The 81,836-nt window shown below is 73.6% G+C and carries 64 protein-coding genes; 22 read left to right on the top strand and 42 right to left on the bottom strand.

Going from position 1 to position 81,836, the window contains the following annotated elements:
• The first annotated feature begins 147 nt into the window (after positions 1-147).
• The gene (locus ACZ4NB_RS28625; RefSeq protein ID WP_467665921.1) at positions 148-951 is read left to right on the top strand and encodes a M15 family metallopeptidase; all 804 of its coding nucleotides are present in this window, start codon (positions 148-150) and stop codon (positions 949-951) included.
• Positions 952-979: 28 nt separating this feature from the next.
• Here ACZ4NB_RS28625 and ACZ4NB_RS28620 read toward each other — a convergent pair whose 3' ends face one another.
• On the bottom strand, positions 980-1,921 hold the full coding sequence (locus tag ACZ4NB_RS28620) for an NUDIX hydrolase (RefSeq protein ID WP_467665920.1): 942 nt from the start codon (positions 1,919-1,921) through the stop codon (positions 980-982).
• A gap of 228 nt (positions 1,922-2,149) precedes the next feature.
• Between ACZ4NB_RS28620 and ACZ4NB_RS28615 the strand changes: the two genes are divergently transcribed.
• The 3 genes from ACZ4NB_RS28615 (at position 2,150) to glpK (ending at position 6,369) form a co-directional block, all read left to right on the top strand.
• A complete protein-coding gene (locus ACZ4NB_RS28615; protein WP_467665919.1) occupies positions 2,150-3,898 on the top strand; it encodes an EAL domain-containing protein in 1,749 nt (582 codons plus the stop codon).
• A 118-nt stretch (positions 3,899-4,016) separates the two neighbouring features.
• On the top strand, positions 4,017-4,784 hold the full coding sequence (locus ACZ4NB_RS28610; protein WP_467665918.1) for an MIP/aquaporin family protein: 768 nt from the start codon (positions 4,017-4,019) through the stop codon (positions 4,782-4,784).
• Between the two features lie 52 nt (positions 4,785-4,836).
• Entirely contained in the window at positions 4,837-6,369 is a 1,533-nt protein-coding gene (gene glpK, locus ACZ4NB_RS28605; RefSeq protein WP_467665917.1) for a glycerol kinase GlpK, read from the top strand.
• A gap of 56 nt (positions 6,370-6,425) precedes the next feature.
• On the opposite strand, the gene ACZ4NB_RS28600 is transcribed toward glpK, so the two are convergent.
• From ACZ4NB_RS28600 to ACZ4NB_RS28590, 3 genes are all read right to left on the bottom strand, one after another.
• On the bottom strand, positions 6,426-7,037 hold the full coding sequence (locus ACZ4NB_RS28600) for a GTP-binding protein (RefSeq protein ID WP_467665916.1): 612 nt from the start codon (positions 7,035-7,037) through the stop codon (positions 6,426-6,428).
• 146 nt (positions 7,038-7,183) lie between these two features.
• On the bottom strand, positions 7,184-7,801 hold the full coding sequence (locus tag ACZ4NB_RS28595; RefSeq protein WP_467665915.1) for a TetR/AcrR family transcriptional regulator: 618 nt from the start codon (positions 7,799-7,801) through the stop codon (positions 7,184-7,186).
• A gap of 62 nt (positions 7,802-7,863) precedes the next feature.
• A complete protein-coding gene (locus tag ACZ4NB_RS28590) occupies positions 7,864-8,733 on the bottom strand; it encodes an alpha/beta fold hydrolase (protein ID WP_467665914.1) in 870 nt (289 codons plus the stop codon).
• Positions 8,734-8,871: 138 nt separating this feature from the next.
• Between ACZ4NB_RS28590 and ACZ4NB_RS28585 the strand changes: the two genes are divergently transcribed.
• Together ACZ4NB_RS28585 and ACZ4NB_RS28580 are read left to right on the top strand one after the other, a co-directional pair.
• Positions 8,872-9,696, top strand: coding sequence for a PP2C family protein-serine/threonine phosphatase (locus tag ACZ4NB_RS28585; RefSeq protein ID WP_467665913.1), 825 nt, complete (start codon positions 8,872-8,874; stop codon positions 9,694-9,696).
• Between the two features lie 74 nt (positions 9,697-9,770).
• Positions 9,771-10,775, top strand: coding sequence for an MASE1 domain-containing protein (locus ACZ4NB_RS28580; protein ID WP_467665926.1), 1,005 nt, complete (start codon positions 9,771-9,773; stop codon positions 10,773-10,775).
• A 53-nt stretch (positions 10,776-10,828) separates the two neighbouring features.
• Here the strand turns inward: ACZ4NB_RS28580 and ACZ4NB_RS28575 are convergent, their stop codons facing one another.
• Genes ACZ4NB_RS28575 through ACZ4NB_RS28565 form a run of 3 tightly spaced genes read right to left on the bottom strand, consistent with a single transcriptional unit; the run spans position 10,829 to position 14,479 of the window.
• Positions 10,829-11,242, bottom strand: a complete 414-nt coding sequence (locus tag ACZ4NB_RS28575) for a DUF742 domain-containing protein (protein WP_467665912.1) — start codon at positions 11,240-11,242, stop codon at positions 10,829-10,831.
• Between the two features lie 19 nt (positions 11,243-11,261).
• Positions 11,262-11,702, bottom strand: coding sequence for a roadblock/LC7 domain-containing protein (locus ACZ4NB_RS28570; RefSeq protein WP_393500590.1), 441 nt, complete (start codon positions 11,700-11,702; stop codon positions 11,262-11,264).
• A complete protein-coding gene (locus ACZ4NB_RS28565) occupies positions 11,699-14,479 on the bottom strand; it encodes a sensor histidine kinase (RefSeq protein WP_467665911.1) in 2,781 nt (926 codons plus the stop codon). The genes ACZ4NB_RS28570 and ACZ4NB_RS28565 overlap by 4 nt, the downstream gene beginning before the upstream one ends.
• A 268-nt stretch (positions 14,480-14,747) precedes the next feature.
• Here ACZ4NB_RS28565 and ACZ4NB_RS28560 point away from each other — a divergent pair, with 268 nt between their 5' ends.
• Positions 14,748-15,236, top strand: coding sequence for a hypothetical protein (locus ACZ4NB_RS28560; RefSeq protein ID WP_467665925.1), 489 nt, complete (start codon positions 14,748-14,750; stop codon positions 15,234-15,236).
• A 56-nt stretch (positions 15,237-15,292) separates the two neighbouring features.
• On the opposite strand, the gene ACZ4NB_RS28555 is transcribed toward ACZ4NB_RS28560, so the two are convergent.
• A complete protein-coding gene (locus ACZ4NB_RS28555) occupies positions 15,293-15,622 on the bottom strand; it encodes a bifunctional 3-phenylpropionate/cinnamic acid dioxygenase ferredoxin subunit (protein ID WP_467665910.1) in 330 nt (109 codons plus the stop codon).
• 161 nt (positions 15,623-15,783) lie between these two features.
• Between ACZ4NB_RS28555 and ACZ4NB_RS28550 the strand changes: the two genes are divergently transcribed.
• On the top strand, positions 15,784-16,587 hold the full coding sequence (locus tag ACZ4NB_RS28550) for an IclR family transcriptional regulator (protein WP_467665909.1): 804 nt from the start codon (positions 15,784-15,786) through the stop codon (positions 16,585-16,587).
• A gap of 306 nt (positions 16,588-16,893) precedes the next feature.
• Entirely contained in the window at positions 16,894-17,979 is a 1,086-nt protein-coding gene (locus ACZ4NB_RS28545; protein ID WP_467665908.1) for an S-(hydroxymethyl)mycothiol dehydrogenase, read from the top strand.
• 31 nt (positions 17,980-18,010) lie between these two features.
• Here the strand turns inward: ACZ4NB_RS28545 and ACZ4NB_RS28540 are convergent, their stop codons facing one another.
• From ACZ4NB_RS28540 to ACZ4NB_RS28510, 7 genes are all read right to left on the bottom strand, one after another.
• A complete protein-coding gene (locus tag ACZ4NB_RS28540; RefSeq protein ID WP_467665907.1) occupies positions 18,011-22,696 on the bottom strand; it encodes a coiled-coil domain-containing protein in 4,686 nt (1,561 codons plus the stop codon).
• A 56-nt stretch (positions 22,697-22,752) separates the two neighbouring features.
• Positions 22,753-23,616 carry a hypothetical protein gene (locus ACZ4NB_RS28535; protein ID WP_467665924.1) on the bottom strand — a complete coding sequence of 288 codons (864 nt, stop codon included), beginning with the start codon at positions 23,614-23,616 and terminating at the stop codon, positions 22,753-22,755.
• A 304-nt stretch (positions 23,617-23,920) separates the two neighbouring features.
• The gene (locus ACZ4NB_RS28530) at positions 23,921-25,459 is read right to left on the bottom strand and encodes a hypothetical protein (protein WP_467665906.1); all 1,539 of its coding nucleotides are present in this window, start codon (positions 25,457-25,459) and stop codon (positions 23,921-23,923) included.
• Between the two features lie 156 nt (positions 25,460-25,615).
• The gene (gene pcp / locus ACZ4NB_RS28525; RefSeq protein ID WP_393500615.1) at positions 25,616-26,260 is read right to left on the bottom strand and encodes a pyroglutamyl-peptidase I; all 645 of its coding nucleotides are present in this window, start codon (positions 26,258-26,260) and stop codon (positions 25,616-25,618) included.
• A 62-nt stretch (positions 26,261-26,322) separates the two neighbouring features.
• Positions 26,323-27,291 (bottom strand): DUF979 domain-containing protein, encoded by a 969-nt coding sequence (locus ACZ4NB_RS28520; RefSeq protein WP_467665905.1) that lies wholly within the window; start codon positions 27,289-27,291, stop codon positions 26,323-26,325.
• Complete coding sequence (locus ACZ4NB_RS28515; RefSeq protein ID WP_467665904.1) at positions 27,288-27,998, bottom strand: DUF969 domain-containing protein; 711 nt, start codon at positions 27,996-27,998, stop codon at positions 27,288-27,290. Before ACZ4NB_RS28515 ends, ACZ4NB_RS28520 begins: the two co-directional genes overlap by 4 nt.
• A 124-nt stretch (positions 27,999-28,122) precedes the next feature.
• Positions 28,123-28,866, bottom strand: coding sequence for a GntR family transcriptional regulator (locus ACZ4NB_RS28510; protein WP_467665903.1), 744 nt, complete (start codon positions 28,864-28,866; stop codon positions 28,123-28,125).
• Between the two features lie 271 nt (positions 28,867-29,137).
• On the opposite strand from ACZ4NB_RS28510, the gene ACZ4NB_RS28505 reads away from it, so the two are divergent.
• Genes ACZ4NB_RS28505 through ACZ4NB_RS28495 form a run of 3 tightly spaced genes read left to right on the top strand, consistent with a single transcriptional unit; the run spans position 29,138 to position 31,430 of the window.
• Complete coding sequence (locus ACZ4NB_RS28505) at positions 29,138-29,911, top strand: LamB/YcsF family protein (protein WP_467665902.1); 774 nt, start codon at positions 29,138-29,140, stop codon at positions 29,909-29,911.
• Positions 29,908-30,540, top strand: a complete 633-nt coding sequence (pxpB, locus tag ACZ4NB_RS28500) for a 5-oxoprolinase subunit PxpB (RefSeq protein WP_467665901.1) — start codon at positions 29,908-29,910, stop codon at positions 30,538-30,540. The genes ACZ4NB_RS28505 and pxpB overlap by 4 nt, the downstream gene beginning before the upstream one ends.
• A complete protein-coding gene (locus ACZ4NB_RS28495; protein ID WP_467665900.1) occupies positions 30,537-31,430 on the top strand; it encodes a 5-oxoprolinase subunit C family protein in 894 nt (297 codons plus the stop codon). The genes pxpB and ACZ4NB_RS28495 overlap by 4 nt, the downstream gene beginning before the upstream one ends.
• 183 nt (positions 31,431-31,613) lie before the next feature.
• Here the strand turns inward: ACZ4NB_RS28495 and ACZ4NB_RS28490 are convergent, their stop codons facing one another.
• From ACZ4NB_RS28490 to ACZ4NB_RS28470, 5 genes are all read right to left on the bottom strand, one after another.
• Positions 31,614-35,261, bottom strand: a complete 3,648-nt coding sequence (locus tag ACZ4NB_RS28490; RefSeq protein ID WP_467665899.1) for a hydantoinase B/oxoprolinase family protein — start codon at positions 35,259-35,261, stop codon at positions 31,614-31,616.
• The gene (locus ACZ4NB_RS28485) at positions 35,258-36,190 is read right to left on the bottom strand and encodes an SGNH/GDSL hydrolase family protein (RefSeq protein WP_467665898.1); all 933 of its coding nucleotides are present in this window, start codon (positions 36,188-36,190) and stop codon (positions 35,258-35,260) included. Before ACZ4NB_RS28485 ends, ACZ4NB_RS28490 begins: the two co-directional genes overlap by 4 nt.
• A 2-nt stretch (positions 36,191-36,192) precedes the next feature.
• Complete coding sequence (locus ACZ4NB_RS28480) at positions 36,193-37,425, bottom strand: glycosyltransferase (RefSeq protein ID WP_467665897.1); 1,233 nt, start codon at positions 37,423-37,425, stop codon at positions 36,193-36,195.
• Positions 37,422-38,549: a glycosyltransferase family 4 protein gene (locus ACZ4NB_RS28475; RefSeq protein WP_467665896.1), complete on the bottom strand. Its 1,128-nt coding sequence runs from the start codon at positions 38,547-38,549 to the stop codon at positions 37,422-37,424. Before ACZ4NB_RS28475 ends, ACZ4NB_RS28480 begins: the two co-directional genes overlap by 4 nt.
• Positions 38,550-39,107: 558 nt before the next feature.
• Positions 39,108-40,523: a HEAT repeat domain-containing protein gene (locus ACZ4NB_RS28470; protein WP_467665895.1), complete on the bottom strand. Its 1,416-nt coding sequence runs from the start codon at positions 40,521-40,523 to the stop codon at positions 39,108-39,110.
• Between the two features lie 322 nt (positions 40,524-40,845).
• Here ACZ4NB_RS28470 and ACZ4NB_RS28465 point away from each other — a divergent pair, with 322 nt between their 5' ends.
• The gene (locus tag ACZ4NB_RS28465) at positions 40,846-42,309 is read left to right on the top strand and encodes a PP2C family protein-serine/threonine phosphatase (protein ID WP_467665894.1); all 1,464 of its coding nucleotides are present in this window, start codon (positions 40,846-40,848) and stop codon (positions 42,307-42,309) included.
• A gap of 202 nt (positions 42,310-42,511) precedes the next feature.
• Here the strand turns inward: ACZ4NB_RS28465 and ACZ4NB_RS28460 are convergent, their stop codons facing one another.
• Positions 42,512-44,053, bottom strand: a complete 1,542-nt coding sequence (locus ACZ4NB_RS28460) for a DNA-binding protein NsdB (protein WP_467665893.1) — start codon at positions 44,051-44,053, stop codon at positions 42,512-42,514.
• Positions 44,054-44,338: 285 nt separating this feature from the next.
• On the opposite strand from ACZ4NB_RS28460, the gene ACZ4NB_RS28455 reads away from it, so the two are divergent.
• The gene (locus tag ACZ4NB_RS28455; RefSeq protein WP_467665892.1) at positions 44,339-45,472 is read left to right on the top strand and encodes an aminoglycoside phosphotransferase family protein; all 1,134 of its coding nucleotides are present in this window, start codon (positions 44,339-44,341) and stop codon (positions 45,470-45,472) included.
• Between the two features lie 301 nt (positions 45,473-45,773).
• Entirely contained in the window at positions 45,774-47,777 is a 2,004-nt protein-coding gene (locus tag ACZ4NB_RS28450; RefSeq protein ID WP_467665891.1) for an N-acetylmuramoyl-L-alanine amidase, read from the top strand.
• Positions 47,778-47,873: 96 nt separating this feature from the next.
• Here ACZ4NB_RS28450 and ACZ4NB_RS28445 read toward each other — a convergent pair whose 3' ends face one another.
• The 7 genes from ACZ4NB_RS28445 to ACZ4NB_RS28415 all read right to left on the bottom strand — a co-directional run bounded on the left by ACZ4NB_RS28445 (position 47,874) and on the right by ACZ4NB_RS28415 (position 53,317).
• Complete coding sequence (locus tag ACZ4NB_RS28445; RefSeq protein ID WP_393499621.1) at positions 47,874-48,371, bottom strand: hypothetical protein; 498 nt, start codon at positions 48,369-48,371, stop codon at positions 47,874-47,876.
• An 87-nt stretch (positions 48,372-48,458) separates the two neighbouring features.
• The gene (locus tag ACZ4NB_RS28440; RefSeq protein WP_467665890.1) at positions 48,459-48,854 is read right to left on the bottom strand and encodes an ACT domain-containing protein; all 396 of its coding nucleotides are present in this window, start codon (positions 48,852-48,854) and stop codon (positions 48,459-48,461) included.
• 82 nt (positions 48,855-48,936) lie between these two features.
• Positions 48,937-49,176, bottom strand: a complete 240-nt coding sequence (locus tag ACZ4NB_RS28435; protein WP_467665889.1) for a DUF397 domain-containing protein — start codon at positions 49,174-49,176, stop codon at positions 48,937-48,939.
• A gap of 118 nt (positions 49,177-49,294) precedes the next feature.
• Positions 49,295-50,476 (bottom strand): thiolase domain-containing protein, encoded by a 1,182-nt coding sequence (locus ACZ4NB_RS28430; RefSeq protein ID WP_467665888.1) that lies wholly within the window; start codon positions 50,474-50,476, stop codon positions 49,295-49,297.
• Complete coding sequence (locus tag ACZ4NB_RS28425; RefSeq protein WP_467665887.1) at positions 50,473-51,537, bottom strand: thiolase domain-containing protein; 1,065 nt, start codon at positions 51,535-51,537, stop codon at positions 50,473-50,475. The genes ACZ4NB_RS28430 and ACZ4NB_RS28425 overlap by 4 nt, the downstream gene beginning before the upstream one ends.
• Positions 51,537-52,484, bottom strand: a complete 948-nt coding sequence (locus ACZ4NB_RS28420) for a Zn-ribbon domain-containing OB-fold protein (protein ID WP_467665886.1) — start codon at positions 52,482-52,484, stop codon at positions 51,537-51,539. The genes ACZ4NB_RS28425 and ACZ4NB_RS28420 overlap by 1 nt, the downstream gene beginning before the upstream one ends.
• Before the next feature lie 32 nt (positions 52,485-52,516).
• The gene (locus tag ACZ4NB_RS28415) at positions 52,517-53,317 is read right to left on the bottom strand and encodes a crotonase/enoyl-CoA hydratase family protein (protein ID WP_467665885.1); all 801 of its coding nucleotides are present in this window, start codon (positions 53,315-53,317) and stop codon (positions 52,517-52,519) included.
• 186 nt (positions 53,318-53,503) lie between these two features.
• Between ACZ4NB_RS28415 and ACZ4NB_RS28410 the strand changes: the two genes are divergently transcribed.
• Positions 53,504-55,132: an acyl-CoA synthetase gene (locus tag ACZ4NB_RS28410; protein ID WP_467665884.1), complete on the top strand. Its 1,629-nt coding sequence runs from the start codon at positions 53,504-53,506 to the stop codon at positions 55,130-55,132.
• A gap of 48 nt (positions 55,133-55,180) precedes the next feature.
• Here ACZ4NB_RS28410 and aroQ read toward each other — a convergent pair whose 3' ends face one another.
• Complete coding sequence (aroQ, locus tag ACZ4NB_RS28405) at positions 55,181-55,840, bottom strand: gamma subclass chorismate mutase AroQ (RefSeq protein ID WP_467665883.1); 660 nt, start codon at positions 55,838-55,840, stop codon at positions 55,181-55,183.
• 301 nt (positions 55,841-56,141) lie between these two features.
• Here aroQ and paaK point away from each other — a divergent pair, with 301 nt between their 5' ends.
• Positions 56,142-57,473 (top strand): phenylacetate--CoA ligase PaaK, encoded by a 1,332-nt coding sequence (paaK, locus tag ACZ4NB_RS28400; protein ID WP_467665882.1) that lies wholly within the window; start codon positions 56,142-56,144, stop codon positions 57,471-57,473.
• 37 nt (positions 57,474-57,510) lie between these two features.
• Here paaK and ACZ4NB_RS28395 read toward each other — a convergent pair whose 3' ends face one another.
• The 5 genes from ACZ4NB_RS28395 to ACZ4NB_RS28375 form a co-directional block, all read right to left on the bottom strand.
• Positions 57,511-58,311 (bottom strand): VOC family protein, encoded by an 801-nt coding sequence (locus ACZ4NB_RS28395; protein ID WP_467665881.1) that lies wholly within the window; start codon positions 58,309-58,311, stop codon positions 57,511-57,513.
• Between the two features lie 98 nt (positions 58,312-58,409).
• Complete coding sequence (locus ACZ4NB_RS28390; RefSeq protein ID WP_467665880.1) at positions 58,410-59,951, bottom strand: acyl-CoA synthetase; 1,542 nt, start codon at positions 59,949-59,951, stop codon at positions 58,410-58,412.
• 57 nt (positions 59,952-60,008) lie between these two features.
• Positions 60,009-61,568, bottom strand: coding sequence for an acyl-CoA synthetase (locus tag ACZ4NB_RS28385; protein ID WP_467665879.1), 1,560 nt, complete (start codon positions 61,566-61,568; stop codon positions 60,009-60,011).
• A gap of 19 nt (positions 61,569-61,587) precedes the next feature.
• Complete coding sequence (locus ACZ4NB_RS28380; protein ID WP_467665878.1) at positions 61,588-62,691, bottom strand: NAD(P)H-dependent flavin oxidoreductase; 1,104 nt, start codon at positions 62,689-62,691, stop codon at positions 61,588-61,590.
• 123 nt (positions 62,692-62,814) lie between these two features.
• Positions 62,815-64,398, bottom strand: coding sequence for a phytoene desaturase family protein (locus ACZ4NB_RS28375; RefSeq protein WP_467665877.1), 1,584 nt, complete (start codon positions 64,396-64,398; stop codon positions 62,815-62,817).
• Positions 64,399-64,612: 214 nt separating this feature from the next.
• On the opposite strand from ACZ4NB_RS28375, the gene ACZ4NB_RS28370 reads away from it, so the two are divergent.
• Positions 64,613-65,920, top strand: a complete 1,308-nt coding sequence (locus ACZ4NB_RS28370) for a glycoside hydrolase family 27 protein (protein ID WP_467665876.1) — start codon at positions 64,613-64,615, stop codon at positions 65,918-65,920.
• A 33-nt stretch (positions 65,921-65,953) separates the two neighbouring features.
• Here the strand turns inward: ACZ4NB_RS28370 and ACZ4NB_RS28365 are convergent, their stop codons facing one another.
• The 6 genes from ACZ4NB_RS28365 to ACZ4NB_RS28340 all read right to left on the bottom strand — a co-directional run bounded on the left by ACZ4NB_RS28365 (position 65,954) and on the right by ACZ4NB_RS28340 (position 73,013).
• The gene (locus ACZ4NB_RS28365) at positions 65,954-67,933 is read right to left on the bottom strand and encodes a serine/threonine-protein kinase (protein WP_467665875.1); all 1,980 of its coding nucleotides are present in this window, start codon (positions 67,931-67,933) and stop codon (positions 65,954-65,956) included.
• Positions 67,934-67,966: 33 nt separating this feature from the next.
• Positions 67,967-68,884 carry an oxygenase MpaB family protein gene (locus ACZ4NB_RS28360; RefSeq protein WP_467665874.1) on the bottom strand — a complete coding sequence of 306 codons (918 nt, stop codon included), beginning with the start codon at positions 68,882-68,884 and terminating at the stop codon, positions 67,967-67,969.
• A 50-nt stretch (positions 68,885-68,934) separates the two neighbouring features.
• Positions 68,935-70,125 (bottom strand): acyl-CoA dehydrogenase family protein, encoded by a 1,191-nt coding sequence (locus tag ACZ4NB_RS28355; protein ID WP_467665873.1) that lies wholly within the window; start codon positions 70,123-70,125, stop codon positions 68,935-68,937.
• Between the two features lie 251 nt (positions 70,126-70,376).
• Complete coding sequence (locus ACZ4NB_RS28350) at positions 70,377-70,814, bottom strand: SH3 domain-containing protein (RefSeq protein ID WP_467665872.1); 438 nt, start codon at positions 70,812-70,814, stop codon at positions 70,377-70,379.
• 121 nt (positions 70,815-70,935) lie between these two features.
• On the bottom strand, positions 70,936-71,700 hold the full coding sequence (locus ACZ4NB_RS28345) for a VOC family protein (RefSeq protein WP_467665871.1): 765 nt from the start codon (positions 71,698-71,700) through the stop codon (positions 70,936-70,938).
• Between the two features lie 146 nt (positions 71,701-71,846).
• On the bottom strand, positions 71,847-73,013 hold the full coding sequence (locus ACZ4NB_RS28340; RefSeq protein WP_467665870.1) for an FAD-dependent oxidoreductase: 1,167 nt from the start codon (positions 73,011-73,013) through the stop codon (positions 71,847-71,849).
• Positions 73,014-73,217: 204 nt separating this feature from the next.
• Here ACZ4NB_RS28340 and ACZ4NB_RS28335 point away from each other — a divergent pair, with 204 nt between their 5' ends.
• The 4 genes from ACZ4NB_RS28335 (at position 73,218) to ku (ending at position 79,590) form a co-directional block, all read left to right on the top strand.
• Positions 73,218-77,426 carry a molybdopterin-dependent oxidoreductase gene (locus ACZ4NB_RS28335; protein WP_467665869.1) on the top strand — a complete coding sequence of 1,403 codons (4,209 nt, stop codon included), beginning with the start codon at positions 73,218-73,220 and terminating at the stop codon, positions 77,424-77,426.
• 200 nt (positions 77,427-77,626) lie between these two features.
• On the top strand, positions 77,627-77,845 hold the full coding sequence (locus ACZ4NB_RS28330; protein ID WP_467665868.1) for a hypothetical protein: 219 nt from the start codon (positions 77,627-77,629) through the stop codon (positions 77,843-77,845).
• A gap of 225 nt (positions 77,846-78,070) precedes the next feature.
• Positions 78,071-78,469, top strand: a complete 399-nt coding sequence (locus ACZ4NB_RS28325; RefSeq protein WP_467665867.1) for a DUF7144 family membrane protein — start codon at positions 78,071-78,073, stop codon at positions 78,467-78,469.
• Between the two features lie 140 nt (positions 78,470-78,609).
• Positions 78,610-79,590: a non-homologous end joining protein Ku gene (ku, locus tag ACZ4NB_RS28320; protein WP_467665923.1), complete on the top strand. Its 981-nt coding sequence runs from the start codon at positions 78,610-78,612 to the stop codon at positions 79,588-79,590.
• An 18-nt stretch (positions 79,591-79,608) separates the two neighbouring features.
• Here the strand turns inward: ku and ACZ4NB_RS28315 are convergent, their stop codons facing one another.
• Positions 79,609-81,141, bottom strand: a complete 1,533-nt coding sequence (locus ACZ4NB_RS28315) for an alpha/beta hydrolase (RefSeq protein ID WP_467665866.1) — start codon at positions 81,139-81,141, stop codon at positions 79,609-79,611.
• Between the two features lie 123 nt (positions 81,142-81,264).
• Positions 81,265-81,591, bottom strand: a complete 327-nt coding sequence (locus ACZ4NB_RS28310; protein ID WP_467665865.1) for a plasmid stabilization protein — start codon at positions 81,589-81,591, stop codon at positions 81,265-81,267.
• Positions 81,592-81,836 lie beyond the last annotated feature (245 nt).

Below are 81,836 nucleotides of genomic sequence, written 5' to 3'. Positions count from 1 at the left end.
AGCTCCGCTATCGAGACGCTCCGGCGCCTTGCGATGCACCGCACCAGACGCCGCGGCCTTTCCGACCCCGACCCATCGGACAGGCCCTAGGGCCCCGCCCGGTGGCGCTCTTCCCCCGCGCCTGCCCCGCCTGGTAGACGAGGGGCCATGCCGAGACTCGCAACCGCGCTGCGCGGCCTGGCCGTTGCCGCCGCCGCCCTGATGACCGTCGCCACACTGCCGTCGGGTGCGTCGGCGGGGGCCGCCCATCGGGCGGCGCCCCCGTCCGCGCCGCCTAAGGGGTTCGTCGCGCTGCGCGAGGTGGACCCCACGATCATCCAGGAGATGCGCTACGTCACCCCGCACAACTTCATGGGCGTACCGGTGGACGGCTACCGCAGGCCGACGTGCCTGCTGACCCGGGAGGCGGCGCGGGCGCTGCACCGCGCGCAGCTCTCCTTCCTCAAGCGGGGGCTCTCGCTGAAGGTGTACGACTGCTACCGGCCGCAGCGCGCGGTGGACCATTTCGTCCGGTGGGCCAAGGACCTGGACGACCAGCGGATGAAGGCGGAGTTCTATCCGCGGGTGGACAAGACCAGGCTGTTCGACGACGGCTATATCGCGGCCAAGTCGGGCCACAGCAGGGGAAGTACGCTCGATGTCACGCTGGTGCGACTGCCGGCCGTGCCCACCCGTCCGTATGTGCCGGGTGAGCCGCTGACGCCCTGTTACGGGCCGAAGGCCGGGCGCTTCCCGGACGACTCGCTCGACATGGGGACCGGGTTCGACTGCTTCGACACCCTCGCGCACACCCTCGACCCGCGTGTCCATGGGCGCCAGTTGGCCCATCGCCTGCTGCTCAAGAAGGGGCTGGAGCGGGCCGGGTTCGTGAATCTGCCGGAGGAGTGGTGGCACTACACCTTCAAGCCGGAGCCCTTCCCGGATACGTACTTCGACTTCCCCGTGCAGTGACCTTGCCGGTGACCGCCCCCGGTGGCGGTCAGAGCGCGCTCTCCTCGGGGCGCAGCAGCGCCGGGTGCAGCAGCCGGGCGTCGCCCGCCCGGTAGAGGCGGGCGCGCGGTCCGCCGCGGGTTCCGCCGCGGGCCGCGGTCGCCCCGGTGGGTTCGACGAAGCCGGGGACGGAGAGCACCTTGCGGTGGAAGTTCCCGGCGTGCAGGGGGCTGCCCCAGATGGATTCGTAGACGCCGCGGAGTTCGACGATGGTGAACTCCGCGCCGAGGAAGGCCGTCGCCAGCGGGGTGTACTCGATCTTGGCGCGGGCCCGGTCGAGGCCGTCCGCGACGATGCGGGCGTGGTCGAAGGCGAGCGGGAGCAGGGCCTCGGCGACGCCTTGACCGGGTGCCCGGTCGGCCGGGGTCCGGGGCGCGGAATCACCCCCGTCGATCCCGCGCCCCGGACCCTGCTGTGGGGGACGCGGCCGGGCCGCGTCCGGTTCGTCGAGCGCCAGTGCGCCGACCGGGACCCAGGCCGCGGCCCTGGCGTCGCCGCCGCCGCGCGCCTCGGGCAGGTCGGGTGCGAGGGCGAGGTAGGCGACGGTGACCACGGGCATCCGCGGGTCCCGGCCGGGGTCGCCGTACGAGCCGAGCTGTTCGAGGTGGACGCGCTCCAGCTGGGCGGCGTCCAGCCCGGTCTCCTCGGCCAGTTCGCGGGCCGCGGCCTGGTCGAGCGACTCCCGCCCGGCCCGGACGAAGCCGCCCGGCAGCGCCCAGGCGCCCTGGAAGGGCGGGCCGCCGCGCTCGACGAGCAGGATGTGCAGGACCCCGGAGCGCAGGGTCAGCGCGACGATGTCGACGGTCACGGCGATGGCCGGGAAGTCTCGCGGGTCGTAGGCCGCGAGGAAGGCGCGCTCGCCGTCGTCGGCGCCACCGCGCCTGCCGCCCTGCGGGTCCGTGTCCACGTGCCGCGCCCCCTCGCGATTCATTCTCAATCTGAGTCTTTCTCGGAACGAGAATAACTTAGCAGCGGGGTGCGCCCGACATCCAGACGGTAGCCGCAGCTGACGGATCATCAGGCGTTCGGGCCGGTCCGCGTCACCCCCTCGAACGTCCTGTGTGCATCGCGCGGCAGCCGCCCGCACGCTCCGGAAGGGTGCATGAACAGTGCGTTAATCACACCCTGTTGAGGGTGGGGGCGGGGCATGCTGCTCTCCGTGCCTGCCTGGACGGACCAGCTTCGATTCGCCTTCCAGCCCGTCGTGAACCTCTCGACCGGTTCGGTCGCGGCGCTGGAGATACTCGCCCGCCCCGAGCCCGGCGAGGTCGACGTTCTGGCCACCGCGCGGCGCTGTCCCGACCTGGACGCCGAACTCGCGGCGCTCGCCGTACGGACGGCGGCACACCAGGAGACGCTGCTGCCGCTGCATGTCAACGTCTTCGCGACGACCGTCGCCGAGCTGCCCCGACTGACGTCGCTGGGCAAGGCCGTGCACGACATCGGCCGGCGGCCGTGGGAGATCACCCTCGATCTCGTCGGGCCGTTCACCCATGTCCCGCGCGCCGCGCTGCTGGAGTCGGTGGCGGTGCTGCGCGACGAGGGCTACCGGATCTGCGCGGACGGGGTCGGGGACGGCGATCTGCCGCTGCGGCTGCTCGGCGAGCTCGCGCCGGACCTCGTCAAGCTCGACGCGTCGCTGTGCGCGCGGCTGGACACCGATCGGGGGCGGCAGGCCGCGGTGGCCGCGATGCGGCAGCTGTGCGAGCGGATCGGTGGGCTGCTGGCCATCGAGGGGGTGGAGAACGAGCGGCAGTACGCGGCGGTGCGGGAGGCCGGGGTGCAGTTGGCGCAGGGCCACTTGTTCGCGCCGCCCGCGCGACGGCCCGCCACCGAGATCTATCTGCCGCCGCCGGCCGCGCGGGCGGTGAACGGGCCGGCGGCGCCGTACCACCCGCCGGCCGGGCCGCCGGTCGCGCAGTTCCTGCAGCCCGCCGCGCTGCTGCCGATGTCCGCGTCGGCGGGCGCGGTGCGCAGCCATCTCACCGGCTTTCCCGAGGTGTCGGGGGTGCTGCTGGTGGACACCGACGGGGTGCCGGTCCGGGCGATCGACCGGGACCGGTTCCTGCTGTCGCTGTCCGGGCGGTACGGGCATGCGCTGTACGCCGACCGGCCGGCGCTGCGGCTCGCCGACCGGCCCCGGACGGTCGGGGCGGACGCCACCGCCTGGCAGGTGCTCGATGTGATCGCCGAGGGCGACCGCGACCGTACGGGCGACGATGTGGCGGTGGTGGACGAGCGCGGCCGGTGCATGGGGGTGGTGCACCTCGCCGACATCGTGCGGGCGCTGGCCGAGAGCCGGGTGGAGGAGGCGGCGCGGCTCAACCCGCTGACCCGGCTGCCCGGTTCGGACGAGGTCAACGGCGAGGTGGACCGGCGGATCGCCGAGGGCCGGGCGTTCGCGCTGAGCTGGCTGGATGTGGACGGTTTCAAGCAGGTCAACGACGGCGCCGGGTTCGCGGCCGGCGATGAGCTGATCCGCTCGGTGGGGCGGACACTGGCCGGGGTCGCGGCGGGCGAACCGGCCTGCCGGGTCGGCCACATCGGCGGCGACGACTTCCTGGTGCTGACCGAGCCGGACGGCCTGGAGCCGTTCGCCGCGGCGCTGCTGGACGTGGTCTGGTCCGCGGGCGGGCGGCCGGTCACGCTGTCGCTGGCGACCGCGGTGTGCCCGCCCGGCAGCGTCGGCGGGCACCATGCGGCCGCGGCGGCCCTGGCGCCGCTGAAGAAGGCGGCGAAGGCCCTGCCGGGGGCGAGCTGGGTGCTGGGCCGGCCGGGCTCGGAGCGCACCGAGATCCGGCGCGGGTCGCCGCTGCGGATGCCCGGTCCGGCCGGGCCCGGATGCCCCGCCGCGCCCGGCCAGAGCGGTGCACTGCCCCCCGGGCAGGGCGGCCGAGCGGTCGGTTGACTGCTCAACATCCTTTGTTGTGTGCGACCTTGACGGCCCATCACCTCGGGTGAACACTTCCGGACGCACCCTACGGAGGACCGGGGGCCGTCCCCGGGGCGAGAGCCAAGGAGCCGCCATGTATTCCAACGGGGACATCTTCGTCGGTGAAGTGATCGGCACCGCGATGCTGATTCTCTTCGGCGCCGGCGTGTGCGCCGCCGTCACCCTGCACCACTCCAAGGCCAGGGCCGCCGGCTGGGTCGTGATCGCGTTCGGCTGGGGCATGGGCGTACTCGCCGGTGCGTACACCGCGGCGCCGCTGTCCGGCGGGCACCTCAACCCCGCGGTGACGGTCGGCTCGGCGGTCGCGGGCGGGACCGAGTGGTCCAAGGTGCCGCTGTACATCCTGGCGCAGATGCTGGGCGCGGGGATCGGCGCCGTACTGGCCTGGGCGCTGTACTACGCGCAGTTCGCCGCCAACGCGGAGCGGGACAAGGCCCAGCCGACGCTGGGGATCTTCTCCACCGCTCCGGAGATCCGCAAACCGGCCGCCAACCTCGTCACCGAGATCATCGCGACCATCGGCCTGGTGCTGCCCCTGCTGTTCTTCGGCCAGAACAAGGGCATCGGCATCGGCCAGGTGCCCGGCGCGCAGGCCGGGGTCTACGGCTCGGGCATCAATGTGCTGCTGGTCGCGCTGCTGGTGGTCGGCATCGGGCTGTCGCTCGGCGGGCCCACCGGCTATGCCATCAACCCGGCCCGCGACCTCGCCCCGCGCGTGGTGCACGCACTGCTGCCGATCCCCAACAAGGGCTCCTCGGACTGGAGTTACGCCTGGATCCCGGTGGCCGGACCGCTGATCGGTGCGGTGCTGGCCGGTCTGGTCCACAACTGCGTGTTCTGACCCGGTAGGCCCCGCACCCACTTCGAGCCAGGACGTCAGGAGGCGTGACGGTATGACCGAGCGAACCGGGAAGACCGAGAAGTATGTGGCCGCGATCGATCAGGGCACCACGTCGAGCCGCTGCATCATCTTCGACCACGGCGGGGCGATCGTCGCCGTGGACCAGCGCGAGCACCGGCAGATCTTCCCCAAGCCCGGCTGGGTGGAGCACGACGCGGCCGAGATCTGGGCGAAGGTGCAGGCCGTGGTGGCGGGCGCGCTCGCCAAGGCGGGGCTGCGCGCCGACCAGCTCAGTGCGCTGGGCATCACCAACCAGCGGGAGACCACGGTCCTTTGGGACCGGGCCACCGGCAGACCGGTGCACCATGCGATCGTCTGGCAGGACACCCGCACCGCCCAGCTGTGCGCCCAGCTCGGCGGCCAGGACGGCCAGGACCGCTTCCGGGACGCCACCGGTCTGCCGCTGGCCAGCTACTTCTCCGGGCCGAAGGCGGCCTGGCTGCTGGACGAGGTGCCGGGGCTGCGGGCCCGCGCCGAGCGCGGCGAGATCGCGTTCGGCACCATCGACTCCTGGCTGATCTGGAATCTGACCGGCGGCACCGACGGCGGGGTGCACGTCACCGACGTGACCAACGCGGGCCGCACGATGCTGATGAACCTCGGCACCCTGCAGTGGGACCCGGAGATCCTGTCGGCGATGAACGTGCCGGCCGCGATGCTGCCGGAGATCCGGTCCTCGGCCGAGGTGTACGGCACGGCGGTGGGGCAGCTGCACGGGGTGCCGGTGGCGTCCGCGCTGGGCGACCAGCAGGCCGCGGTGTTCGGCCAGACCTGCTACGGCGTCGGCGAGGCCAAGAACACCTACGGGACCGGCTCGTTCCTGCTGCTCAACACCGGCAACCGCCCCGTACCGTCCAAGAACGGGCTGCTGACGACCATGGGCTACCAGCTCGGCGGCGAGGCGCCCGTGTACTGCCTGGAGGGCTCCATCGCCATTACGGGCGCGCTGGTGCAGTGGTTCCGCGACCAGCTGGGGATCATCGCGTCGGCCGAGGAGATCGAGCCGCTGGCGGCGAGCGTCCCGGACAACGGCGGGGCGTATGTGGTGCCGGCGTTCTCCGGCCTGTTCGCGCCGTACTGGCGCTCCGACGCCCGCGGTGTGATCACCGGCCTGACCGGGTTCGTCACCAAGGCGCATCTGGCCCGCGCCGTACTGGAGGCGACCAGCTGGCAGACCCGCGAGGTCGTGGACGCCATGTTCCAGGACTCCGGCGTACGGATCACCCGGCTCAAGGTCGACGGCGGGATGACCGCCAACGGCCTGCTGATGCAGCATCAGGCGGATGTGCTCGGGGTTCCGGTGATCCGCCCGGTGATCTCGGAGACGACCTGTCTGGGCGCGGCGTACGCGGCCGGGCTGGCGACCGGCGTCTGGCAGGACCTCGACGAGCTGCGCAGCCACTGGAAGCGCGACCGGCAGTGGGAGCCGCGGATGGACGACCGGGCCCGCGAGAGCGAGTTCGCCAACTGGCGCAAGGCCGTGGAGCGGAGCTTCGGCTGGCTGCCCGAGGGCGGCCCGGCATAGGGGGCGTGCGGCCCGTGCCTCGGACGGCGGGGGACGGGCCGCACTTCGGCGCCCGGTCAGGGCAGCGCGGGCTCCCGCCGCCGGGCGTCCGTGTGCAGCGCGTGCTGGACGACGGAGACCAGTACGTCCCGGGCGGACTCGCGGCGGCGGGCGTCGCAGAGCATCACCGGCACCTCGGGGTTGAGGTCCAGGGCCTCGCGTACGGCCTCCGGCGGATAGCGGTCGGCGCCGTCGAAGCAGTTGACGGCGACCGTGAACGGCAGACCGCGCCGCTCGAAGTAGTCGATGGCGGAGAAGCTGTCCGCGAGCCGGCGGGTGTCGGCGAGCACCACCGCACCGAGCGCACCGAGCGCCAGCTCGTCCCACAGGAACCAGAAGCGGTCCTGGCCCGGAGTGCCGAAGAGGTAGAGGACCAGCTCCTCGTTGAGGGTGATCCGTCCGAAGTCCATCGCGACGGTGGTGGTGGTCTTGGCCTCCACCCCGTCGAGGTCGTCCACCAGCCGGCCCGCCTCGGTCAGCCGCTCCTCCGTGCGCAGCGGCTTGATCTCGCTGACGGCGCCGACCAGGGTGGTCTTGCCGACCCCGAAGCCGCCCGCGACCAGGATCTTGAGCGTCACGGGATCGGCGGGGGCGGTCCGTTGGGAGCGGTCGGAACGCCCGAAGGCCATGGGATTCTTCTCCTGATTTGCCGGGAGTACGGGCGGAGCTCACCTCTTCCCGCGCATCGGCGCACAGGGCAGCGGCTGCAAGGGAACGGTACAACGTACGCCGCGCGGCGCCCACTTGAGATGAGTCACGCTTGAGCCACAGCAGGTCAGGGCCGCCGGGCTCCCAGCGCCTCGGGCCGGTCGAGCAGTCCCAGCAGGCTCACGAAGCTGGCCTCGATGAAGGCGCACAGCTCCTCGCGGGCGGCGGCGTCCGACTCCGGCCAGGTCGTGACCGCCTCCTCGGCGAACGCCATCCAGGCGCGCGAGGCCAGCTCCAGGCGCGGGGCGTCCGGCATGCCGAGCCGCCGCTGCCCGTCGCGCAGCCGGCGGGCGATCGTCTCGCGGGTCTCTCCGATGATGTCCGCAATCGCGGGGTGGCTGCCGGCGGCGCCCCGTACCAGCGCGAGGTACGCCTGCCGGTGCTCCAGGACGTACGCCACGAAGCCCGCGATGAACGCCCGCATCCAGGCGACCGGCTCCAGCGAGCCGTCCGGTTCGGTCGCGGCGGTGAAGCGGTCGCACTCGGCGCGGACCACGGCGCGGTAGAAGTCGCGCTTGGAGTCGAAGTAGTGGAAGAGCAGTCCGCGCGAGATACCGGCCCGCCGGGCGACTTCGTCGGTGGACAGCTCGTCCAGGGAGCGGTCGGCGAGCATCTCCAGCCCGATGCCGACCAGCTGCGCGCGGCGCTGGTCGGGGGTGAGTCGGGTGGTCCGCTTGCCGGGCATGCCCGCAGTTTACGGCGGCGGGCCGGGCGCGTTCGCGCTGTCCCCGGCCCGCCGCCGCGGCGTCAGGCGTACTGCCCGAGGTGGTCGAGGATGGTGGGGGTGACGAGGTCGGGGACCTCTTCGGGCAGCCAGTGGCTGGCGCCCTCCAGCGCCTCGAAGCGGTACGGGCCGTCCACCCACTCCCCCGTCGACTCGGCCGCGCCGCGGCCCAGCGCCATGTCCTGGCTGCCCCACAGGAAGAGGGTGGGGACGGTGATCCGGCCCGCGGGCACCGAGATGACGGACTCGGGGGCGCGGTACCAGTTCAGGGTGGCGGTCAGCGCGCCCGGTGCGGACAGCCGGCGGACGTTGTCCTCCACGAGCGCGTCGGGGACCTTTCCGCCGTACGCGGCGCGCAGCCGGGCGGCGTCGTCGGCCAGCAGGGCGGCCTCCGCGGCGCCGTCGTCGCGGCGGAAGAAGCGGACGTAGTCGAGGCGGTGGTGCTGGGTGGGGTCCTCGGCGGCGGCGCGGTTGAGCGCGTCCGGGTGCGGGGTGGCCAGCACCGTCAGGGACTTCAGCCGCTCGGGGTGGGCGCCGGCCAGCGCCCAGGCGACCATGCCGCCCCAGTCGTGGGAGACGAGGTGGAAGCGGCCGGCGCCCTGGGAGTCGGCGAAGGCGAGGGCGTCGGCGACGAGTTCGGGGACGGCGTAGTCGGCGATCCGGGCGGGGCGGGCGCGCGGGGAGTAGCCGCGCTGGTCGACGGCGAGGGCGCGGTAGCCGGCCGCGCCCAGGGCGGGGAGCACCGCGCTCCAGGAGTCGGCGAACTCCGGCCAGCCGTGCAGCAGCAGGACCAGCTCGCCGTCGGCGGGGCCCGAGGCCAGGGCGTCGTAGGTGTGCGGACCGACCTGGATCTCCAGGCGCTCGACGGGGGCCGGGGTGGCGTCCGTGGGCATGGCGGCGGTGCTCCTCCTGTTGACAGTTGCTTAATAGAGCCTACTCCGGTGTTGAGCAGTGCTCAACGAGCCGGGGGTAATGTGAGAGTTCAGCGCGATTCGTCCCTACGGGATCGGCGATGCGGAGCGGGGTGCTGAATGAACGGTCACCGCACCACCTCCGGCCCGCCGTCCGAGGAGCTGCTGCGGCTCCTCGGCCAGCTCACCGGCCGGGTCATGGAGCGGATCAAGCTGCAGCAGGCGCGGGTGGCCCTGGCCGTGGAGCTGCAGCGGCACATGCTCCCGCCGGAGCTGCCGGGCCTGCCCGGACTGCAGACCGCGGCCCGCTATGTACCGGCGCAGACGGGCCTGGACATCGGGGGCGACTGGTACGACGCGTTCTGGCTGCCGGACGGCTCGCTCGGCTTCGCCGTCGGCGACGTCCAGGGCCATGATGTGGAGGCCGCCGCCTTCATGGGACAGGTGCGCACCGGCCTGCGCGCCGTCGCGGGCGCCACCACCGACCCCGGCGACGTCCTGGAGCGGGCCAACAACCTCCTGCTGTCGATGAGCTCGGACCTCCTGGCGACCTGCACCTTCCTGCGCTTCGCCCCGGACAGCGGCGAACTGGCCGGTGCCCGCGCCGGCCATGTCCCGGCGGTGTGGGGCACCGCCTCCGGCACGGAGGTGCTGATGGATCCGGGCGGGATGCCGCTGGGGGTCTTCCCCGACCAGCGATATCCGGTCACCCACCGCCGGCTGACCGAGGTGGGGGCGTTCGTGCTGCTCACCGACGGGGTGGTGGAGGGGCCGTCCTACCCGATCGAGAACGGACTGGCGCGGGTGGTGGACCTGGTGGACAAGGGGTACGCCGAGGACGCCGAGGACCTGGCGGGCGAGGTGATCGCGGTGGCCGATCTGACCGGGCACACCGACGACGCCGCCGTCCTCGTGCTCCGCCACAACGGGGGCCCCTACGCCTAGGGGCGGCGCGCGGCGACGAAGCGGAGGCCGGTGTGGTGCACGACGAGCGGCACGGAGGGCACGACGGCACCGCCGTGCGGCTCCGTACCGCCCTGTGGCGGCAGCGGGCCACCCTCGTGCAGATCCTGGTGACCGCCGGGATCTACTACGGCAGCGCCCGGCTCGGCCTCCTGCAGGAGCTGGTCCGCGGCCAGGTCACCCCGCTGTGGCCGCCGACCGGCATCGCCCTGACGGCGCTGCTGCTGTTCGGTGTGCGGACGTGGCCGGGGATCGCCCTCGGCGCGTTCCTGGTCAATGTCTCGCTGGGGCCGTCGCTGCTGGTGGTCCTCGCGATCGTCGCGGGCAACACGGTCGGCCCGGTGCTGTCCTACCGGTTGCTGCGCCGGGTGGGGTTCCATACGGAGCTGGACCGGCTGCGCGACGCCCTGGCGCTGGTGGTGCTCGGCGCGCTGACCGGGATGCTGGTCAGCTCGACGGCCGGCAGCGGCGTCCTGGTGCTCTCCGGCGCGCTCCCGGCGTCGGACTTCTGGGCCACCTGGGCGGTGTGGTGGACCGGTGATGCGATGGGGGTGCTGGTGATCACGCCGGTGCTGCTGCTCCTGAGCACCGCCCGGTGGCCGCTCGCCGGACGCGTCCCCCTCCTGCGGTGGGCGGAGGCGGTGCTGCTGGTCGGCTGCACGTTCACCGTCACCGTGCTCGCCGTGAGCAGCTCGATGAATCTGCTCTTCCTGGTCTCGCCGTGTCTGATGTGGGCCGCGTTCCGGTTCGAACGGGCCGGGGCGGCGCCCTGTGCGCTGCTGGTCTCGACGGTCGCGATCGTGGCGGCCGCCCAGGGCTCGGGGCCGTTCGCCCTGCACGACCTGTTCACCAACATGGTCATCCTGCAGGCGTTCAACGGGATCACCGCACTCACCGCGCTGCTGCTCGCCGCGGTGATCACCGAGCGGCGCAACACCCAGCGGCAGATCCTGCAGGTCGTCGTCCAGCTCTCGGAGGCGGTCAGCCAGCTGGACTCCCAGCCGTCCGCGGACCAGTGGCCGCCGCCGCGCCGGAGGAAGTCCGGCGACGACGGCGGCTAGGGCTCTGACTCCCGAGGCCCGCGGAGTCCGCGCAGGCGCCCCCCAGGGGCCGTTCACAGCGCCCGCAGGCCGTCGATCACCTCGCGCAGCACCTTCTCGTCGGGCAGCTCGGCGGGCGGCACCGGGCGGCTGACCCGGACCAGCTCCGCGTCCAGCAGATCGCCGATCAGGACCCGTACGACACCGACCGGCAGATCGAGTTCGGCCGCCAGCTCGGCGACCGACAGCGGCGCCTGCCGGCACCGCTCGACGATCTCGACCTGCTCCGGCGACAGCGTCTGATCGTCGATCGTGCGCTCCGCGCGGCTCTCGGCGATCACCTGTGCGATCAGGTCGAGGCGCCCCTCGGCGTCGGTGCGGGTGCGCCCGCGCGTCATGGCGTACGGCCGGACGACGGGCCCCGCCTCGTCGTCGAACCAGCGGGCCGCCTCCCGGTCCCGCGCCGCCCGGCCGTCCTGATCGCTCATGGCGTCCCCGTCGTCGTGCTCAGGTGGAGAGGCCGGACCTGGGCGCGGTGCCCAGATGCGCGCCCACGCGCTTGACCAACAGGGTCATCTCGTAGGCGATCAGTCCGACATCGGAGTCCGCGTCGGCGAGCACGGCCAGGCAGCTGCCGTCGCCGGCCGCGCTGACGAACAGGAACGCGTCGTCCAGCTCGACCATGGTCTGGCGGACCTGCCCGACGTCGAAGTGCCGGCCGACGCCCTTGGCCAGGCTGTGGAAGCCGGAGGCGACCGCGGCCAGATGCTCGCCGTCCTCGCGGGTCAGGTCCTTCGAGGCGCCGGTGGCCAGCCCGTCGCTGGAGAGCACCAGGGCCTTGCGGATGGAGCCGACCCGATCCACCAGCTCGTCCAGGAGCCAGTTCAGCTCACCGGACCCCTTCGCCGAGAACGATGCGTTGGTGGCTGCTGCCTTCGGTGCGGTCATGGACCGTCCCCTCCCGATGTGGTTCCTGGTGCTGCGGTGCCCGTGTCCTCGCCGCGCTGTGCGGTCCGGTCGGGGGCATCCGGGTCTGTGGTGTCCGCGGACGGCGGGTTCCCGGCCGGCGCGTCCTGGTCCGACGGTGCCGCGCCGGGGCGCGGTTCCTCGCCGCTCTCGCGGCGGGCGCGCTGCCAGCCCCGCTGGAGCGAGTCCATCCGGGCCCGCACCTCCGCGGCGTCGCGGTCGTCCTCGGGCGGTGCGGCGGGCGGCTCCGGCGCGGCCGGACCGGCCGCCTCGGCCTTGAGCTGCGGTGCGAGGCTGGCCTGCCGGACCCGGCGGGGCAGCCCCGTGGGCGTGATCGGCGTGGGCGGGTCGGCGGGCGGGCCCGGCTCGCCGGCGTCCTCGCCGGAGGGGCGCTCGCCGGTCGGCTCGCGGTCGGCCGGCTCGTCCGCACCGTCGCGGCCGTCGACCGTCCTGCCGTGGTCCGAGACCAGCACCGGAGGCCGGGGGCGGCGCGGCAGCGGTGCCAGTCCGCCGCCGGGCGCCTGGTCACGGGTCTGCTGGTGCTGCTCGCCGTCGGGGACCGGCGGCACCGGCGCGATGCTGCGCGGCCCGGTCCCGGCTGCGCGACGGCCGGCGTCGCGGTCCCGGTCCCGCTCCCGGCCCCGGAAGAGGTCCTCCTCGTCCTCGTGCGGCCCCAGCCCGTCCAGGCCCAGCGGCGCCTCCAGTTCGACCGGACCGTCGAGGACGGCGGGGGCCCGCCGCTCCGGAAGCGGCAGCGGCGCGTGCGAGAGCGCGGCCAACTTGCCCGCGGCATGCTCCAGTTCGGTGTCCGGCGGGCCGGACAGCGCGTCGGCGACCGGCCCCTCGACCTCCCTGGCGCCGTCGGAGGTCTCGGTGAGGATCTCGCCCGGGATGAAGACCACGGCGGTGGTGCCGCCGTACGGCGAGGGCTGCAGCGCGACCCGTACCCGCTGGCGCTGGGCGAGCCGGCTGACCACGAACAGGCCGAGGCGGTCGGTGTCGGACAGCTCGAACTCGGGGGTCTCGGCGAGCCGGAGGTTGGCTTCGAGCAGCAGGTCCGGGGCCATGCCCAGGCCGCGGTCGTGGATCTCCAGGGTGTAGCCGTTGGCCACCCGCTCGCCCAGCACCTGTACGGCGGTGTGCGGCGGCGAGAAGACGGTGGCATTCTCCAGGAGTTCGGCTATCAGGTGCGTGAGGTCGGAGACCGCCGGGCCGTCCACCGCGAGCCGCGGCAGCCGGCGGACCTCGATCCGCTCGTAGTCCTCGACCTCGGCGACCGCCGCGCGCACCACGTCCATCAGCTGGATCGGTTTGCGCCACTGCCGCGACGGGGCCGCGCCGGAGAGGATGACCAGGCCCTCGGCGTGCCGCCGCATACGGGTGGTGAGGTGGTCGATCCGGAAGAGGTCGGCGAGTTCGTCGGTGTCCTCGGTGCGCCGCTCCATGGCGTCCAGCAGCGTCAGCTGGCGGTGCAGCAGGACCTGGCTGCGGCGGGCGAGGTTGACGAACACCTCGGAGACGCCGCGGCGCATGTCCGCCTGCTTGACGGCGGCCTCGATGGCGGCCCGCTGGAGGGTGTTGAGCGCCTGGCCGACCTGGCCGGTCTCGTCCGGACCGAATTCGAGCCGGGGTGCCTCGGTCTCCACGTCGACCTGCTCCCCGGCCGCGAGCCGGCGCATCACGCTCGGCAGCCGTACGCCGGAGACCTCATGGGCGGTCTTGCGCAGCCGGGTCAGGTCCCGGACGTGGCGGCGGCCGATGCGGAAGGAGACGATGATCGAGACCAGCAGCGCGATGAAGCCGAGGACGCCGGCGATGGCGGCCTTGAGCAGGATGTGCGAGGCGACCGGGGCGACCCGCTGCTGGTAGCGGTCGCCGGCGTCCTTGCCCATCCGTTCGAGGTCGTCGAGCACCTTGTCCGCGGCGGTGTGCCAGCGCTCGGCGTTGACCACCTGCGGTCCGGTCCGGGCGCCCGCGGCGATCACCCGGTCCTCGTAGGAGGTCAGTTCGACGGCCTTGGCGGAGCGCCAGTAGTCCTCGTAGAGGCCGCGGTCCGCGGACGGCAGGGCCGGGAGGTTGGTGTCGTACAGGACCCGGCGCTCGGCCACCCGGTCGGACAGCGAGCGCAGATCGCGCTTGCTCATGCTGCCGGAGGCGAGCACCGCGGACATCAGGGCGTCCTCACGGGAGACGGCCTCCCGGGCCCGGGTGATGTTGACCAGCGCCCGGCCCTGCTTGTCCATCTCCACGTTCTCCAGGGCGTGGAGCGCGGCGAGGAAGTCATAGCCGGGGTCGACCAGGGAGTTGTAGCTCTCCATGGCCTCGTCGCGGGTGACGGTGTTGTCCTCGACCTGGGCGCGCAGCGAGCCGAGGCCGGTCAGGCCCTTGAGGACGCCGTCCATCCGGTCGCCGGCGTCGCCGGTCAGGTCCTCGCGTACGTCGCGGGCGTCGGCGTCGGCGCGCAGCCGGGTGATCGCCTCGTCGGTGGCCCGGGTCTGCGCGTGGAGTTCGCCCTCCGCGTCGGCGTCGCGCCGGTCGGCCAGGTAGAGCAGGCTCTGCCGGCGCTCGCGCTGGAGGGCCTGGACGACGTCCTCGACCGGATAGCCCAGGTTCTGTACGACGTTGCCGACGTCCAGCAGCTGGTTGGCCTCACGTCCGGTGATATAGGTCATGAACGCCCACATGGACGTCAGGGACACCAGCGGTACGAGCAGCAACGCCACGATCTTCCGGCGGACCGACTTCCCGCGAAAGCGCATGGCCTCCCCTACGTCAACCCCGGCGCACGGGGGCGGTGTTCCGTCAACAAACGGCGCGAGCCTACTACTGTCGGGGGACGGACCCGAAGACCTCTTGTGAGGGCACGGAGGCCCCCGCGGCAGGATCGCCCTACGTTGTCCGCTGATTCCCGGACAAGGCGCCCGTATTCCTGGGGCTGGACGTCTCTCCCGTATTCGGCCGCAGGTCGGGACACTTGGCCGGTTTTTCCCTACCCCGAGTAACCCATCCTCGCTTCGGTGCGTGACCATGGACGTGGACGGTGTGCGGAACCCAGGGAATGTACCCGGCGAAACCCGGGCAGCCACCGAGGAGCCGGACACACGGGGAGAGTGCGGGGAGTGTGACGCGTTCATGGACACCGGCAGGCGGCCGTTGTGGCAGGAGGAGCCGGCGGCGCGGCCCAGGATGGCGGATCCGGTGCGCACGGCCGCGGTGCGCGCCGTCATCATCGTGGCGATCACGCTGATTCAGGCCATGGTGGCGTTCCTGTGCACCCTGGCGGGTTCCTGGTTCGCCTTCCCGGCGGTGCTCAGCACGGTCGCCAGCACCGTGGTCGCCACGTGGGGCGTGCTCGACGTCTGGGTGACCCGTCAGGTCTGGGTGCAGCGCAACGGCGTGCAGTCCCAGCCGAGCAGTACGGCCCGGGAGTTGCGGCGCGAGCGGCGCCGGGCGCGCCGGCAGGAGCGGCGCGCCTCGCGGGAGGGCCGGTCAGGGGTGGACCGCGCGGCCGCGTGAACGATCGGGGCGGCGGTCCGGCACCGCCCCGAAGGCACTCAAGAGCTTCCCGGCCCTCAGGCCACCGCCTCCTCCCGCACGGCGGGCCGTACATGGATCGTCCCGTCCAGGACGCTGACCTCGTGGGTGCGCACCGCCCGTCGGGCCGGCAGGCAGGTCGGGGCGCCGGTGCGCAGGTCGAACAGGGCCGCATGCAGCGGGCATTCGACGAAGCAGCCCTCCACCCAGCCCTCGGAGAGCGAGGCGTCCTGGTGGCTGCAGGTGTCGTCGACGGCGTAGAACCCGCCCTCGGCGTGGAAGACCGCGATGGCCGGTGTGGTGTCGTCGATCTCGATCCGTACGGACTCGCCCTCGGGCAGGTCCTCGATGCGGCAGACGGGAATCATCTGGCCCCCCTCGCGCTGGCCGGTATCATGTGTTTTGAATAACGCATCGCAGAGCGCGATGCGCAACAGAATCCAAGTCGGGGAGCGGGCCGTCAAGGGCTTTCCGGCAGATGCCCTCAGACGTGCCCGTCGGGGGCGACGGGGTGGTGACGCAAAGACCCATGGCGAACACGAGCGATACGGCCGAGGACCGGTCCGAGGAGCGGCGCGGGGCGGGATCCGTCCAGTCCGTGGACCGCGCGGTGAGCGTGCTGGAGATCCTGGCCAAGCTGGGCGAGGCCGGGGTGACCGAGATCGCCGAGGAGCTGGGCGTCCACAAGTCGACCGCGTTCCGGATCCTCGGGGTGCTGGAGCACCGCGGGCTGGTGGCGCAGGAGAAGGAGCGCGGGAAGTACTACCTGGGGGCCGGGGTGCTGCGGCTGGCCGGCGCCGCGGCGATCCGGCTGGACATCTCGCAGGAGGGCCAGCCGGTCTGCCGGGCGCTCGCCGACGACACCGGGGAGACCGCCAACATCGCGGTGCTGGACGGCGATGCGGCGGTCAACATCATGCAGGCCAGGGGCGCCGCCGCGGTCACCGCGTACAACTGGCTCGGCCGACGCACCCCGCTGCACGCCACCGCCAGCGGCAAGGTGCTGCTGGCCCATCTGCCGGCGCAGCGCCGGGAGAGCCTGGTGACCCGGAAGCTGGCGCGGTTCACCGAGCACACGCTGACCACGGCCGCCGGTGTGCGCGAGCAGCTGACCGTCGCGCTGGCGGACGGATTCGCCTGCACCAGCGAGGAGTTGGAGATCGGGCTGAACGCGGTGGCGGCGCCGGTGCGGGCGCACGACGGTGCGGTGATCGGGGCCATCGGCGTCTCGGGGCCGGCATACCGGATGGAGCGTCAGCTGCTCCCCGAGCTCGCGGAGCGTGCCGCGAAGGCCGCGGCCGAGCTCTCCCGCCGTATGGGGTACGCGGGTTGAGGACCGCGCGACGGCGTCCGGGGCGCTCCGGGGCCCTGGGGCGCCTCCCCCGGGGCGCCTCCTCCACGGCAGGCGCCTCCTAGCAGAAAATCGCCCCTTGACGGATCCCTGATGGACTTCCAGCATGTCTCCTATGGCGCAACCTAGCGCGTTATAGGCAACACCGGAGACGGTGGTGGAGCGCCCCTCCCTCACCGCCCCCGTTCCCAGCGCAGCGCACCACTCCCCCCCTCACAGGCATCCGTGCCACCTCACCTGTGTCACCCGCCCCTGCCGTCGCCGCAGGCGCTGTATTAGGAGTGAGACATGCCGCACGAAGCCCGCGCCGTCGTCGCCCTCAAGAAGGGCGCGCCCGTCGAGGTGCTGCCGATCCTCGTGCCCGATCCCGGCCCGGGCGAGGTGCTCGTGTCCGTACAGGCATGCGGGGTGTGCCACACCGATCTGCACTATCGCGACGGCGCGATCGGCGACGACTTCCCCTATCTGCTCGGCCATGAGGCGGCCGGTGTCGTCGAGGCGGTCGGCCCCGGTGTGACGGAGCCGGCACCGGGCGACTATGTGGTGCTCGCCTGGCGGGCCCCCTGCGGGCAGTGCCGCTCCTGCCGGCGCGCCCGCCCCTGGTACTGCTTCGACTCCCGCAACGCCTCCCGGCCGATGACCCTGCCGGACGGTACGGAGCTGACGCCGGCTCTGGGCATCGGCGCCTTCGCCGAGAAGACGCTGGTCGCGGCCGGACAGGCGGTGAAGGTCGATCCGTCGGCGCGCCCGGAGGCCGCGGGCCTGATCGGCTGCGGGGTGATGGCCGGGTACGGCGCCGCCGTGCACACCGGGGCCGTCGGCAGCGGTGACACCGTCGCCGTCATCGGCTGCGGCGGCGTCGGCAACGCCGCCGTCGCGGGCGCCTCCCGGGCCGGCGCGCGCCGGGTCATCGCGATCGACGTCGACGACGGCAAGCTGGACGCGGCCGAGCGGTTCGGCGCCACCGACACCGTCAACTCCCGTGGTACGGACCCCGTCGAGGCGGTCCGCGCGCTCACCTCCGGACACGGCGCCGATGTGGTGATCGACGCGGTGGGCCTTCCGGAGACCTACCGGCAGGCGTTCTATATGCGCGATCTGGCCGGCACGCTGGTCCAGGTCGGGGTGCCCGCGCCGGACGCGCGGATCGAGCTGCCGCTGATCGACCTCTTCTCGCGCGGTGGCGCGCTGAAGTCCTCCTGGTACGGCGACTGCCTGCCCAGCCGCGACTTCCCCGTCCTGATCGACCTGTTCCTGAGCGGCAAGCTCGACCTGGAGCGCTTCGTCAGCGAGACCATCGACCTCGACGGCCTGGAAGCGGCCTTCGCCAAGATGCAGCGCGGGGAGGTGCTGCGGTCGGTCGTGGTGCTATGACCGCCCGCGGTCCGCTCCCCGCGCCCACGGGTCACCGGGCCGCTTCGTCCGCCTCCTGGGGCGCGGCGTCCTCCGGGCGGCGGTACATCCGGGTCGCCGTGATCTGGCCGTGCACCACCTCGCCGGCCGGGTCCGGCTGCGGCAGACCGGGCCGCAAGTGCTCCTCGACGCTGATGTACTTCAGGCCCGCGCGCAGGTCCGCGTCGTTGCGCAGCCGGATGACCAGCGGGAACTCGGCGAGCGCGGTGGTGTCGAACAGGCCGGTGGTGTACAGGAGCTGGACGCCCAGCGCGTCGGCGACGGCGCGCTGCAGCTCCAGGAGGTACGTCGCGTTGGCCCGGCCGATGGGGTTGTCCAGGAACAGCGTGCCGGCGTGCCGCTGCTTGTCGCGGCCCCGGTCGTTGCTGCGCAGCGCCGCCATCGTGCAGTACAGGGCGATGGCGGCGGTCAGCAGCTGACCGCCGGAGAAGACATCGCCCATCTGCCCGACCGGCACCCGCTCGGCGCGCAGCACCGCGTCCGGCTTGAGGATCTCCACGGCTACGCCGCGCGGCTGCAGCGCCGCGCCGACCCCGCGCAGCAGCAGGGACATCCCGTCCCGCCGCAGATCGCTGTTCTTCTTCACCGCCGAGCGGGTGGCCTCGTCGATGACCTCGCCCAGCCGCTCGGTGAGCGTGGCCTGGTCGGGGTCCTCGAAGCGGATCCGCAGGAACTCCTGGCCGGACCACTCCCCCAGCCCCTCGGGCAGCCGGGACAGCCGCTGGGCCGAACGCAGTGTCGTCAGCGAGGACTCCACCAGGCCGCGGAGCCGGTCGACGATGGAGTCGCGGTTGCGCTCCAGCTGCTCCAGCTCGTCGGTGAGCACCCGCAGCCGGGGCGCGAAGGCCTCCGCCCACTTGGCGGCGTGGTCCGGCAGGGCCGCGGCGGGCAGTTCCCGGATCTGCTGCCGGGCGGGGGTGCGGACCTGCTCGTAGCGGGTGGAGTTGGCGTGCCGTACCAGGACGTCGGCGGCCTCGCGGACCGCGGACTCGGCGGCGGAGAGGTCGGCGGCGCAGCCGCGCAGCGAGCGGCGGGACTCGGCGGCGGCCTGCCGGGCCTCGGCGAGCGAGCCGGCGTACGGCTCGGGCCGTTCCCCGGCCGCCTCCTCCGTCTCCTGGTGGTCGCGCAGCAGATCCCGCAGCAGGGCCGCGGTCTCGTCGAAGCCGCCGGCCGCGTCCTCCGCCGCGCGGTGGCCGCGCAGCAGCTCCTCGTGCCGCTCCCGCGCGGACGCCAACGCCTCGGTGGCGGTGGCCAGTTCACCGGACGCGGTGCGCAGCAGCTCCTTGGCGCGGTCGGCGTCCGCGGGCACCAGCTCCTCGGGCAGCTCGGTGTGCGCCTCCTTGTCGGTCGGGGCCAGCCGCTCGGCCTCGCCGCGCAGCCGGCCGAGCTGCTCGCTGGCGGCCGAGGCGCGGGACTCCAGCATCTGCACCAGCGATTCGGCGCGGGCCGCCGCGGCCTGCCGGGACGGCCCGTCGGCGGCGTCCGGGCTCTCCAGGAGGGCCTCGGCGCGGGTGCGGACCTTGTTGGTGAGGCGGTTCAGCTCGGCCAGCGCGGCCGACTCCTCGCCCTCGGCGCGGGCCTGCTCGGCGCGCAGGTCGGCGCCGACGCCGACCTTCTCGTAGAGCTGGGAGGCGGCGCGGTATGCCTCGCGCAGCGCGGGCAGCGAGGTGCTCGCCCCTTCGGGGGCCTCGCCCAGGTCCTCCGGCACACCGGCGATCTCGGCGCGCTCGGCGCGCAGTGCGCGGGCCGTACGGCGCGCGTCGTCGGCGGCGCGCTGGGCGGCCCGGCGGTCCTCGTCGGCCGCCCGGGCGCGGTCCACGCACTCCTCGGCCCGGGCCTCGAACTCGGCCGCCTCGTCGGCGAGTTCACGCATCCGGGACTGCCAGGAGGAGCGCTCGCGCAGCCGGTGGGCGAGCCCGGCGAGCAGGTCGGCGGCGCGGCGGGCGCGCTGGGCGGTCTCCTGCCGCTCGTCGCGCACCCCGGTGGCCTCGGCGGCGATCTCCTCGGCCTCGGCGCGGGCCGTACGGGCCTCGGCGAGCCCGGCGGCGGCCTCGTCGGCGGCCGTACGGGTCTCCTCCGCGGCGGCGGCCAACTCGGCGAGCCGACCGGCGGGGCAGCCCGCACGCCACGAGCCGAGCCGCGCGGCCAGCGCCCGGTCCCCGGCGAGCCGGGCGGCCAGTGCCCGGATCTCCTCGTCGCGCTCCGTCGCGCGGGCCCGCAGCGCCCGGCGCTCCTCATCGGCGGCGGACTCGTCGTGCATCGCCGGGTTCGGCGGAACGAGGAACACGCCGGTGTCCCGCTCGTCGGGAGCGGGGGTGGGTGCGAGCAGCGCGGCGGCGGTGCCGACGGCGACGGCGGAGCGCGGCAGCAGCGCGGCCTGGGCCAGCACCTCGCGGGCCCGGGCGTGGGTGTCCGGGTCGGTGATGATCACGCCGTCGACGAGTTCGGGCCGGGCGGCCAGCACCCGGACGTGGTCGGCGGGGTCGACGGACTGCGCGAGATAGCGCCAGCCCGGCAGCGCCGGGACGCCGTGCTCACCGAGATACTCCACGGCCGCCAGCACATCGGGGCCCGGCGGCAGCAGGCCGCCGTCGCCCAGCGCGCCGAGGATCCGCGCGTCGTCGGCGGCGGCCGTGCGCAGGTCGAACAGCTGCCGCTCGGCGGCGGTGACGCCCTCCTCCAGCAGCTCCCGCAGCGCGTCGGCGGTGCGGTCCAGCTCCTCGGCCGTCAGCGCTCCGGCGGTGGCGGCGCGGCGGGCGGTGCCCGGGTCCGTACCGGGCGTGGCCGTACGGGGGCCGGGCACGCCGACGGCCTTCGCCTCGGACTGCCCGAGCCCGAGGAGTTCGGCGAGCCGCTGCTCGGCGCCGATCGACTCGGCCGCCCGGCGCTCGGCGTCGAAGGCGCGCCCGGCGGCCTGCGCGGCATCCTCGGCGCGGGCCGCGGCCAGCTCCGCCGCGGAGTGCCGGGCCGTCGCCTCGCGGGCGCGGTCGGTGGCCTGCCGCGCCGCCTCCCTGGCCTGGTCCCATGCCTCGACGGCGGTCTTCTCGGCGTCCGAGGCGGCGAGCGCGGCGCGGGCCGGGTCGGCGTCCGGGGCGCTGTCGTCCAGCCAGCCGGCCCGGACGGCCTCGGCGGTCTCCTCCGCGACCTCGGCGAGCCGCTGCTTGAGGTGATCGGCCTCGCTGCGGGCGCGCTGGGCGTGGGTGGCGGCGGTGGTCGCGTCACGGTGCGCCGATTCGCCGGCCTCCTGGAGGGCGGCGGAGCGCTCCTCCTCCTCGTTGGCGACCCGCTCGCCCGCCTCGGCCGCCGCGTGCAAGGCCCGTACGAGGTCGGCGGCGGCGGTGGCGCGGGCGGCGAGCGCCGGGGCGGCGTCCCGCTCGGCCTCGCGAATGGCGGCGGCGACCCGGGCGGAGCGGTCGGCCGCGGCGCGGTGGCGCAGCGCGATCTCGGCGGCCTGCCAGGCGCTGTGCAGCGTCCGGGCGTCGTTCAGCTCGCGGCGCTGGGCGGCGGCGCCCTTCTCCGCGGCGGCCAGCGCCAACGAGGCGTGCCGGTAGGCGAGTTCGGCGGAGACCAGGGAGCGGCGCTCGCGGGTGCGCTCGGCGTCGGTGACGCGGTGGGCCGCGGCGGCGACCTGTTCGGCCAGCTCGGCGGCGCGGCCGCGCTCCTCGGTGGCGCGGCCGTGCAGCCGCTGGGCCAGGCCCCGGGTGCGCCGCTCGGCGCCGGCATGCACCTCGCGGGCGCGTTCGCGCTGCTCGGCGGCGTCGGCGATGCGCGAGAGCAGATCGAGCGAGCCGGCGGTGAAGTCCCGCTCGGCGGTCAGCTCGGCGCGCCGGCCGAGCTTGTGGGCGAAGCCGTGCACCAGGTCGGCGAGACCGTCGGTGTCCCGGGTGTCCGTGACGGCGCGCAGCAGCAGGTCGGTGAAGTCCGAGTCGTTCTTGACCGCGAACAGGCCGGCCGCCTCGCCCTCGTCGGCGTTCATCTCCCGCTGGTAGCGGAAGAGCTCCGGGTCCAGGCCCAGCTCGCCGAGGTGCTCGTTCCAGCGCTCGTGGATCTCCTCCCAGACGACGTCCAGATTGGGGTAGTTCTTCCCGGCCTCCGTCAGGACGTCGCGGAAGCCCTTCATCGTGCGGCGGCGGCCCTGGGCTCCGGAGGTGCCCTCGCCGCCCTCCTGGCGGGGGCGGACGAGGGTGGCCTCGGCGACGGGCAGCGAGTCCAGGCTCATGCCGGGGCCGGGCCGGAAGCTGTACCAGGCCTCCGCGAACTTCCGGGGGTCGTTGGAGACCTGCCGGCCGCGCCACTCGCTGACCTTGCCGACGACGACGGACTCGCCGGTCAGGACGTGCTGCCACTCCAGGGCGACATGGCCGCAGTCGTCGGCGAGCAGGAACTTGCGCAGTACGCCGGAGCTGGCGCCGCCCAGGGTGTTGCGGTGACCGGGCAGCATCACCGAGAAGATCAACTTGAGCAGGACGGACTTGCCGCCGCCGTTCTCCAGGAAGAGCACGCCGGCGGGGGCCGGGCGGCGCGGCGGGCCGACCGGGTCGTCCTCGAAGAAGTCCGCCTGCGCCGGGGCCGGTCGGGGCACCGGCGCACCGACTCCGCGCAGGTCCAGCACGGTGTCGGCATAGCGCGCACCGGCAGGCCCGATGGAGTAGAGGCGGACCCGGGACAACTCGTACATGGCGGACTCTCGTGGTGTGGGGCGAAAATGCGGCGGTCGGTGGGCGGGCGGGCTCGTCAGGCGGAGTGGAAGGGCAGTCCGGCGTCGGAGACCAGGTCGAGGTCGTCGGTGTCCTCGCCCGGCAGCAGCGAGGCGCTGCCGTCGGCGACGGGGACGATGCCCAGGTCGAGCAGCTCGGCCATGGCGGCGCTGCCGGCCATGTCGCGGACCTGGAGTTGATAGCGGGCGGTGGTGCGGTAGGCGCCGCCGGCGTCGTCGCCGGTGCGCTGCAGGAAGCCGGAGTCGACGAGGAACGTGACGGCCTTGGCGATGATGCCGGTGGTCGAGCCGGCCAGTCGCCGGGCGTCCTTGGTGGCGCCGGTCGCGCTGCGCCGGGCGTAGATCCGCCAGGCGGACTCCAGGCCGGGGGCGTCGGTGGCCGGGTCGGTGTTCTCGCCCTCCTGCTCGGCGCGCTCCTCCAGGCGGCGGCAGGCCTGCCGGACGAAGGCGTCGACGCCGTTGACGGTGATCCGTCCGATATAGCCGTCGTCGGCGAGGTCTTCGGGCCGCGGGAAGGCCAGCGCGGCGACCGCGAGGTGGGCCAGGCCGTGCAGGAAGCGGTCGGCGGAGTCGGCGGAGGCCCGCCGGGCGTAGTCGCCCATCCGCACCGCGAAGACGGAGTCCTCGGCGGCCGTGACGGCCATACCGGCGCGCGTGGAGACCTCCAGGACGACCAGGCCGAGGCCGGTGGCTACGGCGTCGGCGAGCCGGGCGAAGGCGGGGTCGTCCCGATAGCGGCGCAGCAGCTCGCCGTACTCGGCGTCGCGGGCCGGCAGCAGCTTGGGCTGGAGGCCGAAGGAGACCAGCCGCGCGGCGTCGGCGGCGTCGGCCGGGACGAGGGGCTGGGGCCCGCTCTGCTCGGGGAGGTCGCCTCGCCCCATCAGCGTCGCGAGCGGGGCGGGGGCCGAGAGCCTGGGGGACGGCCGGGTCGCGGCCGGTTCGGCGTCGGCGGCGGGCGCGCTCCGGTCCGGCTCGCCGGTACCGGCCGCCGGGTCCGGCTGCGCCACCTCGTCGGCGTCGTACTGGGTCACGGGACAGGCTCCTTGCGGGGGACGGGCACAGACATCTGCTGCCGGCGGCAGGGTTCGGGCCGGCGTGCGGGCGGGCGGCCGTACGGCGCGGTCCGGCGGCGGACGGCGGCGCGCGGCACGGTGGGTATCGGCGGCAGGCCCTGGCCAGGGGGCATCAGGCCACCTCCGAGCGGTCGGCGGCCATGCCGGCGGCGTCGAGGAGCGCCGTACCGACGATGAGGTCGGCGCCGCCGAACTCGGGGTCGGTCAGCTCCGTGCCGTCGTCGACCGCGAAGAGCAGCTGCGGTTCGCCCTGGCGGTAGGCCGTGCCGACCGGCGGGCTGGCGGCGTGGACGGCCAGCAGGGCGACGAGGTAGGGGAGTTCGGGATCGCTGCGGCGGGCCTCGGCGAGCAGGCCGGAGAGCCGGCGGGGGGCGTCGGCCGGCAGGTCAAGCAGCGCCATCGCGGCGTCGAGCTGGGCCTCGCTGAAGCGGCTGTCGTCCGGCGTGGCCACCAGATCGGGCTCGGGCATCTCGGCGCCGAGGTGCTCGCGCTCCAGGGGCGGGGTCAGCAGGACCTCGACGAGGTCCCCCACGCGCACCGCGGACGGCGTGCGCAGGCCCGTGCCGTGTGCGAAGTAGGCGTCGGTGACGCGGATGGCCTGCTCTGCGGGGAGCGGCAGCAGGGGCGCGACGAGCTGGCCGTACAGGTCGAGTCCGGAGCGGGCGGCGGGGGCGGCGAAGGCCTGCCGGTCCTGCTCGGCGCGGAAGAGCGGGCCGGCCTCCAGCAGCCGGGACTGGAGCTGGGTGTGCCGGCGGATGCAGTCCTTGACGATGTCGACGAGCTCGGCGGCGCGGCGCTTGTGCTCGCCCGTCTTCGGATTGTCGGCCTCCGTCTCGTCGCGGGCCTTGCGGATGTTGGTCAGGATGGCGTTCTCGTGGCGGTAGCGGTCCGCGACGTGGTCGAGTGCCTCGCTGATCATGTCGGGGACGGTCTCCAGCCAGTCGACCGCGCGGACGTTGCGCCGGGTGGCGTCCAGCGTCCGGCGCAGGGTCTCGGCGTACTGGACGGTGCGGTAGCGGGCCTGCTCGGCGGCGAGCTGGGCGTCGGCCAGCCGCCCGCGGTTGATCAGCACCTCCAGCTTGACCTCCGCGGCGATCTGGGCGCTGGTGACATCGGTGTCGAGCGCGCCGACCAGGACGTTGACCGCCTCGTCGGTGGCCCGGAGGTAGACGGTGCCGCCGGGGCCGGGGACCTCCTCGATGAGCTTGAAGTCGTAGTCGCGCCGGACGTACGCGCCCTCGGTAGTGAACGTGCCGTAGACGGCGCGGAAGCCGCGGTCCACACTGCCGACGTTGATCAGGTTCTCCAGCACCCAGCGGGCCACCCGCTCGTGCTCGCCCGCGGGCCGGCCGGGGGTCTGGGCGGCCACCCGGGGGAGCACCTTCGCCACTATCTCCTCGTGGTCGGCGCCGGTGTCGAAGTCCATGTTCAGCGTGACGAGGTCGATGACGGCCAGCGCTACCTCCGCCATGGCGTAGCAGCCGTACTCGCCCGCGAGGTTGGCCTTGCGCACGTCGAGGTCGTGCAGCGGCGCGGTGCACGCGAGGGCGCGCAGCCGGCGGGCCAGGCCCTCATCGGCGGCCGGGCCCGGCGCGGGGCGGTTAACCCCGTTGAGCTGGGGCGCAGCGGGCCCCGGGGCGGGAAAAGTCACGTCGCACAGAGTAGGCGCTCGCACTGACAACGGACGAAACGGCGCGGATCCGCTCGTGGGTGGAACGGCCGGTGGGTCCGTTGACAAACCGCTCGCGGGCCGATGCGCCAGTCTACGGTGCGGCCCGTCGCGGCCGGACGCCAGGGCCGTCCCCGGTCAGTGGGTGGCCCCGCCCGCCACGCGGATGTCGGTGCGGGTGCGCGCCGCGGTGGCGGCGATCTCCCGCAGGGCCAGGGCGACCGCGGGGACCGGCAGCGACGGCTGGGCACGGTCGGTGACCTGCTCGGGGGCGTAGGGGACGTGCACGAACCCGCCGCGCAGATCGGGGAGTTCGGTGGCGATGAGGTGGGCGAGGCCGTAGAAGACGTGGTTGCAGACGAAGGTGCCGGCCGTGTTGGAGACCGAGGCGGGCAGCCCGGCGGCGCGGACGGCCGCCACACACGCCTTGATCGGCAGGGTGGAGAAGTACGCGGCCGGGCCGCCGGGCACGATCGCCTCGTCGACCGGTTCGGCTCCGGAGGTGTCGGGGATCCGGGCGTCGTCGACGTTGATGGCGACGCGTTCGACGGTGATGTCGGGGCGGCCGCCCGCCTGCCCGACGCAGACCACGACCTCGGGGCGGGCCTCCTCTATGGCGGCGCGCAGCACGGCCACCGACGCCCCGTAGACGCACGGCAGCTCGACGGCGGACGCCTCGATCCCGGCGGGCGGTTCGGCCACGGCGGCGCGGACCGCCTGCCAGGAGGGGTTGGTGGCCTCACCGTCGAAGGGCTGGAAGCCGGTGAGCAGTACCCGGGTCATACGGACATCCTCGGCAGAGCTGGGAGGGCGGACGGGGCGGGCGAGCGGGGCGGGCGGCCGGCTCAGAAGGCGAACAGCGCCATGATCACGATGTTGCAGCCGAGCAGCACGCCCGCGGTGGGCAGCTGCGCCTTGATGGGCCCGTACTGGTCCTTCAACTCCAGCAGGGCGGCCGGGATGATGTTGTAGTTGGCGGCCATGGGGGTCACGAGCGTGCCGCAGAATCCGGCGAGCATGCCGATGGCCAGGACGGCGGCGGGGTTGCCGTCGAAGTGCCCGATCAGGACGGGCCAGCCCACGGCCGCGGTCATCACGGGGAAGGCGGCGAAGGCGTTGCCCATGATGATGGTGAAGGCGAACATGCCCAGGCAGTAGACGACCACCGCGATGTAGAGCGAGTCCTCGGGCAGTACGGAGGTGGCGAGCTTGCCGACCTGGTCGCCGACGCCGGAGACCTGGAAGATGGCGCCCAGCGTGGCCAGCATCTGGGGCAGCAGCATGGCCCAGCCCATCGCCTCCAGCAGGGAGCGGCCGGACTGCACGGGCACCGATATCCGCTTCTCCCGCAGCATGACCATGCCGACGACGAGGGCGACGACGGCCCCGATCCCCAGGCCCAGGATGGTCTCGCTGCCCTCCTGGAGGACCGGCCGGCCCCCGAAGGAGAGGTGCTTGACACCGATGGCGCAGGCCATGGCGACGACCGGGATGGTGAGCGCGGGGACGAACAGCCGGTTGCCGAGCTTGGCCGCACTGGCGGCGCGCTGCTCGGGAGTGGTGGTGCGCGGGGTGCCGCGACCGGTGCAGCCGAAGCCGGCCAGCGCGGCCATGGCGAGTACGGCCACGCCCAGCGGCTCGGCCGGCGCCTGCTTGGTGACGACCCAGCTGCTGTAGACGAAGCCGGCGCCGATCAGGCCCCAGAAGGCGCCGGTCCCGTAGCGCTTGGGGTTGCTCCGGTCGGTGACCATCTGAGCGGCCATCACCAGGAAGCTGAGGCCGACCAGCCAGTAGAACCACTCTGCCTTGATCACTGGGCTGCCTCCACTGCGGCGCTGGGCTGGACGTTGGCGGTGAGTAGTTCGCGCTCCAACTGGCGGTCCAGGCGCAGCAGTCGCCAGCCGTGGACCACGAAGGCGCACACGGCCGTGGGAATGGCCCACAGGGCGAGGTGCAGCGGTTCGAGGTGGGTGCCGTAGGTGGTGTTGACGAATCCGGTGATCAGCAGGATCGAGCCGACGGCGAGGAAGACGTCCTCGCCGAAGAACAGGCCGACGTTGTCCGCGCTGGCGGAGAACGAGCGGACCTTCTCGCGGGTCCGGTCGGGGAGCCGGCCGTATCTGCGCTCGGCGGCGCCCTCGGCCATCGGCACGGCGAGCGGGCGGACGGTCTGGGCGTGCCCGAAGACATTGGTCAGCCCGACCGCGGCGCCGATCTGCCGCAGGCCCAGGTAGAGCGCGAGGAAGCGGCCGGTGGTGAGCTTGGCGAACCGGGCGATGAGGTTGCGGGCCTGCTCCTGGAGGCCGTAGCGCTCCAGGAGCCCGATGACCGGGAGGGTGATGGCGAAGATCGTCACCGCCCGGCTGCCGGCGAAGCCCTCGCCGAAGGCGGCGAGCACCTTGCCGGGCGACAGCCCGCCCAGCAGGCCGGTGCCGATACCGGCCACGCCCACGACCAGCAGGGGATTGCGTTTCGTGGCGAAGCCGACGACGACCACGAGCACCCCGAGAAGCACGATCATGGATCCGCCTTCCGCGTACGGGACCGCGGGGGTCCGTGAAGAGGGGTTACGAGAATGCAGCGGACGTTAGGCGATTGTTCAACGATCCGACAAGGGGTGTGCGCGGCCAATCTCGAAACTCCGTTCACTCCTCCGCGATGTGCCGGGCGTAGGCGCCCGACAACTGCACGCGTGAGTCCTCCAGATAGGCGTGCAGCAGCCGCTCGGCCTCGGCGGCGTCGCCGGCCTGGAGCGCCTCGACGATCTGCCGGTTGCGGGTGAGGTAGGGCGCGTGGAAGCGCCGGGGGTCGGCCATGACGTGGAAGACCAGCCGGAGTTCGGCCAGCACGCCCCGCATCAGCTCGTCCGTGCGCGGACTGCCCGCCAGCGCCACGATGCCCTGATGAAAGCGGATATTGGCGGTCGAGAGGTCCTGCCACTCCCGCTCGTCGGAGGCGGCCTCGCCGGCCCGTACGGCGGCCTCGATCGCCGCGACGGAGTCCTTGACGCGGGCGTCGTAGGGTCCCTGCCCCAGACCCCGTACCGCCGCGCACTCCACGAGGGCGCGCACCCGGTAGATGTCGTCCAGGTCCTCGACCGTCACCACCCGTACGAAGACCCCGCGGTTGAGCTCGTGCACCAGCAGCCGCTCGTGGCTGAGCAACCGGAACGCCTCCCGCAGCGTGTTGCGCGAGACGCCCAGCGCACCGCCGATGCTCTCCTCGGAGAGCCGGGCGCCGGGCGGGAAGTAGCCCTCGGTGATCCGGTCGCGCAGGATGTCGGCGACCCGTTCGGCCGTGCTGGCCCGCCCCAGCAGGGCGCGGTCCCGTTCCAGGCCCGCGACCTCGGCGAGCCGCCCCTGATCGTTCTTCGCCCCTTGGCCGGCCATGCCGCCGCTCCCCGCTTCGTGTCCGTACCCGGCGGCCGCAGCGGGCCTCCGGGTGCCCTGTCGAGCGGCAGTCAATCCCAGACCGGAGGACAAAACAACGGAGCCGGGACCAGGGGCCGCACACCCCTTGTCGGATCGTTCAACGATCCTCTACGTTGTTCCCCACGCCGGTCGGCTCGACGGCCCTCGGGGGAGAGTCGCTACGGATACGGGCCGGCCGGACCGCTCCCGTCCGCCCGACGGCCCGACGGAATCCTTGGAACGGACACACATGAGCGACGCGGTGGACTGTGTCATCGACCTCAACGCCGACCTCGGCGAGGGCTTCGGCCGCTGGCAGCTCACCGACGACGAGGCCCTGCTCTCCGTCGTCAGCAGCGCCAACGTCGCCTGCGGCTTCCACGCCGGGGACCCCTCGACGATGCGCCGGGTGTGCGACCTGGCCGCCGCGCGCGGCGTGGTGATCGGTGCCCAGGTCTCCTACCGCGATCTGGCCGGTTTCGGCCGCCGCGCGATGGACGTCCCCCCGGACGAACTGGCCGACGAGATCGCCTACCAGATCGGCGCGCTGGAGGTCTTCGCCCGCGCCGCCGGCACCCGCGTCTCCTACGTCAAACCGCACGGCGCGCTCTACAACCGCTGTGTGCACGACGCGGAGCAGGCCGGCGCGGTCGTCGAGGGCGTGCGCACCGCCGGCGGCCAGCTGCCGGTCCTCGGCCTGCCCGGCTCCCGGCTGCACGAGGCCGCCCGGCTCGCCCGGCTCCCCGTCGTCGGCGAGGCGTTCGCCGACCGCGCCTACACCGCCGAGGGCACCCTCGTCCCCCGTCGCGAGCCGGGGGCGGTGATCCACGACCCGGACGAGGTCGTCAAGCGCGCCGTCGGCATGGCCCGCGACCGCGCCGTCACCTCCCGCGACGGCCGCCGCGTCGCGGTCGCCGCCCGCTCGCTGTGCCTGCACGGCGACACCCCGGGCGCCGCCGGCCTCGCCCGGCGCGTACGGTCCGAGCTGACCGCGGCCGGCGTCCGCGTCCGGAGCTTCACATGAGGCCGCTGCCGGTCGGCGAACACGGGCTGCTGATCGAGCTGGCCGGCGCCGAGGAGGTCGAGGCGCTGCACGCCGAACTGCTGCGCCGGGCCGCCGACGGCACCCTGCCGCGGATCGCCGAGATCGTGCCGGCCGCCCGCACGGTCTTCCTCGACGGCCTCGCCGACCCCCGCGGTTTCCTCGCCGAGCTGGCCACCTGGGTCATCCCGCCGCGCACCGCCGCCGACCGGCCGGCCGTCGAGATCCCGGTCCGCTACGACGGCCCCGACCTCGCGGATGTCGCCGCCCTGTGGGGCACCACCCCCGACGAGGTCGTCCGCCGGCACGCCGGCACCGAATTCCACGTCGCCTTCTGCGGCTTCGCCCCGGGCTTCGGCTATCTGACCGGGCTGCCCGAGCCGCTGCACGTACCCCGCCGGGACACCCCGCGTACGAAGGTCCCGGTGGGCTCGGTCGCGCTCGCCGGCCCCTACACCGGCGTCTATCCGCGCTCCTCCCCCGGCGGCTGGCAGCTGATCGGCACCACCGACACCGTGCTGTGGGACCCGCACCGCGAGCCCGCCGCACTGCTCACCCCGGGCACCCGGGTCCGCTTCGTCCCCCTGGAGAGCGTGGAGACCGCCCGATGACCGACCGCGCCTTCTCGGTCGTCCGAGCCGGTGCGCTCACCACCGTCCAGGACCTCGGCCGGCCCGGCCACGCCCACCTCGGGGTGCCGCGGGCCGGCGCCCTGGACGAACCCGCGCACCGCCTCGCCAACCGCCTGGTCGGCAACCCCGAGTCGGCCGCCGCCCTGGAGACCACGCTCACCGGCTGCGCCATACGGGTCCGCACGGCCACCACCGTCGCCGTCACCGGAGCCGCCTGCCCGGTGACCGTCGACGGCCGCCCGGCCCCCTGGGGCGCGCCGTTCCGCGTCCCGGCCGGCGCCGTACTGGACGCCGGGCCCGCCACCCACGGCCTGCGGTCCCACCTGGCCTTCGCCGGCGGCATCGAGACCGAGGAGATCCTGGGCAGCCGCGCCACCGACCTGCTCTCCGGCCTGGGCCCCGACCCGCTCACCGACGGCGCGGTCCTCCCCCTCGGCGCCCCGCACGGCCCGCCCGCGGCCGCCGACGCCGTCCCGCACCCCGGCCCGGCGCCCGAACTCCTGCTGCCGTTCCTGCCCGGCCCCCGCGACGCCTGGTTCACCCGGGCCGGTCTGCGCACCCTCGCCACCGGCCGCTTCCGGGTCTCCCCGGCCAGCAACCGCATCGGCCTGCGCACCGAGGGCCCGCCCCTGGAACGCGCCCGTCCCGGTGAACTCCCCAGCGAGGGCATGCCGTTGGGCGCCCTCCAGGTCCCGCCGAACGGCCTCCCGGTCCTCTTCCTCCACGACCACCCCACCACCGGCGGCTACCCGGTCGTCGGCGTCGTGCCCGCACGCTTCCTGTCCGCCGCGGCGCAGGCGGTGCCGGGCACCCCGGTGCGGTTCCTGCCCCTGGGCCGACGGCCGGCCCCGGCATCGCGGCCCGGCTGACACCGGAGCGCACCGCGAGCCGAAGTGCGCTGCGCACGCCCGCCGTTCGCCCCCGACGCCCCGCCCCCTCCCGCGTCACCGACGCCACGGTTGGCCATGGGAGCCTGCCGCCGCTCCTCCCAGGAGTAGCGCCGGATGTGACCCCGGTCGCGGGTCGGCCGGGTCCGCGCCCGGGGGCGGCGGCTACGCCTCCCCGTAGCCACCGCCCCCGGGCGTGCGGATCACCAGCACATCGTCCGTGCCGACCTCCGCCGCGTCGCAGCCCTTCAGCTGCTCGCGCGAGCCGTCGGCCCGTTCGATGAGGTTCACGCCAAGCGCACCCGGGGCACCGCCCGCCATGCCGTACGGCGGGATCCTGCGGTGGTTGGTGAGCAGGGCGATGGTCATCGGCTCCAGGAAGCGCAGCCGGCGCTCGACACCGCAGCCGCCGTGCCAGCGCCCCGCCCCACCGCTGCCGGCACGGATGGCGAAGCCGTCGACGCGGACGGGGTAGCGCCACTCCAGCACCTCGGGGTCGGTCAGCCGTGAGTTGGTCATATGGGTCTGCACCGCGTCCGCCCCGTCGAAGCCTTCACCGGCCCCCGAGCCGCTGGCGACGGTCTCGTAGTACTGCACCCGGTCGTTGCCGAACGTGAGGTTGTTCATCGTGCCCGAGCCCTCCGCCTGGACGCCGAGGGCCGCGTAGAGCGCGCCGGTGACGGCCTGCGAGGTCTCCACGTTCCCCGCGACGGTGGCCGCCGGGAAGACGGGAGCGAGCATCGAGCCCTCCGGGATCCGGACCTCGACGGGCTTGAGGCAGCCGCTGTTGAGCGGGATGTCCTCGGCGACCAGGGTGCGGAAGACGTAGAGCACGGCCGCCATCACCACCGAGGTGGGCGCGTTGGCGTTGCCGGGCTGCTGGGGTGAGGTGCCGGCGAAGTCGAGCACGGCGCTGCGGGCGGTGCGGTCGACGCGCAGCGCGACATGGATCCGCGCGCCGCTGTCGGTCTCGTAGTGGCAGCTGCCGTCCGCCAGCCGCGCGATGATCCGGCGTACGGACTCCTCGGCGTTGTCCTGGACGTGGCCCATGTAGGCGCGTACGACGTCCAGGCCGAACTGCTCGGTCATCCGGTGGAGTTCCTGGATGCCCTTCTCGTTGGCGGCGATCTGGGCGCGCAGGTCGGCGAGGTTGGCGTCGGGTGCGCGGGAGGGGTACGGCCCGGAGGTGAGCAGTTCGCGGGTCTCGCGTTCGCGCAGCCGGCCGTCGCGCACCAGCAGCCAGTTGTCGAAGAGGATGCCCTCCTCCTGGATGGTGCTGCTGAAGGCGGGCATCGAGCCCGGGGTGATCCCGCCGATCTCGGCGTGGTGGCCGCGGGAGGCGACGAGGAACAACAACTCGTCACTGTGCGTTACGGAATCAGAAGTGGCATCCGAAACAGCGTCAGGAGCCCGCGCGAAGACGGGGGTGACGACCGTGACATCCGGGAGGTGGGTACCGCCGTGGTAAGGATCGTTGATCGCATAGACGTCGCCCGGGCGCATCTCCCGGCCGCGCCGCTTGAGCACCTCCTTGATGGACTCCCCCATCGAGCCCAGGTGCACCGGAATGTGCGGTGCGTTGGCGATCAGATTGCCGTCGGCGTCGAACAGCGCACAGGAGAAGTCCAGGCGCTCCTTGATGTTGACGGAGTGCGCGGTGTTCTCCAGGCGGACCCCCATCTGCTCGGCGATGGCCATGAAGAGACTGTTGAAGACCTCCAGCATCACCGGATCGGCTTCGGTGCCGACCGCGACCCGGTCGGTGCGCGGCCGGGTCCGGGTCAGAGTCAGGTGTCCGCGGTCGCCCATCGCCGCCTGCCAGTCGGGGTCGACGACCGTGGTCGCGTCCTCCTCCGCGATGATCGCCGGGCCGGTGAGGGTGTCGCCGGGGCGCAGGTCGGTGCGCCGGTAGAGGCCGGTGTCCCGCCAGCGCCCGCCCGCGTACATCCGGACCGTCGCGGCGGGCGCCGGCTCCCCCTCCCGGCCGCCGGGCCCGGCCTCGTAGCCGCGCGCGCCGCCGGCCTCCCCCAGCGCCTCGACCGAGACCGCCTCGGCCACCAGCGGCTTGTCCATGGTGAAGGCGTAGCGCTCGCGGTGCGCGCGGACGAACTCCGCGGCCATGGTGGCGGCGTCGGCGAGCGGTACGCCGATGGTGGAGTCCGTTCCGGCGTAGCGGACGAGCACCCGGGCACGGGTGGTGATCGACTCGTCCGGCACCCCGTCGTCGAGGAGTTCGCGCCGGGTCCGCCCGGCGAGCGCCGCGCACACCTCCCGGACCCGGTCGAGGGCCGCGTCGTCGGTGAACTCCGCCTCGACGGCCTGCTCGCGCATCGCGGTGGCGTCGGCGACCCCGATGCCGTAGGCGGAGAGCACCCCGGCCAGTGGCGGGACGAGGACCGTGGCGATGCCCAGCGCGTCGGCGACCGCGCAGGCGTGCTGGCCGCCGGCGCCGCCGAAGCTGGTGAGGGCGTAGCGGGTGATGTCGTGGCCGCGCTGGACGGAGATCTTCTTGACGGCGTTGGCCATGTTGAGCACCGCGATGTCCAGGAACCCGGCCGCGACCTCCTCGGGGCCGCGGTCGTCCCCGGTCTCGGCGGCGATCCGCGCGGCCAGTTCCGCGAAGCGGGTGCGGACCGCCTCGGCGTCCAGCGGCTGGTCGCCGTCCGGCCCGAACACCGCGGGGAAGTGGGCGGGCTGGATCCGGCCGACCATCACATTGGCGTCGGTGACGGCGAGCGGCCCGCCGCGCCGGTAGCAGGCCGGCCCCGGATCCGCGCCGGCCGAGTCGGGTCCGACGCGGTAGCGGCGCCCGTCGAAGTGCAGTACGGAGCCGCCGCCGGCCGCGACGGTGTGGATGTTCATCATGGGGGCGCGCATCCGTACACCCGCGACCTCGTTGCCGAAGACCCGCTCGAACTCACCGGCGTAGTGCGAGACGTCGGTGGAGGTGCCGCCCATGTCGAAGCCGATCACCCGGTCGTACCCGTCGCCGGCCTCGGCGGCCGCACGGACCATGCCGACCACGCCGCCCGCGGGCCCGGACAGCACCGCGTCCTTGCCGCGGAAGTGCTCCGCCTGCCGCAGCCCGCCGTTGGACTGCATGAACATCAGCCGGATGCCGGGAAGTTGGGCGGCGACCTCGTCGACGTAGCGGCCCAGGATCGGGGAGAGGTAGGCGTCGACGACCGTGGTGTCGCCGCGCGGCACCAACTTCATCAGCGGGCTGACCTCGTGCGAGCAGCTGACCTGGGCGAAGCCGGCCGCTCTGGCCAACTCGGCGACGGCCTTCTCGTGGTCGGCGTGCCGGTAGCCGTGCAGCAGAACGACGGCGGCGCTGCGCAGCCCGTCGGCGCGGGCCCGCAGCAGCGCCTCGCGGACCCGGTCGGTGTCCAGCGGCCGGACCGGCTCGCCGTGGGCGCCGATCCGCTCCGGCACCTCGATCACCCGGTCGTAGAGCGCCTCGGGCAGCACGATCCGCCGGTCGAAGATCCGCGGCCGGTTCTGGTAGGCGATCCGCAGCGCGTCCCGGAAGCCCTCCGTCGTCAGCAGCACCGTCGGCTCGCCCGTGCGCTCCAGGAGGGCGTTGGTGGCGACGGTGGTGCCCATCTTGACGACGCCGACCCGCTCGGCGGGCACCGGTTCGTCCGGGCCGAGCCCCAGCATCATCCGGATACCGGCCACCGCGGCGTCCCGATAGCGCTCGGGGTGGTGCGAGAGGAGCTTGCCGGTGACCAGCCGCCCGTCCGGCCGCCTGCCGACGACGTCCGTGAACGTGCCACCCCGGTCGATCCAGAACTCCCAGCGTCCGGTCATCCCGCCATTGTCGCAGCGCCCTTCACCGCACCGGCGTCTTTCGGCGGCGTGGTGGCCCCCAGCGCGGCGAGGGCGCTGCGGGTGGCGTGGTCGGCCGCGGCGTCCAGCAGCCGCCCGGATCCGGCCAGGGCGTGCCGGCACTCCTGGGCCGCCAGCGCGAGCAGACCGGGCAGCAGATCCGTGCACCGGTCGGCGACCCAGCGCGTCCCCTTGGTCGCCATCCACAGGGCGGAGGCGGTACGGGTCGGCGGCCGGCCGTCGAGGGTGAGCGAGGGCGGCGGTCCGACGGGCACGCCGACGTCGGCCAGCACCGTATGGAACCCTCGCGCCAGCAGCCGGTGGCCGCGCTCGCTGGGGTGCAGCCGGTCGACGCTCCAGGACGCCCGCTCGGCGACCCAGGGGTGGTCGGCCATGTGCAGATGCACTCCCCCGTGGCGGGCGGACACCGCGTGGACGACGGTGTTGACGGCGCGCATCCGCCGCGCCAGCGGGCGGGCCAGCGGCCCGGGCAGCCCCAGCATCCGGCCCGGATCGGGCAGACACGCCGTCAGGACCACCGCCCCGCCCGCGCTCAGGGCGCCGTGCGTCCGGTCCAGCGCGGCCGCCACCCGCTCGATGGTGAAGGCGGCCCGCAGAGTGTCGTTCGCGCCGACGACCAGCGAGACGAACCGCGGCCTGAGCTTCTGCGCGGCGGGCAGCTGCCGCTCGGCCACATCCGCCGCCAGGGCCCCGCTGAAGGCCAGGTTCACCAGCGGTACGCTCCCCGGCCGTTCGCCCAGCGCCGCGGCGAGCAGCGCGGCCCAGCCGCGCCAGCCGCCGCCCGGCAGCGGGTCGCCCAGCCCCTCCGTCAGCGAGTCGCCGAGCGCGACGAAGCAGCCCGGACCGGCAGTCGGTGCCACCGTCGCACCCGCTATCCCCTCCGGTCCCATGGTCACCACCCGCCCCGCGGGCCCGCCGGGTACGGCGCCACGGGTGCGACGACCGGCCGACCGAGCACCGACGGCGCGTCGTGCGCCGCCAGGAAGGCGTCGACGGCGGGCTGCCAGCCGTAGCCCTCGGCCCGGCGGCGGGCGGCGGCGCGCCGGGCGGGCTCGGGCCGGGCCAGTACCCGCTGGACCGCGTCGGCGAAGGAGGGCCCGTCGTCGAGCGCCGTGTCACCCCCGCCGTCGACGAGACCGGCCAGCGCCGACGCCGCGCTGGCGACGACCGGGGTCCCGCAGGCGAGCGCCTCCAGGGCGGCCAGCCCGAACGTTTCGGCGGGCCCGGGCGCCAGGGTGAGGTCGGCGCTCGCCTGGAGCGCGGCGAGCCGGGACCGGTCGGCGAGATGGCCGAGGAACGCCGCGGGCAGCCGCTCGGCCCGCGCCCGGGCCTCCAGCCGCGGCCGCAGCGGCCCGTCGCCGACCACCACCAGTGCCGCGTCGACCCCGCGCCGGCGCAGCTCCACCAGCGCGTCCAGGGCCCGCCCCGGCCGCTTCTCCTGCGACAGCCGCGAGCACATCAGCAGCAGGAACTCGGCCCGGCCCGCGCAGCGGCGCCGAAGCTCCGCGCTGCGGCAGTCCGGATGCCAGGCGTCGAGATCGACGCCGAGCGGTGCGCGCACCACATTGCGCGCCCCGGCCCGGGTGAACTCCGCCGCCGCCCAGTCGGTGGTGCACACCACCCGGCTGTAGGCGTGCGCCGTGCGGCGGTTGAGCCGGTCCGCGGCGGCCCGTGCGAGTGGCCGGGGCACGCCCCAGGTGCGCAGCACCCCGTCCACGCTCTCGTGCGAGACCATCACCGCGGGCACCCGGGCCCGGCGCGCCCACTCGCCGGTCCAGCGCAGGGTCGTACGGTCGGAGACCTCCAGCCGGTCGGGGGCCAGCGCGGCCAGCAGGCGCTGCAGCCGCCGGCGGTCGGCCAGCAGGCGATAGCCGCCGCTTCCGGGCAGCACCGGCCCCGGCAGGGTGATCACCCGCCCCTGGCCGGTGAGTTCGTCGCGCACCCCGCCCGCCGGACCGTCCCCTTCGGGTGGTCCGGGCACGATGAGCACCGGCTCGTGCCCGGCGGCCCGGTAGCCCTCGCCCAGCGCGCGCAGTGCGGTGCGCAGCCCGCCGGAGGCCGGGGTGACGAAGTTGGCGATCCGTACGATCCGCAGTCCGGTGCCCGTCGCGCGCCGCCGGTTCATGCCGCCACCGCCGTCCGGCCGGCGAGCACGGCCTCGTAGTGGCTCAGGAGCTGATCGCCCACCGCCTCCCAGGTGCGGTCCGCCACGGCCCGGCGGGCCGCGGCGCCGTACCGTACGCGCAGCTCGGCGCTGCCCCCGAGGAAGCGCACCGCGTCCCGGAACGCGCCGCCGTCGCCCGGCGTCACCAGCAGCCCCGTACGGCCGTGGTCGACCAGGTCGACCGGACCGCCCGCCCGCGGTGCGACCACCGGCACACCGGAAGCCATCGCCTCCTGCACGGTCTGGCAGAAGGTCTCATACGGGCCGGTGTGCACGAACACGTCCAAGGAGGCGTAGAGGCGCGCCAGTTCGTCACCGGTGCGGCGGCCCAGGAAGCGGACCTCCGGCAGCGCGGCGCGCAGCCCGGCCGCGCTCGGGCCCTCGCCGATGACGACGGTGCGGACGCCCGGCAGCCGCGAGGTCTCGGCCAGCAGCCGGACGTCCTTCTCCGGCGCGAGCCGTCCCACGTACCCCACCAGCAGCTCCCGTCCCGCGGCCAGCGAGCTGCGCAGCACCGCGTCGCGCCGCCCCGGGTGGAACCGCTGGGAGTCGACGCCCCGCGGCCACAGGTGGACCCGCGGCACGCCGTGCTCGGTCAGGTCCAGCAGCGCCGCGCTGGAGGGCGCCAGGGTGCGGTCGGCGGCCGCGTGCACGGCCCGGATGCGCCGCCAGGCGGTGGCCGCGCCGCCGCCGAGGTAGGTGCGGGCATAGCGGCCCAGGTCGGTCTGGTAGACGGCGATCGCCGGCACCCGCCGGCGGGCGGCGGCCGCCATCGCGCGGGCACCGAGGACGAAGGGACTGGCCAGGTGCACCAGATCGGGCCGGTGCCCCTCCAGGGCGGCCGACAGCCGGCGCCCGGGGAGCGCGATCCGCACCTGCGGGTACCCGGGCAGCGGCATCGAGGGCACCCGGACGACGGGGCAGGGGCTCTCGTACGTCGGGGCGCCGGTCGCGCCGCCACCGAGCGGCGCGATGACCAGCGGCTCGTGCCCGCGCCGTACGAGGTGCCGGGCGGTTTCCAGGGCGCAGTGTGCGACGCCGTTGACATCGGGCGGGAAGGATTCGGTGACGAGGACGACACGCATAACGCTGTTGTCGGCGCGCCGTGCGTGGAGGGGACCACGTGGATCTTTCCAGCCGGAGAACGTCCCATGAGCGTTCCGCTGCGCTTAGCCTGCTTCCCACGTTGTCGGCTTTCCCGCCGTGCCTCGTCTCGCCGTTGCTCCCCCACTGCCTAAAGGGCGTGGGAGGTACCCCCAGCGGCGGGCGGTTGCTTGTCGGGTGCGGTGACAGCCCTACGGACTCCGTCCTACGGTCTGTCCCCTCCCGTGGGTGGGGGGAAGACGGTCCGGTGGGGGCGAGCCTGATCCGTCGACCGCACGCGCACGAAGGCCGACGTCCACCCCCACCGGTCTTCTCCCACACTCAACGGGAGGGGGCGGGCCGGAGGGGTAGGGGTTCCGGACGTAAAGCGCAGCAGTCCGGAACCCCTACCCCTCCGGACCGACACCGGCACCCGAAAGCCCCGCGCAGCGGCAACAGCCCGCCGCAGGCGAACCCAGAGAAACCCCCACGGCGGGAAAGCCGACAACGTGGGCCGCAGCAAAGCGCAGCGAAACGTGGGAGGCGGGCCAAGCGCAGCGCTACGCGTCTGGTCCGATTCGGCTGCGGACCGCCGTCTGGACCTCCGCCTCCTCCGCCGGATCGGCGGCCAGGCGGCGGAGTTGCTCGACGACCCGGTCGTCGCCCGTGGCGGCGTGCCGGGCGGCCAGTTCCCGGGTGGTCTCCTCGCAGTCCCACAGGCACTCGACGGCGAAGCCGGCCGCGAAGCCCGGGTCGGTGGCGGCGAGCGCGGCGGCGGCCCGGCCGCGGAGATGGGAGGAGGAGGTCTCGCGGTAGACGTGCCGCAGGACGGGGGCGGCGCAGACCACGCCGAGGCGGCCGGTGCCGTCGACCAGTTCCCACAGGCCGTCGGCGTCCGGGCCCTCCTCCCGTACGGTCCGGCGCAGCGCGGCCAGCACCAGCCCGGCGTCGCCCTGCGCGCCGCGGCGGGCGAGCATCGCGGCGGCCGACGCGCCCAGCCGGTCGGCGCGCGGCGCCCAGAGGCGGGCCCGCTCGACGGCGGCGACACTGCGCATCCGTTCGAAGGAGGTCAGCGCGGCCGAGATCAGCTGCTCGCCGGAGAAGGGGCAGGTGGCCGCGGCCTCGATCAGGTCGAGGACGTCGGGATCGCCGCGTTCGGCGAGGTGGTGGAGGACGGCGGCGCGCGCCGCGTCCGGTCCGCTGCGCCCGGCACGCAGCAGCTCGGGGCGGTCCTCGGGTCCGACGACCGCGGACAGGCAGCGGGCGGCGGCGAGGTGGCGGTGCTCCGCGGGCTCCAGGTCCAGGCCCTCCTGGGCCCACGCCAGGACCTCGGTCACGCTCCAGCCGGGGCGCGGCCCCCGGGGCCGCAGCTGCCGCTGCCAGCGGTCGAAGGAGCCCTGCTCACCGGCGGCCGCCAGGCGGGCGCCGTAGCGGGGGTCCTCGGCCCACAGGCGCCACGGCCGGGGCTCGAAGGCGTCGCGGACGGCCGCGGCCAGCTCGGCCGCGCCCTGCTCGGTCTCGGGGAAGCGCGCGAGCACGGCGGGGGCGAGGGTCATCAGCCCGGCGTCGTCGTCACGCAGCGCGAGCTCGTCCAGGGCCCAGCGCCAGTTGCTGCCGGCCGCGGCGTAGCTGCGCAGCAGCAGCCGGGCGGCGTCCCTGCCGTACGCGGCGAGGTGGCCGAGGACGGCGAGGGCGAGGCCGGTGCGCTCCTCGCTCGTGTCGACGAGGTCGTCGGGGTGGAAGAGGTGGCGTTCGATCTCTTCCAGCCCGCCGTCGAGCTGCATGTAGAGGCGCGCGTAGTACAGAGAGCGGTTCTCGACCTGCCAGTCGCGCCGGGGGTCGCGCAGCACGCTGTCGTTGAGCGCCGCGAGCGCCTCGGCCCGGGGCGCCGCGAGGGCATGCAGGGTCCCGTCGCCGCGGCCTCGCTGCAGGAGGCCGAGCAGGGTGCCACTGGGCGCTATGTCTGGATCGAACATGAGGTCAGCATCCGGTGCGGGGGACAGGCTGGCAACGGGATTTCCGCTGACCGGCATTCTTGCCGGTGACCGCGGACCGTATGCACGGCATGCCTCGTCGACCCCGTGGAATCGGCGAGAACACCTGCGGTACGGCGGCCGAAGCCTAGCCTGGAAGCTGTCATTCCGCAGATTCGCCCCGAGGTTGCCCCAGGGAGGCCGCTGGCATATGCCAGATGCACCACCGTATCGGGTAGTGCCAAATCCCTTACGGACGGTCGCTGCCTGTGCAACAGTCGTTACCGGCCCTTTAGCCCGGCGCCGCCTGATCACGGAGAACGTCATGCCGTCCCCTCTCTTCGCGGACCATCCAGCCGACCGGCCCCCCGAGCGCGACACGGTCGAGGCACTCATCACGCAGGCGCGCCGCCTGCGCGGCGGCCTCGACGCCGTACGGGAGTCCACGGCGGACACCGACCTCGTCACCGACCCGCAGCTGCGCTGGCAGCGGGCGCTGTGCGACCTCGCCGTGCACCACCTCGACGATCTCGGCGGCCATCTCGACCAGCTGAGAGAGGGCCTGCCCACCGAGAGTGACGACGAGGGGGCGGTCGAGGAGGAGCTGCCGGCGCCCCCGCCGGAGCCCGCGCCCCATGAGCGCGGCGCGCTGCTGCGCCGCGTGGGCAGCGCCGAGTGGAATCTGCTCACCGACGAGGTCAGCTGGTCCGACGAGCTGTTCGCGATGTTCGGCCGGTCGCCCGCCGAAGGCCCGCTGACCCTCGACGAGCTGCCGTCCCTGGTGTACGCCGAGGACCAGGAGGGGCTGGCCACGATGGTCACCGACTGCCTGGTGGACGGCCGGCCGATCGACGGCGAGTTCCGCATCGTGCGGCCGGACGCGAGTCTGCGCACGGTGCACATGGTGGGCGAGCCGGTTCTCGACGCCGATGGCAGCACCGCCTGCATGTGGGCCGTGCTGCGGGATGTCAGCGAGCTGCGCCGCAGCCAGCAGGCGGTACGCGAGACCCGTGACTCGCTGCACCGCGAGCGGCATATCGCGCAGACCGAGCACCGGCTTGCGGTCGAGCTGCAGGAAGCCGTGCTACCGCCGTGGCGCGGCTCCCTGCGGTTCCCGCAGGGCGGCCCGGTCGCCCTCGATCTCGCCGGGCGCTATCTGCCCTCCGGCACCAGCGCCCTGATCGGCGGCGACTGGTACGACGCGCTGCAACTCCCGGACGGCACCACGCTGTTGAGCGTCGGCGATCTCACCGGCCATGGCGTCACCGCCACTTCGGGCATGGCGATGGTGCTGGGCGCGCTGCGCGGTATGGCGGTCGCCGGACAGCGGCCCGGGCCGCTGATGGGCTTCTTGAACCAACTGCTGGACACCGCCTCCCAGCCGGCCCTCGGCAGCGCGGTGTGCGGCCGCTTCGACCCCGAGACGCGCACACTGGAGTGGGCTCAGGCGGGCCACCCCGCACCGCTGCTCTTCCGCGGCGGCACGGGGCGCGCGCTGGACCCACCGGAGGGCGTACTGCTCGGGGCGACATCGGGAGCGGCGTACACCCAGCACACCGAGCAACTGGAGCCCGGCGACCTGCTCGTGCTGCACACCGACGGGCTCGCCCCACGCCGTACGCATGGCGCGGAGGCCGCCCATGAGGGTGCCGAGCGGCTCCTTGCCCTGGCGCCGCGGTTCGCCGCGGCCCGTAGTGCGCAGGACAGCGTCCGCGTCGTCGTCGAGGAGTTCGGCAGCACCGAACGCGAGGACGACGCATGTGTGCTGGTCGCCAGGGTCGGCGGCTGACACACATCGCGGCAGCTGAGGGGCGGACCGGCGGAAGCAGAGCCGGCCGCCCTGAGGCGTTGGACGGGGGTTGGCCGGGTATCGGGTGAAGCGGCATGCCTGCCGGGTGTGACGCGTCGTCACGCGCGGGTGCGCGTGACGCTCCGCCACCTCTGCCGCTTCGGCCACCTCGCCGTACCACCAGGTCCGGCACCCGGCCAGTTCAGACCGAGAAGTTCTGTCCCAGCCCGACTCCGGAACCGATCCCCGGCCCCAGGCCCGACCCCTTGGCCTTGGCTTTGGGTTTCGCCTTGGGCAGGACCTGCTGGATCTCCTCGCGCAGATCCTGGATCTTGGCGTAGTTCGCATACTGCCCGGTCAGCCGGAACATTTCGCGAAGCCGGTCCCAGGTGCGGTGGGAGGAGTTCTCACCGATGGACACCAGCGCCAACCTGGCGTACCGGTCGGCCTGTTCGGGGTCGTCGCCGATGAAGCAGGCCGATGCCATCGAGATGTAGTCGAAGATCTGCGAGCGCTGTCGACCGCCCTCGCGCAGCTCCAGCGCCTGTTTGGCGTGATGCTGAGCGATCTTGGCGGCGGAGGGGTCGTGATCGGCGAGGGTGCGGAAGGCCAGCGCCTGCATGCCGTGCAGATCCGCCTCGTCGAACATCTGCATCCAGCACGGCGGGGGCACATCGCCCTTGTCCGAGATGAAGAGCTCCTCCGCCTCGCCCAGTGTGCGCCGCATCGCCTGGCCATGGCCCTTGGACGCCTGCGCCCATGCCTCGATGGTGTGCAGCATGGCGCGGGTGCGCGGCAGGGTCTCCTCGCCGGAGCCGGACTTGGCCAGCTTCATCAGATCCAGCGCGTCGTCGGGACGGCCCAGATGGACCATCTGGCGGGCGGCGCGGGAGAGCGCCTCCCCGGCGCGCGGGCGGTCGCCGCCCTCGCGTGCCGCATGGGCGGCGATGATGAAGTACTTCTGGGCGGTGGGCTCCAGGCCGACGTCATGGGACATCCAACCGGCCAGCACCGCCAGATTGGCGGCCACCCCCCACAGTCTGCGCTGTAGATGGTCGGGGTGGCGGTAGGCGAGCATGCCGCCCACCTCGTTGAGCTGGCCGACCACGGCCTTGCGCTGCAGCCCGCCGCCACGGGCCGCGTCCCAGGCGCGGAAGACTTCGACCGAGCGCTCCAGCGCGTCGATCTCCTGCGACCCCACGGGGGCCGCCTCATAGCGGTCGAGGCCGATCTGGTCGAGGTCGTCGAGGGAGTCGGAAGCGAACGGGTCGTCGTGGCGAAGGGCGCCGGCGGGGGCCGGATCGGTGTGCAGCCAGTCGTGCATGGCGCCGGTGAGTGCGGAGCCCGCGGCGAGCGCAGCGCCCGCCCCCACCAAGCCGCGTCGGTTGAGCATGAGGTCCATTCCCGTGAATTCCGTGAGGACCGCAGCGGTCCGTTCGGGAGCCCACGGCAGACCGTCCATGGCCTGCCGCTTCCCCGAGCGACCGGTTCTTGCGAACCCGAGGTCCTCGATGGTTACGACACGGCCGAGGCGCTCGGTGAACAGGGAAGCCAGGACCTTGGGCACCGGATCGCGCGGGGTCTCCCCCATGTCGATCCAGCGCCGAACCCGCGAGGTGTCCGTCGCCAGCTGCGGATGGCCCATGGCCGCCGCCTGCCGGTTGACTAGTCTCGCCAGCTCTCCCTTGGACCAGCCGGCCAGGCCGAAAAGGTCCGCGAGACGGGTGTTCGGCTGCCTGTCCACGTCAAGCCCCCAGGTTCCTCGACTGAGTTGACAGTAACGGCCGGTGACGTGCGCTGCGACCATTCGCCAGGGTTCGCCAGGGTGCGCCAGATGGTCTGCCACCCGCAGCCCCGTGTTCTGTAGGTGTGCCGCCCCCGGCCTGGTGGCGGGACCGCATTCCCCAGGGTGCGCGCCCTTCACAGGGACCCTGGATCGGCCTCCTGTACGGGGCCCGTTCACGGGTTCCCTCCACCGGGCCGGGGAGCGCACGCAACTCGTCGGCGCACGAAGGGATCTTCTTCACCCATGTATGCAGCATCGTCCGCCGTGACCGCCCCCGCCCGGCCGTACCGCCCGCACCCCGCGGGCAGCGGGCCGTATCTCGCCCCCTCCTCATCCGCGGGGGCGGTCCCCGGTCTCTCCGGTGGCCGGACCCGGCGGGCGCAGGGGACGGGCACCCAACCGCTCAGCGGGAGACTTGACTTGTCCGGGCCCCAGGGCGCCCAGCTGCGCGCCGCGGTCGCCTCCGTGCATCGCATCTGTCCGGAGTTCAACCCGGTCCAGGTGCTGCGCCGGAGCGGCAAATCCGTCCTCCTCGTCGGCACGACAGGCCGCATGACCGCGGTCGCGAAGTGTTTACTGGACCACTCCCCCGCATGGGCGGAAAGGTTCCGGCAGGAAATAAGCGCATACCGCGCATTCGTCCGGCATCGTCCGCCGGTACGGGTGCCGCGGCTGGTGGCGGCCGACCCCGACAACTGCACGCTGATCGTCGAGCGGATGCCCGGCCGGGTCGCCGCCATGACCCGGCACCCGTCCGAGGCGCCTCCCCGCGCGGATGTGCGGGCCGCGCTCGGCGCGATCTGCCGGATCAACCTCTGGCGTCCGCCGGCCGGGCTGTTCGACGCCCCGCTGGACTACGCGGGCCGCATCGGCCGCTATCACGACCTGGGGCTGCTCACCGACCGCGACCTGGGCGATCTGCAGAAGCTGATGCACGGCCTGTCGCACGTCCAGGGCCAGTTCTGCCACGGCGACGCGCTGCTGAACAACGTGCTGCTCTCCCCCACCGGCCCGGTGCTGCTGGACTGGGACAACGCGGGCTGGTACCTGCCGGGCTACGACCTGGCGACGCTGTGGTCGGTCCTCGGCGACGCCCCGGTGGCCCGCCGGCAGATCAGCCAGCTCGCCCAGAACGCGGGCCCGGCCTCGCGGGACGCCTTCCTGGTGAATCTGATGCTGATTCTCACCCGCGAGATCCGGCGCTATGAGACCGCGGTCCAGCGGACCATGCGCGAGCCCGCGCCGACGGGGGCACCGGGCCCGGGACAGCCCGGCGCGCCCGCGGCGGGCGAGGAGCAGCGGCTGCTGCTGCGCCGGCTGCACGACGACTGCCAGATGGCTCGCCGTGCGGTACGGGCGGCGGTCGGCACCCGCTGACCGCCGAAGGGACTGTGAGCGGCGCGCCCGGGTACGGGGCGCGCCGCTCACCCATGTGCCCGTTCATTGGTCCATTCCACTGACGCCTCGCAGGCCCGGCGCCGGTCCGGGAAGGCTCCTGGGGAGATGCCCTGACATGCGAAATCCCGATCCGGCGCGGTGATTGACGGTCCGTCGGCAGACGTATAGCTATAGGCCCGAAGGGGCATCTACCCTCGGGTCCACCCCGCACGGCCGTTTGCGCGCCAACCGTCACACCGTCCGCACACCGTCCGGCTCGGGCCGGCTCGAGGAGGTCGTTTTGCGAGGATCCGCCCCGGAAGACGCAAGGAGAATCCACCGCCCCGCCCTGCGCAGATCCACCGCCGTCGCGGCGGCGGTCCTGCTGCTGCCGCTCTCGGGAGCGCCGTCCGCGAGCGCCGGGCAGCCCCCGGCCGACCGGCTGCAGCGGGCCTTCACCGATGCCGCCGCCCGCTTCCACGTACCCCGCAGTGTGCTGCTCGGCGTCTCGTATCTGGAGTCCCGCTGGGACGGCCACCGCGGCGCGCCCAGCGTCTCCGGCGGCTACGGCCCGATGCATCTGACCGACGCCCGTACGGCCCTGTCCCGGCTGCCGGAGTTCAGCGAGGGCGAGGAGGACGCACGCGGTGACGGCTCGCGCGCCCGTAAGCGGGTGCCGAAGAGCACGGCGCAACGGGCCCTGCTGCCCGCGAAACTCCCCGCCCGGTTGCGGACGTTGGCGACCGCGGCGAAGCTGACCGGTCTGTCCCCCGAGAAGCTGCGTACGGACCCCGCGGCGAACGTGCTGGGCGGTGCGGCGCTGCTCGCCGCCGAGCAGCGCCGGCTGGGGCTGCCCGCGGGCGGTGCTCCGGCCCGGTGGTACGCGGCGGTGGCCGGCTACGGCGGCCAGGACAACGCGCGCGGCGGCAGGGCCTTCGCGGACGAGGTGTATCAGGTCATGCGCCGGGGCCAGGCGCGGACGAACGACGCGGGGCAGCGGGTCACCCTGGCCGCCGCTCCGGGGCTGGTCCCCGACGCCGCCCAGCAGAAACGTCTCGGCAGGCCGGCCGTCAAAGCCTCCGCTGCGGGCGGCGACGGCGGGCTGGAGTGCCCGTGGAGCGTGGCCTGCATGTCGGTCCCGGCGCCGTACGAGGAGTTCGGCGACAAGGACTACGGCAACCACGACCTGGCGAACCGCCCCAAGGACCAGAAGGTCAACGCCATCGTCATCCACGACACCGAGGGGTCGTGGGATGTCACCCTGAAGCTGATCAAGGACCCGAAGTATGTGTCCTGGCACTACACGATCCGCTCCTCGGACGGTCTGATCGCCCAGCACGTACCGACCAAGGACGTCGCCTGGCACGCGGGCAACTGGTACCTCAACTCGCACTCCATCGGTGTCGAGCACGAGGGCTTCCTCGCCGCGCCGGACGCCTGGTACACGGAGGCGATGTACCGCGCCTCGGCCCACCTGGTGAAGTACCTGAGCCGCAAGTACGACGTACCGCTCGACCGGCAGCACATCCTGGGCCACGACAACGTGCCCGGCACGACCACGTCCACGATCCCCGGTATGCACACCGACCCCGGACCGTACTGGGACTGGGCGCACTACTTCACCCTGCTGGGCAGGCCCTTCCACTCCAACGCGGGCCCGAACGGCGGGCTGGTCACCCTCCGCCCCGACTACGCCGGGAACACCCCGCGCTACACCGGCTGCGCCAAGCCCGGTGACCTCTGCGCCCCGCACGGCTCCACCGCGGTCCGGCTGCACATCGCGCCCGACGAGAACGCCCCGCTGGTCAAGGACGTCGGACTGCACCCGGACGGCAGCGACTCCACGGACGGCGTCAACGACACCGGTGCCCGCGCCACGACGGGCCAGCGGTTCGCGGTGGCGAGCCGGGCCGGCGACTGGACGGCGGTCTGGTACCTCGGACAGCTCGCGTGGTTCCGCAATCCGCCGGGCGCGCCGACGGCGGTCAACACCCAGGGCCTGATCGCCACGCCGAAGGCCGGCCGACCGGAGATCCCGGTCTACGGCCGCGCGTACCCGGAGAAGGCGGCGTACCCGGCCGGCGTGCCGTACCAGGCCGTCTCCCCGTTGCCGTACAAGATCACCGCGGGTCAGAAGTACGCGGTCGGCGACCGGATGGCGGGCGACTACTTCTACGCCCCGACCTTCGACACCACCAAGCACCGCATCGTGCGCGGCAAGGACGTCTACTACGAGATCCAGCTCGGCCACCGGGTCGGCTATGTGCGTGCGGCCGACGTCGACGTACAGCGCTCGGGCTCCTAGGGACGGGCGCCGCTTGAGCGCCTCGCGCCCGGTGGACGGCACAGGTCGGGCCGTCCACCGGGCGCGAGGCGTGTCCGCTCCCGTGTGCGCTGCGGGTCAGCCCTGCTGGAACAGCTCCGCCGGCAGCGGCTTGAGCAGCGCGTAGAGGTCGTCGGTGATCGGGCGGTCCCAGCTGGCGATGGTGACCAGCACACCGTCGCTGCGGTCGAACTGGGCACACGAGATCCGGCTCTCGGAGCACTTGATGCGCTTGACGATCAGCAGGTTGTCGTCGTGCATCACCGGGGTGTCCTCGCTCTCGACGACCGTCACCGGCTCGTCGTTGCCGAGCGCCGCGAGGAGCTGCGCCACCTCGAAGGGCACCTCGTCGCCCTCCAGCTCGCGGGCCGGGGAGCCCTCCGGCAGATTGCCGATGATCATCGCGGGGCCGCGGCCACCGAACAGGTCGTAGCGCAGAAAGACGCCCTGGCAGCTCCCGTCGGGCGCGGGCAGCAGCCCGGCCCCGAGATTGCCCGGCCAGTCCCCGGGGTCCATGGCGAGTACGTCGAAGTCTGGACCGGCGGGCGAGGCGCTACGGCGGCGGAGGAAGGACATGCCGCCATCGTACGTGGCCCGACGCGACACGCCGCGCTGACGTCGAGCTGAGCGCGCGGGCGCCGCGGCGGCCCGCCGCACCGCCGGTCAGGCCCCCGCGGACAGCTCGCCGAGGAGGCGCAGCGCCTCGGGGGCCGCGTCGTGGGGCACGAAGAGGTGATCGTGGTGGAAGCCGGCGACGACATTGCAGCTGAGCCCGGCCCGGGCGAGCGCGGTGGCGACGGCGGCGGTCAGTCCGACGGCGTCCAGCGCGGAGTGCACCCGCAGGGTGATCCAGCCGGCGACATAGTCGTACGGCAGGCCGGCGCGATCGGCCTCCTCCTGGCGCAGTACGAGGGTGAGCCCTTCGGGTTCGGCGACGGTGACCTGGGGCGTCACCCCCTCGGGGACCAGGCCGGGCACGCTGGTGAAGACATAGCGGCCCTCGTTCAGCTGGGGACGCATCCCGCTCAGCAGCAGTCCAAGATCACGCTCACCCGTCATACCGTCCATCCTACGAGTGGCCCGGCAGGCACCGTCCGTACCGGCGAACTGCCGTTGAATCAGGGCCATTTGGGCACCCGACCTAGGTGAGATCGAACTCGCCCTCGCGGGCGTCCAGGACGAAGGCGCGCCATTCGGCCGGGGAGAAGATCACCGCCGGGATCTCCGGGCTGCGGCGGTTGCGCATCGCGACATAGCCCTCCACGAAGGCGACCTGGACGTCGCCCACGCCCTGGGTGCTGGACTGCCACTCGGCCTGCGACAGGTCGAGTGCGGGCCGGGGGCCGCCCGCGAGCCGCTGCTCGGTGGTGCTGTTGGCCACGTGTGTCCTCGCTTCCTCGCGATACGTCGTCCGTGGGCAGCCTAACCACTGCGCCCGGGGACGGACAGGGGACGTGCCCCGGCGCCGGGGCGCGGCGCGGGGAGGCGGCCCCGGTCCCTCAGGCGGCCGGGGAGTCGGCGCCGACCAGCCACATCGAGAAGAACTGGGCCCCGCCGCCGTAGGCGTGTCCCAACGCCCGTCGGGCGCCGTCGACTTGGTGGGCGCCGGCCCGGCCGCGCACTTGCAGGGCGGCCTCGGCGAAGCGGATCATGCCGGAGGCGCCGATGGGGTTGGTGGAGAGCACTCCGCCGGAGGGGTTGACCGGGAGGTCGCCGTCGAGTTCGGTGACGCCGGACTCGGTGAGCTTCCAGCCCTCGCCCTCCTCGGCGAAGCCGAGGTTCTCCAGCCACATCGGTTCGTACCAGGAGAACGGGACGTACATCTCGACGGCGTCGATCTCGCGCCGGGGGTCGGCGATCCCGGCCTGCCGGTAGACGTCCGCGGCGCAGTCCTTGCCGGCCTGCGGCGAGACGAAGTCCTTGCCGGCGAAGAGGGTGGGTTCGCTGCGCATCGCCCCGCCGTGCACCCAGGCGGGCGGGTGCGGCGAGCGCGCGGCGCCGGCGCGGTCGGTGAGGATCATCGCGCAGGCCCCGTCGGAGGACGGGCAGGTCTCCGAGTAGCGGATCGGGTCCCAGAGCATCGGTGCGGCCTGGACCTTCTCCAGGGTGATGTCGTGCTCGTGGAGGTGCGCGTAGGGGTTCTTCAGGGCGTTGCGGCGGTCCTTGTAGGCGACGAGGGACCCGACGGTGTCGGGGGCGCCGGTGCGGCGCATATACGCGCGGACGTGCGGGGCGAAGAAGCCGCCGGCGCCGGCCAGCAGGGGCTGCTGGAAGGGGATCGGCAGGGACAGGCCCCACATGGCGTTGGATTCGGACTGCTTCTCGAAGGCGAGGGTGAGGACGGTGCGGTGGACCCGGGCGGCGACCAGGTTGGCGGCGACCAGGGCGGTGGAACCGCCGACCGAGCCCGCGGTGTGCACCCGCAGCATCGGTTTGCCGACGGCGCCCAGCGCGTCGGCGAGGTACAGCTCGGGCATCATGACGCCCTCGAAGAAGTCGGGGGCCTTGCCGATCACCACGGCGTCGACGTCCGGCCAGCCCAACCCGGCGTCCTCCAGGGCCCGGTGGGCGGCCTCGCGGACGAGTCCGGCGAGGGAGACGTCCCGGCGGGCGGCGACGTGTTTGGTCTGGCCGATGCCGACGACGGCCACCGGCTCCTTGGACGTGGCGGCTTTGCTCATCGTTCCCCCTCCAGGACGGCGACCAGGTTCTGCTGCAGGCACGGTCCCGACGTGGCGTGGGCGAGGGCGCGGTCGGACTCGCCGCGCTGGATGCGGGCGGCGGCCTCGCCGAGCCGGATCAGGCCGGTGGCCATGACGGGGTTGGCGGCGAGCGCGCCGCCGGACGGGTTGATGTGCACCGTGCTGCCGGGCGCGTCGAGTTTCAGGGCGCGGCGCAGCACGACCTCCTGGGAGGTGAAGGGCGCGTGCAGCTCCGCGGCGTCGAAGGGCCGTTCGAAGGCTCCGGCGTGTTCGGCGGCGAGCCGGGTGGAGGGCGAGTCGGTGAGGTCGCGGACGCCCAGGCTGTGCGCCTCGATGCGGTGGTCGATCCCGCGGATCCAGGCGGGGCGGCCGGTCAGCCGGCGGGCGGTGTCGCCGGCGGCGAGGACGACCGCGGCCGCGCCGTCACCGATGGGCGGGCAGTCGCCGGTGCGCAGCGGGCCGACGAGCGGCTCGCCGACGGGCACGGCGCCGCGCAGCTGGGCGGCCGGGTGGGCGGCCGCGGCGGCGCGGCTGCGGGCCGCGATCGAGGCCAGCTCCCGCTCGTCGGTCAGCTCCGCGTCGATCAGCGCCTGGGCCTGGAGGGCGGCGAGCGCGACGGAGTCGGGCCACAGCGGGGCGACGTAGTACGGGTCGAGCTGGCGGGTGAGGACCTCGCGGACGTCGCCGGGCGAGGACTTGCCGTAGGCGTAGACCAGCGCGGTCTCCGCCTCACCGGTGAGGATCTTCACCCATGCCTCGTACAGCGCCCAGGCGCCGTCCATCTCCACATGGGATTCGGCGATCGGCGGCCAGGCCCCGACGCCGTCCAGGGCCATCGTGAAGGAGAAGGCCCGGCCGGCGAGGTAGTCGGAGGAGCCGGAGCAGGTGAAGTCGATGTCGCCGGCTTTCAGGCCGGTCCGCGCCAGTACGTCGTGCAGCACCGGCATCAGCATCTCGACCTCGGAGGTCTCGGCGCTGTCACGGACGTGGCGGCTCTGGCCGAAGGCGACGATGGCGACCTCGCGGATCGGATCGCGCATCAGATCAGCTCCTTGTAGCTGTCGTAGTCGGCGTCGGGTTCGCCGGTGGGGCGGTAGTGGTCGGGGAAGCGCCCGTCCTCGGTCCATACGGGTTCCACCCGCAGCCCCATGCGGACCTGGTCGTAGGGGATGCCCCCGATGCGGGCGTGCAGGGCCAGGTCGGCGCCGTCCAGTGCGATGTGCGCGTAGACGTAGGGCACTTCGATGTCGAGGTTCTTGGCCTTGATGTTGACGATGCAGAAGGTGGTGACGGTGCCTTTGGGGCCGACCTCGATCTGGGTGTCGGTGGCGACGCCGCAGGTGGGGCAGGCGCCGCGGGGCGGGACATAGACCTTGCGGCAGGACGGGCAGCGCTCGCCGATGGTGCGGTGGCCGGCGAGCGCCTGGAGGTAGCGGGACTGGGCGCGGCCGGGCGAGTAGGTGTAGTCGAGCCGGGCGGGGGCGGTGATCCCGGTGACCGGGTCGGCGAACTCCCCGCTGTGCGCGGCCGGCCGCGTACCGTCCTCCGGGTCGTCGGACGGCTCGAAGCAGGCGATGTCGGTGATGGCGCCGGTGCGCTCGGCGGCCCAGCGGATCCGCACCCGCATGCCGGTGCGTACGGCGTCGGGTCCGGGGGCGTCCAGGGCGTGCAGCAGCGCGGTGTCGGCGCCGTCGAGCCGGACCAGGATCCAGGCGAAGGGGGTGGGGAGGGGCTGGCCGCGGCGCGGGGCCGGGTTCCAGGCCCAGGTGGTGACGGTGCCCCTCGCGCCGACCTCGACCAGCTGGTGGATCTCCTCGGCGGTGACCGGGTCGTACTCGGTGGGCGGTACGACGACCCGGCCGTCGCCGGCCCGGACGCCGAGGACGGTGCGTTCGCGCAGCCCGGTGAGGAAGGCGCTTTGGACCGGGCCGAGCGAGCGGGTGAAGGGGAATTCCACGACGAGGGGCGCGGTGAGGACCTCTGACATGCGGGCTCCTTGGGCTGCTCGGGCTCGTTGGCTCAGGCGCGCCGGTAGACGGGGGGACGCTTCTCCGCGAAGGCGCGGGAGCCCTCCTTGGCATCGGCGGTGTCGAAGACGGGCCAGCCCCGGGCGAGTTCGGCCCGGAGCCCCTCGGCCTCGGTCAGCTCGGCGGTCTCGTAGACGGACGCCTTGACGGCCTCGACGGCGAGGGGGCCGCAGGCGTTGATCCGCTCGGCGATCTCCAGGGCCGCCTCCCGTGCCCCGCCGTCGGGGACGACATGGCCGATCAGGCCGATGCGGGCCGCCTCGGGCGCCGGATAGGGCCGGCCGGTGAGCAGCATCTCCAGGGCGTGGGTGCGGGGGATCTGGCGGGGGAGGCGGACGGTGGAGCCGCCGATGGGGAACAGTCCGCGGGCGACCTCGAAGAGGCCGAAGGTGGCGCTCTCGCCGGCGACGCGGATGTCGGTGCCATGGAGGATCTCCGTACCGCCGGCGACGCAGTACCCCTCGACGGCGGCGATCACCGGCTTGCGGGGGCGGTGGTGGCGCAGCATCGCCTTCCAGTGCAGGTCGGGGTCGGCGCGCAGCCGGTCGCGGTACTGCTCGCCGGCCATCCCGCCGCCGGCCAGCGCCTTGAGGTCCATTCCGGCGCAGAAGGTGCCGCCGGCGCCGGTGAGGACGATGGAGCGGATCTCGTCGTCCTCGTCGGCGGCGAGCCAGCCGTCGTACAGGCCCACCAGCATCGGCAGTGAGAGCGCGTTCTTCGCCTCCGGCCGGTTGAGGGTGAGCACCAGTGTCGCGCCGACGCGCTCCACGGTCAGATGTTCCGTACCACCCATGCCGTCCTCCCGTCTCAAGACGTAGAACAGGTTGCAGTAGCCGCACGGCGAGTTCAAGAGTTTTCTGACAGGTAGTCAGATTTGTTGGCCGCGGCCCTTCCCAGCTCCCCCCGGCGGCGCTCTAATGACCGACTGGGTCCGGTCGGCAGACCGGGCCGGCCGACGCCCGCCCGGTCTGGAGGAGACATGGAGTACAACCTTGCCGACCTCTTCGAATCGATCGTCGACACGGTCCCCGACCGCGAGGCGCTGGTGTACGTCGACCACCCGGGGACCGGCGCCGAACGGCGGCTGACGTACGCGGAGCTGGACCGCGCCGCCAACCGGCTGGCCCACCACCTCGCCGACCACGGCATCGGCCCCGGCCACCACGTGGGGCTCCACCTCTACAACGGCATCGAGTACCTCCAGGCCGCCTACGCCTGCCTGAAGATCCGCGCCGTCCCGGTGAACGTCAACTACCGCTACGTGGAAGATGAGTTGGCCTACCTCTACCGGGACGCGGACCTGGTGGCGCTGGTCTTCGAAGCGGAGTTCACCGGCCGGGTCGCCGCCGCCCTCCCGCACGCCCCGGCGCTGCGGCACCTCGTACGGGTCGGCAGCCCGCCGCCCGGCGCGCCCGAGCCCCGGATCGCGCCGGTCGCGCTGGCGGACGCCGAGGCCGCCGGCTCACCCGCCCGCGGCTTCCCACCGCGCTCCGCCGACGACCAGATCGTCATCTACACCGGCGGCACCACCGGCCTGCCCAAGGGCGTGATGTGGCGCCACGAGGACATCTTCTTCTCCGGGATGGGCGGCGGGGCGCCGACCGGCAAGCCGGTGAAGCGGCCCCAGGAGCTGGCCGAGCGGGTCGCGGCCGGCGGCGCCGGTCTCGTGTTCTTCCCCACACCGCCGCTGATGCACGGCACCTCCACCCTCACCGCGTTCATCGCCTTCCACTTCGGCCAGAAGGTCGTCATCCACCGCAAGTACGTGCCCGAAGAGGTGCTGCGGACCATCGAGCGGGAGCGGGTCACCAGTATCTCGCTGGTCGGCGATGCGATGCTGCGCCCGCTCGTGGACGCGCTCGGCGGGCCGCTGAAGGGCGTGGACTGCTCCTCGCTCCTCAGCGTCAGCAGCTCCGGCGCGATCCTCTCCGAGACGGTGCGCGCCCAGTTCGGCGCGCTGGTGCCCCACGCCCTGCTGCTGAACAACTTCGGCTCCTCGGAATCCGGGTTCAACGGGACGGCCACCGACGACGCGGGTGCCGAGCGGGGCTTCCGGCTGCACGTCAACTCCCGTACGGCGGTGGTGGATCCGGCGAGCCGCGCGCCGGTGCCGGCGGGCGGGACGGGCCGGCTCGCGCTGCGCGGACACGTACCGCTGGGGTACTACAACGACCCGGCGAAGACCGCCGAGACCTTCTTCGAGGCGCACGGCGACCGGTGGGTGCTGCTGGGCGACATGGCCACCGTGGACGAACAGGGCATCGTCACCGTCCTCGGGCGGGGCTCGCAGTGCATCAACTCCGGTGGCGAGAAGATCTATCCGGAGGAGGTCGAACAGGCGCTCAAGGCGCATCCTCAGGTGTACGACGCGCTGGTGGCGGGCGTACCGGACGAGCGGTGGGGCAACCGCGTGGCGGCCGTGGTCCAACTGTGCGAGGGAGCCGGCCCGCTGGACCTGGAGGGCATCCAGGCGCACTGCCGGAGCCGGCTGGCCGGCTACAAGATTCCGCGCGCCGTGGTCTTCACCGACCGGATCCAGCGGTCGCCCAGCGGCAAGGCGGACTACCGCTGGGCGAAGGCGGTGGCGGCGGGCGAACGGGAGGCGTGAGGCGGGGCGCCCTCGACGCCCGGGACGCCGCGGGTCCGTGCGCGGCGCTCAGCCGCCGGGCGCCGCGGACGGGGCGCAGACCGACCGGAGGGCGCGGCCCAGCGCCAGCGTGTGCAGCGCGTCCAGCCGCCGCTCATGGCGTACCTGCGCGGCGTTCACGGTCAGCAGCGGGCGGCAGTACGGCGCGGAGCGGGCGTCCGGGGAGGCGGCGATGGCCCGCACCAGCTCGCCGTTGACGCGGTTGATCTCCTTGCGGACCTCGTCCAGGTCGGGGCGCTCGTCCGGTGCTCGGGACGGGTCGGCGTCCCACAGCCGGTGCAGTCCGCGCTGCAGGACCTTGCTGGCCTCGATCTGGTCGCGGAAGATCCGCACCGTCGCCGCCGGGTCGGCGCCCAGCTGCCGGGCCTGCGCCGCGACCGCGTCGAGCACCTGCCGCTCGCGGACCGGGTCGTCGATCGGCGCGCCGGTGCCCCACTTCGCCGCGGCCACCAGGTCGCCGGCGGCCAGCCGCTCCGCGGACAGCGCGGCGAGCGGCCGGAGCTGCCCGTACGGGGAGTGCGCGGCGGCCGGCGGGGCGGCCTGAGCGGTGACCGGGGCGGAAGGAGCGGCGGCGGACGGGGCGGCGACGGCCCCGCCGGTTCCGGTGAGCAGGGCGGTCGCGGCGGCGCCGGCGACCAGCGCACGGCGCATCGAGGTGGTCAGCTGCACGGTCGGCCTCTCTCGAACTCCGGGCCTCCCAAGGGTCGTTCGTGGGAGGTCGTACGGAGCGAGCCTACGGCCTGCCGGCACCCTCCCGCCGCTCCCCCGCATCCCGCTCGTCCCGGTCCCTGGGCACACCGGCCGGACCTCGCCCACCTGCGCACCCGGCGGACGCCGCTCCCCCGCAGGACCATCCGTGAACCGCCTGCGCCGGGACCCTTGACGTGCTCGCCGCACGCTGATTACTTGGACCGCATTCAGCTACCGAATGATCGGTAGGGAGACGAGGCGGTGACACTCCATGCCGGACATGCCGGAAGCAGCCACGGGCGGCGGGGCGACGGGCGGTGAGACGTTCGACGATGCCGAGCGGCTCTCCCCGGAGGCCCTGCGGGAACTCCAGCTGACCCGGCTGCGCGCCTCGTTGCAGCACGCCTACGACCATGTCCCCTTCTACCGCGAGTCCTTCGACCGGGTCGGGGTGCATCCCAAGGACTGCCGCTCGCTCGGCGATCTCGTCCGCTTCCCCTTCACCGTCAAGGACGATCTGCGCGCCCAGTACCCCTTCGGCATGTTCGCCGTCCCCAAGGAGCGGGTGCGCCGCATCCACGCCTCCAGCGGCACCACCGGCCGTCCGACGGTCGTCGGCTACACCGAGCGCGATCTGTCGCACTGGGCGGACGTCGTCGCCCGTTCGCTGTACGCGGCCGGCGGCCGACCGGGGCACACCGTCCATATCGCCTACGGATACGGCCTGTTCACCGGCGGTCTGGGCGCCCACTACGGCGCGGAACGGCTCGGCTGCACGGTCGTCCCGGCGTCCGGCGGGATGACCAGCCGGCAGGTGCAGATCATCCAGGACTTCCGCCCCGAGATCATCATGGTGACGCCGTCCTACATGCTCACCCTCCTCGACGAGTTCGAGCGGCAGGGCGTCGACCCCCGGACGACCTCCCTCAAGGTGGGCGTCTTCGGTGCCGAGCCCTGGACGCAGGAGATGCGGCGCGAGATCGAGGAGCGGTTCGCGATCGACGCCGTGGACATCTACGGCCTGTCGGAGGTCATGGGCCCCGGCGTCGCCCAGGAGTGCGTGGAGACCAAGGACGGGCTGCACATCTGGGAGGACCACTTCTACCCGGAGGTGGTGGACCCGATCACCGGCGAGGTGCTGCCGGACGGTGAGCACGGGGAGCTGGTCTTCACCTCCCTCACCAAGGAGGCGATGCCGGTCGTCCGCTATCGCACCCGTGATCTGACGCGCCTGCTGCCGGGCACCGCGCGGGCCGCCTTCCGCCGGATGGAGAAGGTCACCGGACGCAGCGACGACATGATCATTCTGCGGGGGGTCAACCTCTTCCCCGCGCAGGTCGAGGAGATCGTGCTGCGCACGCCCGGCGTCGCCCCGCACTTCCAGCTGAAGCTGACGCGGGAGGGCCGGCTGGACCGGCTGACCGTACGCGCCGAGGCCCGCCCCGATGCCACCTCCGAGGAGCGCACGGCGGCCGTCGGGACGATCGCGCGCGGCGTCAAGGACGGCATCGGGGTCTCGGTAGCCGTCGAGATCGTCGATCCGGAGACGCTGGAGCGCTCGGTGGGCAAGATCAAGCGCATCGTGGACGCCCGCCCGCGGGACACGCACTGAGCGGCGCCGGCCGCACGCCGCCGACTCCCGGCGCGGCTCAGGTCATGTTCGGATCCCCCTTGATCAGGGCGAACGGGGCCCCGGCCGGGTCCTTCACCATGGCCAGCCGGCCGACACCCGGGGCGTCGGCGGGCGGGATCAGGACCGTGGCGCCCTGGCCGACGGCGGCGGCGTAGGTCGCGTCGCAGTCGGTCACGCCGAAGTACGGGTGCCACTCCGATGTCGAACCGGCCGCCGGATTCTCCTGGGGCAGCTGCATGAGGCCGCCCTGGCCCGGGTCGTCGGCCTTGCCGCCGCCCGGCGAGGAGATGACCGAGTAGACCATGTCGCCGCCCATCGGCATGTCCTGATAGCTCCAGGAGAAGACCGCGCGGTAGAAGTCCTTCGCCGCGGCCGCGTCGGTGGTGTACAGCTCGGTCCAGCAGAGCGTGTTGGGCTCCATGACCCTCTCCAGGCCCCCGGTCTCGCGCGGCTGCCACACGGCGAAGTCGGCGCCCGTCGGGTCGGTGAAGGCCGCGAGCCGGCCCGCCGTGAAGACGTCCCCCGGCTCGACCCGCACCGAGCCGCCGGCCTGCTCCACGGCCTTGGCCGTGGCGTCCGCGTCGCGGGTGTGGAAGTAGGCCGTCCAGGCGGATCCGGCGCCCTCCTCCGTCAGCGGGCCGACGGCCGCGACCGTCTTGCCGTCGATCTGGAAGAAGCCGTACCCGCCGGCCTCCGGCCCGGCCGATGCGAAGCTCCAGCCGAAGACGGCGGAGTAGAAGGCGACGGCGGCATCGACGTCGGGGGCCCCGAGGTCGAGCCAGTTCGGTGTGCCCGGGACGTAGTTGGTGGTCAGCATGGGTGCTCCTCCGTCATACGGATCGAGGCCGGCGGGGCCGTTCTCCCGCCGCTTCTCAGCATGGCAGGGGCCACTGACAGTCGCCCTTCGCCCGCGGATCAGGGCGTGCCGAACCGCTCGCGCAGCTCACGCTTGAGGACCTTCCCGCTGGCGTTGCGCGGCAGCGCGTCCACGAACACCACCCGTTTGGGCGCCTTGAACGGCGCGAGGCGGGCCCGCGCGGCCTCGATCAGCTCCCCCTCCCCCACCGGGGCCCCGCCGCCCGCGGCGTCCGAACCGTCCGTTCGCCGTACCACCACCGCCGTCACCGCCTCGATCCAGCGCGCGTCCGGCAGTCCGATGACCGCGACCTCCGCCACCTGCGGATGCTCGTAGAGCACGTCCTCCACCTGGCGCGAGGCGACCAGGACTCCGCCGGAGTTGATGACGTCCTTGACCCGGTCGACGACCGTGAAGTAGCCCTCGGCGTCCCGGACGGCGAGGTCCCCGGAGTGGAACCAGCCCTCCCGGAATGCCTCGGCGGTCTCCTCGGGCTTGCCCCAGTAGCCGGTGCACAGCTGCGGGGACCGGTAGACGACCTCGCCCCGGGTGCCGTCCGGCACCTCCCGGCCCGCCTCGTCCACCACCCGTGCCTCGACGAACAGCACCGGGCGCCCGCAGGAGTCCATCCGGCCCTGGTGTTCGTCCGGGCCGAGCACGGTCGCCAGCGGCCCGATCTCGCTCTGCCCGAAGCAGTTGTAGAAGGCCAGCCGGGGCAGGCGGGCACGCAGCCGCTCCAGGACCGGCACCGGCATGATCGAGGCGCCGTAGTAGACCTTGCGCAGCCCGTCCAGCTCCCGGGTGGTGAAGCCGGGGTGCTGCGACAGCGCGATCCACACCGTCGGCGGCGCGAAGAGGCTGTCCGCCCGGCCCGCCTCCACCAGGTCGAAGATCCGGTCCGGGTCGGGGCCGTCCAGGATGGTGTTCTCGGCGCCCACCGCCAGATAGGGCAGCAGGAACACATGCATCTGCGCGGAGTGGTAGAGCGGCAGCGAGTGCAGCGGCCGGTCGGTCTCCTTGAGGTCGAGGGCGACGACGGCGCTGGTGTACTCGTGCACCAGCGCGCGGTGCGTCATCATCGCCCCCTTGGGCAGGGCGGTCGTCCCCGAGGTGTAGAGCAGCTGCACCAGTGCGTCGTCGGCGACCTCCGGCAGCTCTCCGGAAGCGCCGGGCCCCGCGTCGGCCGCGAGGCGCTCCAGCAGCCCGCCGGGCGTGCCGTACAGCGGCAGGGTGCGGACGGAGTCCGGCAGCCGGTGCGCGAGGGCGGCGTCCGTGAGCACCAGCGCACTGCCCGACTGCTCCAGGATGTAGCGCAGATCCTCGCCGGTGAGGCCGTGGTTGACCGGTACGTGCACCAGTCCGGCGCGGGCGCAGGCCAGGAAGCCGATCAGATACGCGTCGGAGTTGTGCCCGTAGGACGCGACCCGGTCGCCGGGCGCAAGGCCGTGCGCCAGCAGCAACCGGGCCGCGGCACTCACCGCCGCGTCCAGCTCGCGATAGGTCCAGGCCCGCTCCCCGTAACGCACCGCGGTCCGCTCGGGCACGCGGCCGGCGCTGCGCCGCAGGACCCCGTCGACGGTGTTGCTCCGTGCTCGCATCATGGCGCGATCCTCGGCCGCGCCCCACCCCCGGTCAAGGCGCCCGACCGCGCGTCAGCACTACACGGCGCGTTCGCGTCCCTCCCAGTACGGTTCGCGCAGCCGGCGCTTGTAGAGCTTGCCGTTGGGGTCGCGGGGCATGGCGGTGATGAAGTCGACGGACTTGGGGCGCTTGTAGCCGGCGAGCCGCCGTTCGCAGTGCGCCAGGATGTCGGCGGCCAGCTCGGGGCCCGCCCGGTGGCCCTCGGCGGGTTCCACGACGGCCTTGACCTCCTCGCCCCAGTCGTCGTGCGGAATGCCGAAGGCGGCCGCGTCGGCGACCGCGGGGTGGCCGAGCAGGGCGGATTCGATCTCGGCGGGGTAGATGTTCACCCCGCCCGAGATGATCATGTCGATCTTGCGGTCGCGCAGGAAGAGATAGCCGTCCTCGTCGAGAAAGCCGAGGTCGCCGACGGTGAAGAAGTCCCCGATCCGGTTCTTCCGCGTCTTGCCCTCGTCCTTGTGGTAGCTGAAGCCACCGGTGGTCATCTTCATGTAGACGGTGCCGAGTTCACCGGCCGGCAGCCGGTTGCCGTCGTCGTCGAAGACGGCCAGCTCGCTGATCGGCCAGGCCCTGCCGACCGTCCCCGGCTTCTTGAGCCAGTCCTCGGCGGTCGCGAACGCGCCGCCGCCCTCGCTCGCCGCGTAGTACTCCTCCACACAGCCGCCCCACCAGTCGATCATCGCGCGCTTGACGTGGTCGGGGCAGGGCGCGGCGCCGTGGATGGCGTGCCGCATCGCGCTCACGTCGTAGGCCGCCCGGGTCTCCTGCGGCAGTGCGAGCAGCCGGTGGAATTGGGTCGGCACCATATGGGTGTGGGTGCAGCGGTGCTCGTCCATCAGGGCCAGCATGCCCTGCGGCGTCCACTTGTCCATGAGGACGATGCGGTGGCCTATGTGCAGTGAGGCGCCGGCGAATTGCAGTACGGCGGTGTGGTAGAGCGGCGAGCAGACCAGGTGGACGTTGCCGTCGAACGGTTTGATGCCGAAGATGCCGAGGAAGCCGCCCAGATAGGCGTCCTCGGGCGGGGTGCCGGGCAGCGGGCGGCGGATGCCGCGGGGGCGTCCGGTGGTGCCCGAGGTGTAGTTCATCACCCAGCCCAGGGTGCGGTCGTCGGGCGCGGAGTCCGGTTGTCCGTCGAGGAGCCGGTCGTACGGCTGGAATCCGTCGACCGGCCCGACGGCGTAGCGCTGTGCCGCCGGCAGTCCCGCCTCGTCGGCGGCCTGCCGCGCCGCCGCCGCGAACCGCTCGTGGGCGATGAGCACCTTGGCGCCGGAGTCCGCGACGATCCAGGCGATCTCCGGGCCGACCAGATGGTGGTTGACGGGGACGAGGTAGAAGCCGGCCTGGGTGGCGGCGAGGTAGGCGGTGAGGAACTCGACGCCGTTGGGGAGCACGACGGCGAAGGCGTCGCCGCGCCGCAGGCCCGCGGCGCGCAGTCCGTGGACGAGTCGGTTGCCGGCGGCGTGCAGCCGGGCCGCGGTCCACTCCTCGCCGTCCGGGGCGATCAGGACCGTACGGTCCGGGTCGGCGGCGGCCTGCGCCCAGAAGCCGTTGGCCGGCGGGGCGTCCTTGGTCATGGGGCTGTCCTCCTCGGGGTCACGCGCGTCCGGCGATGCGGTTGATGCGGTCGACGGCCCGCTCGAAGCCGCGGGTGAGGTCGTCGAAGACGGCCTGCACGCTGCGTTCGCTGTTCATCCGGCCGACGATCTGGCCGACCGGGGTGCCCAGCAGCGGCTCGACCTCGTGCCGCTGGATACGGGAGTTGGCCTCGGCGACCAGCAGGCCCTGCAGCGGCATCGGAAGGGCGCCGGGGCCGTCGGGGTCGTCCCAGGCGTCGGTCCACTCCGTACGCAGCTGACGGGCGGGTTTGCCGGTCAGGGCGCGGGAGCGGACGGTGTCGCCGGGCCCGGCGGCGAGCAGTTTCGCGGTCAGCCTCCGGGAGTGCAGCTCGGCCTCCTCGGTGGTCAGCCAGATCGAGCCGAGCCAGACGCCCTGCGCCCCGAGGGCCAGCCCCGCGGCGATCTGCTCACCGGTGCCGATGCCGCCCGCGGCGAGCACCGGGAGCGGGTCGACGGCGGCCACGATCTCCGGGGTGAGCACCATGGTGGCGATCTCGCCGGTGTGCCCGCCCGCCTCGTAGCCCTGGGCGACGACGATGTCGATACCGGCGGCCTTGTGGTGCCGGGCGTGCCGGGGGCTGCCGGCCAGCGCGGCGACGAGGACGCCGTGGTCGTGGGCGCGCCGGACGACGTCGGGCGGCGGCGAGCCGAGGGCGTTGGCGAGCAGCTTGATCGGGTAGTCGAAGGCCACGTCGAGCTGGGTGCGGGCGACCTGCTCCATCCATCCGGTGATCCGCCAGCCGGGCGCCTCCCCCTGGGCGAGCCGCGGCACCTGATGCTTCTCCAGGAGCTCGGTGACGAACCTGCGGTGCTCCTGGGGGATCATCGCCTCGACGTCGGCCTCGCTGACGCCCTCCACCTTCTTGGCGGGCATCACCACATCGAGCCCATAGGGCAGTCCGTCGGTGTGCTCCTGCATCCAGTCGAGGTCGCGCGCCAGCTCGTCCGGCGCGGTGTAGCGGACCGCGCCGAGCACCCCGAACCCGCCGGCCCGGGTGATCGCCGCGGCGACCGCGGGGAAGGGCGTGAACCCGAAGACGGCGTGCTCGGCTCCCAGCGTGTTGCTCAGCTCCGTCTGCATGCGCGAAGGATGCCGCAGCGGGCCGTACGAGGGAAGAGATTTTCTGATGCTGCGTCAGAAAGCTGCGAGGGTCGGGCAGGGGGCGCCCGGAGAGCGCCCCCTGGTGGTCGCACGGGCGGGTGCTCAGCCCTCCTCCAGCACCGCCATCGCCGCGTTGTGGCCGGGGATTCCGCTGACTCCGCCGCCGCGGATCGCGCCCGCGCCGCACAGCAGGACGTTGGGGTGGGTGGTGGCCACGCCCCAGCGCGCCGGGGCGGTGCCGTCGGCCGCCCCCGCGTGCTCGTCCTGCGCGGCGGGTTCGTCCGCGTACGGGAACGCCAGGTCGCGGTGGAAGATGTTGCCGCCCGGCAGGCCCAGTTCCCGGTCCAGGTCCAGGGGGGACCGGGCCTCGATGCAGGGGCGGCCCTCGGCGTCGTGGGCCAGGCAGTCGGCGAGCGGTTCGGCGAGGTGGGTGTCGAGCTCGGCGAGGGTCGCGGCGAGCAGGCGGTCGCGGGTGGTGTCGTTGTCCGCGGCGAACAGCCGGGCCGGGGCGTGCAGGCCGAAGAGGGTGAGCGTCTGGTAGCCCTGGCGGACCAGGTCGGCGCCGAGGATGGAGGGGTCGGTCAGGGAGTGGCAGTAGATCTCGGACGGCGGGTTCGCGGGCAGCTCGCCGGACGCGGCCTGCTGGTAGGAGCGCTCCAGCCGGCCGTAGCCCTCGGCGATGTGGAAGGTGCCGGAGAATGCCTCCCGGGGGTCCACCCGGGTGTCGCGCAGCCGCGGGAGCCGGGTGAGCAGCATGTTCACCTTGAGCTGGGCGCCCTCGGCGGGCGTCGGCGGGCTCTCGCCCAGGAGGCGGGCGAGTTCGCGCGGGGAGGCGTTGACCAGGACCCGGCGGGCGCCGATCACGCCCCGGTCGCAGCTGACCTCCGCCGTCCGGCCGTCCGTGGCGATCGCGGTCACCGGGCAGTTGGTGACGATCTCGGCCCCGGCGCGGCGGGCGGCGTCGGCCAGGGCGTCGGTCAGGGCGCCCATACCGCCGATGGGGACGTCCCAGTCGCCGGTGCCGCCGCCGATGACGTGGTAGAGGAAGCAGCGGTTCTGGCGCAGGGAGGGGTCGTGGGCGGTGGCGAAGGTGCCGATCAGGGCGTCGGTGAGGACGACGCCGCGGACCAGGTCGTCGGTGAAGGTCTCCTCGACCACCTCGCCCAGGGGGCGTTCGAAGAGGGCGTGCCAGGTGGCGTCGTCGTCGACGGCGGCGCGCAGTGCGGCGCGGGTGGGGAGCGGCTCGGTGAGGGTGGGGAAGACCCGTTCGGCGAGCCGCCGGGTGGTGCCGTAGAAGCGCTGCCAGGCGTCGAACTCCCCGTCGGATCCGGTGAGTTCGGCGAACGACTCACGCGTGCGCTGCTCGCCGCCGCCGACGAGGAGGCCGGTGGGGCGGCCGTCGCGTACGGCGGGGGTGTAGGAGGAGACGGTCCGTTTGCGGACCGCGAAGCGCAGCCCGAGGTCCCGCACGATCTTCGGCGGCAGCAGGCTGACGAGGTAGGAGTAGCGGGACAGCCGGGCGTCGACCCCGGCGAACGCCCGGGTCGACACGGCCGCCCCACCCGTGTGGTCCAGTCGCTCCAGCACCAGCACGCTGCGCCCGGCGCGTGCGAGATAGGCGGCGGCTACCAGCCCGTTGTGCCCGCCGCCGACGATGACCGCGTCATACGAAGTCCGTTCCGGCATGCCTCTTCGTAGCACGCGGCGATCTCGGTAGCCAGGCCGTGGCCGCAAAGTCCCGCCTGGCCCGCGACGCGACCCAGGGGGTGAAACCTCCGGCGCGGTCGGTGCGGCTTCTTGATCGGCCGTAGGGCTGCTCCTAGCGTCCGGCCGTGCTCGCCTCCGGGACCGCCCCGGCTGTCCCGCACGCAGGCCGTCCCGCTCCCCCATGAGGTGACCCGTGCCCCGCCCCTCGGTACCCCGCACCGGCCGCAGCCTCGCCGGTCTGACGGCCGTCGCCGCCTGCTCGGCCGGGCTGCTCACGGCCCCCGCGCCCGCCGCCGCACACGCCGGACCGGCCCGCGCGCCCGGCGCGCCGCGCACCGCCGTGCCGTACCCCCACCTGGCCCCGACACCCCCCATGGGCTGGAACAACTGGTCCTACTACACCTGCGGCATCAGCGAGCAGGTGGTCCTGGACAACGCCCGGGCGCTGGTCCGTACGGGGCTGGCGGCCAAGGGCTACGACACCGTGACGGTCGACGACTGCTGGATGAGCCGGCAGCGCGGCCCCAAGGGCGAACTGGTGGCGGACCCGGGGAAGTTCCCGCACGGCATGGCCCACGTCGGGCAGCAGCTGCACCGGATGGGCCTGAAGTTCGGCATCTACGAGGACGTCGGCACGCTCACCTGCGAGAAGTATCCGGGCAGCCTCGGCCGCTTCCGCCAGGACGCGCAGCTGTTCGCGCAGTGGAAGGTGGACTACGTCAAGGCGGACGGCTGCAATGTGCCCACGGTGCCGGGGCACAGCAAGGAGCAGACCTACCGCGATCTGTACGGGCAGATGAGTGAGGCGCTGCGGGCCACCGGGCGGCCGATGACCTTCTCGGTGTCCGCGCCGGCGTACTTCCAGTTCGACGGCGCCGCCGTCTGGCACCGGGTCATCGGCTGGTCCTCCGAGCTGGGCAACCTGTGGCGCACCGGCCGCGATGTGGCGCTGCAGAAGAGCTCACCGGACACGAAGTGGTCCTCCATCGTCTACAACTTCCGCTACAACGCGGATCTGGCGGACCTCCAGCGGCCCGGACGCTGGAACGACCCGGATCTCCTGCTGGCCGGCGACTCGGGGCTGACGCGGCAGGAGACGCAGAGCCAGATGTCGCTGTGGGCGGTGATGGCGGCACCGCTGATCTCCAGTACGGACGTGGCGAAGCTGTCGCCGGCGGCGCGGGCGGTGCTCGGGAACGAGGAGGTCATCGCCGTCGACCAGGATCCGCTCGGGGTGCAGGGGCACATCGTGGCGCAGGGCACGGACTTCGCGGTGCTGAGCCGGCCGCTGAAGAACGGCGACCAGGCGATCGCCCTGTTCAACTCGGGTGGGACCGCGCGCACGCTGTCCGTCACGGCCGGTGCGGCCGGGCTGCCGAGGAGCTCCTCCTATCTGCTGCACGATCTGGTCACCGGCCGCCGGGCGCGCAGCGACGGCGAGATCGCGGCCCCGAACGTTCCGGCGCACGGCACGGTGCTCTACCGGGTCACCCCGAGCTGAGCCCCGCGGCGGCTCCCGGGCCTGCGGGCCCCGCTACCGCTCGCGTCGGGCGCGCTGCCGGCGCAGGGCGGCGACCCGTTGGTGGAGGGCGGCCGCCTCGTCCGCGCGGCCCAGCTGCTCCAGGCACTGGGCCAGGTCGCTCTGGCTGGTGAGGGTGTCGGGGTGGGCTGCGCCCAGGACCCGTTCGCGGGCGTCGGCCACTTGGCGGTAGCCGTCCAGCGCGTCGTTCCAGCGGCCGAGCCAGCCGAGGGCCACGGCGGTCTCCCGCCGGCTGACCAGGGTGTCGGGGTGGTCGGGGCCGAGCGCCCGTTCGCGTGCCGCGGCCACCTCCCGGGCCTCGACCAGTGCCTCCTGCCAGCGGCCCAGCTGCCCGAGGTTGACGCCCAGGCCGTGCCGGGCGCGCAGGGTGTCGGGATCGGCGGCGCCCTGGGTGCGGGTGCGGGCCGCGATCAGGTCGCGGTAGAGCGCCAGGGCCTCCGCGCTGCGGCCGAGCCGGCCGAGGCCGATGCCGACCTCGTAGCGGGCGGCGAGGGTGTCGGGGTGGTCGGGGCCCAGTGCCGCCGCGCGTGCCGCCGCGACCTGCTGGTAGATCTGCAGCGCCGCCGCCCAGTTGCCCAGCTTGCCGAGTACGTGGGCGAGTGCGCAGCGGGTGGTGAGGGTGTCGGGGTGGCGGGCGCCGAGCACCCGGGCGCGGGCCTCGGCCACCTCGCGGGTCATCGCCAGGCAGTCCTCCAGCCGGCCCAGCCGACCGAGGTTGCGGGCGAGGTGGTGGCGGCAGCCGAGGGTGTCGGGGTGGTCGGGGCCCAGGGCGTGCTGCTGGTCGGCCAGCACCTCGGCGTAGCGCTGGTGGGCGTCGAAGTAGCGGCCCTGGCGGCCCAGCGCATGGGCGGCCTCCAGGCGGCCGGTGAGGGCGGCGCGGCGGTCGTCGGGTGGTGCGGGGCTGGCGAGCGGGACGGCCGGGGAGGTGTCGCCGCGTCGCGGGTCGCCATCTCCGGTCCAGCTGTCGGTGAGGACGGTGGTGGCCGGGTCGGCTGGGGGGCGGGGCGGGCGGCGTGCGGCGCCGGCCGGGGAGCCGAGGGTGATACCGCGGGTCCAGGACGGCAGTCGGGGGGTGGCGGTGGTGGTGTCGTCGGGGCCCGCGGGGGCGCGGCGAGCGGGGTGGCGGTGGCGGGCGTCGGCGAGGCGTTTGGCCAGGTCGTCGGCGTCGCGCGGCCGGTCGTCGGGGTCCTTGGCGAGCAGTTCGAGGATGATCCGCTCGTAGGGCTCGGGCAGGTCGGGGCGGAGCGTGCGGGGCGGGGCGGGGGCGGTGTCACGGTGTCCGACCAGCACCGCCCAGGCGTCGCCCAGGTCGAACGGGGGGACGCCGGTGGCCAGCTCGTAGAGCACACAGCCCAGGGAGTACAGGTCGCTGCGGTGGTCTATGGCGTGCGCGCCGATCTGCTCGGGCGACATGTAGTGCGGACTGCCCATGGCGATGCCGGTGCCGGTGAGGCGGGCGGTGAAGCCGATGTCGTGGCCGAGGCGGGCGATGCCGAAGTCGCAGATCTTGACCGTGCCGTCGGTGGTGCGGACGATGTTCGCCGGTTTCAGATCGCGGTGCACGACGGCCTGTTCATGGGTGTAGGCGAGGGCGGCGGTGACCTGCTCGGCGATCTCGACGACGTCCCCGACGGGCAGCGGCTGGCGCCGGTTGTCGTCCAGCAGCTGGCTGAGGTTACGGCCGTTGAGCAGCTCCATGACGATGAAGAGCGTGCCCGCGTCCTCGCCGAAGTCGTGGACGACGGTGATGCCGCGGTGCTGGAGGGCGGCCGCGACCCGGGCCTCGCGCCGGAAGCGTTCGCGCAGCACCTGGAGGAACGACGGTTCGTGCCGGGGCCCCATGGGCTTGAGGCACTTGACGGCGACCTGCCGGCCCAGTGATTCGTCGCGGGCCCGCCAGACCTCGCCCATGCCGCCGCGGCCGATGGTGTCGAGCAGCCGGTAGCGCCCCTGAACCAGTCTGTTCTCCGCCATCCCGTATCGCCGCCCCCGTCCCCAGTGCCGCGGTCAGCCGCGCAGTTCCCCCTGCGTTCCGTCGTGCCCGTCCAGTATGGCGGCGGAACGGCGGAGCTTGTAGGGCGCTGGGCGGGTGTCGGGGCCGAGTCGCTCGACGGCGCGCAGGACGTGCCGGGGCGGCAGCCGCCAGCGGATGGTGGGCGGGACGGCGCGCAGGAGGCGGCCGGTGGCGCGCAGTCGGCGGGTGACGGCGGCCGGCGGGGGCGCGGGGCGCCGGTAGAGGTCGTGTGCGTACGCCGGGAGCGCGTCGTAGGCCAGGTGTGCGACCCGCTGCCAGAGCAGCGCGCGGGCCGGTACGAGGAGGGCGGGGGTCGGGGGCCGGCGCAGGAACGCGTCGACCTGGCGGGCCTCGGGGGTCAGCGCCAGTTCGGGCCGTACGCCGTCGAAGTAGGCGGCGAGGGCGTCCCGGTCGCCGGGGACCACGTCCGGGTCGAGGCCCACCAGGCGGGCGCTCGCGCGCTGTTCGGCGAGGTAGCGGTCGGCCTGGGCGTCGCCGACCGGGTAGCCGGAGCGGCGCAGTACGTGCAGGTAGGAGTCGACCTCCGCGCAGTGCACCCACAGCAGCAGGGCCGGTTCGTCGATGCCGTAGCGCTCGCCGGTGTCCGGGTCGGTGGCGGTCAGCCGGCGGTGGATGCCGCGGACCGCGGCGCCGGCCCGCTCGGCGGCTTCGGTGGTGCCGTAGCTGAGGGTGCCGACGAAGTCGGCGGTTCGCATCAGCCGACCCCAGGCGTCGCGCCGGCCCCTGGCGTCCATGTGGAAGGCGGCGGAGTTCTGCATGACGCCGCGTACGGCGCGCGGGTGCAGCGCCTGGAGGTACAGCGCACGTACGCCCGCGATCCACATCATCGGGTCGGCGTGCAGCTGCCAGGTCACCGAGCGGGGCCCGAAGAGCCCGGGGTCGCCTGCCATTCGCCCCTTCTCCCGTCTGGGGGCCCGCGCCCTTGAGGCGTGGGGGTCGGTCAGCGCCGTACGCGCGGCATTCCGAGGCCGATCCACGAGATGATCTCGCGCTGGATCTCGTTGTTGCCGCCGCCGAAGGTGAAGATGACGGCGGAGCGGTAGCCGCGCTCCAGTTCGCCGTGGAGCACGGCACCGGCCGAGCCCTCCTTCAGCGGGCCGGCCGAGCCGACGACCTCCATCAGCCAGGCGTAGGCGTCCCGCCGGGCCTCGGAGCCGTAGACCTTGACCGCGGAGGCGTCCTGCGGGGTGAGCGTGCCCTGCTGGAGCGCGTCGACCATCTGCCAGTTCAGCAGCTTCATGGCGTCCAGTCTGGTGTGGGTGCGGGCCAGCCGTCCCCGGACCCAGCCCAGGTCGATGACCCGGCGGCCGTCGGCGAGCTTGGTCTCGGCGGCCCAGCGCTGGACGTCGTGCAGGGCGCGGATGGCCATGGTGCCGTGGGCGGCGAGGGTGACCCGCTCGTGGTTGAGCTGGTTGGTGATGATCCGCCAGCCCTTGTTCTCCTGGCCGACGCGGCGGGTGGCCGGGACGGTGATGTTCTCGTAGTAGCTGGCGGTGGTGTCGTGCGAGGCGAGGGTGTTGATCACGGTGCAGGAGTAGCCCGGGTCGCTGGTGGGGACCAGGAGCATGGTGATGCCCTTGTGGGGCGGGGCGTCGGGGTCGGTCCGCACCGCGAGCCACACCCAGTCGGCGGTGTCCCCGTTGGTCGTCCAGATCTTCTGCCCGTTGACGACGTAGTACCCGGTCTCCTCGTCGCCCTCGCGTACCGCGCGGGTCTTGAGGGCGGCCAGGTCGGTGCCGGCGTCCGGTTCGCTGTAGCCGATCGCGAAGTCGATCTCGCCGGACAGGATCCGGGGCAGGAAGTATGCCTTCTGCTCTTCGGTGCCGAACTGCATGATCGTCGGGCCGACGGTGTTCAGCGCCATCAGCGGCAGCGGTACGCCCGCCTGTGCGGCCTCGTCGAAGAAGATGAACTGCTCCATCGGGGTCATCCCGCGCCCGCCGAACTCCTTGGGCCAGCCGACGCCGAGCCGGCCGTCGAGGCCCAGGCGGCGCACGGTCTCGCGGTAGAAGCGCTTCTGGGCGGTGGGGTCGGCGTACCGTGCGTAGGCGTTCTCCGGCACCAGTTCGGCGAAGTAGGTGCGCAGTTCGGCGCGCAACCGCTGCTGCTCGGGGGTGTATTCGAGGTGCACGGCCCCTCCAGTTCGTCCGGTCCCGTCGTCCGGTCCGACTGCGCCGTGGTCCTGACGGTGCGTCGGATGCCGGATCGAGGGCACAGTAGAACTTGTTCCAGTAATACGGAAGGGTGCCGGAGCGCGATCGGGCCGGTGCGGCCGCCGGGCCGGGAGTCCGGAGGCGTGCCGGTGCGGGGCGGGGCCCCCGCACGCACGAAGGCCCGGCACGGCACCCGCGGGGTGCCGTACCGGGCCTCGCCCGGGCACCATCAGCCCATGGCGTGCTTGGCCGGGTTGTTGAAGCCGGGGTGCATCCGGCCGTGCTGCACGTCCTTGCAGTACTTGACCTTGCCGGTGTTGGTCACGTACTTCGCCGAGACCCAGGACGCCCGCTCATCGCGAGTGAGGTACCAGACGCTGTTGCCGCCGACACTCTGGGTGCGCACCTTGCACACCAGGCCGACCTGCGCGCGGTGACGGAGGAAGCCCCGCACGGAGGAGTCCGTGCTGGGGTACTGACGCGCACTCAGGCCCATCTTCGTGGTGACGATGCCGTACGGCTTCGCGGTACTGACGGGCCCGGGCGTCGCCGCCTGGGCCGACGCCGCGGTGGACAGCGTCGCGCCCATGGCGACGGCCGCGGCCAGTACGCCCGCGCCGGCGGCGAGCCTTCTGCCTCGGGCCACGAGGAGTTCAGTCGTGGACATAGGGGGGTCTCCTGTTCTTGACGCGCAATGGCGCCCATTGGCGCAAACGGGACATTACGCGCAAAAAACCCATTGAATGGGGTGAAACGACGAACAGGCCGCCGATCGTGTGATACGGGAATCAGCCCTCGGTGCCGGCGCGGTGGATACCGAAGGAGGCCCCTTGCGGATCGCGGACCACGGCGATCCGCGGCCCGTCGGGGACGTCCGTGGGAGGCACCAGCAGCATGCCGCCGGACTCGGTGGCGCGGGCGGCCGTCTCGTCGACGTCGGCGACCGCGAAGTACGGCAGCCAGTGCGCCCTGACGTCGTCCGGGTAGAACTCGTCCAGCGCGCTCATCCCGCCGAAGTCGGCGCCGTCGATGCCCCACTGCGGATAGTCCTCATGGGTGCCCACGGTCCAGCCGAAGACCCCCGTGTAGAAGACCTTGGCGGCCGCCTCGTCACGGGTGGCCAGCTCGACCCAGCCCAGCGAGCCCGGCGCGCTGAGCACCGCGGCACCGGCGAAGGACCGGGCCTGCCACACCTCGAAGACGGCCCCCTCCGGGTCGGCCAGGACCGCGAAACGACCCAGGTCGAAGACGTCGCTCGGCGCCCTGACCTGCCGTCCGCCGGCCCGGGTGACCGCGGCGGCCAGCGCGTCGGCGTCGCGGGTCGCGAACGACACGGTCCAGGCGGTCGGCTGACCGGGGGCGGCGAGCGGTGACAGCGCGGCGACCGGGGCGGCGCCCAGATAGAGCACCGTGTAGCCGCCCGCCTCGTGGCGCGGGTCGGTCTCGGCGCGCCAGCCGAAGACCTGGCGGTAGTACACCTTGGCGGCGTCGACGTCCGAGGTGCCCAGCTCCACCCAGCACGGTGCGCCGGGTGTGGGCCCAGTGATCTTCACGGTGTGCTTCCGTCCCTCCGCGCCGCCGCGGGGCGTGCCGCCGTCGCGTCCGTGCGCGGCCGGCCGCCGCCCGTACGCTGCCGATCGTCCGACGGACGCGCGGGGCCCGCAACCGGAGGGCGGGCGGCTCGGGCTCGCCGGGGCGGTCAGGGCCCCTGCTGCCCCTGCCCGGCCATCCGGCGCAGGTGGCGCAGGGGCCCCTGCGGGGCGTCGGGGGCGAGGGCGTTGGCCAGTCCGCGGGCGGCCAGCTCGGCGGCCCGTGCCGAACGGGGCATCATGGCCTCCTCATAGGCGAGCAGCGCCTCGTCGGGGTCGTCGTGGCGCGCGACGAGGGCCTCGGCGAGTTCGCAGCCGTCGAGCATGGCGAGGTTGGCGCCCATGCCGGAGAACGGCGTCATCAGATGTGCGGCGTCGCCGAGCAGCGTCAGGCCCTGGGTGTGGATCCAGGTGTGCGGCACCGGCAGCGCGAACAGCGGGCGGTTGGCGAACCCGCCGTCGTTCTCCCGCAGCAGTGCCAGCAGCCGGTCGTCCCACCCCGCGAAGGTGTCGAGGAGCACGGCGCGCACCGCCTCGGTGTCCGCCATCGTCAGCCCGGCCTGCAGCGCCCAGTCCTGGGATCCCCGGAAGGCGGCGTAGCCGCGGATATGGGCGTGGCTGTTGCGCTGGGCGATCAGCGCCTGGTCGGCGTGGGCCGCCATCATGCTGCCGTCGCCGACCAGGCGGGCGATGGCGGGGTGGCGGGTGTCGACGTCGTCGAGTCCGAACTCGACGAAGGTGACGCCGGAGTAGTGCGGGGTGGCGTCGGAGAGCAGCGGGCGCACCCGGGACCAGGCCCCGTCGGCGCCGATGACCACATCGAAGGTCTCGGTGCGGCCGTTGTCGAACTCCGCCTTGTGGCGCCCGTCGCCGAGCGGATGGACGGTGCGTAGGTAGTGGCCCCAGCGGACCGTGCCGGGGGTGAGGGAGTCCAGCAGCAGCCGCCGCAGTTGGCCGCGGTCGATCTCGGGGCGGTCGGCCTCGTCGGTGGCCGTGGTGTGCTCGAAGAGCAGGGTGGCGGTGCGGTCGAGCAGCCGCATCTGCTGCCCCTCCGGGCGGGCCAGGGCGCTGAACTCCTCGTACAGCCCGGCCGCGTGCAACGCCTTTTGACCGGTCGTCAGCTGGAGGTCCAGCGTGCCGCCTTGCGGGCGGGCGCCGGCGGACGCTTCATGATCGTAGACGGTGACCGGTACGCCGTGCCGCTGCAGGACGCGGGCGCAGGTCAGGCCGCCGGGGCCGGCGCCGATGACCGCGATGCGGGGAGGGGTGGGTGTCATGCCATCCAGAAAAGCACAGCCGGTAAGAAAGTGCAACGGTTACACTTTTGCAGTCGTGCAACCCGCGCTCGCCGTCGCATCTCACGGAGCGCCGTGCGGGACTGTGTGGTCGCCGTAAACACCGCTGACCGCTTCATGTGACACCCGGTTAACGGGCGGCTCGTAGGGTCGGAACCCGGCATCCGACCACGAAGGGGACCGTCCGTGACCGCACCGGAACCGCTGGCAGAGCACCTGACGCAGGTGCGGACGGCGTGCTCGTACTGCGGTGTCGGCTGCGGGATCGTCCTGGACGTGGCGACGGACCGCGACGGGCGCCGCACGGTCCGCAAGGCGACCGGCGACAAGGCGCACCCCACGAACGCGGGCCGGCTGTGCACCAAGGGCGCGACCGGCGCGGAGCTGCTCGCCGCGCCGGGGCGGCTGTCGACCGCCCTGGTGCGCGCGGACCGCGGCGCCGAGCCGGTGCCCGGTGCGATGGACACCGTGGTCAAGGAGACCGCCGCCCGGCTGCGGGCGATCGTCGACGCGCACGGCCCGGACGCGCTCGCGCTGTACGTCTCCGGGCAGATGACGCTGGAGGCCCAGTACCTGGCGAACAAGCTCGCCAAGGGCTTCGTGCGCACCCGGAACATCGAGTCCAACTCGCGGCTGTGCATGGCGAGCGCGGGCAGCGGCTACAAGCTGTCGCTGGGTGCGGACGGCCCGCCCGGCTCGTACCAGGACTTCGAGCACGCCGAGGTGTTCCTCGTCATCGGCTCCAACATGGCCGACTGCCATCCGATCCTCTTCCTGCGGATGATGGAGCGGGTCAAGGCGGGCGCCAAGCTGATCGTGGTCGATCCCCGGCGCACCGCCACCGCGGCCAAGGCCGATCTGTTCCTGCAGATCGCGCCGGGCACGGATCTGGCCCTGCTCAACGGGCTGCTGCGGCTGCTGGTCGACGGCGGCGCCCTCGACGAGGAGTTCATCGCCGAGTACACCGACGGCTGGGAGGCGATACCGGAGTTCCTCCAGGACTACGGGCCCGAGGCGGTCGCGGAGATCACCGGGATACCGGAGGAGGACCTGCGCCGGGCCGCCGAGTGGATCGGCGCGGCGGGCGCCTGGATGAGCTGCTGGACGATGGGGCTGAACCAGAGCACGCACGGCACCTGGAACACCAACGCGCTGATCAACCTGCATCTGGCGACCGGCGCGATCTGCCGCCCGGGCGCCGGACCGTTCTCCCTCACCGGCCAGCCCAACGCGATGGGCGGCCGCGAGATGGGCTACATGGGGCCGGGGCTGCCCGGGCAGCGCTCGGCGCTGGTGCCCGAGGACCGTGCGTTCGTCGAGGAGTTGTGGGGGCTGCGGCCTGGGACGCTGCGGGCGGACGGGGCGGGCCGGGGGACCGTCGAGATGTTCCGGGAGATGGCGGACGGGGACATCAAGGCGTGCTGGATCATCTGCACCAACCCCGTCGCCTCGGTCGCCAACCGCCGGACGGTCATCGAGGGGCTGGAGGCCGCGGAGTTCGTCGTGGCGCAGGACGTCTTCACCGAGACCGAGACCAACGCGTACGCCGATGTGGTACTGCCGGCCGCCATGTGGGGCGAGTCCGAGGGCGTCATGGTCAACTCGGAGCGCAATCTGACGCTGGTGCGGCAGGCCGCCGATCCCCCCGGCGATGCCTGGCCCGACTGGCGGATCATCGCGCGGATCGCCTGCGAGATGGGGTACGAGGACGCCTTCGGCTATGAGAGCGCGGAGGAGATATTCGAGGAGATCAAGCGCGCCTGGAACCCGCAGACGGGCTATGACCTGCGCGGAGTGTCCTACGAGCGGCTGCGGCGCACCCCGGTGCAGTGGCCCAGCGCGTCGGCCGACGGGCCCGACCGCAATCCGGTGCGCTACCTCAACGACGGGGTGAGCCAGCGGCCGGCCCTGCGCCCGGACGGCTCCCGGCCCCGACTGTCCTTCCCCACCCCCAGTGGCCGTGCCGCGTTCTTCGCCCGGCCGCACCTGCCCGCGGCGGAGATGCCCGACGACGACTTCCCCTACGTGCTCAACACCGGCCGGCTGCAGCACCAGTGGCACACCCTGACCAAGACCGGCAAGGTCGCCAAGCTGAGCAAGCTCGACCCGGGGCCGTTCGTGGAGATCCATCCGCGGGACGCACAGGCGCTGGGCGTCGCGGAGGGCGAGGCGGTGGAGGTGGCCTCGCGGCGCGGCCGGGCGGTGCTGCCGGCGGTGGTGACCGACCGGGTGCGGCCGGGGAACTGCTTCGCGCCGTTCCACTGGAACGACCTGTTCGGCGAGTACCTCAGCGTCAACGCGGTGACCAACGACGCGGTCGATCCGATCTCCTTCCAGCCCGAGTTCAAGGTGTGCGCGGTCTCGCTGGCCCGGGTCGCGGGCGAACGGGGGCCGGCGGGGAGCGTGGCCGGGGCGCGCTCGGAGGGGGCGTCCGGGCCCGGTGCGGAGCCCGGCGGCGGGACGGAGGGTGCGGTGGCGCTGCTGTCCGAGGTGTTCCACCTCCCCGATCCCGCGCCGCCGGTGCTGGCCGCGCACGAGCGCCGCTATCTGTCCGGCTTCCTCGCCGGGCTGCGTTCGGGGAACGCCCCGGGCACGCCCGTGCTGCCCGCGCAGGCGCCGTTCGGCCCGGAGACCGCGCTGTGGGTGAACGGCGTGCTGGCCGGGATGTTCTCGCGGGTCGAGGACGGGCGGCCGGCGGCGGACGGCGCGTCGGGCGCGGCCGCCGGGGCCACCGACGCCGCGCCGGCCCGTACGGTCATCGTGCTGTGGGCCTCGCAGACCGGCAACGCGCAGGAGGTCGCCGCCGACACGGCCCGGCGGCTGAAGGGCAGCGGGCGGGACGCGACGCTGCTGAGCATGGCCGAGAGCGCCCCGGCGACCCTGCCGCGCACCGCCGATCTGCTCATCGTCACCAGCACCTTCGGTGACGGCGACGCGCCCGACAACGGATCGGGGTTCTGGGAGACGCTCAACGCGCCGGACTCTCCCCGGCTGGAGGGTGTGCGCTACTCCGTCCTGGCGCTCGGCGACTCCTCCTACGACGACTTCTGCGGCCACGGGCGCCGGCTGGACGCACGCCTGGCCGAGCTGGGCGCGGTGCGGCTGGTGCCGCGCACGGACTGCGAACCGGACTACGAGGAGCCGGCGGAGCAGTGGGTCGGGCGGGTGCTCAGGGCCCTGGAGGGCGGGGCGGACGCGGGGGACGCCGGCGGCGCCGGGGAGGCGGCGGCGCCCGCGCCGGCCGCCGCGCCGCCGGCTCCCGCCCGCGCCGCCAAGCCCGCGCCGAGCCTCGCCCGGCTCGTCGGCAACCAGTTGCTGAGCCGTCCCGGGGCCACCAAGGAAGTGCGCCGGTTCACCTTCGACACCCGCGACGCCGAGGGCGCGCCGCTGGACTACGCGGTGGGCGACGCGCTGGAGGTGCAGCCGACCAACTGCCCCGAGCTGGTGGCGGAGTGGCTGGAGCGCACCGGTCTCGACCCGGCCGCCACCGTCGAGGTCGCGGGCCTGGGCGCGGTGTCGTTCGGCGAGGCGCTGCTGCGCCATCTCGACATCGCGCGGATCTCCCCGAGCCTGCTGCGACTGGCCGCCGAACGCACCGGCGACCGGCTGCTGAAGAAGCTGCTGCGGCCCGACAACAAGGGCGAGTTCGCGCAGTGGGCCTGGAGCCGGCAGGCCGTCGACGTGCTCGCCGAGCACCCGGTCACGGCCGACGCCGCGGAGTGGGCCGCCGTCCTGCCGCGGCTGCGGCCCCGGCTGTACTCCATTTCGTCGAGCCCGCTGACCGACCCCGCCCTGATCGATCTGACGGTCTCCGTCGTGCGCTACGAGAACCGCCACGGACGCCCGCGCAAGGGCGTGGCCTCCACCTTCCTCGCCGACGCCGAGCCCGGCAGCCCGGTGCCGGTGGTCGTCCGGTCCGCCCCGCACTTCCGGCCGCCGACCGACCCGGCCACCCCGATGATCATGGTGGGGCCGGGCACCGGGGTCGCGCCCTTCGTCGGCTTCCTCAACGAGCGGCGCGCCCGCGGCCACCGCGCCCCCAACTGGCTGTTCTTCGGTGAGCAGCGCCGCGCCACGGACTTCTACTACGAGGACGACCTCGGCCGGCTGCGCGAGGAGGGACTGCTCACCCGGCTGGACACGGCCTTCTCCCGCGACCAGCGCGCCAAGGTCTATGTGCAGGACCGGATGCGTGAGCACGGCGCCCACCTGTGGTCGTGGTTGCAGGACGGTGCCCACTTCTATGTGTGCGGCGACGCGTCGCGGATGGCCAAGGACGTCGACCGCGCCCTGCGCGAGATCGCCGTGGCGCACGGGGGCCTGACGCCGGACGCGGCCGCCGGCTACGTCAAACAGCTCGCGGCCGACAAGCGCTACGTCCGCGACGTGTACTGAGACATGTACTGACCGGGGCGCTGGGGGACCGGGCGGACGATGGCCAACGGCCCTTCCGGGAGGCCCGGTCGGGGTGGCGAGCGGCGACCCGGACCTGGTGGGGGACTTCCGGCGGTACGGGTTTGCGGGGCCCGGCGGCCGTTTTTGAACGGGCCGACGCCCGGCATCGGCCGCACGATGGAAGGGAAGGAGAGAGCGCTATGACCGCCACGACCACAGCAGCCACAGCCGCCACAGCCGTCGGCGCCACGGCCACCGAGCCGGCGCCCGACGGGCCCGGCCCCGTGCCGAGCCGGCCGGAGCCGGTACCGCGCGACCCGGTCCCCGCCGAGCCGGACCCGGACGAACCGGGCCCGCGACCCGAGGGACCGCCGGGTGGGGAACCGGAGGAGAACCCCTCCCCCGAGCCGCCCGACTGAAGCGGGCCGGCGCCGGGTACCGCAGGCCGGGCCGGACCGCCGCGCCATGAGGGCCTGTCAGCCCCCGGTCCGCTCGCGCGTCGGCGGTGGGCCCGCGCCGCGCCCCGGCCCGCGGCGCGGATCCCTGACATGCGGACGGCCGGTGCCTGTGGAAACGTGGAATTCAGGGCATGACCACCGGCGGGTCCGTGCCGGCGGCCGGGTTTCTCAAGTGAGGAGTGGACCATGGCCGGTCAGAAGCAGAACGTCGGCGGCTGGACGGCGTTCGCCTCCGTACTGATGATCTTCGGTGGCGCGATGGCCTTCCTGGAGGGCATCTCCGCTATCGCCAGGGACAACGTCTTCGTCACGACGCAGAACTACGTGTTCTCGTTCAACCTCACCGGCTGGGGCTGGATCCATCTCATCCTGGGCCTGATCATCCTCCTGGCGGGCGTCGCGCTGCTGATGAGCGGTGCGATGTGGGCCCGCGTCCTCGGTGTCGTCGTCGCCGGCCTCGGGGCGCTCGCGAACTTCCTGTGGATCCCGTTCTACCCGTTCTGGGCCATCGTGCTGGTCGCGATAAACATCTTCGTCATCTGGGCGCTGTGCGCCGGAGACCAGCGGCATCAGGTGCCCGCCTGAGGCTGTGGCCCCCGCGGGGGCCGGGAGTCCGTCCGTACGGCACGCCGGATCCCTCCCGGATCAGATGATCCATCCCGGGATGTGCGCTTCATCCGCCCCGCTTAGCATGGAGCCGAATGGCACCGATGAAGGCGGCCCCCATGCGCCCCACGGCGAAGTTCTCCATCAGCTTCGGCCTGGTCACGATCCCGGTCGCCGCGTACAACGCCACGGACAGCTCGGCGTCGGTCAGCTTCGTACGCATCCACACCGCGGACGGCGGCCGGGTGCGCAATCAGCCCGTGTGCTCGCTGGAGGGCGTCGAGATCCCCCCGGACGAGATCGGTCGCGGCTACCGGCCCGGCGACGGCGAGAGTGTCGTACCGCTGAGCGACGACGATCTGGACGCGCTGCCGCTGCCGACCGCGAAGACGCTTCAGATCCTGGCGTTCGTCGCCGGCGGTGACATCGACCCGCTGCAGATGGGCAAGGGCTACTACCTGGGTGTCGACAGCCCTGCCGCGGCCAAGCCCTATGTGCTGCTGCGGGAGGCGATGGAGCGGCACCAGCGCGTCGGGCTCGGCAAGATCGCGCTGCACGGGCGGGAGACGCTGGCCGTGATCCGCCCCCTGGAGGGCGCGCTGGTGATGCAGGTGCTGCTGTGGCCGCACCAGATCCGCCCGATGGACGGGGTGCTGCCCGAGCGGCAGGAGACGATCGCCGCCAAGGAGGTGGCCGCCGCGGAGGCCCTGATGGACACCTACGGCGGACTGTCCGAGGACGATGTGCACGACCACTACCGCGAGGCGCTCGACGAGATCGTGGCGGCGAAACTGGCGCACCGCGAGCCGGCGTTCGCCACCGGCGAGGAGCCGCCCGCGGGCCAGGTGATGGACCTGATGGCGGCCCTGCAGGACAGCGTGCGCGCCGCCAAGCGGTCGCGCGGCGAGGAGGAGGATTCCGGCCCCGCCGCGAAGAAGGGCACGGCGAAGAAGGGGCCCGCGAAGAAGACCACCACCAAGGCCGCCGCCGGGAAGTCCACCACCCGGGCCACCGCCGGGGCCGCCGGTGAGAAGACCGCCGCCAAGAAGCCGCCGGCGGCGAAGAAGACCGGGACCGGACGCGGCCGGCGGGCCGGTTGAGCCCACCGGCTCGGCGGCTCAGCCGCAGGAGGTGTGGGGCTTGGGCATCCTGCCGTCCAGCAGGAAGTCGTCGACATACCCCTGGACGCAGGCGTCACCGGAGGCGTAGGCGGCGTGCCCCTCACCGCGGTAGGTCAGCACCATGCTGGAGTTGTCCAGCTCGCGGGCCATGTTGCGGGCGCCCTCGTAGGGCGTCGCGGGGTCGTTGGTGGTCGCCACGAGCAGCAGGGGCGGCGCGCCGGGGGCCGCGACCTGGCGGGAGGAGTCGTCGCCCGCGGCGGGCCAGTCGTAGCAGTCCAGCAGGGTCGGGGCGATGTCCGGGCCGAAGAGCGGGGAGGCCCGGGTGAGTTCCCGCTCGGCGCGGGGGTAGTCCGCGGCGCCGTAGCGCTCGGAGGTGTCCCGGCAGGAGACCGCCCGCAGGGCCAGCTGGTCCTGCGGCGGCAGCTCGTCCTGCCCGACCTGCCGCACCGGAACCCGGTGGGCGCCGCCGGCCTCGCTGCCGCCGCGGTCGCTCAGCCGGAGGATGCCGGCGCCGTCGCCGCGGCGCAGCTGCGCCAGCGCCTGCCGCAGGGCCGGCCAGTCGCTTCTGCTGTAGAGGGCCTCGCGCAGCGCGTAGACATATGTCGTCTGGTCGACCGCCTTTCCCTTCACCGCCATCGGCCGGTCACTCAACTGCCGGTACCAGTCGAGCAGTTGGTCCTGCGCGCGGGGGCCGTCGGTGCCCATCGGGCAGTCCTTGGCGCGGATGCAGTCGGCGGCGAAGTCATCCAGGGCCCGCTGGAAGCCCTTCGCCTGGCCCAGCGCGGTCTGCCAGGTGTTCTTGGTCGGGTCCTCGACGCTGTCCAGGACCATCCGCCCGACCTTGTCGGGGAACTGGTGGGCGTAGACCGCCCCGAGTTTGCTGCCGTAGGAGAACCCCAGGTAGTTGAGCTTGCCGTCGTGGACCGCGGCACGCAGGACGTCCATGTCCCGGGCGACGTCGGGGGTGCCGACCCAGGGCAGCAGCCCGCCGGAGTAGCGGCCGCAGGCGTCGTTGATGCGCTTCTCCTTCGCCGCCAGGGTGTCCTGGGGGCCCTGGGCGGGGGCGAGCTGGGTGCCGCAGGTGACGGGTTCGGTGCGGCCGGTGCCGCGCGGGTCGAAGCTGACGATGTCGTAGCGCTGCCCCAGCCGGGCGAAGGCGCTCCCGTTGTCGATCAGGTAGTCGACGCCGGAGGCGCCCGGTCCGCCGGGATTGATCACCAGGGAGCCGAGCCGCTCACCGGGGCCGGTGGCGCGCAGCCGGATCAGCTGGACCCGCAGCGTGGTCCGTGCGGGGTCGGCGTAGTCGCGCGGCACCTCCAGCCGGGCGCACTCCAGGCGCTGCTGATAGCCCGGCGGCTGCGTGGTGTCCTGCCCCGGTGTGCCGCTGCGGACGTCCTGCCCGCAGGGCTCCCAGGAGAGCCGCTGCTGATAGAAGCGCGCCAGATCCGGGTCATCGACGGCCGTGACGGCCGGAGTTCCCACGAAGAGGGCGAGCAGCGCCGCCACCGCGGCCACGGCCGGCAGCCGCACCGACGCGCCGCGCCGGCGAACACACCGCGCTCCCCCTACTCCCACACGAGACGGTGCACGGCGTGTTCCCGGCATACCTCCGAGCCTAGGTCCGTCGCACCTCTTCCGCACCGCCGGTGGAGATCAGCGGCCGAGGGCGCGGCGCAGCTCGTCCTTGTTCATCGAGGAGCGGCCGTCGATGTGGCGCCGCTTGGCCTCCTCGTACAGCTGGTCCTTGGTCGGCCCCCGCGCCCCGCTGTGGGAGCGTTCGCCGCCGCGCTGCGAGGCGGACTTCGGGTCCTGGGTGGAGACCCTGCTCGACGTCCGGGACTCCCCGGCGCGCGCCCGCTCCTTGTTGACCGTCCGGGCGGCGATCTCCTTGGCGCGCTTGGTGGACTCGCCCCTCTCCTGCGCACTCTCCTTGATGTGCTCGTACTGGCGTTCACGCTTCTTGCTCGAACCGGCAGGCATGCTGTCCTCCTCGCCCCGGCCCCTCGGCCGGGGTCCTCGACCTGGGCGGATCGCCTCGACGGCGGCACGGCGGCCACCCGCGGCGCACCACGACCGGCCGCGCACCGCACGCTCCTCTACCACTCCACCCCGGCCGCCCGCCCCGCGCCACCCGGCAGGGCGGCCGGTATCCGCATGCCGCGCCCCGGCGGGCGGCGTAACGTCGGCAATGGCCCGGGAGGGCCGGCCACCCCGGGTGGTCGCGA

Source organism: Streptomyces sp. NPDC026575 (genome assembly GCF_055567415.1).
Note: the sequence above shows the minus strand (reverse complement) of the source record. Positions and strands in the feature narration are given on the sequence as shown.

What these genes read in the sequence shown, in the direction of transcription:
- ACZ4NB_RS28625 (WP_467665921.1), top strand. Translation starts at nt 148, where the DNA reads ATGCCGAGACTCGCAACCGCGCTGCGCGGCCTGGCCGTTGCCGCCGCC.
- ACZ4NB_RS28620 (WP_467665920.1), bottom strand. Translation starts at nt 1,921, where the DNA reads ATGAATCGCGAGGGGGCGCGGCACGTGGACACGGACCCGCAGGGCGGC.
- ACZ4NB_RS28610 (WP_467665918.1), top strand. Translation starts at nt 4,017, where the DNA reads ATGTATTCCAACGGGGACATCTTCGTCGGTGAAGTGATCGGCACCGCG.
- glpK (WP_467665917.1), top strand. Translation starts at nt 4,837, where the DNA reads ATGACCGAGCGAACCGGGAAGACCGAGAAGTATGTGGCCGCGATCGAT.
- ACZ4NB_RS28600 (WP_467665916.1), bottom strand. Translation starts at nt 7,037, where the DNA reads ATGGCCTTCGGGCGTTCCGACCGCTCCCAACGGACCGCCCCCGCCGAT.
- ACZ4NB_RS28595 (WP_467665915.1), bottom strand. Translation starts at nt 7,801, where the DNA reads ATGCCCGGCAAGCGGACCACCCGACTCACCCCCGACCAGCGCCGCGCG.
- ACZ4NB_RS28590 (WP_467665914.1), bottom strand. Translation starts at nt 8,733, where the DNA reads ATGCCCACGGACGCCACCCCGGCCCCCGTCGAGCGCCTGGAGATCCAG.
- ACZ4NB_RS28585 (WP_467665913.1), top strand. Translation starts at nt 8,872, where the DNA reads ATGAACGGTCACCGCACCACCTCCGGCCCGCCGTCCGAGGAGCTGCTG.
- ACZ4NB_RS28575 (WP_467665912.1), bottom strand. Translation starts at nt 11,242, where the DNA reads ATGAGCGATCAGGACGGCCGGGCGGCGCGGGACCGGGAGGCGGCCCGC.
- ACZ4NB_RS28570 (WP_393500590.1), bottom strand. Translation starts at nt 11,702, where the DNA reads ATGACCGCACCGAAGGCAGCAGCCACCAACGCATCGTTCTCGGCGAAG.
- ACZ4NB_RS28565 (WP_467665911.1), bottom strand. Translation starts at nt 14,479, where the DNA reads ATGCGCTTTCGCGGGAAGTCGGTCCGCCGGAAGATCGTGGCGTTGCTG.
- ACZ4NB_RS28560 (WP_467665925.1), top strand. Translation starts at nt 14,748, where the DNA reads ATGGACGTGGACGGTGTGCGGAACCCAGGGAATGTACCCGGCGAAACC.
- ACZ4NB_RS28555 (WP_467665910.1), bottom strand. Translation starts at nt 15,622, where the DNA reads ATGATTCCCGTCTGCCGCATCGAGGACCTGCCCGAGGGCGAGTCCGTA.
- ACZ4NB_RS28550 (WP_467665909.1), top strand. Translation starts at nt 15,784, where the DNA reads ATGGCGAACACGAGCGATACGGCCGAGGACCGGTCCGAGGAGCGGCGC.
- ACZ4NB_RS28545 (WP_467665908.1), top strand. Translation starts at nt 16,894, where the DNA reads ATGCCGCACGAAGCCCGCGCCGTCGTCGCCCTCAAGAAGGGCGCGCCC.
- ACZ4NB_RS28540 (WP_467665907.1), bottom strand. Translation starts at nt 22,696, where the DNA reads ATGTACGAGTTGTCCCGGGTCCGCCTCTACTCCATCGGGCCTGCCGGT.
- ACZ4NB_RS28535 (WP_467665924.1), bottom strand. Translation starts at nt 23,616, where the DNA reads ATGGGGCGAGGCGACCTCCCCGAGCAGAGCGGGCCCCAGCCCCTCGTC.
- pcp (WP_393500615.1), bottom strand. Translation starts at nt 26,260, where the DNA reads ATGACCCGGGTACTGCTCACCGGCTTCCAGCCCTTCGACGGTGAGGCC.
- ACZ4NB_RS28515 (WP_467665904.1), bottom strand. Translation starts at nt 27,998, where the DNA reads ATGATCGTGCTTCTCGGGGTGCTCGTGGTCGTCGTCGGCTTCGCCACG.
- ACZ4NB_RS28510 (WP_467665903.1), bottom strand. Translation starts at nt 28,866, where the DNA reads ATGGCCGGCCAAGGGGCGAAGAACGATCAGGGGCGGCTCGCCGAGGTC.
- ACZ4NB_RS28505 (WP_467665902.1), top strand. Translation starts at nt 29,138, where the DNA reads ATGAGCGACGCGGTGGACTGTGTCATCGACCTCAACGCCGACCTCGGC.
- pxpB (WP_467665901.1), top strand. Translation starts at nt 29,908, where the DNA reads ATGAGGCCGCTGCCGGTCGGCGAACACGGGCTGCTGATCGAGCTGGCC.
- ACZ4NB_RS28495 (WP_467665900.1), top strand. Translation starts at nt 30,537, where the DNA reads ATGACCGACCGCGCCTTCTCGGTCGTCCGAGCCGGTGCGCTCACCACC.
- ACZ4NB_RS28490 (WP_467665899.1), bottom strand. Translation starts at nt 35,261, where the DNA reads ATGACCGGACGCTGGGAGTTCTGGATCGACCGGGGTGGCACGTTCACG.
- ACZ4NB_RS28485 (WP_467665898.1), bottom strand. Translation starts at nt 36,190, where the DNA reads ATGGGACCGGAGGGGATAGCGGGTGCGACGGTGGCACCGACTGCCGGT.
- ACZ4NB_RS28480 (WP_467665897.1), bottom strand. Translation starts at nt 37,425, where the DNA reads ATGAACCGGCGGCGCGCGACGGGCACCGGACTGCGGATCGTACGGATC.
- ACZ4NB_RS28475 (WP_467665896.1), bottom strand. Translation starts at nt 38,549, where the DNA reads ATGCGTGTCGTCCTCGTCACCGAATCCTTCCCGCCCGATGTCAACGGC.
- ACZ4NB_RS28470 (WP_467665895.1), bottom strand. Translation starts at nt 40,523, where the DNA reads ATGTTCGATCCAGACATAGCGCCCAGTGGCACCCTGCTCGGCCTCCTG.
- ACZ4NB_RS28465 (WP_467665894.1), top strand. Translation starts at nt 40,846, where the DNA reads ATGCCGTCCCCTCTCTTCGCGGACCATCCAGCCGACCGGCCCCCCGAG.
- ACZ4NB_RS28455 (WP_467665892.1), top strand. Translation starts at nt 44,339, where the DNA reads ATGTATGCAGCATCGTCCGCCGTGACCGCCCCCGCCCGGCCGTACCGC.
- ACZ4NB_RS28445 (WP_393499621.1), bottom strand. Translation starts at nt 48,371, where the DNA reads ATGTCCTTCCTCCGCCGCCGTAGCGCCTCGCCCGCCGGTCCAGACTTC.
- ACZ4NB_RS28440 (WP_467665890.1), bottom strand. Translation starts at nt 48,854, where the DNA reads ATGACGGGTGAGCGTGATCTTGGACTGCTGCTGAGCGGGATGCGTCCC.
- ACZ4NB_RS28430 (WP_467665888.1), bottom strand. Translation starts at nt 50,476, where the DNA reads ATGAGCAAAGCCGCCACGTCCAAGGAGCCGGTGGCCGTCGTCGGCATC.
- ACZ4NB_RS28425 (WP_467665887.1), bottom strand. Translation starts at nt 51,537, where the DNA reads ATGCGCGATCCGATCCGCGAGGTCGCCATCGTCGCCTTCGGCCAGAGC.
- ACZ4NB_RS28420 (WP_467665886.1), bottom strand. Translation starts at nt 52,484, where the DNA reads ATGTCAGAGGTCCTCACCGCGCCCCTCGTCGTGGAATTCCCCTTCACC.
- ACZ4NB_RS28415 (WP_467665885.1), bottom strand. Translation starts at nt 53,317, where the DNA reads ATGGGTGGTACGGAACATCTGACCGTGGAGCGCGTCGGCGCGACACTG.
- ACZ4NB_RS28410 (WP_467665884.1), top strand. Translation starts at nt 53,504, where the DNA reads ATGGAGTACAACCTTGCCGACCTCTTCGAATCGATCGTCGACACGGTC.
- paaK (WP_467665882.1), top strand. Translation starts at nt 56,142, where the DNA reads ATGCCGGAAGCAGCCACGGGCGGCGGGGCGACGGGCGGTGAGACGTTC.
- ACZ4NB_RS28395 (WP_467665881.1), bottom strand. Translation starts at nt 58,311, where the DNA reads ATGCTGACCACCAACTACGTCCCGGGCACACCGAACTGGCTCGACCTC.
- ACZ4NB_RS28390 (WP_467665880.1), bottom strand. Translation starts at nt 59,951, where the DNA reads ATGATGCGAGCACGGAGCAACACCGTCGACGGGGTCCTGCGGCGCAGC.
- ACZ4NB_RS28385 (WP_467665879.1), bottom strand. Translation starts at nt 61,568, where the DNA reads ATGACCAAGGACGCCCCGCCGGCCAACGGCTTCTGGGCGCAGGCCGCC.
- ACZ4NB_RS28380 (WP_467665878.1), bottom strand. Translation starts at nt 62,691, where the DNA reads ATGCAGACGGAGCTGAGCAACACGCTGGGAGCCGAGCACGCCGTCTTC.
- ACZ4NB_RS28375 (WP_467665877.1), bottom strand. Translation starts at nt 64,398, where the DNA reads ATGCCGGAACGGACTTCGTATGACGCGGTCATCGTCGGCGGCGGGCAC.
- ACZ4NB_RS28365 (WP_467665875.1), bottom strand. Translation starts at nt 67,933, where the DNA reads ATGGCGGAGAACAGACTGGTTCAGGGGCGCTACCGGCTGCTCGACACC.
- ACZ4NB_RS28360 (WP_467665874.1), bottom strand. Translation starts at nt 68,884, where the DNA reads ATGGCAGGCGACCCCGGGCTCTTCGGGCCCCGCTCGGTGACCTGGCAG.
- ACZ4NB_RS28350 (WP_467665872.1), bottom strand. Translation starts at nt 70,814, where the DNA reads ATGTCCACGACTGAACTCCTCGTGGCCCGAGGCAGAAGGCTCGCCGCC.
- ACZ4NB_RS28340 (WP_467665870.1), bottom strand. Translation starts at nt 73,013, where the DNA reads ATGACACCCACCCCTCCCCGCATCGCGGTCATCGGCGCCGGCCCCGGC.
- ACZ4NB_RS28330 (WP_467665868.1), top strand. Translation starts at nt 77,627, where the DNA reads ATGACCGCCACGACCACAGCAGCCACAGCCGCCACAGCCGTCGGCGCC.
- ACZ4NB_RS28325 (WP_467665867.1), top strand. Translation starts at nt 78,071, where the DNA reads ATGGCCGGTCAGAAGCAGAACGTCGGCGGCTGGACGGCGTTCGCCTCC.
- ku (WP_467665923.1), top strand. Translation starts at nt 78,610, where the DNA reads ATGCGCCCCACGGCGAAGTTCTCCATCAGCTTCGGCCTGGTCACGATC.
- ACZ4NB_RS28310 (WP_467665865.1), bottom strand. Translation starts at nt 81,591, where the DNA reads ATGCCTGCCGGTTCGAGCAAGAAGCGTGAACGCCAGTACGAGCACATC.